Raw genomic sequence first — 111,301 nt, forward strand, 5'->3', positions numbered from 1 at the left:
CCATCACGACATCAAGCCGAGCAGCATCATGTTCCGCGAGCGCGGCGAGGCGGTGCTGATCGATTTCGGCCTCTCGCACCACCGCCATCTGCCCGACCTGTTGCAGGAGGAGTTTCGCCTGCCTTACGGCACCGCGCCCTACATGGCGCCGGAGCGCCTGCTCGGCGTGCGCGACGATCCGCGCAGCGATCTGTTTTCGCTCGGCGTGCTGCTCTACTTTTTCACCACCGGCGTCCGCCCGTTCGGCGAGACCGAAAGCCTGCGCGGCATGCGCCGGCGGCTGTGGCGTGACCCGTATCCGCCGCGCCAGCTGAAGCCCGACTATCCGCCATGGCTGCAGGAGATCGTGCTGCGCTGCCTGGAGATCGACCCCGCGGCGCGCTATCCGACCGCGGCGCAGCTTGCCTTCGATCTCGGCCATCCCGATCAGGTGAAGCTGACGGCGCGGGCGCAGCGGCTGAGCCGCGATCCGCTCGGCACGGTCTGGCGCCGCCGTTTCAATCTCGGCGCGGTGCCGCCGCGGCCGAAGTCTGATGTCGCGGCCCAGCTCGCCTCGAGCCCGATCGTTGCTGTCGCGCTCGATATCGGCGAGGGAGCCGAGGCGCTGAACGACACCATCCGCGTCACCGCCGAGCGGGTGCTGTCGACCTCGCCGTCGGCGCGACTGGCTTGCGTGAATGTGCTGAAGCTCAATCGCCTGGCGATCGACCGCACCCATGACGAGCAGGGCCAGAACAAGCACGTCGACCGCCTGGTGGCGCTGCAGCACTGGGCGCGGCCGTTCGGGCTCGAGGAAGGACGGCTGACCGTGCATGTGCTGGAGGCGATCGATCCCGCCGCCGCGATCCTGGAATTCGCCGCGGTCAATCTGGTCGACCACATCATCATCGGCGCGCGGCAGAACTCGCCGCGGCGTGCGCTGCTCGGCACCGTGTCCGCCAAGGTCGCGGGGGAGGCGCCGTGCACGGTGACCGTGGTGCGGCCGTCGCGGCTGGCCTCGCAAGCGGAGGACGGCGAGCGCGATGAGGCGGCGGACCAGGCGGCCAATGCCGCGGTCACGCCGCCCGCGTTGTTCTAGTTTCTCCGGATCATCAGATCGCCTCGCCGCGTGCCTCGGCCGCCGCATGGCGGATCGCGGCGATGTTGGTCTTGTAGGCCTCGACGGTGCCGCCCTTGAACACGGCGGACCCCGCGACGAAGGCGTTGGCGCCGGCGGCCGCGAGCTGGCCCGCGACGTCGGGCGCAACGCCGCCGTCGACCTCGATATCGATCGGGCGGCCCGCGACCATCGCCCTGACGTCGCTGATCTTGCCGATCGCCGAGCGGATGAAGGCCTGGCCGCCGAAGCCGGGATTGACCGACATGACCAGCACGAGGTCGATCAGGTCGAGCACATATTCGATCGCGCTCGCCGGCGTTGCCGGATTGAGCGAGACGCCGGCCTTCTTGCCGAGCGCGCGGATTGCCTGCAACGAGCGGTGCAAATGCGGGCCGGCCTCGGCATGCACCGTGATGTGGTCGCAGCCCGCCTTGGCGAACGCCTCCAGGTAGGGATCGCAGGGCGAGATCATCAGATGGGCGTCGAAGATCTTCTTGGTGTGCGGCCGCATCGCCTTGATGACGTCGGGGCCGTAGGAGATGTTCGGCACAAAGTGTCCGTCCATCACGTCGAGATGGATCCAGTCGGCACCGGCCTGGTCGACGGCGCGGACCTCCTCGCCGAGCTTTGAGAAATCCGACGCCAGGATCGACGGAGCGATAACGAGGGGACGCGGGGTGAATGACTGAGTCATGTCAGCTGTTCCGGAAGACTTCAGGGGGCGACGGGTGAGTCCGCCTAACATGCGGACGCGTGGCGGGCAATGCGAGCCGACGGCGCTCCGCGACCGGAAAATTCTTCCGCCGGCGGCAGCTCTTGCCGGGTACGCGGAACCCGCTTCGACGCGGGAAGCCCGGTTTTACTGGGTTTTTGCCATGGCACGCCCCTTGCTCAGCCACTGACCAGCGTTTGAGCCGCCAGGCGCGGCCCTGTTGGAGTATTGCCATGCTGTTCGCCCTTGGCGCTGCGTCGTCGGCCATTGACCTCTTGAGCTCGCTGATGTCGTCGAAGTCGACGACCCAGACCGGCAGCTCCGGTCAGGGGAGTCAGACCACCGGCCTGTTCGCCCCTTCGACCGGTACATCGACGTCGACCGGCAGCAGCACCGGCAACGGCTCGGGCAGCGGCTCCGCGCAGATCTCGCCGCTGACGATGGGCGCGCTGATTTCCGCGCAAAGCCAGTCCCAAACCGCGGTTTCAAACAGCGCGACGGCGGCCAGCCGCTCGGATGCGCTCAAGGACCTGTTCTCGCAGATCGATGCCGACGGCAACGGCAAGATCACCCAGTCCGAATTCGAGAACGCGCTTGGCGCCGGCGGCACCAACACGGCGCAGGCCGACGACGTGTTCTCCAAGCTCGACAGCAATGGCGACGGCAGCGTCAGCCTCGACGAGATGTCCCAGGCGTTGCAGGGCCACAAGGGCGGCCATCATCGCCATCACATGGCCAGTGGCTCGACCGATGGATCCGGCTCCGGCAGCGGCGCGGGCGGATCGGGCTCCGATCCCTTGATGCAGGCGCTGGATGGCGCGACCTCGACGTCGGTGACCAACAGCGACGGCTCGACCACCACGACGACGACCTATGCCGACGGCTCGAAGGTGGCGATGACGACGCCGGCCGCGTCCTCCGCGACCCTCAACGCGGCTTCGTCCTACAATATCGTCGAGCAGCTGATCCAGCGCCAGGCGAAGGCGATCTCGGCGCAGGACTTCGCTGCGATTTCGGTCAGCGCTTAAGACGAGACTGGTAATTTCCGTCATTGCGAGGAGCTCGGCGACAAAATTGCAAAGCAATTTTGCGCTGGAGCGACGAAGCAATCCATCTGTCCACATGTGCGGACAGATGGATTGCTTCGCTTCGCTCGCAATGACGGCAGAGCCAGAAGCGCGATGAACTAACCGAATCTGTCCCGCCAGCTCGGCAACGCGCCGGCGAATGGCAGCGCGGTCGCCGAATGGACGCCGCGGGCGATGGCGCGCGCCACCGTGTTGGCGGCGAGCGCACCGAGCTTGGTGAGGCCGAACAGCGGATCGATCGGCCTGGCGCCGGTCGCGGCGGCAAACACCACGTCGCCGTCGAGCGGGGCGTGCACCGGATAGATCGCGCGCGCCATGCCGGTCTGCGCGATCATCGCAAGCCGCCGCGCCTGCGGCTTCGTCAGCTGCGCATCGGTCACCACGACGACGAGGGTGGTGTTCTCGGCGGCGCTGGCGTCGGCGCCGCCCTTCAGCCGCGCCTTCAGCATGTCCGGCGTGAACGAGGGCGGCAGGCCGCGCCCGCCGAACTCGCCGCCGACCTCGAACGGCGCCGCCCAGAACCAGGGGCCGCTGCCGACCGTGACGCTGCCGACCGCATTGACCACCGCGAGCGCCGCCACCGTCACACCGTCATCGGTCACGTCAGACGCCGAGCCGAGGCCGCCCTTCAGATTGGCCGTGGTCGCGCCCAGGCCGGCGCCGACGCTGCCGAGCTCGAAGTCATCGGAGGCCGCATTGGCCGCCGCGTAGCCGAGATCGCGATAGGGCGGAAAGCGTCCCCACGCCTTGTTGCCGCCGTTGAGCAGGTCGAAGCAGATCGCGCCCGGCACGATTGGGATCACCGCATCGCGGATGCGGAAGCCGCGGCCGCGCTCGGCGAGCCAGGCCTGCACGCCGCCGGCGGCGTCGAGCCCGTGCGCCGAGCCGCCGGACAGCGCGATGGCGTCGATTGCCTCGACGACATTGTGCGGCGAAAGCAGCGCTTCCTCGCGGGTGCCGGGACCGCCGCCGCGGACATCGATCGAGGCGACCGCCGGCCGCTCGAACAGGATGGCGGTGACACCGGAGGCGACCGTTGGATCGTCGGCATGGCCGACGGCAACGCCGGCAATATCGGTGAGAAGGTTTTTCACGATGGGTCCATCCGCCTGCTGTCCGATCGATCCGGTATAGCAGCCGCGACGGATGCATCAACCGTCAGGCACGGGGCGGGCGGAGACGTGCGGTAAGACTTGCAGGCATCAGGTCAAAAAAACGCCCCGGCGGACCGGGGCGTTCTCGTATCTCTGATTGGATCAGACGCGCGAGAGGCTCAGGAGCCCTTCGGATTGATCTCGGTGTAGTTGCCCTTGGCGTCCCACTTGTAGACGACGTAATCGATTGCCTTGATGTCGCCCTTGGCATCAAAGGCCATCTTGCCGAGCACGGTGTCCCACTCGCCGGCCTTGATGGTGTCCATCACCTTCTTGGCGTCGGTCGAGCCGGCCTTGGCGACGGCCTGGGTCCAGACCTGCATCGCGGCGTAGGTGTAGAGCGTGTAGCCCTCGGGATCGATGTTCTTGGCCTTGAACTTCTCGACGATCGCCTTCGCGGTCGGCTTGTTGCGCGGATCCGGGCCGAAGGTGAACAGCGTGCCTTCGGCGGCGGGGCCGGTGATCGAGGCGAATTCCTTGTCGTTCATGGCATCGCCCGCCATCAGCACGGTCTGCAGGCCTTGGTCACGCATCTGGCGCAGGATCAGCCCGGCTTCCTGATGGTAGCCGCCGACATAGACCAGATCGATGTTGTCGCGCTTCAGGCGCGAGACGATCGAGTTGAAGTCCTTGTCGCCCTTGTTGTAGGACTCGAACATCTTCTCCTGGAAGCCGGCCTTGTTCAGCGCCTTCTTGGTCTCGTCGGCGAGGCCTTTGCCATAGGTGGTCTTGTCGTTCAGGATCGCGACGTTCTTGCCCTTGTAGTTCTTCATGATGTAGTCGGCGGCGACCAGGCCCTGCTGGTCGTCACGGCCGCAGACGCGCGCCACGTTCCAGAGCTTGCGCTCGGTGAACAGCGGGTTGGTCGAGGCCGGGGTGATCTGCAGCACGTTGGCGTCGGCGTAGGCCTCGGAGGCCGGGATCGAGGACGACGAGCAGAAATGGCCGGCCACGAACGGGATCTTCGAAGAGCCGATCTTTTCCGCGATCGAGCGCGCCTGCTTCGGATCGCAGGCATCGTCGTCGGCTTCCAGCGCGAGCTTCTTGCCGAGCACGCCGCCGGCGGCGTTGATGTCGGCGACCGCCTGCTCGGCGCCGTTCTTCATCTGCCGGCCGAAAGCGGATTCGGAGCCCGTCATCGGGCCCGCGACTGCGATAGTGATGTCTTGCGCGAACGCGCTCGCCGATAATGCGAACGAGGCGCCAAGTGCCAGGCCGATGAGCTTCAGTGATTTCATGAGACGTCCCTCGTGGTCGTTGCCTCTTGCGGGAGGGGCCCGGCACGCCGGGCCCCAAAACCGCGGGCATTCTCAGCTGATTTCGCGGCGAAGTCACCGGCAATTTTCAGGCAAATCGACGCTGCATCCGCCGTGTCTTGCTTGCGGGGGCGGCACGGAACGTTAAGCTAGCCGCGGCGGCCGCCTTCCAGATAGGCGGCGCGGATTTCCGGGCGCTGCAGCAATTCGGCGCCGGTTCCGGCCAGCGTGATCAGCCCGTTGACCATGACATAGCCGCGATGGGCGAGCTTCAGCGCATGGTTGGCATTCTGCTCCACGATCAGCACGGTGAGGCCGTCCTGCCGGTTCAGCGTGCGGATGGCGTCGAAGATCTGGCGCGCGATCAGCGGCGCGAGCCCGAGCGAGGGCTCGTCCAGCATCAGCAGCCGCGGCCGGCTCATCAGGGCGCGGCCGATCGCCAGCATCTGCTGCTCGCCGCCCGACAGCGTGCCGCCGCGTTGTGCGACGCGTTCCTTCAGGCGCGGGAACAGCGCGAACACCCGTTCCAGCCCGGCTGCGCGTTCGGCCTCGCTGCATTCGGTGGCATCGGCGCCCATCTGCAGGTTTTCCGCGACGCTCATGCGCGGAAAGATCCGCCGGCCTTCCGGCGATTGTGCGATGCGCAGCCGTGCGATCTCGTGGGTCGGCACGCCGGTGATGTCACGGCCGTCGAATTCGATGGCGCCGGCGCGGGCGCGCGGCCGGCCGAAGATCGTCATCATCAGCGTCGACTTGCCGGCGCCGTTGGCACCGATCAGAGCGACGATCTCCCCGCGATTGATCTCGATATCGACGCCCTTCAGCGCCTCGATCTTGCCATACGCCGCGCGCACGCCGCGCACCGCGAGCAGGGGTGTCGTTGCCTGTGCCGCGCTCACGTGCCGCTCTCCATCACGGCGATCGCCTCTTCCTCGTCTGCGCCGAGATACGCGGCGATCACCTTGGGGTCGTCGCGCACCGTCTGCGGCGTGCCTTCGGCGATCTTGACGCCGTAATCCATCACCACGACGTGATCGGAGATCTCCATCACGACCGACATGTCGTGCTCGATCAGAAGGATCGAGGTGCCCTGTTCGTTACGGATCGACAGCAGCAGTTCGTTGAGCCCGCCGCTCTCGCGCGCGTTCAGTCCGGCCGCCGGCTCGTCGAGACAGAGCAGCGCAGGTTCAGTGCACATCGCGCGCGCGATCTCGAGCCTGCGCTGGTCGCCATAGGGCAGGTTGCCCGCGGCATCGTCGGCGCGGTCGAGCAGGCTGACGCGCGCGAGCCAGGTCCGCGCCAGATCGATGGCGCGCTGCTCGGCCTCGCGCCAGGACGGCAGGCCGAGCAGTCCGAGCAGGGTCAGGCCCGAGGCGCGCATCAGCGCGTTGTGCTGGGCGACCATCAGATTTTCCAGCGCGGTCATGCCGGGAAACAGCCGGATGTTCTGGAAGGTGCGCGCCACCTTGGCCTGCTTGGAGATGCGGAAATCGTTCAGCCGTTCGAGCTGGATGGTGCGGCCGTCGTCATGGGCGAGGCGGATCGCGCCGCCGCTCGGCCGATAGAACCCGGTGATGCAGTTGAACACGGTGGTCTTGCCGGCGCCGTTCGGCCCGATCAGCGCGGTGATCTTGCGCCGCTCGGCCGCAAAGGACAGCTCGTTGACCGCGACGATGCCGCCGAAGCGCATCATCAGGCGGTCGACGGTGAGGATGTGGTCGCCGCTCATCCGTGGCCCTCCTTGACGAGGTCGGACGAGATCGCCTGGTTGCGTTCCAGGAACACGGTCGGCGAGCGATGGCCGATCAGCCCGCGCGGCCGCCAGATCATCAGCAGCACCATCGCCATGCCGAACACCAGCATGCGGTATTGATCGAGGCCGCGGAACAGCTCGAAGCCGCCGATCATGGTCAGCGCGGCGAGCGCCACGCCAAGCTGCGAGCCCATGCCGCCGAGCACGACGATCGCCAGCACCAGCGCCGATTCCTGGAAGGTGAAGGATTCCGGGCTGATGAAGCCCTGCCGCGTGGCGAAGAACGCGCCGGCGAGGCCGCCGAACATCGCGCCGGTCGCGAACGCCGTCAGCTTGGTGGTCGTGGTGTTGATGCCGAGCGCGCGGCAGGCGACCTCGTCCTCGCGCAGCGCCTCCCAGGCGCGGCCGATCGGCAGCCGCCGCAGCCGGATCGTCACCCAGTTGGTGATCAGCGCCATCGCCAGGATCAGGTAGAACAGGAAGACGAGGCGGTGGGTCGGCGAGAATTCGATGCCGAGCTTGGCGGCGAGCCCGTCATCACCCGCCGTCAGCGGAATGCCGAACATGGTCGGGCGGGGAATGCCCGAGACGCCGTTGGGGCCGCCGGTCAGGCTCTGCCAGTTGATGATGACGAGGCGGATGATCTCGCCGAAGGCGAGCGTCACGATCGCGAGATAGTCGCCGCGCAGCCGCAGCACCGGGAAGCCGAGCAGCACGCCCCAGAACGCCGCCAGGATGCCGGCAAGCGGCAGGCAGACCCAGAACGACAATCCGAAATTGGTCGCAAGCAACGCATAGGAATAGGCACCGACCGCGTAGAACGCGACATAGCCGAGGTCGAGCAGGCCGGCGAGGCCGACCACGACGTTCAATCCCCATCCCAGCATCACATAGGTCAGGACCAGGATCGACAGGTCGAGAATGTAGCGCTGGTTGTAGAAGATGACAGGCACGAGGAAGGTGAACACCAGGAGCGCCGGCGCCAGCCAGCGGCCAGCGAACGACATCGCCGATTGCACCGGCTTCGGCACGACGCGGTCCTTGTCGACCGGCCCCCACCATTGCCGCAGCAACTCGACGACGATGCTGCCGCCGAACACCGCGCCAACGAGGGCTGCGAGGTCGCCGAACCGCGTCCAGTAGATCAGGCCGCCCTGCGGCCCGGCCTCGGTGCGAATGCCGATCATCAGCGAGAACAGCACCAGCGCGACAAGGGCGCTGATCAGGGCTTTCTTGAGAATGAAGGCGCTGCCCGAGGGCTGCGCGGCGTGCGAGGGGCGGGCTGAGGTCGCGCTCACGAAGTGCCTGTCAGACTTTTTCGACTTCGGGACGGCCAAGCAGGCCGGTCGGCATGAAGATCAGCACCACGATCAGGATCGAGAACGCGGCGACGTCCTTGTACTCCACCGAGAAATAGGCCGACCAGAACGTCTCGATCAGGCCGATCGCGAGCCCGCCGAGCATCGCGCCCGGCAGCGAGCCGATGCCGCCGAGCACGGCGGCGGTGAACGCCTTGATGCCGGCGACGAAGCCCATGAAGAAATCGACCAGGCCGTAATACAAGAGATACATCATGCCTGCGACCGCGGCGAGCGCGGCGCCGATCACGAAGGTCATCGAGATGGTGCGGTCGACGTCGACGCCGAGCAGCGCGGCCATGGTCTGGTCCTGCTCGCAGGCGCGCATGTCGCGTCCGAGCCGGGTGCGCGAGACCAGCCAGGTGAACAGCGCCAGCACCACGATGGTGGCCAGCACCACCATGATCTGGATGTTGGAGAGCTGCACGGCGAAGCCCGACGAGCCTTCGTGCAGCGTATAGCCGCCGGTGATGATCGGCGGCACCGGCTTCACCCGCGCGCCCTGCGACACCTGCGAGAAATTGGTCAGCACGAACGACATGCCGATCGCCGACAGCATCGGCGCCAGGCGGAACGAATGCCTTAAGGGTCGGTAGGCGATGCGCTCGATGGTCCAGCCATAGAGCGCGGTGATCGCCATCGAGACCAGCAGCACGATCAGGAGGATCAGGGGGATCGCGGTGAGCCCGAGCGACACCAGCACCAGGAACGAGATCAGCGCGATGAAGCCGCCGATCATGAAGATGTCGCCATGCGCGAAATTGATCATGCCGACGATGCCGTAGACCATCGTGTAGCCGATGGCGATCAGGCCGTAGATCGAACCGAGCACGAGGCCGTTGATCAATTGCTGGGCGAAATAATCCATACGCTGCCGTCAGAGCCTGTTCGGTTGAGAACCGACCAGGCTCTCGTGTTGATCTGGACGCGCTTTCTTCACGCGAACCGGTTCCCACTTCGCTCGAAAACGCTACGTCGAGGGTGACGCGGCGAGGGCCCCGGCAGCCTGATCCGTCGCGTCGTGTCGTTTTCTAACAGTGGAACCCCGGCCGCGGCAACAGCGTGGCAGCAGCGGAAAGGGCTTGTACATAACTAGTTTGGCGGATGCGGTTCCGATGTCACAGGGCCGACATGGCTTTGCCCTGCAATGATCACGCCGGAACCCGTGTTCCCCGAGAACCGCGCTTCCGACGCGCGCGTTGTCCCCAGCTTCATGAAAGCAAAGGGAGTAGCTGAATGAGCAACCCAAATCAGAATCCGGGACAGCCGAACCAGAACCCCAATCAGAAGCCCGGCCAGCAGCAGCAGGGCGGCGGCCAGAAGCCCGGCCAGCAACAGCAGGATCCGGGCCGGCAGGGCCAGAAGCCCAATCCGGAGCGCTAATTCGGACAGTTGAGCCGAACTAGCAGGGAGGCCTCGCCGAAAGGCGAGGCCTTCCTTGTTCAGGCTTAAATCCTTTTCGCTTGGGCTGTCTTGTTCAGGCCAACTGGTCGGCGAAGCGGCCGCGGAAGGCGTACGAACCGAAATGCGTGAGCTCGCTTCGAAGGTCGAGCCAGATTTCGCCGCCGAGATCGATCCAGCGCCGGCAGAACGCGTAATCTTCGGACAAATACTCGCCGGTCGTCTTGTCGATCATGCATTCGAACAGCGACACGCGGTCGAGGTCGGCGCGAACCAGGTCGCCGGTGTTCAAGTCGTTGCTCTTGTGGTTCGCCCGATATTTGAGTTCGGGATGGGCGTCGCACAGCCTGACGAGGGCCGATCGCTTCATCATGAGAAAGCCGGTTCCGGCATATCGGACCTTGGCGAAGCCGTCGCCGCGCGCCGTGATCTGGTCGCCCTCCCATGTGACGACATAGTCCAGCGAGGATGACGCAAGGTTCTTGCGCTTGGCCTCCGCAGCCCGCTGCACCTTGGCCCAATCGATGTGCTTGAGCGGATAGGCCGCGGCCGAAACGTCAGTGCCGCAATCCAGCAGCCGGAAGACGGACTCGGGTTCGAACCCGATATCGGCATCGATGAACAGGAGATGGCTGGCGCCGGATGCAAGGAATTGGTGGGCCAGTTCGTTCCGGGCGCGCACGATCAGCGATTCGTTCCCGATCAGATGAAACTGGATGTCGATGCCCCGGGCCGTGGCCGCGGCCTGAAGCTTCAGGGCGGACAACACATAGGCCATCTTCAGATCGCCGCCGTAGCAGGGCGTTGCGACGAAAACGCGCGTTCTTTCGGTCATTTTACCCCCTTTATCCCGGCTGGCGCCGATCTCGCGCCGATCCCGGCCGGGCCCCGATCGCATCGATCCGGAACCATCGCATCGCGCTTAACCTTAACAAAGGGTTTAAATTGCTGCCGGCAATTGATCGGCGTTAGCTCGCGCCCTGAATCGTCGCCGATCGGATAAGGCGCGGGAAGCACGGGAAGCGGCAATGTCGAACAACTGGCGGATCAGCTCCTTCAACGGCGCGCTGCTTGCGGCCTATTTCATTCCGGTCTGGACCATCATTGCCTTCAGCATCATGGTGTCGCCGATCCACGGCCTCTATGAGCGGCCGAGCGTGTCGATCGCGTTCTATGCCAGCGACTATCTGCACCTCGGCAAGATGGCGACGGTGCGCCTCGCATGGCTGCTCGCGCTGGCGCGGATCACCGTGGTGGCGTTCTTCGCGGTCTTCCTCGCGATGACCGCGTTCTCGCCGCTGCGCAAGAGCAGCAGCGGCGCCGACGAGGCGCTGGCGGTGGCGCTCTGCCTCGGCAGCGTGCTGAGCTTCGCCAGCATGATGATCGCTTCCAAGGTCGGCGAGGTCGAAGCGCTGCGCATGCATGCATCCGAGCTTCTGATGCTGCTCGGCACCGCGATCGTGATGTTGTTCGAGACCTCGCCGAAGCGAGCCGTTGAGGCGCCTGTCGTCGAGGTGGGCGCGCCTGCGAGCCAGCTATCCCTTCAGCAGCCCTAGCTCGGCAATGATCGCGCCGGCTTCCTTGACGGCGTGATTGGCCGCCGGCACGCCGCAATAGATCGCCTGCTGCAGCAGGATCTCCTTGATGTCCTCGGGCGTGAAGCCGCCCTCGGCGAGCGCCGCGCGCACATGCAGGCGGAATTCGTCCCACTGGCCGAGTGCGACCATGGTGCCGATCACAAGCACGCGGCGGGTGCGGTGATCGAAATGCGGCCGGGTCCAGATGTCGCCCCACGCGTAGCGCGTGATCAGGTCCTGGAAGTCGGTGTTGAACGCGTTGCGGTTCTTGATCGACTTGTCGACCCATTCATTGCCCAGCACCTTGCGGCGCTGCGTCATGCCGTCGTCGCGGCGCTGATTGTCGTCCATGGATGTCTCCTCATGAAATCGTAGCCCGGATGGAGCGCAGCGCAATCCGGGGCTTCAGCGTTGGCCCAAAGACTTGTCCCGGATTTCGCTTCGCTGCATCCGGGCTACGCACTGATTGTCGCCCATAGAGCATCCTTTCCGGTTGCGTCATTCCGGGGCGGTCCGCAGGACCGAACCCGGAATCTCGAGGTTATGGATGCGGATCGAGATTCCGGGTTCGATGCTTCGCATCGCCCCGGAATGACGATGACCGTTACCGTTGCGTCAGGAAGCCGACCACGGCTTCGGTGAAGGCGTGCGACTGCTCGACGTTGGAAATATGCGCGGCATCGAGCAGCGTCATGCTGGCGCCGGGAATGCCGCTGCGGATCATCTCACCCGCCGACACCGGCGTCGCCATGTCCTGCTTGCCTGCGATCACCAGGGTCGGGCTCTTGATCCTGGGCAGCAGCGCGCGCTGGTCGAGTGTCGACAGCGCCTCGCAGCAGGCGAGATAGCCTTCGACCGGCGAGGCAACCAGCATCGCCTTCATGCGCGCCGCGGTCTCCGGCTCGCGCTCGCGGAAATCGGCGGTCAGCCAGCCCGCGATCACGGTGTCGGCAACGGCGGCGATGCCGCCTTCCTTCACCGCCTTGATGCGGTTGAGCCAGTTGGTCGGATCGGGATAGTAGCAGGCGGTGTTGGCGAGGATGATCTTGCCGAATCTTTCCGGAGCATTCGCTCCCAGCCACTGTCCGACCATGCCGCCCATCGACAGCCCGCACCAATGCACCTTCTCGATGTTGAGATCGTCGAGGATCGCCAGCACGTCGCGGCCGAACCGCTCCATAGAGTAGGGGCCCGCCGGCACGCCGGATTTGCCGTGACCCCGGCGGTCGTAGCGGATGACGCGGAACAGCTGCGTCAGTGCCCGCATCTGCGGCTCCCACATCTGCAAGGTGCAGCCGAGCGAGTTCGACAGCATCAAGGTCGGTCCGCCGTCGCGGCCGTCCACCTGAACGTTGAGCAGGCACCCGTCGGCGTTGATCATCGGCATCGTCTTGTCCCTCTCGTCATGCGCTTGCCGGGTCATCTGCGCGAAGACGCGCTTCGCGCTTTTGTCCGGCAACGACATCGTCGCTATTTGTCATCCAGTGAAGCCAGCAGGCGGTCGATCAGCGCTTGCGAGGCGCCCTGATAGGCCATCGGCTCGAACAGCTCCGCGATTCGTTTCGCGTCGAGATGTGCGGTGACCTTGGCATCCGCCGACAGCACCTCGCGCAGATGCTTCTTCTCCGCGACCGCGCGCTTGCTGGCGGCCTCGATCAGATGATGGGCGTCGCTCTTGCCGATCTTGTCGGCGAGCGCGAAGGTGACGGCTTCCGCCATGATCAACCCATGGGTCGCATCGAGATTGCTGCGCATCCGCGCCGCATCGACCTCGAGCCCTTCGGCGAGATCAACGATGGCGGCAAGCGCGCCCGAGATCACCAGCATCAGGGCCGGCAATGTCGGCCATTCCGCATGCCACGGGCCGGCGCTGCGCTCATGGTCCTGCACCTGCGCGGCGAAGATCGTGGCGGCGAGATTCGGCGCCATGGTCGCAGCCCCCAGCGCGCTCGCGGCAGCGACCGGATTGCGCTTGTGCGGCATGGTGGAGGAGCCGCCGCGGCCGGCGCCTGCGGGCTCGAACGCTTCGCCGACATCGGTCTGCATCATCAGCGAAACGTCGCGTGCGATCTTGCCGCAGCTGCCGGCGAGGATCGCGAACACCGACGCGGCCTCGGCGATGCGGTCGCGATGGGTATGCCAGGGTGCATCCGGGAGCGGCAGATCGAGCTCTTGCGCAAGGGCGGCGGCGACCGCGAGGCCCTTGTCGCCAAGCGCGGCGAGCGTCCCGGCGGCGCCGCCGAATTGCAACGCCAGCGTCTCGCGGCGCAGGTGTTGCAGCCGCTTGCGGGAGCGATGCAGCGCCGCGGCATATTCGGCGAGCTTGAGAGCGAACGGCATCGGCAGCGCGTGCTGCAGCCAGGTCCGCGCCACCACGGCGGTGTCGCGATGGGCGCGCGCAAGTCCGGCGAAGCCCGCAACGGCGCGGTCGAGGTCGGCCAGCAGCGCGTCGATCCCCGCGCGCAGCGACAACATGGTCGCGGTGTCGATGACGTCCTGGCTGGTCGCGCCCCAATGCACGTAGCGCGCCGCCTCGGCGTCCGCCTTGGCGACATTGGCGGTCAGGGCCTTCACCAGCGGGATCGCCAGATTGCCGGACCGCGTCGCGGCGTCGGCCAGCGCGGCCAGGTCGAATGATTCGGCCTTGCACGCCGCAGCGATCGGTCCCGCGCCAGCCGCGGGAATCACCCCGCAGGCCGCCTCGGCGCGGGCCAGCGCGGCCTCGAAATCCAGCATGTTCTGCAGCGTGGCGGCGTCGTCGCACACCGCGCGCATCGCGGCGCTCGACAGCATCGGCGCGAGCAGGGGAGAGAGGGCTGTGCTCATGGCCGGCGACCTAACCATTCCCGCGCGTCCCTGCCAATGCCCCGGAGCTGCCTGCATTTTCAACACCGCGGATTGCGCGATTTCGTGAACAACGGGCTTGGCTTGCTGCGGTTGCGAATATGCATCGCTCATCCTCCGAAGGTGCCCTTTCCTTTGCGCCCCGGCTGCTTTACTTGGGGGAAAAGGTTCTAGCGATCGAGGAGATCCCCCATGGCCATGACAATGACCGGCGAAGTCCAGCTTGCAGCGCCGCGCCAGGCTGTGTGGGACAAGCTCAACGATCCCGAAGTGTTGAAGGCCTGCATTCCCGGCTGCGAAGAGCTGGAGAAGACCGACGAGGGCGGCTTCCGCGCCACCGCCAAGATGAAGGTCGGCCCGGTCTCCGCCCGCTTCAAGGGCAAGGTCACATTGAGCGATCTCGACCCGCCGAACGGCTACAAGATCTCAGGCGAAGGCGAGGGCGGGGTCGCCGGCTTCGCCAAGGGCGGCGCCACCGTTGGCCTAGCCGACAAGGATGGCGGCACGCTTCTGAGCTACAATGTGGAGGCCCAGATCGGCGGCAAGCTCGCCCAGCTCGGCCAGCGCCTGATCAACGGCGCCGCGAAGAAGCTGGCCGATGAATTCTTTGCAAATTTCGCCAAGGCGGTGCAGGGTTAGCCCCGCCTTTCGGCTGGATTATTCAGGTCCGGCCATGTCTTGCCGTTATGTCCTGGATGGGTGGCTCGAAAGGTTGCCCATCGCGGGGCGCACCCATATTATGCCGTCTGGAATGATCTAAAACCGCCTGCTTCGCCGATATGCGGTGGCGCAGATAAGAGAGTGCTGATGGCCAAGATTTCAATGATCGTGAACGGCAACCCCGTGAACGCGAATGTCGACCCCCGTACCCTTCTGGTCCAGTTTCTGCGCGAAAACCTGCGGCTGACCGGCACCCATGTCGGCTGCGACACCTCGCAGTGCGGCGCCTGCGTCGTGCATCTGGACGGCAAGGCGGTGAAGTCCTGCACGACGCTTGCGGTGATGGCCGACGGTCATGAGGTCAAGACCATCGAGGGGCTGGCGGCCGATGGCGCGCCGCTGCATCCGATGCAGGAGGCCTTCCGCGAGCATCACGGCCTGCAGTGCGGCTTTTGCACGCCGGGCATGATCATGACCGCGGTCGACCTGGTCCATCGCAAGGGCCACGAGCTCTCCGACGAGGTGATCCGCGAGGAGCTGGAAGGCAATCTGTGCCGCTGCACCGGCTACCAGAACATCGTCGCTTCGATCGCCGCCGGCGCCAAGGCGATGGCCAAATCGGACCTCGCCTAGGGCATGATCCGGAAAAGTGTGAAGCGGTTTTCCGAAAAGATCATGCCCCAGTAAATATCGCGATCTGCGATCAGGACATTCCAATGTACGAATTCAAATATCACCGTCCCGGCACCGTGCGGCAGGCCGCCAACCTCCTGGTGAAGAACGAGGACGCCAAGCTGATCGCCGGCGGTCACACGCTGGTGCCGGTCATGAAGCAGCGGCTCGCCAGCCCGCCGCATCTGGTTGACCTCTCCCATATCGAAGGTCTCGACACGATCGAGATGAAGGGCCGCTCGCTGGTCATCGGCGCCACCGCCAAGCACGCCGAAGTCGCGAGCTCCGCGGTCGTCGGCGAGGCGATCCCGGCGCTGGCCGAACTGGCCGGCCTGATCGGCGATCCCGCGGTGCGCCACCGCGGCACCATCGGCGGCTCGCTCGCCAACAACGACCCGACCGCCGACTATCCGGCCGCGGTGCTGGCGCTGGGCGCGACCATCGTCACCAACAAGCGCCGCCTCAAGGCCGAGGAGTATTTCCAGGGCCTGTTCTCGACCGCGCTGGAGGCCGACGAAATCATCACCAAGGTGATGTTCCCGCTGCCGAAGAAGGCGGCCTACGTCAAGTTCCGCAACCAGGCCTCGCGTTATGCGTTGGTTGGCGTGTTCGTGGCCAAGCGTCCGTCCGACGTGCGCGTCGCGGTCACCGGTGCGGGCTCCGACGGCGTGTTCCGCGTCACCGCGTTCGAGGACGCTCTTAAGAAGCGTTTCTCGCACAAGGTGCTCGACGGCATTGCGGTTTCGGCCGACGGGCTGAACAGCGACCTGCACGGCAGTGCGGAATACCGCGCGCATCTGATCGGCGTTTTGACGCGCAGGGCGGTGGAAACCGCGAACGCCAAGGACTAAGTACCAAGACGTGACTTTGCTCACTCTCGTTCGAAGACTGGCTGTTCCATGAGTGCATCGGCGTTACCCACTTCCGTCGATGCGCTCGAGGATCTCTTGACCTCGCGCGGCTATCTCGCCGAGCGGTCGCTCGCGACCGTGACCTATCTCGCGCTGCGGATGGGCCGGCCGCTGTTCCTCGAGGGCGAAGCCGGCGTCGGCAAGACCGAGATCGCAAAAGTGTTGTCGGCGGCGCTCGGGCGCAAGCTGATCCGCCTGCAATGCTATGAAGGCCTCGACGTCGCTTCCGCCGTCTATGAGTGGAGCAGCGCGGCGCAGATGATCGCGATCCGCCTTGCGGAGGCTTCCGGCGATACCGATCGCGACCAGCTCGCGAGCGACATTTTCGCCGAACGCTTCCTGATCAAGCGGCCGCTGCTGCAGGCGCTCGAGCCCGATGTCGCGGGGCCGCCGGTGCTCTTGATCGACGAGCTCGACCGCGCCGACGAGGCATTCGAGGCGTATCTGTTGGAAATCCTCAGCGACTTCCAGGTCACGATCCCCGAGCTTGGCACCGTGAAGGCGCCGGCGCCGCCGATCGTGATCATCACCTCGAACCGCACGCGCGAGATTCATGACGCGCTGAAGCGGCGCTGCCTCTATCACTGGGTAGATTATCCCTCCGCCGAGCGCGAGCTCGCGATCGTCAAGTCGCGGGTGCCGAACATTTCCGCAAAGCTGTCGCAGCAGGTCGTCCGCTTCGTGCAGGCGCTGCGCAACCAGGACTTCTACAAGTCGCCGGGCGTCGCCGAGACCATCGACTGGGCCACCGCGCTGTCCGAGCTCGACGCCCGCTCGCTGACCCCGCAGGTGGTCGGCGACACGCTGGGCGCGCTCTTGAAATATCAGGACGACATCGCGCGCATGCAGGGCGATGCGCTGCAGAAGACATTGAAGGAAGCGACGAGCGACTAGCCGTCATTCCGGGGCACGCGAAGCGTGAACCCGGAATCTCGCGCCGCAATCTCCAGATTCCGGATCCGCACTTCGTGCGGTCCGGAATGACGAGGCCAAACGACAATGGCGATCAACCACCTCGCGCCTCCGACCGGCCACATGGCCGACAACGTGATCGGCTTTGCCCGCGCGCTGCGGGCGGCCGGGCTTCCCGTGGGGCCGGGCTCGGTGATCGATGCGCTCGACGCGCTGCAGCTGATCGAGGTCGGGCATCGCTCCGATTTCTACGCCACGCTGGAAGCGATCTTCGTCAAGCGCCATGAGCACGTGCTGATCTTCCGCCAGGCCTTTATGCTGTTCTTCCGCGCAGCCGAGGAGTGGAAGAGCATGCTGGATTCCGTCCCGCTGCCCGACCACGCCAGGAAGAAGCCGCCGCCGGCCTCGCGCCGGGTCCAGGAGGCGATGGCGCAGCCGGCGCGGAGCGAAGAGCGTCCGCAGGCCCAGGAGCAGGAGCTCAAGCTCTCAGTCTCCGACAAGGAGATCCTGCAGAAGAAGGATTTTGCGCAGATGACCGCGGCGGAGATCGCCGAGGTGACGCGCGAGATCGCCAAGATGCGGCTGCCGCAGGCCGAGCTCGTGACCCGCCGCTACCAGCCGGACGCGCGGGGCTTGCGGCTCGACATGCGCCGCACCGTGCGCAACTCGCTGCGCACCGGCGGCGAGATCATCGATATCAGAAAGCTCGGCCGGATCGAGAAGCCGGCGCCGATCGTGGCGCTGCTCGATATCTCGGGCTCGATGAGCGAGTACACCCGCCTGTTCCTGCATTTCCTGCATGCCATCACCGACGCCCGCAAGCGGGTCTCGGTATTCCTGTTCGGCACCCGCCTGACCAATGTGACGCGGGCGTTGCGGGCCCGTGACCCCGACGAGGCGCTGGCGAGCTGCTCGTCCTCGGTCGAGGACTGGGCCGGCGGGACGCGGATCGCGACCTCACTGCACAGCTTCAACCAGCTCTGGGCCCGCCGGGTGCTCGGGCAGGGCGCCATCGTCCTCCTTATATCCGATGGACTAGAACGGGAGGCTGATGCCAAACTGGCCTTCGAGATGGACCGATTGCACCGTTCCTGCCGCCGCCTGATCTGGCTCAATCCGCTGCTGCGCTACTCCGGCTTCGAGGCCAAGGCGCAGGGCATCAAAATGATGTTGCCCCACGTTGACGAATTTCGCCCGGTGCATAACTTGACGTCCATCAAGGGCTTGATCGGGGCGCTGTCGTCCCCGCCGCCGGCGCACCACCGCAGCCTGATCCGCTCTGTAGCCTAAGAAGCATCCGATTTCACAGGAGGCCGCCATGCTGAACCGCGACGAAGACATTCTGCAGGCCGCCGAGACCTGGCAGAAAGAGGGTCATGGCGTGGCGCTTGCCACTGTGGTCGAGACCTGGGGCTCGGCGCCGCGCCCGGCCGGCTCGAGCCTCGTCATCAATGACGACGGCACGTTCCTCGGCTCGGTCTCCGGCGGCTGCGTCGAGGGCGCGGTCGTGACGGAAGCGCTCGACGTGATCGCGAGCGGCCAGCCCAAGATGCTCGAATTCGGCGTCGCCGACGAGACCGCCTGGAATGTCGGCCTGTCCTGCGGCGGCACCATCCGCGTGTTCGTCGAGAAGGTCGGTTAGCCGTGAAGCTCGAGATCCTCAAAGAACTGAACGCCGAGCGCGCCGCGCGCCGCCCGGTGATCGTCGTCACCGACACCGCCAATGGCGATCAGCGTCTGGTCAAGGCCGCGGACATCGCCGCCGATCCGCTGCGCGCCGAGCTCTCAAAGCAGCTGCGGATGGGCAAGAGCGGCAATGTCGAGGTCGGCACCAAGAAGCTGTTCCTCAACGTCTACGCGCCGACCGCAAAGCTCGTGATCATCGGCGCGGTCCATATCAGCCAGGCGCTGGCGCCGCTGGCGCGCTCGCTCGACTATGACGTCACGGTGGTCGATCCGCGCACCGCGTTTGCGAGCCCGGAGCGCTTCCCCGACGTGCCGCTGGTCGCCGAATGGCCCGACGTCGCGCTGCCGCCGCTCAATGTCGATCACTACACGGCCTTCGTCGCAGTGACGCATGATCCGAAGATCGACGATCCGGCGCTGCTGCACGCCTTCGACCGCGACTGCTTCTATATCGGCGCGCTCGGCTCGCGGAAGACCCACGCCAAGCGCGCCGAGCGGCTGCGCGCGCAGGGCGCCAGGGACAGCGACATCGCGCGCATCCACGCGCCGATCGGCCTCGACATCGGCGCGGTATCGCCGTCGGAGATCGCGGTCGCGATCATGGCCGAGATCACCGCGCAGCTGCGCCTGCCTCCCAAAGAAAACTCCAAGCAAAAAGAAGAAGCGGCATGAAATTCGGTCCCGCCAGTCCGGCCGACGCGATTGGCGGCGTCACCGTTCATACCCTCCGCCAGGGCGCGCTGGTGCTCAAGAAGGGCACCACGATCGGCCCCGCCGAGGTCGAGGCGCTGACCAAGGCCGGCGTCGACGAGATCGTCGTGGTCCGGCTCGACGAGGGCGACGTCTCCGAGGACGCCGCGGCCGCCAGCATCGCGCAGGCGGTGGCAGGCGAGGGCGTCAATGTCGAGCGCGCCTTCACCGGCCGCGCCAATCTGTTCGCGGCGCGCCCCGGCGTGCTGGTGATCGATCGCGCCGCGGTCGACCGCATCAACGATGTCGACGAGGCCATCACCTTCGCCACCCTCGCCGCGTTCAAGCCGGTGGTCGAAGGCGAGATGATCGCGACCGTCAAGTTGATTCCGTTCGGCGTCGAGGGGCGCTTACGCGATGCCGCCGTCGCGGTCGCCGGCAAGGACACGCTGCGGATCGCGCCCTACGTGATCCAGAAGGTCGGCGTGGTCTCGACGCTGCTGCCCGGCCTCGCGCCGAAGGTGATCGACAAGACGCTGCGCGTCACCGCCGAACGGCTCGCGCCGGCCGGCGCCGCCATCATCGCCGAGCGCCGCGTGCCGCATGACGAGACGGTGCTCGCCGCCTCGATCAAGGAATTGCTCGAGCTGGGCGCCGAGCTCGTCATCGTGTTCGGCGCGTCCGCGATCGCCGACCGCCGCGATGTCATTCCCGCTGCGATCACCGAGATCGGCGGCGCCGTCGAGCATTTCGGCATGCCGGTCGATCCGGGCAATCTGCTGCTGATCGGCAGCGCCGGCGGCGTGCCGGTGCTGGGCGCGCCGGGCTGCGCGCGTTCGCCGGTCGAGAACGGCTTTGACTGGGTCTTGATGCGGCTGCTCGCCGGCATCAAGGTGAAGCGGTCGGATCTCACCGGCATGGGCGTCGGCGGCCTGCTGATGGAGATCGTGACGCGGCCGCAGCCGCGCACCGTGCCGGACACCGAAGGCAACCGCAACGTCGCCGCAATCGTGCTTGCCGCCGGCCGCTCGACCAGGATGGGCGGCCCGAACAAGCTGCTCGCCGAGCTCGACGGCAAGAAGCTCGCGCGCATCGTCGCCGAGCAGGCGCTGGCGTCGAAGGCTTCCGAGGTGATCGTCGTCACCGGGCATCAAGCCGAGCTGGTCGAGCAGGCGCTCGATGGCCTCAAGGTCAAGTTCGTCCGCAACCCGGGTTTCGCCGGCGGTCTCGCCAGCTCGGTCAAGGCGGGCATCTCGGCGGTGTCGGACAGCGCCGACGGCGCGATCGTCTGCCTCGGCGACATGCCGCTGATCGATGCGAAGCTGATCGATCGCCTGATCGAGACCTTCGCGCCGGACCGCGGCCATTTGATCGCGGTCCCCGTCAGCGAGGGCCGCCGCGGCAATCCGGTGCTGTGGTCAAGGCGCTTCTTCAAGGAGCTGATGACGCTCGACGGCGACATCGGCGCGCGTCACTTGATCACCAAGCATGCCGAGGTGGTCGCCGAGGTCCCTGTCGAAGGCAACAGCGCCTTCCTCGACATCGACACGCCGCAGGCGCTGGAAGCGGCAAGGCGGAGTTAAACACTATCCGCGTCGTCCCGGCGAAGGCCGGGACCCATTACCACCGACGGTGATGATTGCGCGACGTTGGGGCCACAGCTTCTTTCAATAACTCAAGCCTGTGGTTATGGGTCCCGGCTTTCGCCGGGACGACGGGTGGATGGAGCAGCGTCGCCCTCAACCCGTCATTCACCATCTGGAAACGACCCCTGCGTAGAGTCCGTGCCGGACTTTGGGGGATTTCCGTTTGATCATTTCGACCGCCGCCGCGCAGCGTCGCGCGCTGACGATTCTCGTTCTGACATTGCTGCTCGGCGCCGCGCGTTTCTCCGTGGAGACCTTCGTGCCCAAGGCGCGCGCGGCCGGCGCGTTCGCGGTCGGCAAGTGCGGAGCCTACGGCCAGGCCTACGATTATCCGGCGGAAGGCGCGGCGCGTGCCGCGGCGTTGAAGCAGTGCAAGGGCGATTGCACCACCGTCACCATGAAGCGGGCCTGCGCCGCGCTCTCGATCGACATGAAGAATCCTTGCGGTGCCCATGGCTATGCCGTAGCGCCGAAGATCTCGAGCTCGCTCAATGCCGCGACCAAGAAGTGCTACGACTATGGCGGCAAGGAATGCGTGATCCGCGCCTGGGCCTGCGACGCCAAGGGGTAGGGCGGCCGCCGATCGCAAGGTCCGCTTGACTGGCAAAGTGCGCTGATAGCCCTATGTCCGAGCCGCGCTCAGACGGCACCGTAGAAGTGTCGGTATTGCCAGGCGGCGTCGCGCTCCAATTGATCTTCAGACCACGATTGGTCTTTGAACCGCGTGACCGACATCGGCGATAGATCGACGAGCGGCTCGCCGTCCACGATCCAGGCCGCAAGCGCCTCGCCGACGGTCGGCGAGATCGACAGACCGGCGACGTTGCACCCGCTCGCAAAATAGAAGCCGGCCACGCCGGCGGCCGGGCCAAGAATATGATGGCCGTCGGCGGTCATCGTCGGAATGCCGCCGCGAAACTCCCGCACCTTGGCGGTTTGCAGGAACGGGAGCTGGTCCTTGACCTCATCGGCGGCTGCATGAAGCACGCCGATGTCGAGCGGCATGTCCTTGACGTCGAAGCCGGCCCCAAGCGATTGCATGTCGAAGAAGCGCGGCGTTTCCTCGTAAACACCCCACAGGAAACCGCCCTGACACGGGCGGGTATACACCGCGGCATCCATGATGCGGATCATCGGCAAGTCGGCACGCGCGCCATCCAAAGGCTCGGTGACGATCAATTGCTGCCGGGTCGGCACCAGCGGCACGCGAATCCCGCTCGCCTCCGCGACCTGCCGGGTCCACGCACCGGCCGCATCGACGACAACCGGACTTTCAATGACGCCGTTCGCGGTGGTCACACCGATCACGGTGCCGCCGACGATGTTGACGGCGCGCACGTCGGTCTTCGGCAGCAAGGTTGCACCATTGGCCGCCGCGGCTTTGGCGAATCCGACGGCAACCTGCGCCGGGTCGAAATACCGGTCGTCGCCGATCCGCATCGCCGCGACGACACCCGCCGGCTGCAGGAACGGATTGAGACCGCTCGCCTCTTCCGGAGAGATCAGCTCGACATCGAGGCCGGTGCGGCGTCCGCGCTCGAAGTCGTCCTCGATCACTTCGGCGTCCTGCGGCCGGCGCGCAACCTTCAGGCTGCCCGAATGCACCCAGTCGAGCGGCTGACCGGTTTCTTCCGTGAACGTCTCGATCTTGCGACATGCGTCCTTGATGAGGCCGATCATCAGGTCGCTCTTGCGCGCGCAGCTCACCATGCCTGCCGCGCGGGGCGAGGTTTGCGATCCGATCTCATGCTTGTCGACAAGGGCGACGCTGAGACCTTCACGCTTGCTCAGGTAATAGGCTGTGGCCGCGCCCAATCCGCCCGAACCAATAACAACAACATCGGCCTTGCTGATCATGATGCAATGCCCTGAAATATGCTGATGATAATTGAACGCCCGAAGCCTACTACGCGGCGCAGGACCTGACTATCGCTTTCCGTCCCGGCACGGGGCCGGGCGTTTGCGACGTCGCACGGCTAGTGGTCGACGTGTGGGTTGAGCTTCTTCGCCGCAGCGATATCAGCTTCGCCGGCCGCGACGTCGCCCTTCAGGCGGGCAGGGGCTGCCCGTAGGTTGCTTAAGAAACGAACGTCAGCGCCTGGCGGGCAGATGAGGGATGCGCGGTCAGAACTGGCGTTTGTCGTCAACCTGCGGATAGATTTATCGCCATGCAGTTCGACACCAAGATCGCGGTCGTGATCCGCACCGACCTGGAAGTCTGGCAGAAGCTCAACGTGGCGTCGTTTCTGGCCGGCGGCATCGCAGCTTCCTTTCCCGAATGCATCGGGGAGAATTACCAGGACGGCTCGGGGACCAGATATCTCTCCCTGATCGGCCAGCCGATCCTGATCTACGGCGCCGACGGGCCCGCGCTGTCGCGGGCGCTGGAGCGCGCGCTGGCGCGCAACGTGCAGCCGGCGCTTTACACCGAGGACATGTTCAAGACCACGCATGACGCCGCCAACCGCGAGGTGGTGAAGGCGGTTGCGCGCAGCGAGCTCAATCTGGTCGGCCTCGCCATTCGCGCCGAGCGCAAGGTGGTCGACAAGATCCTCGACGGGCTGAAGTTTCACACGTAGCCGGGCAGCCAGCGTAGCGCAGTCCGGCGCTTATCGGCTCGCCTCCTTGTCCGGCATGATCTGCAGCAATGGCGTCGGCGCAATCGATATCTGACCGGTGAATGGTCGATCGTGCGCGGCAATCAGCAGAACCGATGTTGCCACGCCGGTCGCGAACAGGCCCATCGCGATGGCGGATCCCAACCGGTTGTCGCAGTGAACAAGGGCAATGACCAATAGCTCGCAGATGGCCTGAAGGTAGAGGCACCACCATTTGATCGAGTCGACTTCCGTCTGGCTGACGATGATCCGTTGTCGTCGCGCATCGAGTGCCGAATTCAGATTGGTGATGATCTCGTGCTGCGTCGTCTGCTGACCCGGGTTTTGCGCGGGTGTTGACACGACAAGCCGCAATGCCGCGGTCAGCGCGGGAGGCGCTGCCTTGAGCGATGCAGCCTGGCGCGCCATCATCGGCCATTCCACGGCGACGGTTTCCTCGACGTAGTCGCGAACGAGGCCGCGCAGGCGCGCCTCCTGCTCCGGCGGCAGGCCGCCGGCGAGCAAGACGACCGCGCGCAGCGAACTGGCTTCGCGGCTCACCGCCGCGGTGGCGCGGTCGCTGTCACTCCAGACCTGTGCCGCGGTGAACGCGACAAACAGGCCGAAAAGGATGCCGAGCACCGGCAACATGCCGGGTGAGATCGATTTGAAGGACGTTGCGCGCTCCTTGGTCGACAGGATCGCAACGCCTGCGAAAATGAGAATGGCAACAAGATAGGTGAAGCCGAAGACGATGAAGGCCATCCACGGCACAGAAAGGTTGTGTAGCCAATCGCTCATAGGTGTTTCCCCCAGCCGATCGCTTGTATCAAAATCCCCCCGATCTTGCCGGGGAGAGCACGAAGTGAGCCGTAGCGCATCGCGCAGGGAAAGCCGGATTGCTCCGGTTACACCTGCGGTGCCACCCCTGCGCCTTCTTGTTGCACAGGGCCCGCGGGTGCGATCGGCAACCGACTTTCCCTGCGCCATCTGTTCTCCCGAGGGACGGAAATAGGCAGCAAACTCGGGCATTTGCGCTGCGAGATCGCGAACCCAGGCGCACCCTTAAGGAGCCGCGAAGACCGACAGGAACGCTTCCGGCCGGCAGACGTTTTCCTTCAACGCATTGACAATGACTGACTGGTCAGTCATATTGTGGCCATGACAAAGCGCACCGAAGAAACGACCCGCTCCCGGTCCGCCAAGCGCCGGACCACCACGATCCGGGCTACCGCGGCGAGGATCCCGAAGGTGGCCTCGGCAAAGCTGCCTGAGCCGAAGCCCGCCGCGAACCGCGCCGAGAAATCGGCAGAGCGACGCGCCGCGATCGTCGAGGCGGCGATGGACGAGTTCATCGCGCGCGGCTTTGCCGCGACGCGGCTCGACGATGTCGCCAAGCGGGCGGGCGTCGCCAAAGGCACGCTCTATCTGTACTTCAAGGACAAGGAATCGATGTTCGAGGAGCTCATCCGCACCGCCGTCGTGCCCTTGGTCAATCGCATGGCCGCGCCGCCCACCATCACCGGCCCGGTGCGCGATGCGGTGGAGAGATTCGCCGAGACCTTCATCCGCGAGGTCGTGTCCACCCGGCGCGGCGACATCATCCGCCTGATCGTCTCCGAAGGGCCGCGCTTCCCGACGATCGCCGACTTCTATTTCCGCGAGGTGGTGTCGAAGGGGATGGCCGCGATGCAGGCGCTGATCCAGCTCGCGATCACGCGCGGCGAGATCAGGCAGCGGCAGCTCGCGCAGTTTCCCCAGCTCGTCGTGGCGCCCGCGATCGTCGCGGTGATCTGGCAGAGCCTGTTTGCCCGGCACGCGCCGCTCGATGCCCTCGCGATGTTCAAGGTTCATCTCGACCTGATCTTCGGCGAACGGAGCAAGCCATGACCGTCTCGCGCATGATGAAGCTCGTGACGGCAGCCGCGCTGGCGGCGGCGCTGGCCGGATGCAACGAGAAGCGCGATCCCGGTTTCCAGGGCTGGGTCGAGGCCGACATGATCTTCGTCAGCCCCGATGAATCCGGCCGCGTCATCAAGCTCAATGTGCGCGAGGGCGACGAGGTCAAGCCCGGCGATCTGCTTTATTCGGTCGACGACGACCTGCAGCGCGCCGATCTCAACCAGAACAACGCGACCCTCGCCAACGCGCGGCAGAGCTACGACCGCGCGGCCTCGCTGCGCGGCACCGGCGCCGGCACCCAGGCCAATCTGGATTCCGCGGTCTCGGCGCTGCGCGTCGCGGAGGCGCGGGTCAACACCTCGCAGACCCGGCTCGACCGTCGCAAGGGCTTTGCGCCGATCGCGGGCTCGATCCAGCAGATCTATTTCCGCGAGGGCGAGATGGTGCAGGCGCAGCGCCCGGTGCTGTCGATCATGCCGCCCGGCAACATGAAGCTGCGCTTCTTCGTGCCGGAGGCCGAGCTGCCGAAGCTCGCGCTCGGCGACGAGGTGAGGGTGACCTGCGACAATTGCGCCGCCGACCTCACGGCAAAGATCTACTTCATCGCCACCACGGCGGAGTACACGCCGCCGGTCATCTACAGCCTCGATGAGCGCAACAAGCTGGTCTATCTGATCCAGGCGCGGCCGAGCCGGCCCGATGTGCTGCGCGTCGGTCAGCCGATCAGCATCTATCTCAACCCCAAGACGCCGGTCGCGGAGCGCAGATGAACGGCGGCTCCACCAGCGCGCGGTCCGACGCATCCTCCATCGCCATCGATGTGAAGGGCCTGACCAAGTCGTTCGGCGGACGCGAGGTGGTCCATGACCTGTCGATGCAGGTCAAGCGCGGTTCGATCTACGGCTTCCTCGGTCCCAACGGCAGCGGCAAGACCACCACCATCCGCATCCTGTGCGGCCTGCTGACGCCCGACAGCGGCGAGGGCACCTGCCTCGGCTACGACATCCGGCGCGATGCCGACAAGATCAAGCGCAAGGTCGGCTACATGACGCAGCGCTTCAGCCTCTACCAGGATCTGTCGGTGCGCGAGAATCTCGAATTCGTGGCGCGGCTCTATGGCATGCCGGACGCGCGCGGCGCCGCGGCCGACATGATCGCGCGGATCGGGCTGAAGGGCCGCGAGGAGCAGCTCGCCGCCAACCTTTCCGGCGGCTGGAAGCAGCGGCTGGCGCTCGGCGCCTGTACGTTGCCCAATCCGCAATTGCTGTTGCTGGACGAGCCGACCGCCGGCGTCGATCCCAAGGCGCGGCGCGATTTCTGGAACGAAATCCACGCGCTCGCCGCCGAAGGCCTCACCGTGCTGGTCTCGACCCATTACATGGACGAGGCCGAGCGCTGTCACGAGATCGCCTACATTGCCTACGGTCATCTGCTGGCCCATGGCACGGTGGACGAGGTAATCGCCGCCTCCGCGCTGTCGACCTGGACGGTGACGGGCGAGGATTTCAACGGCCTGATGGCCGAGCTCACGGATAAGCCCGGCGTCGACATGGTGGCGCCGTTCGGCACCAGCCTGCACGTCTCCGGCCGCGACAAGGCGGCGCTCGAGGCCGCGATCGCGCCCTATCGGGACAATTCGAAATGGCAATGGCAGGCCAGCGAGCCGTCGCTCGAAGACGTCTTCATCGACCTGATGGGGCGCTCCAGGGATAACTTTCAAGGATAGGGTCCGATGAGCGCAACGGAAACGATCCAGAACAGCGAGGCGAGGGAGCCGGCATTCGGCTTCTGGCGGCGCAGCTACGCGATGCTGGTCAAGGAGTTCATCCAGCTTCGCCGCGACCGCGTCTCGTTCGCCATGATCATCATGCTGCCGGTGATGCAGCTGACGTTGTTCGGCTACGCCATCAACACCACGCCGCGCAATCTGCCGACCGCGGTGCTGACCCAGGAGGACAGCGATCTCGGCCGTTCGATCCTGAAGGCGATGGAGAACACCGCCTATTTCCATTTTGTCCGCGAGGTCCACACCGTCGGGGAGTTCGACGAGCTGCTGCAATCCGGCAAAGTGCTGTTCGGCGTCGAGATTCCGCGCGGCTTCGAGCGCGCGGTGCGGCGCGGCGACAGACCGGCGCTGCTGGTCGCGGCCGACGCCACCGACCCGGTCGCGTCGGGCTCGGCGCTCGGCGCACTCGGGCCGCTGGTGCAATCCGCGCTGGCGCATGATCTGCACGTCGGCGATCCCCCGGACATGCCGTTCGAGATCCGCGCCCACGCCCGCTACAACCCGGCGGCGGACTCGCGCCTCAATATCGTGCCCGGCCTGGTCGGCACCATCCTGACCATGACCATGCTGATCTTCACCGCGCTGTCGGTGACGCGCGAAATCGAGCGCGGCACCATGGAGAGCCTGCTGTCGATGCCGATCAAGCCGGTCGAGGTGATGTTTGGTAAGATCATCCCCTATGTGCTGGTCGGCTTCATCCAGGCCACGCTGATCATCGCCATCGGCATCGTGCTGTTCGGCGTGCCGGTCCTCGGCAGCCTCACGCTATTGGCGCTGCTCACCACGCTGTTCATCACCACCAATCTGTCGATCGGCTACACCTTCTCGACCATCGTGCAGAACCAGCTGCAGGCGATGCAGCTCTCGATGATGTTTTTCCTGCCGAGCATCCTGCTGTCCGGCTTCATGTTTCCGTTCGCGGGCATGCCGGTCTGGGCGCAATATATCGGCGAGGGGCTGCCGCTGACCCATTTCGTGCGCATCGTCCGGGCCATCATGCTGAAGGGGGCGGCGATGCAGAACCTGCAATACGACACCGCCGCACTGGTCGCCCTGATGCTGTTCGCCATGACGATCGCGGTGACGCGCTTCCGCCGCACGCTCGATTGAGGCTATGATGGATGCCATCAATGATCGTCATTCCGGGGCGATGCGAAGCATCGAACCCGGAATCTCGAGATTCCGGGTGCGCTTCGCGCCCCGGAATGACGGGGTGGGAGGCATGGCGGAATCTTCGGACAAAAACAGCGCAGCGGCAGACACAACCGTACCCGCCGATTTCCATCACGCCCTGATGCGCGAGGTGATGACCACCGAGCTGCTCCGCATCAAGGTGCTGATCGGCACCGCCGCTACCCTCGCGGCGATCAGTCTGCTGGTGTATTTCTTTGCGCCCGACGCGGTCAGCCGCGTCTGGCACGGCAATCTTAGCCCCGTCTACGTCTTCTACGTCACCGTTCCGCTGATCCTGTTCGAGTTCTGGGTGCACGGGGCGATCAGCTGGCACATGCGCAAGGGGCGCGACCTGCCGGTGGTCCGGCGCTACATCGGCGTGCTGGTCGAGACGTCGCTGCCGACCGTCGTGCTGGCGCTGCACATCAAAAGCATGGGGCCGCAGGAGGCGCTCGGCTTCGTGGCGCCGCTGATCTATTTCGTCTTCATCATCCTGTCGACGCTGCGGCTCGACTTCTGGCTCTCGACCTTCACCGGCTTCGTCGCGGCGACCGAGCTGTTCTACATGGCAGTGTTCTTCCATCCCTCGGGCGGCGGCGCGGCCGAGACCAGCATCTACTATCACGCCGCGCGCAGCGCGATCATCCTGATCTGCGGCGTGCTGGCCGGCGCGGTCGGCATGCAGCTGCGCCGGCAGTTCGCGGCCAGCATCGCGGCCGCGACCGCGCGCGATCGCATCACCAATCTGTTCGGCCAGCACGTCTCGCCGCAGGTGGTCGAACGTCTGATGACGGAGGGCGCCGGCACCGGGAGCGACATCCGGCGCGTCGCCGTGATGTTCGTGGATTTCCGCAGCTTCACGGCCGGCGCGCGCACCCGCTCGCCGCAGGAGGTGGTGGACAGGCTCGACGGCGCCTTTGCCGTGCTGGTCGATATCCTCGATCGCCATGGCGGCATCGTGAACAAGTTCTTGGGCGACGGCTTTCTCGCGCTGTTCGGTGCGCCGTTCGAGACCGGCGACGCCGCGCATCAGGCGGTCGCCGCCGCGCGTGAAATGCTCGCGGCGAACAAGCGCACCAACGCGGCGTCGAGCTGGCCGCTGCGCATCGGCATCGGCATCCACATCGGCGAGGTCGTCGCCGGCAATATCGGCTCGCCCCGGCGCAAGGAATACACCGTGATCGGCGACACCGTGAATTTTGCCGCGCGGCTCGAGGCGCTCAACAAGGAGCTCGGCTCGCAGTTCCTGATTTCCTCCGCGGTGCGCGAGGCGCTCGGCGACGATTGCAACGACGCCGTCTCGCGCGGCGAGATTCCGGTGCGCGGCTACGAGCACCCGGTGCATGTCTGGCAGCTGGGGTAGGCGGCAACACGCGCATGATCCGAGGCGGTAGTCGATGTCTCCGCAAGCCGTGCGAAGCTGTCTGCTTCTGACTTGCCCGAGATTGTACCGAGTGCTCTGAAGGGCATCGGTCGGGCTGTGCTACGATGACGTCATCGGTCGCGGGTGACCGGAGCACAAGGACAGCAAGATGCAGCGGCGCTATATCACCGTCGACGTTTTCACCGACCGCGCCTTCGGCGGCAACCCGCTCGCCGTGGTGCTCGACGCCGAGGGGCTGTCGACCGAAGAGATGCAGGCGATCGCGACCGAGTTCAACTATTCCGAGACGACCTTCGTGCTGCCGCCGCAGGACAAGGCCAACGACGCTCAGGTTCGCATCTTCACGGTGCGCTCGGAAATTCCGTTCGCCGGCCATCCCAATGTCGGCACCGCCTTCGTGCTGGCGAGCCGGGCCGCGAAGGCGCCGGCGCGCTTGAGGTTCGAGGAGAAGGGGGGCCTCGTGCCGGTCGAGATCCTGTCCGATGGCGGCAATGTGGTCGGGGCCGAGCTAACGGCGCCGCAGGCGTTGCAGCGGACCAATGAGGTGAGCGCGGCCGCCGCCGCCGCGTGCCTGTCGCTGACGGCGACTGATGTGAAGACCGATCGGCACGCTCCGCAGGTCGTCTCGGTCGGGCTGCCGTTCCTGGTGGTGGAGATCGCCTCGCGCGAGGCGCTGAGGCGCGCCCGGCCGGATGCGGCGGCGTTCGCCAGGACGCTGGCCGAGATCGGCCGCGACGTCGTCTATTTCTACACTCGCGACGTGCCGGCGAGCGAGCAGCCGCTCGACCTGCAGGCGCGCATGTTCCATCCCGGCGCCAGCGGCCTGTCCGAGGATCCCGCGACCGGCAGCGCGACCGCGGCTTGCGCGGCGCTGCTCGCCGATATCGATCCCGCGCGCGACGGCGAATTGCGGCTGCGGATCGGGCAGGGTGTCGACATGGGCCGCCCGAGCCTGTTGCTGACGCGGGTGCGCAAGCAAGGCGGCGCGATCACGTCGGTGCATGTCGGCGGCGGCTGCGTGAAGATGATGGAGGGGACGCTGAATGTGCCGGGCGAGGCAGGCTAGACCTGCGGCGCGACCAGGTTCTCGATCCTGACGCCGTCGCGCTCTTCGATGATCTCGGCGATCCAGCGACGGTGGCAGTGTTCGTGGTTGCGCTCGTAGCAGAGGATGCAGACCGGGCCGGACTGCTTGACCAGCGCCGACAGCTCGTCGAGCTCTTCCTTGGCCTGCGCCGTCTTCAGGTGCGCCGAATAGATCCTGTGCAGCAGCGCATACTGCCCGCTGCGCGCCGCCTCCCGGCCGCTCTTCGGCGTGCCGAGGCCGCGGAGGTGGACGTAGCCGATGCCGCGCTCGTCGAGACCCGCGGCGAGCTGGGTCTTGGAGAAGCCGGGCCGGCGCGAGGAGGCGATCGCGCGGACGTCGACCAGCAGTTTGACGCCGGCGTGCTGGAGCTCGTCGAGCACCGCTTTCGACGGCGTCTGCTCGTAGCCGATGGTGAACAGCCTCTTCGCCTTCGCCATCGGTTCTCCCTCACTTCACCCGTTCGATCAATTCCATCGCGCCCGCCGGCGCGCGGACCTTGCCCTCGTGGATCACATAGGCGAACACGTCGCGTGGCGCCTTCTTGGGCGCGGCCTTCTCGACCTTCGGCAGGTCGTCGGGCTCGCCGCCGCTGGCCCAGTCCTGAAACCGCTTGGCCCAGGCGTCGAGCTGCTTCGGCGGATAGCAGGTCTTCAATTCGTCATTGCCCTTCTGCAGCCGGGCATAGACGAAGTCGCTCGCGACGTCGGCGATCGCCGGATATTTGCCGTGCTCGGCGAACACCACCGGCACCTCGTGCTCGCGAATGAGGGCGACGAATTCGGGCACGCAAAAACTGTCGTGGCGGACCTCGACGACGTGGCGCAGCGCGCGGCCGTCGAGCTTGCGCGGCAGCAGCTCGAGGAACTTGCCGAAATCGGCGCCGTCGAACTTCTTGGTCGGCGCAAACTGCCAGAGCACCGGCCCGAGCCGGTCCTTCAGCTCCAGCACGCCCGAATCATAGAACCGCTTCACCGAATCGCCGGCTTCGGCGAGCACGCGGCGGTTGGTGGCGAAGCGTGGCCCCTTCAGCGAGAAGATGAAGCCGTCGGGCACTTCGCTGGCCCATTTGCGAAAGCTCTCCGGCTTCTGCGAGCCGTAATAGGTGCCGTTGATCTCGATCGAGGTCAGCTTCGAGGCGGCATAGGACAGCTCCTTCGCTTGCGCGAGCTTCTCCGGATAGAACACCCCGCGCCACGGCTCGAAGGTCCAGCCGCCGATGCCGATATAGATGTTGCCTGCGTCTGTCTTGGTCTTGGTCGCCTTGGTGGGAGCTTTGGCCACGACTGCACTCATCGTGAGGGAGGGAACAGGAAGCAAGACTAGTCAAAATAATCGTGATTGGCCAGTTTGCCAGATTGGCGCGGCAGTGCTTATCGTCTCTGTCGCTCTTCGCTACGATGCGCCAAAATGGAGAACAACAAATGCGCATGCTGGTTGCGGCCGCCCTCTTGATCATGTCCTCCGCCGCCATATCGTCCGCCGCGATGGCCGACGAGGTCGACGATGCGCACAAGCTCGCGATCACCGGCCGCGACGCTTACTGGAATTGCCTCGCCCGCGAATATCCCCGCGACAGCAACAAGGCGATGTCCGACCAGGAATTCACCTCGCTGATCGCCAATGTCTGTCCCTCGGAGCGGCAGAACTTCCGGGTCTCGCTGATCGACTTCCTGTCGCTGCAATTTCCGAAACAGGATGCCGATGCGAATCTGACGACTGCCAACCGCGCGATCGAGCTCGCGCAGAAGGACATCGTGACCGCCTTCACCCGGCGCAGGGCCGCGGCGAAATAGGTTCCCAAATCCTGTTGCGGCCGGCCGATTTTTGATATCAATCCGCGCAGGCGAGGGGATGATCGGCATGAGGTCACAATCGACGGCAGGTTTCTTGGGCGCACTGGTCGCGGCCGTCGCGCTGGCGGCGGCGTTCATCTACGGGCCGTCGCCGAGCCAGCTCCGCAACCCGACCCGGTCCGCTGCGCAGCCGCAGGCGGCTCCCGCCGCCGAGGCCGCGCCGGCGGCCCCGGTGCCGCGCGGCCCGGTGATCCGGGAAGTCCCCAACAACTAGCGCGCCAAGACCCCTTGCAGAAGACCCCTTGCAGACGGCCCCTTGCGGACCGCCTGGCGCCTTCCTATCTAGCCTGCAACGGCGACGTTGCAGCTTCAGGGCTCCGGCGCTGGGACGACCACGACATTGATTGGCTGCGCCGGATGTACGCGCGCCCCTTGTTCGTGGTCGTTGGCATTTTCGAACGGTTTTTGCCCCGTTTTCCCGCTTTCCGAGCGCGCATTTGGGTCGGCCTGCCTTGGCAGCGGGTGAGGCTGCGGCTATACGCTGGCGCTCATGAATGACGCCATCAAGCCGGGCCCCGAAACCTCATTGCAGGCGGCAAGTTTGCCGCAGCTTTCGGTGGTCGTCCCGACCTTCAACGAACGTGACAATGTCACGGTGCTGTATCGCCGGCTCGACGCGACCCTGAAGGACGTGTCCTGGGAAGTCATCTTCGTCGACGACAATTCGCCCGACGGAACCTGGGACGTGGTGCGCGCGCTGGCGCGGAAGGATTCCCGCGTGCGCTGCATCCGCCGGATCGGCCGGCGCGGCCTGTCCGGCGCCTGCATCGAGGGCATCCTGGCATCGAGCGCGCCCTATGCCGCGGTGATGGACGCGGACCTGCAGCACGACGAGACCCAGCTGCCGAAGATGGTGGCGCTGCTGCAGAGCGGCGAGGCCGAGCTCGTGGTCGGCAGCCGCTATATCGAGGGCTACAAGGCCGACGGCTTCAACAAGCAGCGCGCCGGCGCCAGCGCCTTCGCCACCGAGATCGCGCGCCGCACGCTGAAGGTCGAGATCGCCGACCCCATGAGCGGCTTCTTCATGATCCGCCGCGACCGTTTCGAGCAGCTCGCGCCGCAGCTGTCCACGCAAGGCTTCAAGATCCTGCTCGACGTCGTGGCGACGGCGGAGGGCAAGCTGCGCGCGGTCGAGATTCCCTACACCTTCGGTGCGCGCCAGCATGGCGAGAGCAAGCTCGACTCCATGGTCGCGCTCGACTTCCTCGGCCTGGTGCTGGCGAAGCTGACCAATGATCTGATCTCGTTGCGCTTCATTCTGTTCGCAGCCGTCGGCGGGCTCGGCCTGGTGGTGCACCTCACCGTGCTGTTCATCGCGCTCGAACTGTTCAAGGCGCCATTCCCGGAGGCCCAGGCCACTGGTGCGATCGTCGCCATGACCAGCAATTTCATCCTCAACAATTTCCTGACCTACCGCGACCAGCGGCTGAAGGGTTTTGGCATCCTGCGCGGCCTGCTGCTGTTCTATCTGGTCTGCAGCGTCGGCCTGCTCGCCAATGTCGGCGTCGCGTTCTCGGTCTACGACCAGGAGCCGATCTGGTGGCTGGCGGGCGCGGCCGGCGCGCTGATGGGCGTGGTGTGGAACTACGCGATGTCCGGGCTGTTCGTCTGGCGCAAGCGATGACGGTGGCATGAACGCGAACGAGGCGCGGCTTGCCCGAAACACCGCGCTTGCGGTGTGGGTGCTGGTCGTGTTGCGACTGGCCGCCGCCGCATGGACGCCGCTGACCTTCGACGAAGCCTATTACTGGATGTGGTCGAAGTCGCTCGCCGGCGGCTATTACGACCATCCGCCGATGGTGGCGGTGGTGATCCGGCTCGGCACCATGATCGCGGGCGATACGCCGTTCGGCGTGCGGCTGGTGTCGATCTTGCTCGCACTGCCGATGAGCTGGGCGATCTACCGGGCGGCCGAGATCCTGTTCGGCGGCCGGCGCATCGCGGCGAGCGCAACGATCCTGCTCAATGTCACGCTGATGGCCGCCGTCGGCACGCTGATCGTGACGCCGGACGCGCCGTTGCTGGTCGCTGCCAGCCTCCTGCTGTACGCGCTCGCAAAGGTACTGGAGAGCGGTCGCGGCGCCTGGTGGCTTGCGGTCGGCGCCGGGGCCGGCGCGGCGCTGCTGTCGAAATACTCAGCGCTGTTCTTTGGTCCGGCGATCCTGATCTGGCTTGCGGTGGTGCCGAAGCTGCGGCGCTGGTTTCTCTCGCCCTGGCTCTATCTCGGCGGTCTGGTCGCGCTCGGCCTGTTCAGCCCGGTCATCCGCTGGAATGCCGATCATCACTGGGTGTCCTTCATCAAGCAGATGGGCCGCGCGCGGATCGAGGATTTCCGGCCGACCTACATCGCCGAGCTGATCCCGACCCAGTTTGCGTTCGCAACGCCATTGGTCTTCATCCTCGGCGTGATGGGCCTCTACGCGCTCTACCGCCGCCGCGCCGGCGCGATGGAGGCGCGTGTGCTGGTCAACACGATGTTCTGGACCATCGTGGTCTACTTCACCTGGCACGCATTGCATGCGCGGGTCGAGGCCAACTGGTTCGCGCCGGTCTATCCCGCCTTTGCCGTGGCGGCCGCGGTCGCGGCAGTCCAGGTGCAGTGGGCGCCGCGCGAGCAGCGCACGATCGATTTCTGCCGCCGCTGGGCCGCGCCCGTCGGTGTCGTGCTGTTCGCGCTGCTGATCGTGCAGGCCAATACCGGTTTGCTCTCGGGCTACCGCCGCGACGCCACCGTGCGCAGCGTCGGTGTCGGCTGGCAGGAGCTCGCGGGCGAGATCGAGGCGGCGCGCGTGCGGACCGGCGCGAGCTGCGTGCTGGCGGCGGACTACGGCACCACGGGCTGGCTCGCCTTCTATCTCCCCAAGGGCACCTGCGTCGCCCAGCAGGGCCAGCGCATTCGCTGGGTCAACATGCCGGAGCCGAGCCCTGAGCAGCTGTCCGGCAAGCTGCTCTATGTGCATGAGGTCGAGCAGGCAATGCCGGCCTCGCTGCGCGACAATTTCGCCCGTGTCGAAACGGTGGCCGAGGCCAAACGCATGCGGGGGCCGTTGACCATCGAGACCTACGTGCTCGACCTGCTGGAAGGCGCAAAGGGCGAGATCCTCGACCGTTCCCCGCCGCCGGAACTGCAGTAAAACTCTCGCCGTTAAGTGTCGGATCATCCGGGTCCGGGTCGTCTTCCAGACAGCCCGTCAACCATGCGAGGTTCCAACCATGACCAGTTCCGTCCTCAAGCCTGCTGCCGAACTCGCCACGACCAACGTCAGGCGCTTTCCCAATGAGAGCGCCGAGTATCGTCGCGCCCGCCAGGCGCTGCTCGTCGAAGAGATCGAGCTGCGCCGGCATATCGAGCGCGTCGCCGCGCTGCGCCGCGCCTTGCCGCCCGGCGGCGAGGTGACCAAGTCCTATGAGTTCACCGGCGAGGCCGGCGCGGCCTCGCTCGCCGATCTGTTCGGCGACAAGCCGACGCTCATCATCTACAGCTACATGTACGGCCCGCAGCGCGAGAAGCCGTGTCCGATGTGCACATCGTTCATGGGCACGTGGGAGGAGAAGCTGCCCGATATCGAGCGGCGCGTGTCGTTCGTGTTCGTGGCGCGCTCGCCGATCGCGCGGCTGATCGAGGCGAAGAAGGCGCGGGGCTGGACGCGTCACAGGATCTACTCGGATGCATCCGGCGATTACACGCGCGACTATGTCAACAAGGATGACGCCGACCTGCCGGGCTACAATGTCTTCACGCGCCACAACGGCACGATCCGTCATTTCTGGGCCGGCGAAATGGGCGCGGGCACGATGGACCCCGGTCAGGACCCGCGCGGCGCGCCGGACATGGATTCGCTCTGGACGGTGCTCGACACCACGCCAGAGGGACGCGGCAAGGACTGGTATCCGAAGCTCGCCTATTGAGGAGATGGTTTTTGCTCGATCCCCGCGTGATTACGGGGCGATCGGCAAGGAAATTCTCCCTAGGTTTCACCCCGGCATGCCGCGCTGGAGCGGCATGCCGGAATGTCCCATCATGGGACAGAAAAGCCGCTTTGGCGGTCCAATGTCATCTTAAAAAAGCCCTACGCCACAGGCACTTCCCGCGTTGCAGGGGATAGCATCCGGTTAAGTCGCATTTAACTAAAAGTCGCCTTAATGGCCGTCTGAGCCCCCGCGCGACGTTGAGCCGAACATCGTTCGACCCCGCGTCGAGTGAGGGACAAAGGTGGACCTGTTTTGAGCGCCGGGCGTATGGGTACGAGTGCGAGTGCGTATGTTCTTGGGGCGCCAAGCCGCAAGAAATCCTCCCGAAAAATTCTCCCACAGCATTTCCTCGGCAGCGCCGCGGTGGCGGGGCTGGTGCTTGGCTGCGCCTGGACCGTCTACGCCAACATCTTTGCGGCGAGCGTCTATCCGTCGGTGGGCAATGCGTCGTTCGATGCGCCGGTGGTGAAGCGGCCCGTCGCGGTTGCTGCGCGGCCGGCGCCTGCCTTCAACGAGGTGTTCGCGTCCTTGACGCCGGCACCGGCGGCTCCCGCGAAGACCGAGGTCGCGAAGTCGGAAGCGACGGCATCGTCGCTTATGTTTAACGATCGGTTTGCGGCCGCCTCGCCCGAGGGCGTCGCGTCCAGCGTCGTGGCTGACGCCGCGCCGCAGATCGACCCGATCAAGCAGGCCGCTGCGCCCAAGCTCGCCGAAGCGGCGAGGGCGGTCGCCTCCGCAGAGCTCGCCGAGACATCGAAGCCGTTGCCGGCGCCGAAGTCGGTCGAAGCCGCCAAGAAGCAGGCCGCCGCCAATCTGAAGGTGGCGCTTAACGATCCCGCTGCGGACGTTCAGCCCAAGGGTGCCGATAAGGCGTCCGAGGCGAAGCCTGCCGAAGCCAGGCAGGCGACCAAGTCCGGCGGCGTCCGTGACATGGCCGCGCGCGCCAAGGCCGCGGTGATGTCGATCGCATCGAACGAGCGGCAGACCATGGTCGAAAAGCTGTGGGGCAAGCGCGAGTCGGGCGGCGGGCTGCTGTCGTTCGCCTCGGCCGACGCCAATGTCACCGGCAGCATCCCCTCGACGTTGGACCAGAACCCGATGCTCGGCGGCTCGCCGCCCTATGACCGTCAGACCGCAGTGTACGACATCTCAGCCAAGACCGTGTACCTGCCCGACGGCACGCGCCTCGAGGCGCATTCGGGCCTCGGCTCCAGGCTCGACGACCCCAGGTCCTCGCATCTGAAGATGGTCGGCGTGACGCCGCCGCACATTTACGAGCTCAAGCCGCGCGAGGCGCTGTTCCACGGCGTGCCGGCACTGCGGCTCAATCCGATCGGCGGCGAGGGCAAGATCTTCAACCGCGACGGCCTGCTCGCGCACACCTTCATGCTCGGCCCGAACGGCGACTCCAACGGTTGCGTCTCGTTCAAGGACTATTACGCGTTCCTCGACGCCTACCGTAACAAGGGCATCCGCCGTCTCGCCGTGCTGGCGCGGGTTCAGTAGGCAGAATGGCCGGCGGGCAGCGGCCCACCGCTGCGGCGCGATCGACGTCTGGAACTCGATGCCATAGTCGCTATACTGCGCTGATCCAGAGCGAGTCCAAGCTCGACAACCGATCTGGCGCGAAGCGACATGTCTCCTGCATCTTCCGTCCAAACCCCGCCGCCGATCGCGACCGAAGCGTTCGTCGATGCCGCTGCCGCGGTTGCCCGCCTCGAAGAGATCTACGCGCGCAACACTGACTTCCTGCGCAATCGCTTTGAGGCCTACGTCAACGGCGTGCCGTTCACGACGCGGGTGCGGGCACATTATCCGTTCGTTCGCATCACAACCTCGTCACATGCGCGGCTCGACTCGCGGCTTGCCTATGGCTTCGTCGCAGGACCCGGCATCCACGAGACCAGCATCACGCGGCCCGACATCTTCCGGACCTATCTCACCGAGCAGATCGGGCTCCTGATCAAGAACCATGGCGTGGCGGTCGAGATCGGCGAGTCGAACGAGCCGATCCCGATCCATTTCGCCTACCGCCGCGACATCAATATCGAGGCGGCGCTGACCATCGCCGACAGTTCGGCGTTCACCCGGTCGCTGCGCGACATCTTCGATACGCCCGATCTCGCTGCGATGGACGATGCGATCGCCGACGGCACCTTTGAGCTGACGCCGGGCGCGCCGGAGCCGCTGGCGCTGTTCCGCGCCGCGCGGGTCGATTACTCGCTGCGCCGGCTCTACCACTACACCGGCACCGATCCGGAGCACTTCCAGAATTTCGTGATCTTCACGAACTACCAGTTCTATGTCGACGCCTTCGTGCAGCTGTCCCAGCAGCGGCTTGCGTCGGGCGAGGCCGGTCTCGAGGCCTTCGTCGCGCCCGGCAATGTGATCACGCACAATGCGCGGCTCGGCGGCGGCAGCACCGGGACCCCGTCCGAACGCGTCCCGCAGATGCCGGCCTTTCATCTGGTCCGGCCCGGCTATCGCGGCATCACCCTGATCAATATCGGCATCGGTCCGTCCAATGCGCGCAACATCACCGACCACGTCGCGGTGCTGCGGCCGCATGCCTGGCTGATGATCGGGCACTGCGCTGGCTTACGCAACACGCAGCGGCTCGGCGATTATGTGCTCGCCCACGGCTATGTGCGCGAGGACCACGTGCTCGATCACGAGCTGCCGCTCTGGGTGCCGATCCCGGCGCTTGCGGAAATGCAGGTCGCGCTCGAGGAAGCCGTCGGCGAGGTGACCGGGCTCACCGGGTTCGAGCTCAAGCGGCTGATGCGCACCGGCACGGTCGCCAGCGTCGACAACCGCAACTGGGAGATCAGCGGGCCGCAGGTGATCCGGCGCATGTCGCAGTCGCGCGCGGTCGCGCTCGACATGGAATCGGCGGCGATCGCTGCCAACGGCTATCGCTTCCGCGTACCCTACGGCACGCTGCTGTGCGTCTCCGACAAGCCGCTGCATGGCGAGATCAAGCTCGCAGGCATGGCCAGCGAATTCTACCGCCAGCGCGTCGGCCAGCACCTCGAGATCGGTCTCAGGGCGCTGGAGCGGCTCAAGCAGCAGGAATCCGAACGCCTGCATTCGCGCAAGCTGCGCAGCTTCGCCGAGGTCGCGTTTCAGTAGCGCACAGAGGGGGCGGCCCTCAGGCGAGCGCGTTGCCGCGGGCGATGATCGCGAAGCGGTCGGACAGTTCGGCGAGCGCGACGTCGTGAATGAGCCTTGCGACAATCGTGCCGCCGACGCCGTCGGGCAGGTCGCGGGTGGCGCAGCTGTCGGCGTCGATCGTGGTGCGGAAGCCGAGATCGAGCGCGGCGCGGGCGGTCGAACTCACGCACATATGCGTCATGAAGCCGGCGAGCACCAGTTCCTTGCGGCCGGTCGCGGCAAGCTGCGCGTTGAGGTCAGTGCCGGCGAATGCGTTCGGCAATTGCTTCTCGATCACGATTTCGCCCGGCCGCGGCGCCAGCGGCGCGACGATCGCGCCACGCTCCGCGGTGCGATCGAACAGGCTGCCCGGCTGGCCCTTGTGCGCGATGTGGATGATGGCGGCGCCGCTTTCCCGCGCGCGCGACAGCAAGGCGGTGGCGCGCGCAATCGCCGGGTTGGCGTCGGGCAGCGCCAGCGGACCGGCAAGATATTCATTCTGGATATCGATCAGCACCAGGCAGCTGTCGCCGAGACGGGGCGGGGTGAGGTCGATACCGGCAAGCTGCATCAATGTCTTGGCTGACGTCATGGTCGTTCTCCAGCGGATGGGTCGCCGAAAACATAGCCCGGGATCGGCCTGCCGTTATGCAGGGATATTGCAGCCGGTGGCTGCGTTATTGCAGGCGGCCGCCGCGCGATGTAGCCTGCCGCCATGAACTGGGACGATCTTCGCATCATCGCGGCGGTCAGGGACGAGGGCACTTACGCCGGCGCCAGCGCGCGGCTGCGCATCGACGAGACCACGGTCGGGCGCAGGCTGGCGCGGATCGAGCGCGCGCTCGGCTTGCGCCTGTTCGAGGCCGTCGATGGAGTCCGCAAGCCGACCCGGCAGTGCGACATGGTGCTCGCGCATATCCAGGCGATGGCGGCGCATGCCGAGGAGATCGGCCGGATCGGCGAAAGCCTGCCTGGTCCGGTCGGGCGGCTGCGCATCGCCTCCACCAGTGCGATCGCCGAGGAGGTGCTGGCGCCGCGCGCAAGTGAATTCCTGCGCGCCCATCCGGGCCTGACGCTGCAGTTTCTGACCTCGAGCGACAATGTCAAATTCTCGCGCTGGGAGGCCGATCTCGCGATCCGCCTGCGCAAGCCCGACAAGGGTGACTTTGCGATCTCGAAGCTCGCCGAGGTCAGGTCGTATTTCTTCGAGCCGGCCGCGACAACGGCGGGAGAAGCGATGCTGTGCGCCTATCCCGACGAGCTCGGCGGGATTCCGGAAATGCAGTTCCTGCGCACGAAGCGACTTCGCGCACGCTGCGTGACCGACAATGTCCGTATCATCCACACGCTCATCCAGTCGCATCACGCCGTCGGCGTGTTGCCGGAGCACAGCTGTGCCGACCTGCTGACCGACCGACGTTTGCGCGCCACGCTGCTGCCGAAGCGACGCGACGTCTGGCTCCTGGTGCAAAACCATCTCAAGCGCGATGCGGCGACGCGCGTCACCATCGACTGGCTGCGCGCCTGCTTCCAGGATGCCGCGCAGAGGGGGTGATGCGCCCTCGCAATGACGGGACGTGCTGCGACGCCTGGGTCACAGCACCGCCCCGTCATGAAAAAATCACATGCTGCCCCCTTGCAACCCGGACGTGCTTCGTCTATTAGCCCGCTCCTTCGCTTCGGCCACGGGTTCGGGCTCGTTGAGATCCCGACTGGCGCGAGCCGCTTTGCGGTGTCGTGTTCCGCCGAAATGAAGATCGCGAGATGAAGCTCATGGGCGAGCGTCGGGGATGAAATCCCGAAGGTATCGGTTCGAACCCGGTCTCTCACAAAGGATAGCTCAGTTGGTTAGAGCAGGTGAATGACACTCATCGGGTCGCGGGTTCGATTCCCGCTCCAAGCGCTCCGTTTCAGCCTGAAAAGCTGATACCTCTGAAGGGGACCGGACGCGCGCTTCAGTCGCAGTCCGGCCGTCCTGCCGCAAGGCATTTCGTCCGAACATCGACACTGTGAGACCGGCTTTGCGCCGCGGTGGATACCGCTTGCGCTGATGCCGGGTGGCTCCGCTCGGCCGCGCGATATTCGTCGCGCGAACGCGCGCGTGCGCCCGTCATCGCGCAAGCTCAAGCCACGGCCCGCTCGGCTGACAGGAAGCCGCGTTCGCGTTCTCACGTCCTTTGCAAAATGAAACCCGCTCTTCGGCCCATGGGCCTCGGAGCAACAATGGAGGCGTGTCATGACCTGGCACTTCCTGACGACCAACTTGACGGTGAAGGATGGCGAGCGCGCGTTGCTGACGCGCAACGGCCGGCTCGAGCAGGTGCTCGCGCCCGGACGTCACCGCCTGTTCGATCCCCTGCGTCAGCTCAAGGCCGAGCTGTTCAGCGTCGTGCGGACTGAATTCCCCGCGGATCGCTTCGCGGTGATCAAGGCTGCGCGGCCCGATCTGGCCGACGAGCTGTTCGAGGCGATCGAGACCCGCGCGAACGAGATCGCGATCGTCAGCCTCGACGGCCGTCCGGTGCAGCTGATGACGCCCTGGCAGACGCGCGTGTACTGGAAGGTCGCGACGTCGGTCGAGGTCGAGCGCATCGACGTCAGCAGCGATCCCAGGGTCACGGCACGCCACCTCGCGATGATCCAGCCCAACCGGGCCGGCGTCATCACCGAGGCGGTGGTCGAGAACCACGAGGCCGGTCTGCTCACGGTCGAGGGCAAGCTGGTCGAGCGGCTCGCGCCCGGCCGGCACGCGTTCTGGATCGCGGGCCGCAAGATCGAGGTCAAGCGCCTCGACCTGCGTCCCCAGGCGGTCGAGATCACGGCGCAGGAGATGCTGACCAAGGATCGCATCGCGCTGCGCGTGACGCTGACCGCATTCCGCCGGATCGTCGATCCCGAGCGGGTCGTGGCCACGGTGCCCGACGTGGATGCGTGGCTGTACCGCCTGGTGCAGTTCGCTATCCGCGAGGCGGTGGCCGGCCGCACGCTGGACGAGGTGCTGTCTGCGAAGGCGGCGCTCGATACGGAGCTTCGCGACTATGTCCGCGAGCGTGTCGCGGACAGCGGCGTCGAGGTCACCGAGCTCGGCGTGAAGGACGTGATCCTGCCCGGCGAGATCCGCGAGCTGGTCAACAAGGTGGTGGAGGCGGAGCGGGTGGCGAAGGCCAACCTGATCCGCCGCCAGGAGGAGACCGCGGCGACGCGTTCGCTCCTGAACACCGCCAGGCTGATGGAGGAGAACCCTCTGCTGCTGCGGCTCAAGGAGCTGGAGTCGCTCGAGCGTCTGGTCGAGAAGGTCGGCCGCATCGACCTGCATGCGGGCGAGGGTCAGGGCCTCGATGCGCTCCTGACCAAGCTGGTCCGCCTCAAGGCGCCCGAGAGCGCGTAAGACAGAAGGGCCGCCCATGGGCGGCCCTTCGATTTTTTTGCCCGGACCGACCGCCGGCACCCGTACGAACGTTAACGTGCAGACGGCTGTAACGGGGCACCGCCACGGCACAATTCGCATGTCCTGCGCCACGCCGCAAAACAGAGGTGCCACCCCGGGCAGATTGCGATAACGTTTGTGCACCGTGGTCCATTCGGCCAGCCGTCAACCCGTCGGTGAAGCCAATGCAGCAGATTGCGGAATGGCTCGAGAAGCTGGGACTTGGGCAATACGCGCTGCGTTTTGCCGAGAACGGCATCGACCTCGGCGTTCTTTCCGAACTGACGGATGAAGACTTCGACAGGCTCGGGGTCCTGCTCGGCCATCGTCGCAAGATGCTGCGTGCGATCGCCGATCTCAATCGAGCCGAACTGATCGCCGCGCCGGTTTCTCCGCACGATGCCGAGCGCCGCCATCTCACCGTGATGTTCTGCGACCTGGTCGGCTCGACGGCCTTGTCGGCACGTCTCGATCCCGAGGACATGTGGGAAGTCATCCGCGCCTATCGCGCAGCCTGTGCGCAGGTGATCACGACATACGACGGCGCCGTTGCCAGATTTATCGGCGACGGGATCCTTGCTTATTTCGGCTATCCCCGTGCCCACGAGGATGATGCGGAGCGCGCGGTGCGCGCCGGCCTCGATGTCATCGCCGCAATCGGCAAGCTCGAGACCCGCGCGAAAGAGGGCGTTGCGGTGCGGATCGCGATCGCAAGCGGGCTCGTCGTGGTCGGCGACCTCGTCTCCGGCGCCGCGTCGGAGGAGCAGGCGCTGGTCGGCGATGCGCCGAACATCGCGGCGCGGCTGCAGAGCCTGGCGGAGCCGGGCGTGGTCGTCGTGGCGGCCTCGACCCGGCGGCTGCTCGGCAACCTGTTCACGCTGCGCAATCTCGGCCGCCGCGAGGTCAAGGGCATCTCGGAGCCGATCGCGGTGTGGGCCGTCGAAGGCGAGCCGGCATCGGAAAGCCGTTTCGAGGCGGTGCGCACCGCGCACTCGATCGGCTTCGTCGGCCGCAAGGCGGAGATCGAATTTGCGTTGTCGCGCCAGCAGCTGGCGTGGCAGGGCCAGGGCCAGGCGGTGCTGATATCGGGCGAAGCGGGTATCGGCAAATCGCGCATCGTGGCGATGCTCTCCGACAGCCTGGCGCCCGGGACACACCGCCGTGTGCGGTATCAATGCTCGCCCTATCACACCAACAGCGCGCTGCACCCCTTTGTCGCCCAGCTCGAGCGTGCCGCCGGCATCAGGCCGGAGGATGCGCCGGAGCAGAAGCTGGACAAGCTCGAAGCCATGCTGGCGCTCGGCACGCAGCACGTGCCCACCGTGACACCGCTGATCGCAGCGCTGCTGTCGATCCCGACCGGCGAGCGCTATCCGCCGCTCGGCCTCAGCCCGGCGCAGCAGCGGCGGCAGACATTCGCAGCGCTGCTCGACCAGCTCGAGGGCCTCGCCCGGCAGCAGCCGGTGCTTGTCGTCTGCGAAGACGTGCATTGGGCCGATGCCACCTCGCTCGAACTGCTCGACCTCGCGGTCGACCGGATCAGGGGACTGCCGATCCTCATGCTCATGACGTTCAGGCCGGAGTTCGAGCCGCCATGGGCGGGGCTCGCCAATGTCAGCCTGCTGCGGCTCGATCGGCTCGACCGGCAGGACACCCGCGCGCTGATCGAGCAGGTGACGGTCGGCCGGTTGCTGCCCGGCGAGATGATGACGCAGATCGTCGAGCGGACGGACGGTGTCCCGCTGTTCGTCGAGGAGCTGACCAAGATGGTCATGGAGTCGGGGCTGCTGGTCGAGAATGCCGGGCGCTATCGCCTCGACAATCCGCTGCCGCCGCTGGCGATCCCGGCGACGCTGCAGGACTCGCTGATGGCCCGGCTTGATCGGCTGGCGCCGGTCAAGGAGGTGGCGCAGATCGGTGCGGCGATCGGCCGTGAGTTCTCATATGCGCTGCTGCGCAGCGTGGCCGGGCGCGATGATCTGACGCTTGCCGCGGCGCTTGCCCAGCTCGAAGAGGCCGAGTTGCTGCTGCGCCGGGGCGTGCCGCCGGATGCAAGCTACAGCTTCAAGCATGCGTTGGTTCAGGAAGCGGCTTACGAGAGCTTGCTCAAGAGCCGCCGGCAATTGCTTCACAAGCATATCGGCGATGTGTTGCGCGACAAGTTTGCCGAGATGGCCGAGATCGAGCCGGAAGTCGTTGCCTACCATTTCACCGAGGCAGGGCTCGGCGAGACCGCGCTGGCGTGGTGGCGCAAGGCCGGTCAGCAGGCACTGAAGCGCTCGGCCTATTGCGAGGCGATCGCGCATCTCGGCAAGGCGGTCGCCATCGCCGATGAACTGCCCGACGAGCCGGATCGGATGATCGGCCGGCTCCATCTGCAAATCGCCTACGGCCGCGCGCTGCGGGGCAGTCTTGGGCACAGCGCCCCCGAGACGGTCGCCGCCTGGACGCGCGCCCGGCAGTTCGCCTCTGACATCGATGATCCAATCGAGCTCGCGCCGATCCAGTCGGGCCTCTTCAACGCCTGCTTGACCCACGGCGAGCTCGCGCCGATGCGAGAGTTGGCGGAGGCGATCATGGGCGCAGCGGAGCGGCATCCGAATTCGCCGGTGGCGACAATCGTCGCGCGCTGGGCCAGCGGGGTGACCTCCTGGTTCGCGGGCGAGTACGTGAACGCGGGCATCCATCTCGAGCAGGCCTTCGCGGCCTATGCGACCGAGCCGGATCCGGCAACCTTCAAGGCGTCGACGCTCGACCTGCCGTTCGTCATCATGAGATTTCTCGCCCTGGTGCTTTGGCCGCGTGGCGAGATCGATCGGGCCCGGCAGCTCGCGGGCGCAGCGGTGAACGTCGCCGGGAAACAGCGCGCGCTCGCGCGCGCCAATGCGCTGGTTCACAAGGCGGTCTTCGACGGGCTGTGCGGCAGCAGGTTGCGCCAGACCGAGACGATCCTTGCCCTGGGCCTGGCGCAGGATCATACGATGCCGCTCTATGTCGCCGCCGGCACCTATCTCAATGGTCTGGAGAAGTGGCGTGCCGGCGACCGGGCCGCAGGTCTCGCGGAGATGCAGCGTGGCTGGACGTTGCTTCACGAGAACGACTGCTACCTCTGTGAACCGTTCTGGGGATTGCAAATTGCCGTGGCGAATGCGGAAGCCGGGCATGTCGATGCCGGGCTCGACATCATCGATGGGTTGATCGACGCGACGGAGCAGTCCGGGCAGCACTGGCTGGATGCCGAGCTGTACCGCGTGCAGGGCGAGCTGCTGTCGCGTCGTCACAGCCCTGACATTTCCGGAGCGGAGAATGCCTTCCGCCGCGCCCTCGAGATCGCGCGAAGGCAGCAGACCAGGACGTTCGAGCTGCGCGGCGCGCTGGGACTTGCACGTCTTTACAGCCGCAGCGGCCGGGCAGAGGAGATATCTCAATTGTTGGCGCCGGCGCTCGCCGGCTTCGATCCGGCGCTCGATCTTGCCGAGATCAAGGACGCGCAGGAACTGCTCATGCAGGCGTGGCCGGACCGCCACTCGCGCGCGTCTTGACGGGTGCCGCCGCAGCGGCGCGGTCACACCGCGTCCGCCCCACGCCTGCGCAGGTGGCGAAAGAGAAGGTTCGGATGTCGCGCGCGGCGCGAGCGATGCGAAACTGGAACTGTTGAGTTCCCGAAGTTCTACGGTGCGACGATGCGCATTTTGCTATTGCGTCCGGCGGCGCATTTGCATCTAACTTTAAGGACGCTGCCGCGGAGAATTCCGCCTTGCGGTCAATCGTTTGGAATTTGTTTTTGATCCTGTGTTCGAGTGAGTAAGCTGTGCGACCGTTGACGTTCCCGCAGGTGAGCATTTCCAGTGGAACTCGTAATCGCCTTCTCGCGACATTGTCGCCGGCGGATCTGGACCTCCTGAAACCGGAACTTGAGACTGTCGCGCTCGAACAGGATGCAGTCCTGGCGCGCGCCGGTGACGAGATCGACTACGTCTTCTTTCCTCACAGCGGCGCGATCCTGTTGATGATCGACATGGCGGATGGGCAGACGGTCGCGACCGGCGTGGTCGGATGCGAAGGGGCCGTGGGCAGTCTTTCGGTTCTCGGAGCCTCGCCGTCGGGCATTACCGCCGTCGTTCGTGCGGCTGGTACCGCCTCACGGATCCCGGCGGCGCGCTTTCATGCCGCTTTCGGCCGCAGTCCCGGGATTCGGCAGGCGATCCAGAAGCACGTCAGGTCGATGCTGATCCAGTTTCAGCTCGGCTCCGCCTGCAATGCGCTCCACCCGGTCGAGGCGCGGATGGCGCGCTGGCTGCTTCAGCTTCGCGACCGCGTCGACAGCGACGTCCTCCCGCTGACCCAGCACGCGCTGTCGCAAATCCTCGGCGTACGACGAACGACGGTGACCTTGCTGATGGGCAATCTGCGCAAGCGCGGTGCGATCAGGTCGGATCAACGAGGCCGGATCGAGATCGACCAGGCGCGGCTCTTGGCCGCGGCGTGCGAATGCCATCGCGTCATGCGTCTCGAGGCCGAGGAGATCTTCTCGGGCGACAAGGTTCGAACGCGCGGAATGGCGCCGGCCAACGATCCGCGCATCCCGGAAATCGAGGCTGATGACGCCGTGTAAGCCCGTTCCTGGTCGGATCAGCTTCCCGGCCGCCGATCAAGCTCCCGTGTGGGGGAGGATACCCTTTCGAGCTCCGCAATCTCGCGCAGCACCTTTGCGGTCTCGCGCAACTCATTGCGCTTCGGACCGGGCTTCAGCCGTCGTGCCTCATCGAGAAAGTCCTTGGCCTGCAGCAGCCAGGCTGACGTTTCCGTCGAGATCTGCACATGCGCCATGGTGTCCCTCCATCGCGGGCGTCAATAGTGGTGGCCATTGTCAGGCCGGCGAACCGCCGCCGCGGCGTCGCCGCACGCGGATGCTCGGCTCGTCGACCCAGGCGTCCCGCGCAAACCAGGCGTGATCCGCGCGGCAAAACGGACAGGGCGTGCGCGCGAAGAACACGGTACTGCGTCGAAAGCTCTCGCGATCGGTCTTGATTCCGGTGGAAATCGCGTGTCCGGTTTGCGGACATCTGACCATCACCATGCCCATGAGCGCCTCCCTCCCATATTGCCTTTTGCTTTTTGCCTTTTGCCTTGCAGAAATAGTCCGGCCGGTTGGATTGGCCCCAGATCGGTGCGCGGGGTAGTAGGGGGGCATCGCGCACCTGCGGCGTTTGACGGAGCATCGGCAGTGGGGGCTGCACGCTCGTCACTGGGCTTCTTCCAACCGGCCAGGTCCCTCCTTGAACGAATCCTCGATGTGACTTCAATTCCGCTTCTTCAGGCGGCTTGGCAGAGAACCTCTTCGCTTTCGCCCACGGCACAGCCTCCCTTGCAAGTGAGAGCATTCTCCGCAACGCTTGCCCGCGTCACGGGAGCTGACGCTCCGTGCTCGATTCAGATTTTTGAGAGTGAAGTTCGATCTCGTCCCGAGCTTACTGTGCGGGACGAAGGCGACAGTGTCGGTTCGGTTTGCGACTCTCGCACGAAATTTTTTTTGAGATTGTCAACTCAGACCAACGTATATTTACGGAGAGTGTTGTGCATAACGTGCATGCTGAGAGCCGCGTGAAGCTCCTGCATCAGCGCGAGGTTGTGCGAAGTATCCGCATTGGCCGCGCTGCGGTAAGCAGCCGGCGAGCCTACCCCAAACAAAAACCCCGGCATCGCTGCCGGGGTTTTGCATTTCGTTGCCGCTGAGCGAGATCCCGGCTCTGCGGTGCACCGCTTTGCGCTGCACCGCGTCCGGGACGACTTCGTCGCTTAGAAGTCCATGCCGCCCATGCCGCCGCCCGGAGGCATCGCGGGGCCGCCGGCGTTTTTCTTCGGCAGCTCGGCAACCATCGCTTCCGTGGTGATCAGGAGCGCGGCAACCGAGGCAGCGTTCTGGATCGCGGTGCGGACGACCTTGGTCGGGTCGATGATGCCCTTCTTGACGAGGTCGGCATAGTCGCCGGTCTGGGAGTCGAAGCCGTAATTGTAGGCCTTGTTCTCCAGGATCTTGCCGACGATGACCGAACCGTCTTCACCGGCGTTGATCGCGATCTGGCGAGCGGGAGCCGACAGCGCCTTGCGCACGATCTCGACGCCGGTCTTCTGGTCGTCGTTCTTGGTGCGCAGGCCCTTGAGCTGCTCGGACGCACGGAGCAGGGCGACGCCGCCGCCCGGGACGATGCCTTCCTCGACAGCCGCGCGGGTCGCGTGCATCGCGTCATCAACGCGATCCTTGCGCTCCTTCACCTCGACTTCGGTCGCGCCGCCGACGCGGATCACCGCGACGCCGCCTGCGAGCTTGGCGAGACGCTCCTGCAGCTTCTCACGGTCGTAGTCCGAGGTGGTCTCCTCGATCTGCGCCTTGATCTGGGCAACGCGGGCGTCGATGTCGGCCTTCTTGCCGGCGCCGTTGACGATCGTGGTGTTCTCCTTGTCGATCATCACCTTCTTGGCGCGACCGAGCATCTGCAGCGTGACGTTCTCGAGCTTGATGCCGAGGTCTTCCGAGATGGCCTGGCCGCCGGTCAGGATCGCGATGTCCTGCAGCATGGCCTTGCGGCGATCGCCGAAGCCCGGAGCCTTGACGGCCGCGACCTTCAGGCCGCCACGCAGGCGGTTGACGACGAGGGTGGCGAGGGCTTCGCCTTCGACGTCTTCGGCGACGATGACCAGCGGCTTGCCGGTCTGCACCACGGCCTCGAGCAGCGGCAGCAGCTCGTTCAGCGAGGAGAGCTTCTTCTCGTTGATGAGGATGTAGGCGTCGTCCATCTCAACGCGCATCTTGTCGGCGTTGGTGACGAAGTAGGGCGAGATGTAGCCGCGGTCGAACTGCATGCCCTCGACGACGTCGAGTTCGGTCTCGAGCGACTTGGCTTCCTCGACCGTGATCACGCCCTCATTGCCGACCTTCTTCATGGCGTCGGAGAGGAACTTGCCGATCTCGGCATCGCCGTTGGCCGAAATGGTGCCGACCTGGGCGATCTCCTCGTTCGAGGTGACCTTCTTCGAGTTCTTCTGGAGGTCCGCAACGACGGCTTCGACCGCGAGGTCGATACCGCGCTTGAGGTCCATCGGGTTCATGCCGGCGGCGACCGACTTGGCGCCTTCCTTCACGATCGCAGCCGCGAGCACGGTCGCAGTGGTGGTGCCGTCGCCGGCCGCGTCAGCGGACTTGGAGGCGACTTCGCGCACCATCTGGGCGCCCATGTTCTCGAACTTGTCCTCGAGCTCGATCTCCTTGGCGACGGTGACGCCGTCCTTGGTGATGCGGGGAGCGCCGAACGACTTTTCGAGCACCACGTTGCGGCCCTTCGGACCGAGGGTGACCTTCACCGCGTTGGCGAGGATGTCGACGCCGCGCAGCATCTTGTCGCGCGCCTCGACGGAGAATTTGACTTCTTTAGCTGCCATCTGAATTTTTCCTTGAGAGATTTAACCTGGGAGGGAGGGAGGCGCTTAGGCCGCCTTCTTCTTGGAAGCGGGGACGTCGAGGACGCCCATGATGTCGCTTTCCTTCATGATCAGCAGGTCTTCGCCGTCGATCTTGACCTCGGTGCCGGACCACTTGCCGAACAGCACGCGGTCGCCGACCTTGAGGTCGATCGGGATCAGCTTGCCAGCTTCGTCGCGGCCGCCCGGGCCGACGGCGGTCACTTCGCCCTGCGAGGGCTTTTCCTTGGCGCTGTCCGGAATGATGATGCCGCCAGCAGACTTCTCTTCGGCGTCGATACGCTTGACCACGACGCGGTCGTGAAGCGGACGGAATTTCATGCAGTCCTCCTAAACATTTGTAGATGCTGTAGATTTTTGGAGAGTTAGCAGTCCAGTCCAGCGAGTGCCAGACTGGCTGGGCAGGAGATAGGCCAAGCCTTGGCGGCGGGCAAGTGCCTCTAGCAGAAAAATTGGCACTCGTGAGTGCCGCCTGCCAAAAGGATGCCGAGATCATTTCGGCATCCTTAATGCCGCCCCGCAGTGGCCGCCGGGCTATTAGCAGATGCGGTAAGCTGCTGCCAACGCAAGAAATTTCAACAACCTATTAAACATTTGGGCTTGAGATGGGTTAGTCGCGTGCGTCACATTTCTCTCATGTGAGCGCATCCATTGCCGGTGGTCCGGCGGGGGAGGTCGGCCACCACGTGAATGCGCTCCGTCACAGGAGGTTGGCATGGTCTCGCGAGTTGGTGGGGTTGTTTCCGACGATTTCCGGAAGCAGTTGCTGGGGTACGGGCTGACGACGGCGCAAATCCTGTATCGGATGCCGGATCACCCCTCGTTGCTGCAGACTTATGTCTGGCAGAACTACGACCTGTTTCCGAAATTTCCGGCGCTGCAGGATTTCCTCGCGTTCTGGCAGGCGAAGCTCGAAGGCCCGCTGTTTTCGGTGACGGTGGCGCATTCCAAGCTGGTCAAGCCGGCCGAGCTGCGTGCCGTCGACGGCGTGTTCCGGCTGCATTGATCCGCAAAGCGGCGGGGCGCGGCTTGCGCCTTTGCTCGCCTCGCGGCGCGCGACTTGTGTTAGCCTCTCTCCGTCACAAAAAGACGGGAGGCGAAACAATGGCCAAGAAGACGGCATCAAGATCGGCAGCCAAGACCGCGGTGAAGAAGAAATGGTCGGGGCTCGGCGCCGGCACCAGGAAGACATCCGCGAAATCGTCCGCGCGCAAGACCATCAAGTCGAAAGGCCGCGTCTCGGCGGCCAAGAAAAGTGCGCCGAAAGCTGCAACCAAGGCACGGCCGAAGCAGCGCGTCGCGATCAGCCATCACCGCGAAGAAGACTTCAAGGCCGACGGGCTGCGCGCCTACGCCAAGTACCGCGACCTCGGCATCGCCGCCGCCTCGCATGGCCTCGCGCAGGCACATGTCATCCGGCTGCAGGGACCGTGCAATCCCGATGAAGTGTCGAAGCTGCACTTCCACGACGTCGACTTCCAGATGGTCTATGTGCTCAAGGGCTGGGTGAAGACCTACATGGAAGGCGAGGGCGAGACGCTGATGCAGGAAGGCAGCGCCTGGACCCAGCCGCCGCGCATCCGGCACATGATCCTTGATTACTCCGACGACGTCGAACTGCTGGAGGTGATCCTGCCGGCCGAGTTCAAGACGGTGGAGTTGAAGGCGTAGGCTTTTCGCAGTCGTCATGGCCGGGCTTGACCCGGCCATCCATCCTGCTTCGAAAGACTCTCCTTGGCTGATGGATGCCCGGGTCAAGCCCGGGCATGACGATTTTCTAGGCCGTGTACCCATAAAACCGTCGGCGTGACTCTACGTCCGCATTGTCCCGATAGCGACCAGGTTCGTGCGGCAACGCAAGATGTCGCGATGGGCCAGACCCAGACATTCAGGCAGCTTTATTTTCCGCGCGAAAACGTCACAAATCCATCCCGGTTCGGCATTTTCACCTTTTGCAGTGTCTGCGCATCCATGGTGTCGTTGTCTGCAATGATGCCGTTGAGGTTCAGGATATAAGCGACGACCGCATAAACTTCGTCATTGGTCAACGACTTCGATTCGTTATATGGCATCGCTCGCCGCACATAGTCGAAGACTGTCGTGGCATAGGGCCAGAAGCTTCCCACGGTTTTGACCGGAGGCTTGTCACCGCGAAGCGTTCCTTGTCCGCCCACGAGCTGATCGTTGGGCTTCCCGGCTCCTTTCTCGCCATGGCAGGCGGTGCATTTTGCCGCGTACACGGCTTCACCTTGCTTTGGGGTCCCGCTGCCAGGCGGCAAGCCGACGCCGTCTGGACCAATGCTGATGTCCCAAGAGGCAATTTCCTCCGGTGTTGCCGCCCGTCCGAAGTTTGGGCTTTCAGCCGCGAATGCGACGGCCGAAGCCACGGCAAGACCTGAGGCGGCGATGAGGAGAGGGTTACGCATAGACATGCTTCACCTCGCCTTTGTTGGAAACGGCCCAGGCCGTGATGGCGTTGGAGTGATAGATGGTTCGGTTGCCGTGCGCGGCGATCATCTTCTCTCGCGTCGGCTGGACGTAACCGGTCTCGTCGGTCGCGCGGCTTTGCAGGACCGCGGGTCCGCCGTTCCACCGCCACGGAATGCGGAAGCGTGTCAACGCCTTCGACAGCACGGGCGACTGCAACGCCGCCTTTGCCCAGCTTTTGCCGCCGTCGGCCGAGACCTCAACCTTGGTGACCTTGCCATAGCCCGACCAGGCAAGACCCGAGATTTCATAGAGGCCGGGCTCTTTCATAGTCAGCCCCGGTGAAGGCCGTGTGATCACAGACTTCCCTTCCTGAGGGAGCACAAACTGTAGGGATTTCCCGTCGGGCAAGGTGATCGTGTACTTCGATGTCTCATCCTTGGTCATCGTCGGCGCTTCGGTCAGCTTGATGCGCCGGAGCCATTTCACATTCATGTTGCCTTCGTATCCCGGCAGCAGGAGTCGCATCGGATAGCCGTTGGATGGCCTCACGCGCTCACCGTTCTGGTAGAGAGCAATCAATGCGTCATCCATCGCTTTCGCCAACGGTATGCTGCGGCTCATGCCGGCAGCATCTGCACCTTCGGCTAAAATCCATTTGGCCTTCGGATCGACGCCTGCTTCCTGCAACAGGATCGCGAGCCTTACGCCCGTCCACTCGGCGCAGGAGACAAGGCCGTGAATCGCCTGGACTCCAACCGCGGCGGCCTCCTTCTGGTACAGCAATTGGCCGTTACCACCACATTCGAGAAATGAGACGCGCGACTCGCGCGGATAGCGTTCTAGGCTTTCCAGCGTGAAGGTCAGCGGGCGCTTGACTAGGCCGTGGATTAACAGCCGGTGGGTATCCGGGTTAATGTCGGGAATGCCGCTATGAGAACGTTCAAAATGCACGCTATTGGGCGTGATCATGCCGTCGAGCAAATGGAGCGGTGTGCGGGCGGCACCTGTGCCGGTCGTGCCTGGCGCGGTGTTCCAAGTTCTGGCGACCTTTTCTTCGTATTTCGCTGGCTGGCCGTAGCCGACGAATCCGGATCCCGGCACCTTCATCCAGGGCTCAACCGGTAACGCGTCGGCGGCAGCTGGATTAGGCAGAGCGGAACTGGCAACGGCGGCCGCAGCCGCCGTACCCGCTGTCAAAAACATACGGCGATGAAGGAGGCCGTTCCCCGCCACGATGTCCAGATCGGACCCGTGAACGGTCGATCGATCAGCAGCCATCAAGTCCTCCTTTTTGACTTTGCCCCAGTTATCAACCCCGCTGTGCGAGCATTGTTCTTCAGCTACAGGTCGAAGCTCGCTTCCTTGGACATTGGGGTCGCCGCAAATTCCGCATCGCAGCGAAATGACGCGGCGGGCACACCGCGCTATGTCCGAGTTGGGTCATTCACCTCGAATCGCATCGGGCGGAGCCGCCGGTCGATGTCCGCAATGCTCCGTTTGCGTTCACGCCGGCACTGCGCGGCAAACGGCGCTAGGGGCCAATAGCTGCCCACAATGTTAAGACGGCGGCGCGCACTTCGAAACGAACACCGGCACGTCCAGTCGAATCTTCCGTGCCAACGCGACGCGCTCGTTCCAACCGCAGGTAAAAAGGCGAAAACCCTCTGAGAAATCTGCTACACTCGGCCTATGAAAACCTTTTCAGATAAGGTCCGCGACATCGTGCGCAAGATCCCAAAGGGGAAGGCCATGACGTACAAAGCTGTCGCTGCTAAAGCCGGCAATCCGAAGGCTGCACGCGCGGTTGGTGCCATAATGCGCACGAATTACGACCCATCGATCCCCTGTCATCGCGTTATTGCAAGCGACGGCTCAATGCGCGGCTACGTGCGTCCGCGCCGTCGGCCGGCCCAACAATGATCCGCTTGACAGGGAGCTTCACCGCGTCAGCACCGCCCCGAATTGCGCGGAGCCTGTCATCGGGCGCGCGTTCGCGCGACCCGTTGGCTCCATCCGGGCTACTGCGACTACGGCTGCGTCAGCATCCCCACGATCGCGCCCATCAGGCAGGTCGTCAGCGTGCCTGAGACGATCGACTTCAGTCCGAGCGCGTTGATCTCGTCGCGCCGCTCGGGCGCCATGATGCCGAGGCCGCCGATCATGATGCCGAGGCTCGCGAAGTTGGCAAAGCCGCACATCGCGTAGAGCATGATCAGGCGCGAGCGCGGATCGAGTGCGTCGGGGCCGAGCTTCGACAGGTCGACATAGGCGATCAGCTCGTTCAGCACGGTCTTGGTGCCCATCAGGCTTCCCGCCGTGATCGCCTGCGGCCAGGGCAGGCCCATCAGCCAGCACACCGGCGCCATCACGTAACCAAGCAGCCGCTGCAGCGAGATTTTCGCGCCGCCGATCTCCGGCAGCAGGCCGATGATCGCGTTCGCCAGATACACCAGCGCGACCAGCACCAGCAGCATCGCGATGATGTTCATCAAGAGCTCGAGCCCGGCTGCCGTGCCCTTCACGATGGCGTCCATCGTCGACGACACCTGGATATCGGGATTGTCGAGCGATCCGCCGGTGCGCTTGTCCGAGGTTTCCGGCACCATGATCAGGCTCACCAAAATTGCGGCCGGCGCGCCGAGCACCGAGGCGATGACGAAATGCGCGGCCGCATCCGGGATCAGCGGCGCGAGCAGCGTGGCGTACAGCACCAGCACGGTGCCGGCGATCCCGGCCATACCGCCGGTCATCACCAGAAACAATTCGCTGCCGGTGAGCTGCGCCAGATAGGGGCGGATGAAGAGCGGCGCTTCGACCATGCCGAGAAAGATATTGGCTGCGGTCGAGAGCCCGACCGCGCCGCCGACGCCGAGTGTGCGCTCGAGCAGCCAGGCCATGCCGCGCACGACAGGCGGCAGCACGCGCCAACAGAACAACAGCGTCGTCAGCACGCTCATGACCAGCACGATCGGCAGCGCCTGAAAGGCGAGGATGAAGTCCGACCCCGGCGCTTTGGGATCGAATGGCGCCGGGCCGCCGCCGACATAGCCGAATACGAAGGCGGTGCCGGCGCGCGTCGCGGCCGCGATCGTGCCGACGGCGTCATTGATCGCGCCGAAAGCCTGCGTCACCAGCGGCACCTTGATCAGCACCAGCGCCGTGACGATCGTGACGACGAGCCCGATCGCCGCCTGGCGCAGCGACACCTTCAGGCGATTCTCGCTCAGCGCCCAGGCGATCAAGAGCAACGCCACCACGCCGAACGCCGATTGCAACTGCAGCATCACGCCCCCAAAAACCCTCGCGGGATTATGGGCAGGGGCCTCGCGCAGCGCAATGCTGTTGCGCGTTCAGCTCGTCGCCATTGACAAGTTGCAGGCGCTCGGCCACGCAATCATCCATGTCCTCCGCCACGCCGGCCGGCGCCCGCGATCTGCTCGGCCACCGACCGTTCCTGTTCTTCTTGTCGTCGCGCAGCCTGTCGCGCTTCTCCAGCCAGATCGGCGCGGTGGCGATCGGTTGGCAGATCTATGATCTGACCGGCAGCGCATTCGACCTCGGCATGGTCGGACTGGTGCAGTTTCTGCCGACGGCGCTCTTGGTGTTTGTCGCCGGCCACGCCGCCGACCGCTTCGAGCGCAAGCGCGTCGTGCAAGCTTGCCAGATCGCCGAGGCGCTGACCGCGTTGTTTCTCGCCGGAAGCACCTTTGCCGGCACCATCTCCGAGATCCAGATCTTCGTCGCGACCTTCGTGCTCGGGATCGCCGGCGCGTTCGAGAGCCCGGCGACCGCCGCGCTGTTGCCGCTGATCGCACCGCAAGGCTCGCTGCAGCGGGCGACCGCGATATCGAGCGGCGCGGCGCAGGTTGCGACCATCACCGGACCCGCGCTCGGCGGCTTCGCCTATGCCCTGATGCCGAGCGCGCCCTATGCCGTGATGATGGTGTTCTGGCTGTTCGGCGCCCTCCTGACCGGCGGCATCGGCCGGCTGCAGCAGGCGCCGGTGAAGAACGGCGGGTCGTCGGACGATCTGTTTGCCGGCGTCACCTTCGTTCGCAGCAATCCGGCGATCCTCGGCACCATCTCGCTCGACTTGTTCGCGGTGCTGTTCGGCGGCGTCACCGCGCTGCTGCCGATCTATGCGCGCGATATCCTGCAAGCCGGCCCGCTCGGCCTCGGCATCCTGCGCGCCGCGCCCGCGGTCGGTGCGCTCTTGATGACGATGGTGCTGGCGCGGCACACCATCAACCGCCGCGTCGGCATGCGGATGTTCCAGGCGGTGATCGTGTTCGGCGTGGCGACAGTGGTGTTCGCGCTGTCGCACTGGATGTGGCTGTCGGCGCTGGCGCTGGCGGTACTCGGCGCTGCGGACACGATCAGCGTCGTGATCCGCTTCTCGCTGGTGCAACTCGCCACCCCCGACGAGATGCGCGGCCGCGTCGGCGCGGTGAATTTCCTGTTCATCAATGCGTCCAACCAGCTCGGCCAGTTCGAGAGCGGTGTCGCCGCGGCGCTGCTCGGCACCGTGCCGTCGGCCGTGCTCGGCGGTGTCGCCACCGTCGCGGTCGCGCTGCTCTGGATGAAGCTGTTCCCGACGCTGCGGGATGTCGAGAAGCTGGAGTAGGGCCTTCTTACCTCGCCCCGCCTGCGGGGAGAGGTCGGATCGCATGCAGCGAAGCGGAATGCGATCCGGGTGAGGGGGTACAGGTCTCAACGCGCGGCTTGCTCGCGGAGAGAGCCCCTCACCCCAACCCTCTCCCCGCAAGAGCGGGGCGAGGGAGCAGACCGAGCGCTAGCCCCAACAGCAAGTTGGCGTCGAGCTGCGGGCCGGCCGTGTAGGCAACGGCGTCGCGGACCGCCTTGGCGTCCGACTCGGGCGAGGGATACTTGGCGCAATTTCGGAATAATGGAAAAGTATCGCTGATTTGCCCGACGTGTCAAGTTGCCGTGTCGAACGCCGCTAGCTGCCGGCTACTTTGCATGGGGTTGTTTTCAATATTTTGGCAGCGCGCCCGGCGACGGCCGGACCGGGACAAGCCCGGCCGGGCGTCGCGATAGTCTGCCGCAAGCAAGAGGGGAAGATCAGCCCCGCCCCACGAAGGGCATCTTGGTCGCCATCACAGTCATGAACAGCACGTTGGCGTCGAGCGGCAGGCCGGCCATGTAGGCGACGGCGTCGCCGACCGCTTTCGCATCCATGCGCGGCTCGTGCTTGGTGGTGCCGTCCGGCTGCAGCACGCCGGGGCCGTTGACCATGCGGTCGGTCATCGGCGTCGCGGCATTGCCGATATCGACCTGGCCGACCGCGATGTCATACATGCGGCCGTCGAGGTTGGAGGCCTTGGTGAGGCCGGTGATGGCGTGCTTGGTCGAGGTGTAGGCGGCCGAGAACGGCCGCGGCGCGTGCGCCGAGATCGAGCCGTTGTTGATGATGCGGCCGCCGCGCGGCTTCTGGTCCTTCATGATGCGGAAGGCGTGCTGGGTGCACAGGAACGGCGCGGTCAGGTTGGTGTTGACCACGGCCTGCCACTGCTCGAGCGGCAGGTCCTCGAAATTCACCGGCGGCGCGCCCATGCCGGCGTTGTTGAACAGCACGTCGAGCCGGCCATAGGTCGCCTTCACCTTGTCGAACAGCGCGGCGATCGCGGCGGGGTTGGCCATGTCGGCCGACACGCACAGGCTCTTGCCGGCGGGGCCGAGCTTGGCGGTCTCTTCCAGCATCTCCATGCGGCGCCCTGCGAGCACCACGGTGTAGCCCTTGTCCATCAAAGCGAGCGACGCGGCGCGTCCGACGCCGGTGCCGGCGCCGGTCACGAGTGCGATCTTGCTGGTTGCCTCAGTCATCCGAGTTTCCTCTTACTTGGTTTTTGCTTCGGTTTCGTTCTTGTAGGGTGGGCGTGGAATGTTCTGGTGCGCCGCGCGGAGCGCCGCCGACCAGCGCGAGCGCAGGTCGTGGAAATAGGGCTCGCCGGCCTCGATGCGGTGGTTGAGATCGGCCTCGCAGGCGTCGGTGCGCACCACCAGCACGTCGATCGGCAGGCCGACGCCGAGATTGGAGCGCATCGTCGAATCCATCGAGATCAGCCCCGTTTTGAGCGCCTCGTAGAGCTCGACGTCGTAATGCATGGCGCGGTCGAGCACCGGCTTGCCGTATTTGTGCTCGCCGATCTGCAGGTAGGGCGTGTCGGTGGTGCATTCGATGAAGTTGCCGGCGGTGTAGACCATGAACAGGCGCATCCGCGAGCCCTTGATCTGGCCGCCGAACAGGAACGAGACGTCGAACGAGATGTCCTCGGCGCGCAGTGCATCGCCCTCGGTGGCGTGCACCGCGCGGATGGCGCGGCCGATCCGCTGCGCCGCCTGGAACATGGTCGGGGCGTTCATCAGCGTCTCGAGCTCGCCGGTGTCCGGATTTTCCATGCCCTCGGTCAGGGTCGACAGCACCGACTGGCTGATCGCGAGATTCCCGGCGCTGGCAATCGCCATGATGCGCTCGCCGGGCTTTTCGAAGATGTGCAGCTTGCGGAAGGTCGAGACATTGTCGAGGCCGGCATTGGTGCGGGTATCGGCGATCATGACGAGCCCGTCGCGCACCAGAATTCCGCAGCAATAGGTCATTTCAAGTCCTCAGACGGTCCGAGTTTCTCGGCCGGAAACTAGTAGCCAATTTCGCGGATGCATCCAACCCCAATTCCCCGTGACGGGAGATGCCGTGGTCCGTCAAAGAGGGGCGGGACGACCGAGCGATGGCCGGGTGCCCTGTTCCTGCCGTCGAGGTTGCGGGGGCGCATCCCGGTCTCGCTCTGCGTTGCGCGCAGCCGGCAATGATCTTGGCCCCGAGTCGTTGCGAGGGGCGGGGTGTTGTGCTCGACTGCCTGCAACCGACGACAACAAGAAATTTCGGGAGGCGGGAATGTCGTTCAAACTGGCCGCGTGCATCGTGGCATTGGGTTTCGCGGCGCTCGCCGCGAGCCCTGCATCGGCGCAGAAGAAGGGCGGCACGCTGCGGCTCTATCACAACGACAATCCGCCCTCGACCTCGCTGCTCGAGGAATCCACCATCGCCTCGGTGATGCCGTTCGCGGCGGTCTTCAACAACCTCGTGGTGTTCGATCCGGCGAAGGTGCATGAAAGCATCGACACCGTGGTCCCCGATCTCGCCGAGAGCTGGTCGTGGGACCAGACCAACACAAAGCTTACCTTCAAGCTGCGCCACGGCGTGAAGTGGCATGACGGCCAGCCGTTCACCGCCAAGGACGTGCAGTGCACCTGGCGGATGCTGATCGGCAAGAGCGAGACCCAGGACTTCAAGCGCAACCCGCGCAAGGTCTGGTACTCGAAGCTCAAGGATGTCAGCATCAATGGCGACGATGAGGCGACCTTCGAGCTGACCGAACCGCAGCCCGGCCTGCTGGCGCTGCTCGCCAGCGCCTTCTCGGTGGTCTATCCCTGCCACGTGCCGCAGCAGGTGATGCGCACCAAACCGGTCGGCACCGGGCCCTTCAAGTTCGTCGAGTTCCGGCGCGGAGATTCAATTCGCCTCGTCCGTAACCCCGATTATTTCAAGAAGGACCGGCCGTATCTCGACGAGATCACGGTGCGCTCGATCGACAGCCGCGCCACCCGCATGCTGGCATTCGCGACCGGCGACTATGACATCACCTTTCCGTCCGACGTCAGCATTCCCCTGATGAAGGACGTCAAGGCGCGGGCGCCGAACGCGATCTGCGAGATGACCTCGACCAATCTGCAGATCAATCTTCTGGTCAACCGCGTCAATCCGCCGTTCGACAATCCGGAGATCCGCAAGGCGATGTCGCTGGCGCTGGATCGCAAGGCCTTCAACAGCATCCTGTTCGAAGGCGCCGGACGGCTCGGCGGCGCGATGCAGGCGAAGCCCGAAGGCGAGTGGGGCATGCCGCCGGAGATCCTGTCGACGCTGATGGGATACGGGCCCGATACCGAGAAGAACCTCGCCGAGGCGCAGGCGATCATGCAGAAGCTCGGCTACAGTGACGCCAAGCCGCTCTCGATCAAGATCCAGACCCGCAACCTGCCGACCTATCGCGATCCGGCGGTGATCCTCGCCGACCAGCTCAAGAAGATCTACATCACAGCCGAGCTCGATATTCTGGATACGCCGCGCTGGTACTCGCGGTTGCAGCGCAAGGATTATACGATCGGGCTCAATGTCACCGGCGTCAGCGTCGACGATCCCGACGGCAATCTGGTCGAGAACTATTCCTGCAACTCCGAGCGCAACTATACCCAGTACTGCAATGCCGAGGTCGACAAGCTGCTGGCGGCGCAGTCGCGCGAGGTCGACAAGGACAAGCGCCGCAAGATCGTGTTCGACATCGAGCGGCTCTTGGTCGACGACGCGGCGCGGCCGGTCATCCTGCACTCATCGGCCGGCAATTGCTGGCAGCCTTACGTGAAGAACTTCCACCCGCACGACAACAGCCAGTACAACAATCTGCGTTTCGAGGATGTCTGGCTGGATAAATAGGGCATGCTGGCCCGCCGGCGACGACGTCCGCCGTCGCCCTCGCGCGCTTCGTATCCTTATTTATTCACACGACCAAAGCGGTGGCTGGTCCTGCGCACGCGCGCACTCCCGCGCCGATCGCCGGGGGCACGTTTGCGACGGCGCCCGTCAGTCAGGCCGCGTAGAGATCCATCGGGATATCCGACGTAGCTACGGGAGCTCGGATATCAGCTTGGTCCACTCCGCCTCGGGCCAGGCCCGTGAGGTGCAAGTCCGTATGTTTCCCAGAGAGCTGAGGGCAAGCGCGAGTTTTGTGATGTTGTCGCCGAGCGGTGCTTCGGCGAGGAGAAGGATGTCATGCTCGCCAGAGGTGAGATAGACCTCCTTGATTTCGACACCTAGCGTCTTGGCGAGTTCTTTCGCCGCTCGGCTGCGTTTGGGAGCTTCCTTGACATTACGAATTCCCTGGTCGGTCCAGTCGATCCTCAGTATGAATGTCGCCATGTCGTCCTCCAAGGGTTAAGCACTGCCCTTGTCTGCCGCGCGCGCGGCAGGCCAACCTGCTTCATGTTGAAGTTGAGGGAGCGCCCCATAAGGCAGGCGCTGCTTTCAGACTGCGATGCCTGCCGACGGCCTGACCGCTGCCCGTTCCTTCAAACGGCGACGTCGGCTCGTCCCGTCTAAGGGCAGCTCGACATAGATTACGCCACGTCGCTTGTTCGAGAAAGAGGGCTCCCCGCGTTGTGATCGGCAGCGCGGTGGCCTCGCGCAAGCGAGGGCGCCGCGTCAAGATCACACCCTCTGCGCAAGGATGCGGCCGTAGACGCGCCGGACAGCTATCCGGTGCAAGTCAGGTGTGGGTGTAGTCACCGGGTTTCAACCCGAGCGCCTTGACAGCTGCTTCGGGAAGCGGCCCCCACGCTTCGATCGTTTCATTCGGGGCCATCATGTCCGCAATAATTGCCGTGGCCTTTGCCGCGTCTTCTTCAGCCACGAAGAAGACCGAGCGAACAGGCGGGCCGCCGTCCAGCGGCGCAGTTGTTACGAGGACAACCTGACCATTTGCCATGCTCTCTTATACAGCAGTCGCGGCGCCGTTCCACGGATCCTGTCGATCGATCCTCGCGACCCGGCCGCTGACGCGTGCGCCAAGAGCGATGTTGGCACGGTATTGCATCGTCGCGTCCCGAACACCAAATAGCTGAACGTGGGAGGCAGAACCGCTCCAGGAATGAGCGCGTGGCCAGCAAAAGAGCAAACGAAGAGCTCCCCGTCATTGCGCGCTTTGAGGTGCGCCGCCGCAATTACCTCGCGCCCGACGGCTCGATAGAGCGGCCGCTTCCTGCCTTCGCCACCGATGCCAGGCTGCTGGTCGAACTTTACCGGTCGATGGTGCTCCTGCGTCTGTTCGACCGAAAGGCTGTTGCACTGCAGCGCACCGGTCGGCTGGGAACCTATGCCATTTCGCTCGGCCAGGAGGCGGTGTCGGTCGGGATCGCGAGTGCGATGCGGGAGGATGACGTTCTGTTGCCCTCCTATCGCGACAACGGCGCGTTGCTCTGGCGTGGCGTCGCGCTGGAGGAGATCCTGCTGTTCTGGGGCGGCGATGAACGCGGCAATCAATTCTCCGGTCCGGTGCACGATTTCCCGTTCTGCGTTCCCGTCGGATCACAGGCGCCGCATGCCGCCGGCGTTGCCTACGCCCTGAAGTTGCGCAAGGAGCCGCGCGTGGCCGTCTGCATGTTCGGCGACGGCGCCACCTCGAAAGGCGATGTCTACGAGGCCATGAATTTCGCCGGCGTTCACAAGTTGCCGCTTGTGTTCGTCGCCACCAACAATCAGTGGGCCATATCGGTGCCGTTGCGGCTGCAGACGGGGTCCGAGACGCTGGCGCAGAAGGCCATCGGCGCAGGGTTCAGCGGCGAGCAGGTGGACGGAAGTGACGTGGTGGCGATGCGTGCCGCCGCCGAGGAGGCCATTGCCGCTGCCCGCGATGGCAAGGGCCCTCACTTCATCGAAGCGGTCACCTACCGGCTCGGCGATCACACGACGTCAGATGATGCACTGCGCTATCGTTCGGCCGAAGAAGTCCAGGCGCATTGGAAAGAAGAGCCGATCGCGCGCCTCAGGTCCTATCTCGTCGGCCGCAAGATGTGGACCAAGGCGGACGAGGAGCAGCTTGCCGCCGAGTGCCATGAGCGCATCGAAGCGGCGGTGGAGCGCTATCTGAAGACGCCGCCGCGCCGAGCCGAAACCATGTTCGATAACCTCTATGCCGAGCTGCCCGAGGCGTATGCCGAGCAGCGCCGCGAACTCGCGGGAGAGGACGATGCCTGAAGTCACGTTGGTCGAAGCCATCAATCTGGCTCTCGGCCGCGCCATGGCGGATGATCCCGATGTGGTCGTGCTCGGCGAGGATGTCGGCGTCAATGGCGGCGTCTTCCGCGCGACCGTCGGCTTGCAGGAGCGCTTCGGTCCGGAGCGCGTTCTTGATACGCCGCTTGCCGAACTCCTGATCAGCGGGCTCTGCGTCGGCATGGCCGCGCAGGGATTGAAGCCGGTCGGCGAAATCCAGTTCATGGGATTTATCTATCCCTGTCTCGATCAGCTGGTGAACCACGCATCACGGCTGCGCAACCGTACCCAGGGACGGCTCACTTGTCCGATGGTTCTGCGCACGCCGCATGGTGCCGGCATTCGCGCACCCGAGCATCATTCCGAAAGCACCGAGGCGATGCTCGCCCACATTCCGGGCTTGCGTGTCGTAATGCCTTCCTCGCCGGAACGTGCCTATGGACTTCTCCTCGCCGCGATCCGCGATCCAGATCCGGTGGTGTTCCTGGAGCCGACGCGGTTGTACCGCGCCGTGAAAGGCGAGGTCGAGGACAACGGCGAAGCCTTGCCGTTGGATCGCGCCTTTGTCGAGAGGGAAGGTCGCGACGTCACGCTGATCAGCTGGGGTGCGATGCTGAAGGAAACGATGGCCGCGGCGGACGCGCTCGCCGACGAGAGCATAGCTGCCGAGGTTATCGACCTCGCCACGCTCAAGCCCCACGATGAAAACACCGTGCTGAGGTCGGTCGCAAAGACCGGGCGCTGCGTCATCGTGCACGAGGCCGCGCACACCGGCGGATTTGGCGCGGAGATCGCAGCCATGATCGCCGAGCGCGGACTATCCTCGCTGCTCGCACCCGTGACCCGGGTCACCGGCTACGACACGGTCGTCCCGATGGCCCGCCTCGAGCAACGCTACATGCCGTCGGTCGGACGCATCGTGACCGCAGCCCGAAAGGCGCACCAATACAACTGAACACCAACGGACCTCGTGCCATGCGCCAGTTCACGTTGCCGGACCTTGGTGAAGGTCTTGAAGAAGCGGAGATCGTCACCTGGTACGTCAACGAGGGCGATCACGTCGTGACCGATCAGCCGCTCGTTTCGGTCGAGACCGACAAGGCGGTGGTCGAGATACCGGCGCCGTCGAGCGGACGCATCGCGCGCCTGTTCGGCGCCAAGGGCGATATCGTGAAGGTCGGCGCGCCGCTCGTCGAGTTCGCCGAGGACGCCGGGCAGGACACCGGCACGATTGTGGGCGAACTCGACACCGGCGAGCAACGGCCGGCGCCAGCAACTTCTTCGCCGCCCAGCGGGCAGGGAGCCCAAGTGTTTCCGGCAGTGCGCGCCCTTGCGCGCAAGCTTGACGTCGCGCTCGATCTCGTCGAGGCGACCGGGCCCGGCGGCACCATCACGCGGGCCGATGTCGAGAGGGCGGCGAAGCGGATGTCTCACGGCGGACCCGCCGAGCCGCTGCGCGGCTTGCGCCGCGCGATGGCTCAACGCATGACGGCAGCGCACGCGGAAGTCGTCCCCGCGACGGTCACCGATGAAGCCGACATCGACGGCTGGCGGCGGGGCGAGGACGTAACAATCCGCCTGGCGCGGGCGATCGCCGCCGCCTGCAAGGCAGAGCCCGCGCTCAATGCCTGGTATCATTCCGGTACGGGAGAACGGCGCCTGATCGAGCGCATCGATCTCGGCATCGCCGTCGACACCGGCGGCGGCCTGATCGTTCCCGTGCTGCGCAATGTCGCGGAGCGGAGCGTATCGGATCTGCGGGCCGGACTCGACCGTTTGCGAGCCGACGCAATCGCGCGCGCGATACCCCCGGAGGAGCTGCGCGGTGCGACGATCACGTTGTCGAACTTCGGCATGATCGGAGGCCGGTTTGCCAATCTCATCATCGTGCCGCCGCAGACGGCGATCGTCGGCGCCGGGCGGATTTCGGAGCGCGTGGTCGCGCTTCGGGGGCAGGTTGCGGTCCGACGCACGCTGCCGCTATCGCTGACCTTCGATCATCGGGTGGTGACGGGCGGCGAAGCGGCCCGTTTCCTGGTTGTCCTCAAATCCGACGTTGAGCGCATTTCGTGACATCACTCATGCGCGAGACAAGCGTCACGGCTCCTGCCTCTGTCCCGCCGGTGCGTCGACGAGGAAGGCCTCGTCGACGGGCACGCCGAGCGCCGTGACCAGCCGGTTGGTTTCGGCGGCCATGCCGACGATCGCGAGCATTTCCTGATATTCTGCGTCGGTCATGCCCTTGGCGCGGGCGCTCGCGGTGTGCGAGTGAATGCAATAGCTGCAGCCGTGCGCCACTGAGACGGCGACGTAGAGCATCTCCTTGACCTTCGGATCGAGCGCGCCCGGTGCCATCACCTCCTTGATGCTCTCCCAAGTCCGCCGCAGGGTCTTCGGATCATGCGCGAGCGCGCGCCAAAAATTGTTGATGAAGTCCGAGTTCCGCGTCTTGCGGATGTCGTCGAAGACGGCGCGTGCCTCCGCCGGGAGTTCGTCGTCGGAAAGCAGTTTTACGGTGGCCATGGCTTGTCCCGCTGCTGTGGTTTGAAGCAGCGATCATAGCACCCCTGCCGTCATGCGAGGAGCTCGCGACAAAATTGCAAAGCAATTTTGCGCTGAAGCGACGAAGCAATCCATGCTTCCGCAAGCGGTCAGTTGGATTGCTTCGCGGAGCCTGTCATCGGACGCGCGTTCGCGCGACCCGTTGGCTCGCAATGACGGACGCCGAGAGGGATCAGCCCTACGATTGCGTCTGGCTCTGCCACTGTCCGGGACGGCCGGCCTGGTCGACCTTGACCGCGACCGTCAGCGTCTCGTTGCCGCCGCCATAGCGGGTGCCGCGGACCGGGGCGGCGCCTAGATAGTCGAGGCCGATCGCGACGCGGGCATGGGCGTCGGTGGTGCAGATGCCGTTGGCGGCGTCGAAGCCGACCCAGCCGAGATCGGGCACGAAGGCCTCGGCCCAGGCGTGGCCGGCCTGCTGGTTGACCATGCCGTCGGAGCGCAGGAAGTGGCCGGAGACGAACCGCGCCGGAACGCCGCCGGCGCGCGCGCAGGCGATCAGGATGTGCGCGTAGTCCTGGCAGACGCCGCGTTTCAGCGCGAACGCCTCGGCGGCCGAGGTGGCGCTGTTGGTCGGATCCTCGTCGAAGGTCATGTGCTCGTAGATCTGCGCCATCAGCGCGTGCAGGAAGCCGAGCACGTCGCCGCCGGCCTCGGTGCGCAGTTCGCGCACGATGGCCGTCATCGCCGGGTTGAGGTCGGTCAGCGATGTGGCGCGCAGGAACAGGCTCGGCGGAAACCGCTCGTCGGTGCCCTTCAGGACGCCGCCGGTGTCGTGGGTCTCGACCAGGCCTTCGCAATGGATCGTGAGGTCACTGATCGAACCATGCGTCAGCACATGGGTGACGTTGCCGAAGGCGTCCTCATGGGTGTCGAGCCGGGAATCGGTCGAGACGTCGATCTGCCAGTCCGCGACATATTGGCCGTCATGGCTGCCGGGCGTCATCCGCAGAATCTGGATCACGCCCGAGGCCGCCGGCTCGTAGCGATACGTGGTGGTATGGGCTATCCGCAGGCGCATGGCTCAACCGGAGTTCAGTCGGTTTTTCGGGGCATGACGTCTTTCGTCCTAATCGGCCGCGAAAGCAAGACGTCGATGGCCGGGACACCCATGCGAAGACGCGCTTCGCGCTTTTGGCCCCGCCATGACGACAATTTGAGCGTTTTTCGGCCGTATCGGTTAGATCAGGTACTGCTTGGTGATGATCTCACCCAGCCGCGAATTGTCCGCGATGAATTCCTGGATGAATTCGTGCACACCGTGCTGGAAGATATCGTCCATGTTGCTGTGCTCGAGCCGGTTCCTGATGCCGCGGGCATGGCGTTGCGAGGCGCCCTGGCGGCCATAGGCGACGCCGATCTGGTCGAGGTTGCGCACGAGGTTGCTGTAGCAGCTGGCAAGCGAGCGCGGCAGCGTATCGTTGAGGATCAGGAGATCGGCGATCAGCCAGGGCTTCAGGGTTTCCCGGTAGACCCAGTGATAGGCGGTCGTTGCCGACACCGAGCGCAGGATCGAGGTCCACTGGTAGTAGTCCAGCGGGCCGCCGACATGCTCCTCCTCGGGCAACAGCATGTGATACTTCACGTCGAGAATCCGCGCTGTGTTGTCGGCGCGCTCGAGATGGACCCCGAGCCGCGAGAACCAGTAGGCGTCGTTGCGCAGCATGGTGCGGTAGGCCGAGCCGTCAAAGCGCAGCGAGGTCTCCTGCACGAAGCGCAGGAATTTGGCCAGCTCCTCGCGGTTGGCGGGACCCTTGTTCCAGACCGCCTGCAGCTCGATCCAGGCCGAATTGATGGTGTCCCACATCTCCGACGTCAGCGCGGTGCGCACCGAGCGCGAATTGAGCCGCGCCGCCTCGATGCAGTTCTTGATCGAGGAGGGATTTTCCGACGAGAAGGAGAGATATTCGATGACGTTCCGCTCGTTGGCTTCCTCATAGTGATCGTAGAAGCTCGCGCCGACGCCGGCGGTGAGCAGTGCGGAATCCCACTCATTGGTCTTGCCGACATAGGCCGCGGGCAGCGCGGTGACGCGCAACGTCGCATCGATCGTGCGCGCCAGATATTCGGCGCGTTCGACGTAACGGGCCAGCCAGAACAGGTTTTCGGCGGTGCGCGACAGCATGCGATAGTCCCTACAAGACGAAACGTGTTTCACCTCCCCCTGAAAGGGGGAGGTCGACGCGCAGCGGCGGGTGGGGGTCTTCTCTCCATTCGGCGTATGCGGCCGACCCCCACCCCGACCCTCCCCCTTGCCGGGGGAGGGAGGGCTCGCGCAGCGCGTTTGGCTTCAAATCACTCACTCAGTATCCAGGTGTCCTTGGTGCCGCCGCCCTGGCTGGAATTCACGACGAGCGAGCCTTCCTTCAGCGCGACGCGGGTCAGCCCGCCGGGCACGATGGTGGTGTGGCTAGAGCCGGTCAGCACGAACGGGCGGAGGTCGACATGGCGCGGCGCCAGCCCCTTGTCGGTGCAGGTCGGGCAGGTCGACAGCGCCAGCGTCGGCTGGGCGATGAAGCCCTCGGGCTCGCGCTTGAGCTTGTCGCGGAATGCCTCGATCGTCGCCTTGGTGGCGGCGGGTCCGATCAGCATGCCGTAGCCGCCCGAGCCGTGCACCTCCTTGACGACGAGGTCGGCGAGGTTGTCGAGCACGTAGGACAGGTCCTGCGGTTCGCGGCAGCGCCAGGTCTGCACGTTCTTAAGGATCGGCTCTTCGCTGAGGTAGAACTTCACGATGTCAGGCATGTAGGAATAGATCGCCTTGTCGTCGGCGATGCCGGTGCCGACCGCATTGGCGAGCGTGATGTTGCCGGCGGCGTAGGCCGACATCAGTCCGGGGACGCCGAGCGCGGAATCCGGACGGAAGGTGAGGGGATCGAGGAAATCGTCGTCGACGCGGCGATAGATCACGTCGACCCGCTTCAGCCCCTCGGTGGTGCGCATGAACACCTCGTCGTTCTTGACGATGAGGTCGCGCCCCTCGACCAGCTCGATGCCGAGCTTGTCGGCGAGGAAGGAGTGCTCGTAATAGGCCGAGTTGTAGACGCCGGGCGTCATCAGCGCGACCGTCGGCTCGGCGGAGGCGCTGTGCGGCGCGACCGACCGCAGCGCCGACAGCAGCTCGTCCGGATAACGCTCCACGGGCGCGACGCGGTGCCGCGCGAACAGGTCCGGAAACAGCCGCATCATGATCTCGCGGTTTTCCAGCATGTAGGACACGCCGGATGGCGTGCGTGCATTGTCCTCCAGCACGATGAAATTGTCGGGATCGGTGCGGATGATGTCGATGCCGGCGATGTGGACGTAGATGTCGTGCGGCACGTCCTGGCCGTTCATCTCCGGACGGAACACCGGGTTCTGGAAGATCAGGTCCTCGGGGATGACGTTGGCGCGCAGGATGTCGCGGCCGTGATAGATGTCCTTCAAGAACATGTTGAGCGCGAGCACGCGCTGCTTGAGGCCCTTCTCCAGCAGCGTCCACTCGGTCGCCGACATGATGCGGGGGATGACGTCGAACGGGATCAGCCGCTCCTGGGCCTCGGCATCGCCATAGACCGCGAAGGTGATGCCGATCCGGCGGAACAGCAGCTCCGCTTCCTGGCGTCGATATTCGAGCGCATCCGGTGGCGTCTCTTTGAGCCAGCGGGAGAGCTCCTGGTAGGCCGGGCGGAGATCCTCGCCGAGGCCATTCATCTCATCGAACGCGACTGCCATATAGCCCGACTGCCCTCCCAAGCCATGTGACACAGTGCATGACTTGATGGGATGGTAGCAAGGGGCGGGCCAGCGCGATATGCATTGGCTTGCGGCATTTGCTATGGGTGAAGTGGAAGGCCTGCCCGAAAAACCGGCTGAGGTCTGCTTAATTCGGCGGCAAAACCCCGTGACATCAAGGCATTGGATCGGCAATGTCAGGGGATCAAGTTAGGGAATGAGACCATGAGCGAGATCGTCACGGCGGGGATATTGGTGATCGGCGACGAGATCCTGTCCGGCCGGACCAAGGACAAGAACATCGGCTTCATCGCCGAATACCTGACCAACATCGGCATCGACCTGAAGGAGGTCCGCGTCGTCGCCGATGACGAGGCCGACATCGTCTCCGCCCTTGATGCGCTGCGGCATAGGTACACTTACGTGTTCACCACCGGCGGCATCGGGCCGACCCATGACGACATCACCGCCGACAGCGTGGCGAAGGCGTTCGGGGTCGATATCCACCATCACCCCGAGGTGGTGGCGCGGTTCAGGGAGCGCTGGAGCGAGCAGGACCTCAACGAGGCGCGGCTCAGGATGGCCCGGGTGCCTGACGGCGCCGAACTGATCCAGAGCGCGACGATCCTGGCGCCGGGCTTCAAGCTCGGCAATGTCATCGTGATGGCCGGCATCCCCACCATCATGCAGGCGATGATGGATATCGTGGCGCCGACCCTGAAGTCCGGCGTGCGGATGCTGTCGGATTCGGTCCGCGCTGACGCGCGGGAAGGCGACATCGGCGGCCCGCTGCGGGCGATCGCGGAAGCCAATCCCGACACCATCATCGGCAGCTATCCGTTCCAGGACGAGAACCAGAAGCCGAACACCAATCTCGTGGTCCGCTCGCGCGATCCGGAAAAGCTTGCCGCGGCGATGATCGCGGTGAAGGAGATGCTGAAGCAAGTGCAGGCCGCGCAGAAGAAGCCGGCGGGTTGAGACGATATGGTTGAAAGAAATTCTGAACCGAGTGCACAGGATCGGGCCGGCAGGCCGTTTCCGGTCTCGTGGGATCAATTCCACCGGGATTGCCGGGCGCTGACCTGGCGGCTCAACGAGGTCGGCCCGTTCCATGCGGTGATCGCGATCACCCGCGGCGGGCTGGTGCCGGCGGCGATCGTGGCGCGCGAGCTCGGCCTGCGAGTGATCGATACCGTCTGCGTCGCCAGCTATGACCATGACAAGCAGGGCGATCTGAAAGTGCTCAAGGGCATTTCAGAGCAGACCGCCAAGCTCGGCGGCGGCACCGGCAAGGGACTGTTGATCGTCGACGACCTCGTCGATACCGGCAAGACCGGCAGGCTGGTGCGCGAGCTTCTGCCGGACGCGCATTTCGCAACGGTCTATGCCAAGCCGAAAGGCCGGCCGCTGGTCGACACCTACATCACCGAGGTGTCGCAGGACACCTGGATCTTCTTCCCTTGGGATACCGCGCTGTCGTTCCAGCCGCCGCTCCGCGACGGGGCGGCGTGACGTCGTCGTCATTCCGGGGCGCGTCGAAGACGCGAACCCGGAATCTCGAGATTCCGGGTTCGATGCTTCGCATCGCCCCGGAATGACAGCGACGAACGGTCGGATTTGCCATGCCCCTGCAAAACCGCGTCACGCCCACCGGCGACATCGTCGCCTCAGACCATCGCGGCACCTTCACCGGCAATCGCGGCATCATCCACGATCCCGCGACGCGCACGCTTCTGAACAAACGCTGGTCGAGCCCGGCCTGGCTCACCTGCGTCTGCGAGTTCAGGGGACGGCGGCGCGAGGTGATGAGCCGTCAGAGCTGGACCGAGCTGTTCTTCCTCGATGAGGCCACCGCGTTCGCGGCCGGACACCGGCCCTGCTTCTACTGCCGCCGTGACGATGCCAAGCGGTTTCGCGGCTGCTGGGAGCAGGGCAACGGCGTGAGCGATCTCAGCGCCAAGGCGGTGGACGCAGTGCTGCACGCCGAGCGGCTCGACCGTGGCAAGAAGCGGCTGCATCCGCTGCCGGTGCGATTGCGCGACATGCCCGACGGGACGATGGTGCAGGCGAGCGGGGAGAGCTACCTCGTCGCCGACGGCGCCACGTTGCGCTGGTCGTTCGCCGGTTACAGCCGGGCCGACGTACCCGAGCCGGCCATGCTGCTGACGCCGCCATCAACGGTGCGCGCCTTCCAGGCCGGCTACCGGCCGGTGTTGCATCCGAGCGCGATGGCCGTTCTGGGTTGATCTGCCGGCGTCATCCTTACGCCAGCCGCTGCCGCGCCAGCTTGGCACCGGCGCCCAGCGCGATCAGCTTGGCTTCGGCGATGTCCCGCCGCATCGGCGCCATGCCGCAATTGGTGGTCGCGATGATGTTGCCCTTCGGCACGTGCTTGGCGACCGCCTCGATCACCTTGACGACGTCCTCGGCGGTCTCGATCTCGTCGCTGGCGACGTCGATCACGCCGGCCTGCACGATCTTGCCGGGGAGCGCCGCCAGCAGCTCGATCGGCACCTTCGAGTTGCGGCATTCGATCGCGACCTGCTGGATCGAGCTCTTGTCGATGACCGGGAAGGTCTCCTCGTATTGCCGCCACTCGCCGCCAAGCGTCTGCTTCCAGTCGGTGTTGGCCTTGATGCCGTAGCCGTAGCAGATGTGCACGGCGGTGGCGCAGGTCAGGCCTTCGGCGGCGCGCTCCAGGGCCTTGATGCCCCAGTCGCGCACTTGGTCCATGTAGACGTTGAACGCAGGCTCGTCGAACTGGATCATGTCGACGCCGTCGGCCTGCAACGCCTTCGCCTCCTGATTCAAAAGCTCGGCGAAAGCGAAGGCCATCTTTACGCGGTCGCCGTAATATTTGTCGGCGATGGTATCGATGATCGTCATCGGGCCGGGCAGGGTGAATTTCAGCCGGTTCCTGGTGTGCGCGCGTGCCGCACGGGCCTCGCTCTCGTGGACGCGCCCCTTGAGCTGAAGCGGTGCGACCACCTGCGGCACCATCGCCTTATAGCGGTCCTTGCGGATGCCCATCTCGACCTTGTGGGCGAAATCGATGCCCTCGATCCGCTCGAGGAAGCCGTGCACGAAATGCTGGCGCGCCTGCTCGCCCTCGGTGACGATGTCGACGCCGGCATCCTCCTGCAGCTTGACCGCGAGCACCGTGGCATCGCGCTTGGCGCGGGCGAGCTCGGCGCCCTCCGACTTCCAGGGTGCCCACAGCATGTTCGGCTCCGCCAGCCATTCCGGCTTCGGCAGCGAGCCTGCGATCGTGGTTGGAAACAGCATGGGTGCCTCCTGTTTGGTTCTGATTGAGCGCCTGTGTGCCATGTCCTAAGGTGGAGGTACAGAACAACAAAAGTCTTTGTGACGGGGAATAGAACGCCGATGATCGATCTGTACTACGCGCCGACGCCGAACGGCTGGAAGATCTCGATCATGCTGGAGGAGCTGGGGCTGCCCTACAAGGTGATCCCGGTGAACATCCGCGCCGGCGAGCAGTTTCGGCCCGAATTCCTGGCGATCAGCCCGAACAACCGGATCCCCGCCATCGTCGACCATGCGCCCGCCGACGGCGGCGGGCCGTTCTCGGTGTTCGAGACCGGTGCGATCCTGATCTATCTCGCCGACAAGGCCGGCCGTTTCCTGTCCAGGGAGCTGCGTGGGCGGTCGAACGTCATCCAATGGGTGATGTGGCAGATGGGCGGCCTCGGGCCGATGCTCGGCCAGCACGGCCATTTCGCGCTGTACGCGGCCGAGAAGATTCCCTACGCGATCGAGCGCTACCGCGACGAGACGGCGCGGCTCTACGGCGTGCTCGACCGCCAGCTCGGCAGGACCGGCGCCTATATCGCCGGCGACGACTATTCGATCGCCGACATCGCCTGCTTCCCCTGGACCATGACCCACAAGGCGCAGGGCTTCACCCTCGACGATTTCCCGAACATCAAGCGCTGGTACGCGACGGTGCGCGCCCGGCCGCAGGTGCAGGCGGGCCTTGCGATCGGAAAATTCGTCAAGGAGCCGTTTGACGAGGAATCACGCAAGAACATGTTCGGCCAGCGTGCAAAGGAGCTGGTCGAGAAGAAATGATGCCCGTTATTCCGTGGCGCGACACAGTCGCGAGCTCTGCGCCTTGCGGCGCATCCCGGAATGACGAGAATGAATGCGGAAAAGACAAAGGGAAACGCCATGATCGAATTCTTCTTCGACTGCTCCAGCCCGTGGACCTATCTCGCCTGGCACAACATCCAGCCGATCGCGAAGGAGTTCGACGCGCCGATCACCTGGCGACCGATCCTGGTCGGCGGCATCTTCAACACCGTCAATCCGTCGGTCTACGCCCAGCGCGAGAAGCCGGTGCCGCTGAAGGCGCGCTACATGAAGAAGGATCTCACCGACTGGGCGCGCTCGGCCGGCCTTGCGATCAAGATGCCGCCGACCGTGTTCCCGGTGAACAGCGTCAAGGCGATGCGCGGCTGCATCCTTCTTGGCAACGAGAAGATGGTGCCGTTCGCACGCGCAGTGTTCGAGGCCTATTGGGGTGACGACAAGGACATCTCGCAGGATGCGGTGCTGACCGAGATCTGCAGCAAGCTCGGGATCGATCCGGCGCAGTTCCTTGCCGGCATCGGCGACCAGGCGATCAAGGATCAACTCAAGGCCAACACCGAGGAGGTGATGGCGCGCGGCGGCTTCGGCTCGCCGACGATCTATCTCGACAAGACCGACATGTATTTCGGCAACGATCGCCTGCCGCTGATCCGCGAGGCGCTGGCACGTCTCAAGGCGCGAGCCGCCTGATGCCGAAAGCCGTCGTTTGCCGCGAGCTCGGGCCGCCCGAGCGTCTACAGCTCGAGAACTTTGCCTCGGTGCCTTTGCAGCCGGGCCAGGTGCGGGTTGCGATCCGGGCCGCCGGGATCAACTTTCCGGACATCCTGATGGCCGCCGGCGAGTACCAGCTCAAGCCGCCGCTGCCGTTCACGCCGGGCTCGGAAGCTGCCGGCGATGTTGTCGAGGTCAATGGAGCATCCGGTGTTGCCGTCGGCGACAAGGTGATCGTCAAGATGCGCTTCGGCGCCTATTGCGACGAGACGGTTGCAACGCCGTCGCAGCTCGTGCCGGTGCCGTCGACTTTCGACTACGCGGAAGGCGCAACCTTCCTGGCCGCGCACGGCACCGCGTATCACGCGCTGATCGATCGCGGACAGATCAAGCCGGGCGAGGTGCTGCTGGTGCACGGCGCCGGCGGCGGTGTCGGGCTTGCCGCGGTCGAGATCGGCAAGCTGCTCGGCGCCACCGTGATCGCCGCGGCCTCGAGCGAGGAGAAGCTTGCGATCGCCAAGGCGCGCGGCGCGGATCATCTCGTGCTCTATGCGCGCGAGCCGTTCCGCGATGCGGTCAAGCGCCTCACCGACGGCCGCGGCGCCGATGTCGTGTTCGATCCTGTCGGTGGCGAGGTGTTCGAGAACTCGATGCGCTGCATCAACTGGGGCGCGCGGATTCTCGTCGTCGGCTTCACCGGCGGCATCGGTCTTGCCCGCACCAATCTGTTGATGATCAAGGGGGCGAGCGTGCTCGGCGTTCGCGCCGGCGAGGCGGTGCGCAAGGATCCCGCGCTCGGCGAGGTCAGGTTCAAGGCGCTGAGCGAATGGGCCGAAGGCGGCCGGGTGCGGCCGAATATCTCGCACCGGCTGCCGCTGGAAGACTATGCGAAGGCGATGCGGCTGTTGATCGAGCGCAAGGCGATCGGGCGTGTGGCGCTGCTGACGAGGCCGTGAAACCACAGAGCTGTCGGGCAGGCGGCTTGCCAGCGTCCGCCGTGCACCGATAGCGCTCAAATTCTGCAGTGCAGCCAAATGACGCGATGGGCCTGACGTTCAAGGAATCGAACCCGGGTCCGCCGCGTGATACTCTCTGCCGGCTGAGTGTCGTGGCAGGGTGGAGGATGACATGCGTATCGCTGTGATGGCGGCCGGTGCCCTCGGCGGTTATTTCGGAGCACGTATGGCTGCGGCAGGGCACGACGTGTTCTTTATCGCACGCGGCTCCAACCTCGAGGCGATCAGGAAAAACGGTCTCAAGGTCGAGAGTGTGCTTGGCAATCTTCATTTGCCTGAGCCCAACGCGACCGATGACCCTGCCACGGTCGGCCCGGTCGATATCGTTCTGTTCGCGGTCAAGCTTTGGGACAGCGAGACGGCAGCCAGGTCGTCTCTCCCCCTGGTCGGGCCCCGCACCCGGGTGATCCCGTTGCAGAACGGGGTCGATAGCGCGGAGAGGATCGCCCCGATTCTCGGCGCCGACAACGTGGTCGCCGGAAGTGCCTATATTGCTACGGTGCTGTCCGCGCCTGGCGTCGTCACCCACACGAGCCAGTTCGCGCGCATGGTCTGCGGCCGAACCGACGGCAAGCCCGATGAGGGCCTCAAAGCCTTTGCCGACGCCGCTCATGCGGCCGGAATCGACATCTCGGTGTCCGACGGGATCGACCGGGAGCGCTGGCAGAAATTCGTATTCCTCGTCGGACTATCAGGCGCCACCGCAACGACTCGCCAGCCGCTGGGGCCGATCTTGGCCGACCCGGATACGCGGGCGTTCTTCTACAGTCTGATGAGCGAGGTGGTAGCGGTCGGCCGTGCCAAGGGCGTTCCGATTCCGGAGAATTTCGCCGAGGACAGAATGAAATTCGCAGAAGCCTCGCCGCCCACCTTCAAGGCTTCCATGCTGCACGATCTCGAACGCGGCAACCGGCTCGAACTCGACTGGCTCGCCGGAAAGGTGGTGGAGTTCGCCCGCCCGCTCGGCATTCCTACACCGGCCAACAATGCGGTCTATGCCATGCTCAAGCTGCACAGGATGGGTAACGCCGACGCCGACTGAGCGAAGCAGGGCACTCCGACGTCTCCGCGTCGGGTCATTCGCGACCGGGTCTGGCTGCGCGCCAATCAGTCCGCGCCCTTAGTCCACCCGACGATTTGTGCTGAATTTCCCCTCTTGCAAGAACGCGATGGTCTGCGCGATCGCTTCGGCGTTGCGCACCAGCCAGGGATGCGAGGTGCGGATCACGATGTGATCGGCCATGCCGTCGAGCCGGGTGTTGGCGACCGACACCCGTCCGTCATGCGGCCGCGGCAGGCCGATGGATGTGATCGGATAGACCGAGCGGTTGCCGGCAATGATGCCGGCGGAATAGTCGATCGGCGGCAGCAACGCGCTGGTCGCGGCATCGCGGCGGGTGACGAGCTGCTGGCCGGCCGGACCGAAATAGGCGCGATAAGCCGCGAGGTTCTTCAGCCGGTCGGCGATCTCGCTGCCGCCGTTCGGTGTGCCCAGCATCACGACGCGGCCGAGCCGCGCCGGGCGATGCCTTGCCAGATAGACGCGTGCCAGAAGCCCGCCCATGGAATGGCAGGCGAAATGCACGGTGCCGTCGAGGCTGCGCGCGAATTGATCGAGCGAAGGATGGATGTCCTCGGCCAGCGCGTCGAGTGGCTTGCGCCGGCTGTCATAGTCGAGATTGAGGGTGGCAAAGCCGGCAGCCCTCAGCGCCAGCTCCATCTTGCGAAACGAGCGCGCCGTCCTGCTGATGCCGTGCAACAGGACGACGCCGGCAAGCGTGGACGCCGCTTGACGCCGTTCGCTCACTTATAGTCGCGCTCTTGCCACCACGGGAAATAATCGGGCATGTCCGACGAAACCTTGTTCTTGAACTGCGCGGGGCGCTTTTCCAGGAATGACACCACGCCTTCCTTGACGTCATCGGAGCGGCCGCGGGCATAGATGCCGCGACTGTCGACCTTGTGCGCCTCCATCGGATCGTCGGCGCCCAGCATGCGCCACATCATCTGGCGGATCAGCGCCACCGACACCGGCGCCGTCTTGGCCGCGAACTCCTTGGCGAGCGCACGCGCGGTGGGCAACAGATCGTCCGGCGGCACCACCTTGCTGACGAGTCGGCCGGTGAGCGCTTCCTGCGCCGGGAAGACGCGGCCGGAGTAGCACCATTCCAGCGCCTGCGAGATGCCGACGATGCGCGGCAGGAACCAGCTCGATGCGGCTTCCGGCACGATGCCGCGCTGGGAGAACACGAAGCCGAACCGCGCGGCGTCGGAAGCGATGCGGATATCCATCGCAAGCTGCATGGTGACGCCGATGCCGACCGCCGGGCCGTTCACAGCGGCGATCACCGGCTTCAGGCACTTGAAGATCCGCAGCGTCACTTGCCCGCCGCCGTCGCGCACCTGCGGATCGCTGTAGTCGACGCTGCCGTCGGCATTGCGCTTGACCGGACCGCGCCGCGCATCGCGGTCGAACGTGTTGGCGCCGGATGAAAGATCGGCGCCGGCGCAGAAACCGCGGCCCGCACCTGTCACGATGATGGCCCTGACGTCGTCGTCCTTGTCTGCTTTGTCGAACGCGTCGATCAGCTCCTGCTGCATCGTGGCGTTGAAGGCGTTGAGCTTGTCGGGCCGGTTCAGCGTGATGGTCAGGATCTGCTCGGCGACCTCGTACTTGATCGTCTCATACGCCATGGGGATGATTTCCTCTCGGTTTTCTTGAATGAACGGCGCTGGCGCGCGTCTCCATCCAGTTAACCCGGCAATCATCCCTTGTGAAGAACAGGGATGCGCGGGCCTGGCTCCGCGCATCCCGACTTGCGTTGAGGCGCTGCTTTACTTCTTCGGCGGCGTCGGCCACGGCTTCTGCGGGTCGCGCAGGCCTTCGAACGCCTTGCCCATGCCGAGCACGCCGATGTCGTCGAAGCGGCGGCCGATGATCTGGACGCCGATCGGAAAGCCCTTCTTGTCGTAGCCGCCGTTGATCGACAGCGCGGGGTTCTCCGACATATTCCACGGTACGGTAAAGCAGATGTGCTCGAACGGCTTTGCCGGGTCGTTGAGCGGCGCTGCGAACTCGGCCGGGAAGTTCACCACCGGCGACACCGGCGAGATCACGTAGTCGACCTCGCAGAACAATTTCGCGGCGGCCGCGCGGATCGCCATCGTCTGGTTGAAGCCGCGCACCACATCGACCCCGGAGAGCTTTGCGCCGGCCTCTGCCCAGTTGAGGATGTAGGGCAGGGTCTTGCCGCGGTCGGCCTGCGACAGTTTCGACAGTTCGTCCCAGGTCCGGGCGCGCCAGAAATTGTCGAGCCCTTCGAGCATCTCGGGCGTCAGGATGCCGTCGATCTCGGTGATGACGGCGCCGGCGGATTCGAACGCCTTCGCCGCCTTCACGACGACCTCGCGAACCTCCTTCTCGACCTTCTGGCCGGAGCCGGCGTCAAGCATCAGCCCGATGCGCAGCTTGCGCGGCGACTTCTCCAGTGCCTTCCAGTTCACCTCGAGCGCCGGCAGGCTCATGCCGTCGCGGCGGTCGGGACGCGACAGCACGCTCATCATCAGCGCCGCGTCGTCGACGGTGCGGGTCATCGGACCGGCGACGCGGCCGACATAGGGCGGGTCGATCGGCACGCGGCCGAGGCTCGGCTTCAATGCGACAAGGCCGCACCAGTTGGCCGGCAGCCGCACCGATCCGCCGATATCGGTGCCGAGATGCAAGGGACCGTAGCCGGCAGCACCTGCCGCGCCCGCGCCGGCACTCGAGCCGCCGGGGTTCTTGCTGACATCCCAGGGATTGCGGGTCAGGGGATGGAACGACGACAGGCCCGACGACAGCATGCCGTAGTCCGGCATCGTGGTCTTGGAGAAGATCACGCAGCCGGCCTCGCGCAGCCGCGCCGCAGGCGGTGCATCCTTCTCCGCGGGCGCCAGCGTGACGCTAGCCGCGCCCAGCGGCACCGGCTGCCCCTTGGTCGCGACATTGTCCTTGATGGTGGCGGGAACGCCATCGAGCGTGCCGGCCGGCTCGGCTTGCTGCCAGCGCTCGGTCGAGGTCTTGGCGACCTTCCGCGCCCCTTCCGGGTCGTACAGATACAGCGCCTTGATGTGCGGCTCCCAGGTCGCGACCTGGGAGATGATTTCCTCCAGCACCTCGGACGGCGAGAACTGCTTGGCACGATAGCCGGCGAGCAGGTCGACGGCGGAGAGATCGTGCAGCGACGTGATGGCGTCCCCTTTGGGCTTATGCATGCGCACCTGCCGGCATGCGTTTCTCGATGATGCGGGCGAACATGCTGGCGCCGATCGGCAGGATCTTGTCGTCGAGAACGTAACCGGGATTGTGAACGGGCACGGAGCCGTCATGGCCGACCCAGAAATACGCGCCGGGAATGGCCTGCATCATGTCGGCGAAATCCTCGCTGCCCATCTTGGGCGTCGAGCGCGTAATCACCTTGGCGGGGTCGACGACGGTGCGCGCGACTTCCTCGACCACGCGGGACTGCTCTTCCTGGTTCACCAGCACGCTGAAGCCATCGCGGATCTCGACCGAGATTTCGGCGCCATAGGCCACGGCAAAGCCGGCAGCGATTTCGCGCATGCGCTTGCGGATCAGCTCACGGATCTCGTCGGAGAAGCAGCGCACCGTGCCGCACATCCAGGCTTCGCCGGGAATGACGTTGTACGCCGACCCGGAATGGATCTGCGTGATCGACAGCACCGCAGCCTGCAGCGGATCGACGTTGCGGCTGACGATCGACTGCAACGCCTGTCCGAGCGTCATTGCGATCACGACCGCGTCCTTGGAGCGCTCCGGCATCGCGCCATGCGCGCCGTAGCCCTGGATCCTGATGTCGAAGAAGTCGGCTGCGGCCATTGCCGGGCCCGGCAGGATCGCGATCTCGCCATGGTTCAGGTCGGGTGCGTTGTGCAGGCCATAGACCTCGTCGCAGGGGAACTGCTTGAACAGGCCGTCCTTGATCATGGCGCGCGCGCCGCCGAGGCCTTCCTCGGCCGGCTGGAAGATGAAATGCACGGTGCCGTCGAAATTGCGGGTCTCGGCGAGATAGCGCGCCGAGCCGAGCAGCATCGTGGTGTGACCGTCATGGCCGCAGCCATGGAAGCGGCCGGGAATGGTCGAACGCCACTTCAGATTGGTGTTCTCCTCCATCGGCAGCGCGTCCATGTCGGCGCGCAGGCCGATCTTCTTGGTGCCGTTGCCCTTGCCCTTGAGCACGCCGACCACGCCGGTGCCGCCGAGGCCGCGATGCACCTCGATGCCCCAGCTCGTCAGCTTGTCGGCGACGATGCCTGAGGTGCGGACCTCCTCGAAGCCGATCTCGGGATGCGCATGCAGATCCCGTCTGATGGCGGTGAGTTCGTCGGCAAAACTGTCGATGCGCTCGATGGTCGGCATGATCTCTATCCGTTTGTGCGTGATGGGGAGGTGGGTGTGAAAGCAGGGCCGTTCGGCTTGATACGAATGCCGGGACGCAAATGTTTCCACGGCAGCGTAGCGGTATCGGCGGGCATCGCGCCGGGGGCGGCGCAAATCAGCAGTTTCTCGGCGATCGGCTCGAAATCGGCGCGGAAGTGCACCGAGCTCTTGTTGACCAAAATCTTCTGTGCCGTCGGCTCGATGCCGACATAGCGGTACATCGCCTGGTCGGCAAGCTGGGCCTTGTAGGAGCCGACCACGACGCGGACGTCGCCGACCCGCAGGCAGGCCGAGGGGCCCATATCCATGTCGCGGCCGCCGAAATAGGGACCGGGAGCCACGAATTTGCCGTCCGAGAGCTGTTCGACGACGAAAGTTTCTTTGTATGGGGCGTCGCCGGGAATACCGGACTTGCCGCCGAGCTCGAGCGTGACTGATGCCCCGACACCGGCGGTGTGCGCGGCCTTCGCGGACTGCGGATCATAGATCACGCCGGTTGCGGCACTCGCCTTATTGCGCACCAGCGCGCGCAGCATGCCGGTGGTGTCGGAATCGCCGCCAGCGCCGGGATTGTCCTGGGTGTCGGCGATGATGATCGGCCGGCTGGCCGATTTCGCCAGTTCCATCGCCAGCCGCACGCCTTCGTCGGGCGAATAGATCCGGCCGTCGAAATCATCCTCATGGCTCTCGACCAGGGCGACGACCTTGTCGGCGGCTGCATCCGCTTCGGCCTGGGTCCGGCCATAGGCGAACACGCTCGGCCCGCAATCCCTGAAATCGGCCGCGGGGAAGCCCGGCGCAAACGACAGCGTCGGCACCGCGTCGCTCTCGAGCGCGGCGAGCTTTTGATAGATGCCTTTTGTGGGCTGGTCGTTGGTGCACTGCCAGCTGATCGGGATCAGGAACGGCAATTGCCGGAATGCCTTGGCGAAGCGCTGCCTGGACTTGAGCATCAGCGCCAGATGCCGGGCGCAGGCGCGGCCGGTTTCGGCCATGTCGACATGCGGATAGGTACGGTAGGCGATCAGCGCATCGGCATGTCCGATCATCTTTGGTGAAACGTTCGCATGCAGATCGAGGCTCGCCACCAGCGGCAGGTCGTTGCCGATCGCTTTGCGCACGCGGGCCAGCGTTTCGCCTTCACCGTCGTCATAATGCTCGGTGACCATGGCGCCGTGCAGATCGAGATAGACGGCGTCGATCGGTCCGGCCGCGGCGATGCCGTCGACCATTTCCGTCACGATCCGCTCGTACGCATCCTTGCTGACATGGGCCGACGGGCTCGCCGCGGCGAAGATCGTCGGCGCCAGCTCCCAGCCATTGGCTTCCGCCGCCTCGACAAACCCGGCAAGGCCGACATTGATCTTGCGCATGACCTTGAGCACGTCGGTGCCATGCGTCATCGACGGCCAGCCGCCGCCATGCACGAAATCGTCATAGGTTGCCTTCGTCGGTGCGAAGGTATTGGTCTCGTGCAGGAAGCCGCCAACGGCAATGCGGGTCATCAAGTTGGTCTCGATACGTTTCTTCGATCATGATGCGATCGTGACGACGCGCGTCATGATCTCATCGCGTTGGTTGGAGCGTGATCTCCGGGGAAGACCGGTGTCCACCTTCAGGGCCACGCTCTAGCGCGCGACGTTAAGCGTGTCGTCGCGCCAAGCGCAAGCCGTGGAGCACTTCCGGATTTGCATGCCCTCAGCGCGGTCCGCGGAGGGCCCCATGTAGCCCGGATGCAGCGAAGCGCAATCCGGGGTGTTTTGGGCGACTGAGATTCCCCCGGATTTTCGCTTCGCTGCATCCGGGCTACGGATTGCTAGGCCGTTGCCACGAGGCCTTCCGAAACCGGGCGGAAATTCGCAAAATCCCAGCCGCGTCCGGGCGCCGCATCGAGCAGCGCGCGGGTATAGGCCTGCTGCGGATTGGTCAACACCTCGGCGGCCGGTCCCTGTTCCACGACGCGACCATGCTGCATCACGGCGACGTCGTCGCAGATTTGTGCGGCGACGCGCAAATCATGCGTGATGAACAGCAGCGCGATGCCAAGCCGGCGCTGGATCTCGTCAAGCAGATCCAGCACCTGCGCCTGCACCGAGACGTCGAGTGCGGATACCGCTTCATCCGCGACGAGCACGTCGGGATCGAGCGCCAGCGCGCGCGCGATCGCGATGCGCTGGCGCTGGCCGCCGGAGAACTGGTGCGGATAGCGCGAGATCGCGTCGGGCGGCAAATGGACGAGCTCGAGCAGCTCGCGCGCCCGCGCCAGCGCATCCTTGCGCGGCATGCCGTAATTGACCGGGCCTTCCGCGATGCTCTCGCCGACGGTGACGCGGGGATTGAGCGAACGGTAGGGATCCTGGAAGATGATCTGGATCTTCTGGCGATGCGGCTGCAACAGCCGGCGCGACAGGTCGGAGATCTCGCGGCCGGCGAGGCGCACCCCGCCCGAGGTCGGATCGATCAGGCGGACGATGCAGCGCGCGACCGTCGACTTGCCGGAACCGCTTTCGCCGACGATGCCAAGCGTGCGGCCCTTGCGCAAGGTGAGGGTAACGTTGCTGGCGGCGGCGACCTCGCGGGCTTTGCCGTACAGCGACCGCTCCCGGTAGATCTTGCCGAGCTCGTTGGCTTCCAGCACCACCGGCTCGGTCGTCTCCGGGCGCGGCGCGCGCGGCACGAGGCTCGGCACCGAGGACAGCAGGTTGCGGGTGTACTCCATCTTCGGATTGCGCAGCACGTCCTGCAACGGGCCGGTTTCGACCAGGCGGCCGTGCCGCATCACCGCGACGCGGTCGGCGATCTCGGCCACCACGCCCATGTCGTGGGTGATGAACAGAACAGCGGTGCCGTGATCGCGTTGCAGGTCGCGGATCAAGGTGAGGATCTGCTTCTGCGTGGTGACGTCGAGCGCGGTGGTCGGCTCATCGGCGATCAGGAGCTTCGGCTCCAGCACCAATGCCATCGCGATCATGATGCGCTGGCGCTGACCGCCCGACAGGCGGTGCGGGTAGGAGGAGAAGATGCGCTCGACGTCCGGCAGCCGCACATGCTCCATCATCGCCAAAATCTTCTGGCGCCGCGCGCGGGCGTCGAGATCGGTGTGGGCGCGCAGCACCTCGTCGATCTGGCGGCCGACCGGCACGACGGGATTGAGCGCGGTCATCGGCTCCTGGAAGATCATCGCCATCCGCGTGGCGCGCAGCTGCCGCAGCCGCCGGTCGCTCGCGGTAAGCAGTTCCTCGCCGACCAGTTTGACGCTGCCGCCGGACGGCACCAGCGTGCCCTTCTGCAACAGGCCCATCACGGTGAGCGAGGTGACCGACTTGCCCGAGCCGCTTTCGCCGACAAGGCACAGCGTCTCGCTTTCACGGACCTGTAGCGACAGGTCGTCGATGATGCGATGCGCATCCGCCTTGCGGCCGAGGCCGACGACGAGATTGTTGATGTCGAGGACGACGTTGGTCATGTCAGGTTCTCTTGGCGCGGCTGCGGTGAGCGCGGCGACGGAATTTGTCCACTGTCATTCCGGGGCGATGCGAAGCATCGAACCCGGAATCTCGAGATCCCGGGTTCGGTGCTTCGCACCGCCCCGGGATGACGGCTTCAATTGGCATTGAAGCCGTCACTTGCCCTCACGCTGCTTCATGCGGGGATCGAGCGCGTCACGCGCGGCGTCGCCGATCAGGTTGACGCTGAGAATGGCGATCGAGAGCAGCAGCCCCGGCCAGAAGATCAGCGACGGCTTGACCTGGAAATAGGCGCGGCCCTCGGCCATGATGTTGCCCCAGGTCGGCGTTTCCGGCGAGATGCCGGCGCCGAGGAACGACAGGATCGCCTCGGTCAGGATTGCTGACGCGCAGACATAGGTGCCTTGCACGATCAGCGGCGCGATGGTGTTCGGCATCAAATGCCGCCACATGATCTTCGGCAGGCTGGTGCCGAGCGAGATCGCGGCCTCGACATAAGGTTCCTCGCGTGCGGTCAGCACCACCGAGCGTACCAGCCGCGCCACGCGCGGGATCTCGGGGATGGTGATCGCGACCATCACGGTCCAGATGCTGGCACCCGACAGCGACACCACGGCGATCGCGAGCAGGATGGCGGGGATCGCCATCAAGCCGTCCATCACGCGCATCAGCACCGCATCGACCCAGCGGAAGAAGCCGGCGACGAGGCCGATCAGAAGGCCGATGGCGATCGAGCAGACGGCGGCGCCGAGCCCGATCACCAGCGAGATCCGTGCGCCGTAGATGATGCGCGACAACAGGTCGCGGCCATAGGCGTCGGTGCCGAGCAGATATTGCGCGCTCGACGGCTTCAGCCGCTGCGACGGCGTCAGCAGCAGCGGATCGTGCGGCGCAAGCAGCGGCGCGAAGATCGCCATCAGGATGATGAGGGCGAGGCAGATCGTCGCAATCGCGATGATCGGCGTCGACGTCAGGAAGCCGAACTTGACGCGGAACGGCCGGGTAACGGGAATAGAGGATTCGGGAAGGGTTTCGATCGCCATTGCTCAGTACCGGATACGAGGATCGAGCAGGGTGTAGGCGAGGTCGATCAACAGATTGACCGCGACGTAGATACCCGACGTCAACAGGATCATCGCCTGGATCACCGGATAGTCGCGCGCCAGCACCGCATCGACGGTGAGGCGGCCGATGCCGGGCAGGTTGAACACGCTTTCGGTGACGACGACCCCGGAGATCAACAGCGCGAAGCCGGAACCGATCACCGTGATGACCGGCACGGCCGCGTTGCGCAGCGCATGGCGCAGCAGCACGCCGGTCTCGCCGATGCCCTTGGCCCGCGCCGTGCGCACGTAATCCTCACCGAGCACGTCGAGCATCGATGCCCGCGTCATGCGCGCGATCAGGGCGACGTAGATGAAGGAGAGGGTGCAGGTCGGCAGGATGATGCGCTCAAAGAACGGGCCGAAGCCGGCCGAGATGCTCTTGAAGCCCTGCACCGGCACCCAGCGCAGATCGATCGCAAAGATCTGGATCAGCACATAGCCGATCACGAACACCGGCACCGAGAAGCCGAGCACCGACAGTCCCATCACGAAACGGTCGATCCAGGTGCCGTGTTTCCACGCCGCGATCACGCCGAGCGGCACCGCGACCAGGATCGAGAGGATGATGGTGGCCAGCGCGACCGAGATCGAAGGCTCGAGACGCGGGCCGATCATCTCGAGGATCGGCTTGTTCGAGATCAGGGACACGCCGAGGTCGCCGTGCAGCAACTTGGCGACCCAGGTATAGAACTGGATGTAGATCGGCTCGTTCAGACCGAGCGAGGTCCGGATGCGTTCGAGTTGTTCGGGCGTCGCGTTGTCGCCGGCGAGGATGGCGGCCGGGTCGCCCGGCGTCAGCCGCAGCAACAGGAACACGAACAGAGCCACCACGCCCATCACGGGAATGGCGGCGAGGATGCGGCGAAGCAGATATCCGAGCAAATTTGATCCGTTGGGTTGTGGTCGATGAAGTCCCCAGCGGGACCGTTGCACACCAGACCGTAGCACAGATGGTAGCAGACTCACGGTAGAACTTGAGCAAGTCCCATGCCATCGGTGCTGCGGTTTTTGCGGTGCAGCTAATCAGTCCTGTTGGCCGCGATTATTCCTCCGGTGAAGTTCGAAGCAGTCCACTGGAAGGTGGATTGATTTCAGCTTTGCGCGCGTTAGTGGACACGTCGAGCCCGGCACCGAACGACGGCGCCATCGGCGGCGTGTCGAGGTCGCGCCAATCGTCGATCGCCTGGGCTACTATCTGCGCCGTCGCCGCCGACAGCGTCCAGCCGAGATGACCGTGGCCCGTGTTGTAGAACACGCCCGGAATCCGTCCGGCGCGAACCACCGGCATCATGTTCGGCATCATCGGGCGCAGGCCTGCCCAGGGCACGACTTTCGACGTATCGATCCTTGGGAAATGATGCCGCACCCAATCCACCAGCGGTTGAATGCGGTCGGCGCGAATGTCGCGGTTGAAGCCGTTGAACTCGGCGGTGCCGGCGATGCGGAAGCGGTCGGCGCCGAGCCGGCTGGTGACGATCTTCGCAGCTTCATCGAGTAGGCTGACGGTTGGGGCCGCGTTCCGGCTTTGCGGCGCATCGAGCTGCACCGTGATCGAATAGCCCTTCACCGGATAGACATTGACGCGGTCGTTGAGCAGGCTGGCGAAGTGGCGGCTCGCCACGCCGGCGCAAATCACGATCCCGTCCGCTTGCAATTGCTGCCGCGTCGCGACCGCAGCATCATCTGAAGCAACTTCGTTCCAGTCGATGCGGAAGCCGTCATCGCCGCGTGCGATCGTGTCGACGTCGGCTTCATGGACAAAGCTCGCGCCACGGCGGATGCAGGCGTCGGCAAGCCCGCGCGTGAATTTGTGGATATCGCCGGTCGCGTCCGACGGCGTGAAGAAGCCGCCATAGCAGGTTGTCTGCAGCGCGGGTTCGATGACGCGGATTTCGTCCGGGGTCACCGGCCGGCGGTCGAGCCCGCCTTGCTGCAGCAGCGTGTTGACCCGCAGGCCCGCCTCGAACCCGGCCTTGTCGTGATAGACGTGCAGGATGCCGCGGCGTTCGAGATCGAAGGCGATATTCTCGCGCTGTGCGATCGAGAACAGGTGCTTGCGCGCTTCGATTGCGAGCCGCGTGGTCTCGATCGTGTTGCTGCGATAGCGCGTGATGCCGCCGACGAACTCGCCGATCCAGGAATATTTGTGCCAGCTCGGCTTCGGGTTCATCAGCAGCGGCGCGTCGCTTCTGAGCATCCAGCGCAGACCCTTGAGGATGGTCGCAGCACTGTTCCAGACTTCGGCGTTGCTGGCGGAAAGCTGTCCGCCATTGGCGAACGAGGTTTCCATCCCGGCGTAGCGATGCCTGTCGAGGACAGTCACCTTGTAGCCGCGTTCAAGCAGGGCATAGGCCGTCGTAACGCCGGTGATGCCGGCGCCGATGATCGCAATATGTGGCTGATGGTCTTCAGGCTCCCGTGGGTTAGAGTCGCCGAACCACCGGTGAAACCGGCATCCGGCGCCCCATCTGTCACGGTACCTGAGAGCTTGATCCGCATCGGGCCGGAGCCAGAAGCGAACTATCCCCTTCGGTGGACGTCATGGCCCTTGATGTGCGGCCATGTTCGTCTCTCTCCAGATCGTCCTGACGATACAGTCCTTTTGCCTGAGAGTTTCCGGGGCGGTTGCTCCGTCGGCGCCGAAGGCAACAACACGAATGTTGTCGCTTCGATCTCTCCCGCATCGTCGCGTTGGACGGCCGGACCGTAGGCGAAGCCTTAAAAATGGACAAGGCTAAATTTCGGTCCGGCAGTGCCAACGTGTTGTGCAGTGCAATCGATGTCAGTCCAGCGTCGCCAACAATGCCGCCATCAGGCGACCACGCTCGGCGAGGCTGTCGACCTCGATATGCTCGTTGAGCGTATGCGCATCGGCGCCGCGAACACCGAGGCCGTCGAGCGTGGGGATGCCCATCGCGCCGGTGAAATTGCCGTCCGAGCCGCCGCCGGCGCTGCCGTGCGGCAGATCGAGACCCATCGCCGCCGCAAGGCCTTTTGCTTTTTCATACAGCGCCATGGTGCCCGCATCGGGCTCCCACACCGGGCGGGTGACGCCGCGCGTCACCTTGAAGGTCACGTCGTTGGCGGTGCCCGACAGTGCTAGCATGCGCTCGACGCCACGGTCGAGATCGGCCTGGCGCTTGGCCATGCTGAGGGCTTCGCCGGTGCAGGTCGTCGCGACGCAATTGACCCACTGGCCGCCATGCACGATGCCGACCGAGAAGGTGCAGTCCTCGGTGGTCATGCCGTCGATGGCGATGATCTGCCGCGCCATCTCGCGGATCGCGGAACGCCCGGAAGACAGCGTCGCGCCGGCATGGCTGGGCTTGCCGGTGGCTTCCAGATTGAAGCGCGCGATCGCGTAACGGCCGGTGACGACGCCGTTGTTCGGACGGCCGGGCTCCGGCACCAGCACGTATTTGTTGCGCGCGGCTTCCGCCTCGATGATGTCGCGCGTCGACGGCGTGCCGACCTCTTCGTCGGGGGTGAACAGCACGGTGATCGGCAGCGGAGTCGTGAAGGAGGCGCGCGCCAATTGCCTGATCGCCTCGATCGACAGGTAGTTGCCGCCCTTCATGTCGAAGATGCCCGGCCCGAAGCACTTGTTGCCTTCGCGCCGCCACTTCAGCTTCTCGATGGTGCCGACCGGGTGCACGGTGTCCAGATGGCCGGCGATCAGGATGCCGGGCTGGCCTTGTTTCGGATGGGGGAAACGGGCGCGGACGCAGCCCGCAAAGCCCTGGCGTCCGGCGATGCGCTCGATCGTCGCACCCATGATCGCCATCTCGCGGGCGGCGAGATCGAGCATGCGCTCGACCGCGGCGGCGTCCCAGGTCGGGCTTTCGCACTCCACCCAGCTGCGCAGGCCCTGCAGCATCGTTTCGGAATCAAAGGGGAGATTGGCTGGGTTCATCGTTTTTCTCTCTTGTTGTTCTGACGGCGCCGGCATCGCGCGCGCGTTACGAAAATCTCAGCCGACGATTTTGTAAAGCCAAAATCTGGCGTGCGGGCTCATTCGTTTGTGTACGTCCGATGCGGCCTGAAACCGATTGACGCGCTTGGCGCTTGGTGCAAGTCTCGATTTCACAAGCCATACAGCATGTTAGTTCGCCTAAATAACGAACCGCGTGCATAACGAATAAGCCGGCTTTGACCAGTTACACGTCAGGAGAGATTGCATGTTCCCTATCTCGCGTTGGAAACACCGCACGCTAGCGGCCGCGTTGACGGCGCTCGCGCTGTCGTTCGCGCCGCAGGAATTGTCATTCGCACCGCAGGCGATGGCCGCGGGCAAGACCATCACCGCGGTGATGCATTCGGATCTGCGCGTCATCGATCCGATCATGACCACGGCCTACATCACCCGCGATCATGGTTACATGATCTATGACACGCTGCTGGCGACGGATTCCAATTTCAAGATCCAGCCGCAGATGGCGGACTGGAAGGTTTCCGACGACAAGCTGACCTATACGTTCACGCTGCGCGACGGCCTGAAGTGGCACGACGGCGCGCCGGTCACCGCGGAAGACTGCGTCGCCTCGCTGCAGCGTTGGGGCAAGGTCGACGGCATGGGCCAGAAGCTGATGGACTTCGTCGCGAGCCTGGAGGCGACCGACGCCAAGACCATCACGCTGAAGCTGAAGGAACCCTACGGCCTCGTGCTGGAATCGATCGGCAAGCCGTCGTCGCGCGTGCCGTTCATGATGCCGAAGCGTCTTGCCGAGACGCCGCCGGACAAGCCGATCCCGGAACAGATCGGCTCCGGACCGTTCAAATTCGTGCAGGCGGAATTCCAGCCGGGCGTGAAGGCGGTCTATGAGAAGAACAAGGACTACGTGCCGCGCAAGGAGCCGGCGAGCTGGACCGCGGGCGGCAAGGTCGTCAAGGTCGACCGCGTCGAGTGGGTCACGATGGCCGATGCGCAGACCGCGGTGAACGCGTTGCAGTCCGGCGATATCGATTTCATGGAGAACCTTCCGTTCGACATGCTGCCGGTGCTCGAAGCCAATCCGGATCTCAAGATCGACGTCCTGAACAAGTTCGGCTTCCAGACCCTCGGACGCATGAACTTCCTCTATCCGCCGTTCGACAATCCGAAGGTGCGCCGGGCTGCGTTCCTGGCGATGAACCAGAAGGACGTGCTCGACGCGCTGGTCGGCAACGCCAAGTACCAGAAGATCTGCGGCGCCTTCTTCGTCTGCGGCACGCCGCTCGAGACCGACGTCGGGGCCGAAACGCTGGTGAAGGGCAACGGCCTGGCGGAAGCCAAGAAGGCGCTCGCCGCGTCCGGCTACGACGGCACCCCCGTGGTGATCATGGCGCCGGGCGACGTCACGACGTTGAAGGCCCAGCCGGTCGTGGCTGCGCAGCAGTTGCGCGAGGCCGGCTTCAAGGTCGACCTGCAGGCCACCGACTGGCAGACCGTGGTGACCCGCCGCGCCAGCCAGAAGCCGCCGAAGGAGGGCGGCTGGAACATGTTCTTCACCAACTGGGTCGCGGCCGACGTCTCCGACCCGATCGTTAACGCGTCGATCACCGGTCGCGGCAAGAATGGCGGCTGGTTCGGTTGGGCCGAAGACCCGAAGATCGAGGAGCTGCGTGACAAGTTCGCGCGCGCTGGCTCGGCTGAGGAAAAGAAGAAGATCGCCACCGAAATCCAGACCGAGGCCTACGATCAGGTGATCTACGTTCCGCTCGGCCAGTACACCATTCCGAGCGCCTGGCGGAAGTCGCTCACCGGCGTGCTCGACGGCCCGGCGACGCCGATCTTCTGGAATATCGACAAGTCCGAGTAAGCTTGCGGCTTGACGGCTTGACGCAAAACAAATGGCCGGGACTTGTCCCGGCCATTTTCTTTTCGCGCTATCGCTTGTCAGGTGTGGCTGTCGCGAAGCTGCTCCAATCCGTCGCTAAGCGGTGGCCCGCCTGGTGGCGCGCTGCGCGGCGGGGAGGGGCGCTCCTTGCGCTGATCGCATTTGTCGGTTGCGCGCTGTGCGGATGGATCGTCGTTCGGCATCGTCATGCTCCAATTGCGGCATGACAACGAATACCCAGTGCATGAGTTCCGAACCGGCGACCGCTAATCGCCGTGGTCTGGTCTCATGCTGCTCGGGCTCGACAGGCTCGTGAGCTGCGTCGGTCCGATACCGGTCGCAATCCGATTGCTCTTCGCAATCCGATTGCAGTTTGCAATCCGATTGCAGTTTGCAATCTCCATCGCCGATCTCCGACCAAATTGATTTGACAATGCGACGGCCGCGAAATGAGCGGCCGGAATTTCCAATGCGGGAAGACTACGATGGTCAGCGATCGCGGCGTGTGAACCACGCCACAGCCGGAAAACACGAGGCGGCGAGCATCGCGATGCTGGCCCGCCTGGTGGGTCCGTGCACGGCATGCGAAGGCTGGTGCGGGCGGTGGGACTCGAACCCACACGACGTTGCCATCGAGGGATTTTAAGTCCCTTGCGTCTACCAGTTCCGCCACGTCCGCGTTGCGCCAGGCGCGCCGATTTCTAGCGCGTTTGGGCGCGGAGTGGAATTGTCATTATCCGGTGCTAACAGGTGAGCTTTCAAAGGCTTAAGCGGCCGCCCGCAATTCCATTTGCCTCGGCGGCCGAGCATTGGGATAAGCAGCGCGCCGCCCCGATTGAGCCTCAATCCGGACACCGGTGGCTGCTTTAGGCAATCTCAACACTGTCCGGTTAAGAAAGCTGAATGTCTGTTCGTTTCCCACGCCGCCTGAAGTTGTCGCGCGCGGCGGCCGTCATTGCGCTGCTCGCCTCGGCCGCGGGCGTGTCCGGCTGCGCGCAGATCGGCGACACCGTGCCGTCGGCATTCGCCGATCCCGCCAAATATGAGCTCTATGATTGCAAGCAGCTCGAGAACGAGCGCAGCAATCTCAAGACCCGCGCGGCGGATCAGGAAAAATTGATGGCCAAGGCGGAGACCGGCGTCGGCGGTACTGTCGTCTCCGAGATGGTCTATCGCAACGAGCTGATCTCGATCCATTCCCAGCAGAAGCTGGCGGATGAGGCCTGGCGCAAAGGCAAGTGCCACGAAAGCCCGCCGGACACGCCTGCGGTCGCGGCACCCGCTGCTCCGACGCCGGCGGCGAAGGGCCCGCGCGCACCGCGGGGCCTCGTCCACTAGGCCGGCGTTTCCGGACGAGCCGGTTGTGACTGGCCGAGCTCAGGCGCGCCAATCGTAGATCCAGTCCTGCCGCGCCAGCATGCGCTCCGGACCGATGGCGCGGATCGCCAGATCGCGCGCGATCGCCGCCGGCCCGCCCAAATGATAGATGCGGCCCTGCTGTCGCGCCAGGCGCTGCACTTGCAGCACGCGCCCGCGCCGCATCCGTGCGTAGCGCTTCAGCGCGGCGGGAATGTCTGCGGTGTTTTCCCCGGTGCTGTCGCTCAAGGCCTTGGCGAGCACGGCCGCGTCCTCGATCGCCATGCCGGCGCCTTGTGCGGCAAACGGCAGCATCGCATGCGCGGCATCGCCGAGCAGCGTCACCGCGCCTTCGCTCCAGCGGCCGATGTCGGGCAGGGTGAACAGCGCCCATTTGCGCCAGCCGTCGACCGCGCCGATCAGCATCCGCGCCGTCGCCGGCCAGCGCGCGGTGGCGAATGCAGCCTTGATCTCGTTGATGTCGCCGGGCTCGCTCCAGCCTGGCCGGTTCCAGGTGCCCGATACGATCGCGACCACGTTGATCTGGCGTCCCGCCGAGATGGGATAGGCGACGAGATGCGCGTCCGGTCCCATCCAGAGCTGCACGCGCGGTGCGGCGTATTCACGCGGCAGGGCGGTGGCGTCCAGCGTGCCGCGCCAGGCGATCAGGCCGGAGAATTGCGGCCGTACATCCGGAAACAAATGCCCGCGCACCGACGACCAGATGCCGTCGGCGCCGATCAGCGCGACGGCCAATTCCTCCTGCCGTGAATTGCCGCGGCGTTGGACGACGGTGAGGCCTCTCGCATGCTTGGTCACATCCTCGAACTGGCAGCCGAGCCGCAGATCGATATCGGGATGGTCGTTGACGGCCGCCTGCAGCGCGGCCTGCAGGTCGGCGCGGTGGATCACCCAATAGGGTGCGCCGGCGCGGAACTCGGCGGCTTGGCCAAGCGGCATCCGTGCGATTTCGCCACCGGCCCGCGCGCTCAGGATGTTGACGGATTCAGGCGTGACCGCGCGCCGCGCAAGCGGTTCCTTGAGCCCGAGCTCGACCAGGATGCGGCTGGCATTGGGAGAGAGCTGGATGCCGGCGCCGGCTTCCTCGAGCCGTTCGGCCTTCTCCAGCACGACGACGCGAAAGCCCTGTGCCGCCAGTGTCAGCGACGCCGTCAGTCCTCCGATCCCGGCGCCTGCAACGATGACGGTTCGCGTCAGCGCCACGGAGCGGTCAGGCGACCTTGTCTCTCAGCACGCATTCCGGCGGCCGCGCTTCGCCGGCCGCGAGGTCGGCCGCGAAGCGATAAAGCGTCGAGCAGTACGGGCAGATAATCTCGCTGTCATTGCCGAGGTCGAGGAACACGTGCGGGTGGTCGAACGGCGGGTTGGCGCCGACGCACATGAACTCCTGCGATCCGATTTCGATCACCGAGACACCGGCATCGTTATGGAAGTGCGGGACGACGTGGTCGGACATATTCTCACCTTGATGGCAACGATGGGCAGACGCAATCAACGGCATGCGGCATCGCGAAATGCCGCGCACCATACTGACGGGAACAGTTGATTCCTAGAGCCCCGATGGCTCATTTGCTCATGCAAATTCGACACAATCTTGTCGTCCCAGAGAAGCCCTCCTTTGGTCGGAGCCGTTGTGTCGCAAAAACGGCACACTATCTCCAAGGCGAATAAAACTAGAGGTTTTAGCGGGATGAATCGGGTGCGCGTCAGCTTGGCGGTGGTCGGCGTGGCAGCAAGTGCCGCCGTGGGCGCGGCTATTTGGCCGCACGCCCGTGACGCCGGCACCGTGCTGGCGGCGCGGGACGATCCCGCTGCGCTCGCCGACATCAGGCTCAATTCCGTGCTGCGCAACAACCCGGCGTTGATCTCCGACAATATCGAGGCGGCGCTGGCCTCCAGCGATGCCGACCTTGCGGCCAGCTTTGTCGAACTCGCCGGCGAGAAGAACATCGCACTTGGTGATGATCTCACCAAGCGCGTCGATGACGCGCGCGCCGAGCAATCATCCACCATGCATTTCGCCAAAGGCTTCGCCACCGGCCTCGTGACCGGCAATGCCGACGATGTCGCAAGCCTGTCCGGCACGGTCGCCGGCGACCTGTTCGTGTTCGGCGATGTCAGGGACGTCGTGCGCGAGGGCAAGCACCTCGTGATGGGCGAAGACACCGACCAACTGGTGCTCGGCCTCGCGGCCGCCGGGCTCGCCGTGACCGCGGCCACCTATGTGTCGGTCGGCGGCGCCGGGCCGCTGCGCGCCGGGCTGACGCTGGTCAAGGATACGCGCAAGGCCGGACGGCTGAGCGAGGGGATGATCGAATGGGCCGGGCGTTCGACCCGCGAGGTCGTCGACCAGCCGGCGCTGCGCGAGGCGGTCGCATCCGGCTCGGTGCTGCGGCCGGTGCAAACCGCAACCGCGATCCGCGCGGCCTTCCGCGCCGAGAAGGCGGGCGCGCTGGTGCGCGTCGCCAAGGACGTCGGGCGCATCGGCGAGGCGGCCGGGGTTCGCGCCGCGCGGGATACGCTGAAGGTCGCCGAGAACCCGAAGGAGATCGCGCGGGCGGCGCGGATCGCCGAGGTGAAGGGCGGCCAGACCCGCGCGATCCTGAAGCTGCTCGGCCGCGGCGCGCTGTTGCTGGCGGCCGGCGCATTCAATCTCACCATGTGGCTGTTCGGCGCGCTGCTGGCGCTGTTCGGCTTCCTGTCGTCGATCAAGGCCACCACCGAACGGGCCACCGCCTGGTGGCTCAGACGAAGCAAGGCGCTGCGCCTGAAGCGGCAGATGGCCGCGCAGGCTACCTTGGCGAGTATGCCCGCCCAGGGTTAGGCTTGCGGTCGCCTGTCGATCGCCAATCGCAAATCCCAAGAAGAAACGGAATGGATGATGCCGAGTTTCCATCACGGCGATGTTGAAATTGCCTATATCGACGAAGGCGCGGGCGAACCGATCGTGCTGGTGCACGGCTTTGCCTCGAGCAAGAACGTCAACTGGATCTACCCGACCTGGGTGTCGGATCTGGTCAAGGCCGGCCGTCGCGTGATCGCGCTCGACAATCGCGGCCACGGCGAATCCGCCAAGCTCTACGATGCGGCGCAGTACGAGATCGCGACCATGGCCAGCGACGTGATCGCGCTGATGGACCATCTCGGAATCACGCGCGCCGACATCATGGGCTATTCGCTGGGCTCGCGGATGGCGGCGATCCTGGCGCGAGAGAATCCCGATCGGGTGCGCTCCGCGATCCTTGGCGGGATCGGCATCGGACTGATCGAGGGCGGCGGCCCCGGCGAGGCGGTCGCGCTGGCGCTGGAGGCGCCGTCGCTCGACGACGTCACCGACCCGGTCGGCCGTACCTTCCGCGCCTTTGCCGACCAGACCCGCTCCGACCGCCGCGCGCTCGCCGCCTGCCTGCGCGGTTCGCGCCGCCTGATGACGCGCGAGGAGGCGGCCGGCATCCGCGTGCCGCTCTTGATCGCGGTCGGCAGCAAGGACGAGATCGCGGGCTCGGCGTCAGCGCTCGGCCGGATCATTCCGGGGTCGGAGGTGCTCGACATTCCGAACCGCGATCACATGCGGGCGGTCGGCGACAAGGTCTACAAGACCGGGGTCATCGACTTCCTGTCGCGGCGAAAATAGATCGTCGGCTTCATCCCTGGCGAAGGCGCGCGCGGCCGCGATCAGCACCACGAAGGTCGCGACCCACACCATGCGCGCGCCGTAGCGGTCGTGCGGTCCCGAGATCACGCCACAGACAAAGGCATTGCCGAGCAAGGCGAGCGTGACGGTGCCCGCCAGCAGCGTCAGATCGTCGAGCCGCCGCTGCCACAGGCCGCGGCCGAACAGGATCACGACCAGGAGCATCGAGCCCAGCGCGACCGGCACGTGGATGCGGTTGATCGCGGTGAAGTCGAGGTGCCAGCGTTGCTGCCGCGCCGCGCGCATCGGCGCGACCTGTTTGGGAATGTAGCGCTCGATGATGCCGTAGGTATGCGGGATCCAGCCATTGGTGCCTTCTCCGGTCGCGACATGCATGAGCTGGTCTGCGGTTGCCGTCAGCGCCGCCTTGGCCTGCCATTCCGGATATTTGGCCAGCGAGCGCAGCACGATGTAGCCCATCTCGTCATTCAGTCCCTTGAAGCGGCCGAGCGTGTTGAACATGCTGTGGCCCCACAGGAAGTCGTCGGCGGTCGGCGGCAACTCGTCGCGATAGGGGCAGAGCTTCAGCTTCTCCGTCGCGCAATGATCGCGCAGATATTGCGCGACGATGCCATCCTGCAGCATGCGGCCGAAGGCGACGCCATAGCCGCCGGGCGTCCAGGCCAGCTGTCCGGACAGCGCAAAGTTCGCCGCCAGCAGCATCGCCGCGCCGGCGACGGTGGTCAGGCTGCCTTGCACGAGGCCCGCGACCGGGATGCGCCGCCCGAGCCACGGACGCAGCATCCAGCCGACGCAGCACAGGCCGAGCAGCACCGCCAGCGTCGCGCTGTGCGTTGCGGCGGAAAACGCGATGAAGGCGAACAGCACCGCCTTCTCCAGCGTCGAGATCCGTTCGCCGTGCAGGATCAGGATGAAGAGCGCGAGCACCGAAAGGCCGGCGAAGATGTCGGTCAGCAGCATGCTGTCCAGCCAGGGCAAAGCGGTGGTTGCGATCAGCGCGAGGCTGATCGCGATCAGCCGGACCGGCCGGGCGAGGCCGAGCACGCGCAGCGTCAGCTGCAGGATCCATAGCGTCGCCAGGGTCTGGATGCCGAGGTTGAGCCAGAAATCCGATGTCTCGCCGACATGGAGGTAGATGCCGAATACCGTGGACCGGCTCGGCACCAGGTAGCCCTCATACCAGCGCGCCAGATAGCCGCCGGTATCCCATTGGAGCAGTGGATAGCCGTTCCAGAAGGCAGGGGCGAGCAGGAGGAGGGGGATGGCAATGGTCGCGATCCAGACCGACCGCGCATCGGTCAGGCGGGCACCTAAACTCTGGGTATTGATGATGTTTCCCCCTATTATTGGGGCCGACCATGCCCAAAACCACACTGGGGACGAAATCCGCCAATAGTTGCAGAAGCACGGCTTGATTTCGGCAAAATCCCGACCAATTCCCCTAGACGCCGGCCCGGGGGTGTTCGGCTGGGGTTTACCGTACTGAGCCATCCCGGGACGCGCTGGGTCCATCGTGCTATAACGCACATCAGAACAACCGAATTGCGAGAGCAGCTATGGCAGTTCATCAGGTCAATCCGCAGGGGAGCAAGCTCGCGGCGCTCGATCCGATCTGGGATCGAATCCGCGGCGAGGCGGAGGACATCCTGCGGCGCGAGCCGGAGCTCGCATCCTTTATCTATGCGACCGTGCTGCATCATGAGCGGCTGGAAGATTCGGTGGTCCATCGCATTGCCGAGCGGCTCGATCACGCCGCGCTGTCGGGCGATTTGATCCGCCAGACCTACGGCGAGGCACTGCGCGACGAGCCCGATATCGGCAACGCGTTCCGCGCCGATCTCGTCGCCGTCTATGACCGCGATCCCGCGACCTCGCGCTTCATCGATCCCTTGCTCTACTTCAAGGGCTTTCACGCGCTGCAGACCCATCGTCTCGCGCACTGGCTCTATCAGAAGGGCCGCAAGGATTTTGCCTTCTACCTGCAGAGCCGCTCCTCGGCGGTGTTCCAGACCGACATCAACCCGGCCGCCAGGATCGGCCGCGGCATCTTCCTCGATCATGCCACCGGTTTCGTCTGCGGCGAGACGGCGGTCATCGAGGACGATGTCTCGATCCTGCATGGCGTCACGCTCGGCGGCACCGGCAAGGAGAACGAGGATCGCCATCCGAAGATCCGCCACGGCGTGCTGATCGGTGCCGGCGCCAAGATCCTCGGCAATATCGAGATCGGTCATTGCGCGCGCATCGCGGCCGGCTCGGTCGTGGTCAAGCCCGTGCCGCACAACGTCACGGTCGCGGGCGTGCCGGCGAAAATCGTCGGCGAGGCCGGCTGTGCCGAGCCGTCTCGCACCATGGACCAGATGCTCGGCGCGATCGGGCTTTGATTTCACTCGCTTTCTGATCGCGGCGAAAACGCGACCAAACAAGATTCGTGTGCGCAACATCACGTCGCCAAAGCCTGAAAAGGCTCTGGCGATCTTTGCCGTCTCGTCCTAAAACTCCCCCGAAAATCATCGACCCGATTGGAGACGGCCGTGGACGTTCAGGAAGTCAGGAAGCTCGACGCGTATCTCAAACGCGTGTTCAGCAATCCCAAGATCCGCGTGGTGCCGCGGCCCAAGAAGGATGACTCGGCCGAGGTCTATATCGGCGAGGAGTTCATCGGCGTGCTGTTCGTCGACGACGAGGACGATGATCGCTCGTTCCAGTTCCAGATGGCGATCCTGGAAGAGGATCTGGCCGAGTAAGGCGGAACAGCAGCGTTGCTGGCCGGCTCCGTCGCGTGAGCGCCGGAGCCTGTTGGCGTGCGCGGCGCGGATCGACGGATCTGGCCGCACCGGTCGCCAGCTTCAAGAACGTGAGTGAGGTACCGCGTCAAGCCAATGCGGGCACGATCAGCGACAGGCCGGCGAGCAGCAATAGTATCAACACCACGGTGCGGAACATCTCGTCATCGATCTTTCCGTACAGCGTGAAGCCACTCCAGAGGCCGGCGAGAAGGAATGGCAGACCCAGCCCGTACAATTTGACGGTTTCCGTCGTGAAGGCGCCGGTAACGCCCATCGAAATCGAGATCACCACAAAGGCGGCGAACAGGACCGGCTGGAACACCGCGCGCTGCGCGTCCTTCGTCCAGCCGCGCCATTGGCACGAGATGGTCGAGACAACGCCACCCAGCCCGGTGAGTCCGCCGACCAATCCGTTGACGAGACCGATCGCGATGTCCGGTGCGACCCCGATCTTCACCGGCCTGAACGCCGGCCGTGTCAGGCTGTAGATCGCGTAGAGTGCCAGCAATGCGCCGACACCGAATTGCAGATGGACCGCGCTGAGATAGGTGAGCAGCACCACACCGGCCGGGATGCCGATCGTTGTGCCAACTGACAACGGCCAGATCGCGTGCCAGTTGAACGCCTGACGCAATTTCAGGATGCCGTAGCCCTGCGTCAGCAGGCCGTAACCCGCGATCAGTGCCGCGGTTTGCACCGGCGTGACGATGTGCAGCCACACACCCGACACGACGAGCCCCATCGCAAATCCCGAAAAGCCGCTGACGAACCCGCCGGCAAAAGCGGCAATAACAAAAAGAACAAGACTCGCTCCATCCACCGGTCGCTCCCCAAAAATGAGGTGACGCACACTTGGATGGATGGTCCCATCTGATGGGGAGGGTGCGAATCCCCGAGCTTGCTGATTGGGCGGTTACCCACTGAACGCCAGCTTACCTATTTGGCTTCTCCGTAGGTGATTTGATCAAATAGCGTCACACTGTCGGCCTTGGTCCAAAGCCCCACCTTGCCGGCATCGCCAAATGTGGAATCCTCCACCTCGAACAATTGTTTGCCGTTGAAAGATACAATGAAGTGCGAGGCTTTGAAGTCGACACGCAGCGTGTGCCAGTCGTTGGACGGCACCTTGATGTTGATTCCGTAGCCTCCCTTTCGGCCGACGATGTCGAGCGGGCTTCGGACGCCGTTCACTGTCTTGTACAACACGACATTGTCCTCGAGTGCATTGGCGCGGGTCACGTAGTAGTTGTTCGCGTCCTTCGCTCGCCAAACGATGCCGGCGGCGCGGTCCTGCGAGCCCGCGACAGCCTTGAACTTGACCTCGACAAAGCCGTCCTTGATGTTGGTGTCGTCCTTCAACAGCAGCGGGTAGGTCGCTCGGCCGGATTGTTTGAGCACCTTCGACTTCGACGGCGCCGTCGCATCGGTTTCGACCGTCCATCTTGCATCGCCAGACCCTGTGACGGTGGCGGTCCAGCCCGCCGGCGCAACGCCGATCTGGGTATTCTCAAATCCAATTGCGTGGCTCGGCATGTCATTCACTCCCAGGAGAAGCAGCGTAACCGCGGCGATGGCCATGCGTTGTTGGGGATGAGGCATTTCTAGGCTCCCGTCGGATCGAAAATTCCACTGTGCGGATGTCGTGAAATGCGACCTTGCCAGGCGTCGATCATTCGAAAAGCCCGGCCGCTTGAACGGGAGGCTCGACCGGACGGGGAAGTTGGTCGAATCCCGCGATCCTCCTTGCGCGTAGCGCAGTGAGGACTCCATCCCGGATTTTCGTTCCGTTCCGGTAGCAGACGGCGATCAGAGATTGATCGGCGCGGTCGTCGCGGCCAAGCTGAGTTGACCCGGACCAATGTTGCGGTTGGCCGGCGACGAGTTCGTCTGACCATGCGGAGGTAGGGATCGACGTCTTCCGAAGCCCACGCAAATGCAGACTGCAAGGCAAATTGGCTGGAAGGAACTGGAGGCTTGCTTTCGCCCATGTGCACATGCCCTCGACAAGTCGAGCGTTGCACAGTCTTGGACCGAAGCCTCAAGGGGAGACCGTATTCCCCCTACACAACTCTTAGTCCAGCGAGCCGACAAAGGCAATACGGATCGACCGGCGCCGCCATCGAATGCTCCGGGGCGCGCGGTGACGGGGAGGTGGTCATCCCCTCGCGCTGTGCATCTGCGCGGAGAGACGGTTCATCGTGGTGGCGATGTCGCGCCACTGCGCAAGCCAGCTGCGCGGAAAGCGGAAGGTCAGGTCGGCGCCGTCGATGCGCCGCTCACTCAGGCACATGCCGGGCGTCGAGGTATCGCGCGTGCAGCGCGCGGTCAGCTGCGGCTCGCTCGCCGTGAACAGCTCCTCGCCGCCATAGGGCGTGCCGTCGCGGAACGCGCGCGCCGTCAGGCCGTCGTCGGTGTTTGCGCGCTCGTCGAGATAGCGCGGATAGATCGTGCGCAGGCGCATGTCCGGCGCGAGTGAATCGTGGTGCGCCGCGATCGACACGAAGATCCTGTCTATCGGCTGCACCTTGTCCTCGACCGTATCGGCGCTGTAGTGCTTCGGCGCGGCAGGCGCCTCCAGCGACGGATAGAGGAAGCTCAAATCGACGCGCTCCTGCGGCCCGGAGTGGCGCTGGATCTTCATGCGCACGGCCATGGTCGGCACGTTGAACAGCGCGCCGCCGACGCTCACCGGCAGCCGCGACGGATCGCTCGGCGGGATGGTCGTGTAGGTCGGCCACAGCAGATAGGCGACGAGCGCAACCGCGCCGGCCGCGATCACCGCCGAGGCGATGATCGGAACGAGATGCGCGCGCGGGTTGCGGCGGGTGTCGCGGGCGAGATGCTGGGCGGTCGAGAGAAGCGTCATGAGCAGGGCAGAGATCAGGTCGGGAGGGGCCGAATCATCTGCCGAATATGCCACGTGGCGGGGAGTTTCCGTACGATTCCAATGGAATCCGGGACCAAATGGCCATGCGCAAACGCTGCGCCTGACGGGTCCGGTTAACCTTTCCTTAAGGATGATGTGGCGGCCGGCTGCCAATTCTGCGAAGCAGGGCGGGTGGCCTGTTGCGTAGCGGAAGTTCCGATGTCGCCCGATACCTTGAATTCCCTGTTCTCGCTCCTGATCGGTTTCGCGCTCGCGGGCGCACTGGCCAGCGGTTACCAGGCGATGGCGGAGCGCCCGGCCGGTTTCGGCCTGCTGCAGGAGGGCGTGGCGCCGAAGACCTTCGCCGCGGTCCCGTTCCTCGTCTTCGCCGCACCGTTCATCATCATGCGCAACACGCTGCGCGGGGCACGCATCGAGCGCCGTCGCTTTGAATTCGTGATGATGGCAACCGTCATCTCCGGCTTCTGGAGCCTGATGTCGGGCACCTTCTTCATGATGACGCTGCGCGCTGCGGGCGTGCTGGCCTGATCCGATCATGATCCGCGGCCGATCACGGTCGCGCTTGCTTGAAACCATGTCGGCCGTCGTGCCAAGGTCTCCTGCGATCAGAGCTTCGGTTCTGATTGAATCAGAAACCGAAGCTCTGGATTTTCGTTTCGACGCGTTTTCTTCACGCGAACCGGTGTCCACTTCGCTCGAAAACGCTCCAGGGAGACCTCAATGGCGATCTACGAACTCGACGGGCAGGCGCCCGATCTTCCCGCCGACGGCAGCTACTTCATCGCCGACAATGCCGTTGTGATCGGCAAGGTCCGCCTCAAGTCCGCCGCGAGCGTCTGGTTCGGCGCCGTGTTGCGCGGCGACAATGAGTGGATCGAGATCGGCGAGGGCTCCAACGTCCAGGACAATTCCACCCTGCACGTCGATCCCGGCTTTCCCCTCAGCATCGGCAACAACGTCACCATCGGTCACAATGCGATCGTGCACGGCTGCACGCTGGAAGACGGCGTGCTGATCGGGATGGGATCGATCGTGATGAACGGCGCGCGGATCCGGCGCGGCAGCGTGGTCGGTGCCGGCTCCGTCATCACCGAGGGCAAGGAGTTTCCGGAAAATTCCCTGATCATCGGTGCGCCCGCGCGTGTGGTGCGTACGCTTGACGCGGCGCAGGCCGAAGCGCTGTCGCGGCCGGCGAAGTCCTACGCCATCAGGGGCCCGCAATACAAAACGGGACTGAAGAAGATCGGCTGAAGCTTCAGCGCTTGCGGCCGCGCTTGCGCGCGGCGTTCGGTGCGGCGGGGCGAGGCTTCGCTGCGTCTTGCGGTCTCGTTGCCTGTTGAAGTCTTGTTGCTTCCTGAAGTCTTGTTGTTTCCTGAAGTCTTGCGCTCTTGCGCAGCGCATCCTTCAGGTCGATCGGAATGCCGTGCTTCTTGAGCAGGTCGGCGAAAGCTTCGTCGGCGAGCTCCTGCAAGGTCGCCATCCGGTCGCGCCCGAGCTGCTTCAACTTGTCGAAAGTGTCGTCGTCAAACTCGATCAGCTTGCGCAAATTGCATTGCTCCCAAACTGTATTGCTCCAACGCCTGCGGGAACCGGCGTTTTGCGGACTCGTTGACGTCCGCAAGGGAGAATTGCCATGCGCAAATTATCTGTCACCACCGCGCTCGCGACAATCGCGATTGTGCTGGCGCCCGCGGTTACCGTCGCCCAAGGTACCGGGAGCGGCGCGGGGACCGGCAGCCCCTCGTCAGCCAGCCCGACATCGCCGCAAGCCACGTCACCGCCGGCCGGGACCAACAGCGCCGGCACCGCGCAATCCTCCGGCAGCCCCAACACCGGCAGAGGCGTTACCACCGGCTCGGCAACGACGACCGAGAGCGTCGACAAGGCCATCGCCGACGAGAACGAAAAAGTCGACCGCCGTACGCGAGGCATCTGCCGCGGCTGTTAACCTCTGACGGCCGCCCTTCGATGAACGCGGGTCGCGCAGATGTGAGCGCGACATAGCCGCGCGGTGGAAGCCGCGGTCCTAGATTGGGCTAGCATGCGCAGGACGCGGCGGAGGAGGCTTGAAGAAGAAAGCCTTTGAAAGAAGGAGTAACGGGTGATGTTGCGTAAAACGATGATTGCCTTGCTGGCGACGGCCTCGGTCGGTCTGTTCACCGTCGATGCTGCGTCGGCACGCGGTGGCTTCGGTGGCGGCGGCTTTCATGGTGGTGGCGGCTTCCGCGGCGGCGGCGGTTTTGGCGGCTTCCACGGCGGCGGCGCCGCATTCCGGGCCATGGGCGGGGGCGGTGGCTTCCGGTCGGCTGCGATCGGCGGTGGCTTCCGGTCGGCGGCGATCGGAGGCGGTTGGGCCGGCCGCGGCTGGCACGGCGGAGGCTGGCGTGGTGGCGGCTGGAACGGCGGCTTCTATCGGCGCGGCTGGGGCTATCCGCTCGCGGCGGCAGCGGTCGGCTTCGGGCTGGGCTATGGCGCCTACGATTACTATGACGGCTACTACGGCAATCCATACTACGCCGGCTACGGCTATGACGCCGGCTACGGCTATGATGATGGCTACGGCTACGGTTACGGCGGCTGTTACGTCGTGCGCCGCGGCGTGATGACACCGTATGGCTGGCGCGTTCGGCCGGTGCAGGTTTGCAATTGAGCCATTCGCTCAAGCATGGCCGGTCCATTCGGTCGCCATGCTGATGGTCTTGCAATGATCGGCGCGGCCGGCGTTTCGATGTCCGGCCGCCGCGTTGGGTCGCGCACTGGTATGCAGCTTGCACCGCTTTGCAGCAGTCCGTGCGTGACCGCGTCGCGAAAACAAATGGCCCGGCTGCGATTGAAGCCGGGCCCAGAGGACATCAGAGATGCTGACCATTCCTGACCTGACATTGCTGTTCATGGTGGTTGTTGCGAGCCTTGCCGTTGCACTGATCTTCATGCTCCGCGAGCTCGAGCCGAAGCTTGCGCGGCTGCGACTGCGAGGTGGTCGCGTCTTGCGCGATCGCGCCAAATAGGCGGCGGTGCCGTTCGCCGCGGCCTTGGCCGCCGCGATGCTGCGCACGCAGAGCCGTCAGCTGAGCACGCCGTATTTCTTCAGCCGGTCTGCATCTTTCGCGCGGCGAGGGTGCTTTCTCGGTGGGCGGTCCCGAATGGGATTCAAGGGCCCAAAAAACAAGGCCGTCGACGTAGTATACCGTCAACGACCTTGCCAGCCCCGGATATTGAAATCGGCTCACGCCATCCGGTCATTTGAAGATGACTCGGATTCGAAGGCCGATATGTGAACCAGTTCACAAAGTCCGGATTAATTCACGGTAACGGGCACTCATGATCGGCCGCTGCCGGCAGCCGTCGAGCCCGAAAGTGCCCCGTTAGATGATGATCTTGCTGGGGATTTGGCGCATTTTTATGGCTGGTCACCTGGCGTGGGGTGGGCTTCCGAGGGCATCAACCGCGCGACCGGTGGCGCTTCCGGTTGGCGCTACGGGTGGCCTTTGAGCGCTTGCGCGGCGCGGGCTCGGCGGCCGGTTCGTTGGCCTGCGCGCTCGCCAGTGACTGGCGCAAACCCTCGACCTGTTCAGTCAGCGCGGCGACCTGGTCGGAGAGCCTCTTCGCATCGGCCGCCTGCAAGGCGAACTGCTTGCGCATGGTCTGCAGCTGGTCCTGTACCTCCTGCAGCTGGTCGATGGATTCCTGCTGGGTCACCTCCATCCCCTTGGTCTTTTCCACCAGGGCCTCGGAGACCTGCGCGGTCCGCGCCTGCAACTGACGCGCGGCGACCATCCGGTCGGTCTCCGGCACGTTGCCGGTGAAGGCGCGCCACAGCGCGATCGAGCCGATCCCGAACAGCACAAGCACCAGCACCACGGCGCCGATCGCGATCGGCTGCACGCCAATCAGGCTGCTGGCTTGTGAATTCCGGGGGGCAAGTTCGACCATGCGACCAACAACCGGACGTCAATTGGAAGGTTCGAAATAGCACAAACCTCGGCGCGGGCAAAACCGGGGGGTGTGTAGACCACTGCGGCAGCAGCGAAATTTGTATCACATGTTAATCTTCGACCGCGCTGCTCGGCCTGCTCGAGGCGCCGATCGGCCTCTGGTCGACGCGAATTCAAGCTCCCGAATTCAGCCTCTGGGCGCGATCAGGCCGACCCTCATGTCCTTTGCCAGATAGGCGCAAGCGCCATCGGCGAGCACCCGGCCGTCGGCGATGCCCAGCACCAGCCGGCCGCGCCTGGCCTGGCGTATGTCGACCTCATAGCGCACCAGCCTGACATCCGGCGTGATGTGCCCCCTGAACTTGACCTCGCCGACCCCGAGCGCGCGGCCCTTGCCGGGCGAGCCCGACCAGCCGAGCCAGAAGCCGATGATCTGCCACATGGCGTCGAGGCCGAGGCATCCGGGCATCACGGGGTCGGCGGCAAAGTGACAGGCGAAGAACCAGTGGTCCGGCGCAATCTCGAGTTCGCCGGCGACATGGCCCTTGCCGAATGCGCCTCCGTCCAGGCTGATCTCGGTGATGCGGTCCATCATCAGCATCGGCGGTGCCGGCAGCTGCGCATTGCCCGGGCCGAAATAGCCGCCTTCGCTCGAGCGCAGCAGATCCGGCTTGCTGTAGGACGATTGCGGAGCGTGAAAATCGTGCGGATTGAACAAGATGGCCATCGATGCTTGGGTTCTAGGTGAAGCTTAGCTGCGGCTGCGCCGCATGGTTCTTGGCCGCGCGGACAGGGGTTTGGCAGGCAAGCCCAACGCGGCGGCCATGAAGGCCCAGATGTCGCCGGTCAGCCTTGCCGGATCAGGCCGTCTTTCGCTCATGAGCGCGCCGATCAGCGCCTGGCGGATGCCGCCGATCATCAGCGCGATGGTGAGGTGAGGGTCGATGCCGCCGGACACGATCCCGTCGCGCTGGGCCGCCTCGATCATGCGGGCACCGGCTGCAAGCTGTCGGCCGGTGAAGGCGGTCTCGACATCGAGCACCTCGGGCGCGCGGCTGAGCGGTCCGATCACGAGGGACGCGAACGGGTGGTCATAGTGGAAGGCGACATAGGCGCCGATCCGCTGCTTCTCCCGGTCCGCCCAGTCCGTGGCGGACAGCTTGGCCCCGCCGAATGCCGCCGCATCAAGTTGTTCATAGAAGCCTTCGACCACGGCGGCGATCAGGCCGGCCTTCGATCCGAAGTGGTGGTAGGCGAGCCCGACCGAGACCTGCGCCCGTCTTGCGACGGCCTGCATCTCGAGGTGCCCGCGGCCCTCGATGAGCTCGGCCTGCGCTGCCGAGAGCAGCCGTTTCCGTGTCCCCAGGCTCGTCGCGTCCATCGTGGGTCCATTCGCTGAATTGAATTCAATTCAATATCGCCGATGCTAGGATGTCAAGCCGCCGACGCGAATGGCAAAGCGAGCCGGTGAAGGAATGCGATGGCGTTTGCGATCAAGACCGAGATCCGAAATCCACGGGCGATGGTGTTCAGCTTCACCGCGCAGAAGACCATGTATGGCGGCAAGCACATCGCGGCCGACGACGTCGTGTTCGTGTTCGCGAGCGAGAACGAGGGCGGCAGCGGCCTGATCGCCCGCGCGATCGTCGCGTCGGCCGAAGCGACACCGCCCAAGATCGGCATCATCAGGCAAACGCCGCGCGTCAGCATCACGGTCAGGCGCACCGCCTCCGCAGCGCGGCCGCTCGGGCGCGATCAACTCAAGCGCTTCAAGGATTGGGACGACGGCCGGCCCGAGACCGAGCTGAATTTCAAATTCTATCGCCAGGCCACCAACAAGATCGTCGGCATCTCGGACGAGACCGCGGCGTTTCTCGAGCGGTTCTTCTAGGCGTCGATCGACGCCGCTCAAAAAGGTTGCGGCCAGCCTTTGGGGGAAGGCTGGCCGCGCGCGAACCGGTCTGGGACGGGGAGGGGTGGGGATGTGACCGGGTCGCGAACTCGAAAATCCTCAGGTCTGCTCAGCGCGAGCTTGCGGTTGCAACTGCGGGGCGGTTGTCACCGAGCGAGACCCACACATTGGGATCGCCCTGCGACTGCCGCTTGACGAAGCGGTAGCCGGTGTCGGTCCAGGCGACGATGCTCTCGTTCTGGTTATCGAGCACGAACTCGCCCTTGTCGGTCTTCACCGTCAGCACCGCGTGGCCTTCGCCCTTCTTGTCGCGGACCACCGTGATCAACAGCGCCTCGCGGGGCCAGCCGGCGTCCATCAGCATCTTGCGCTTCAGGAGCACGTAGTCCTCGCAGTCGCCGTAACCGTCTGATGGCAACGACCATTTCTCGATCACGCCCCAATGATCCATGTCGGTCATCGGCTTGATGGATTCGTTGACCCACTTGTTGACCCGTACGAGGTCCCGCCAAGCGGTCTGCGACAACACGATGTCGCGTGGTTGCGTCGCGCCGCCGCGGCATTCGCCCGGATTGTCGGCACAGAATTCGACCCAGCCGATCGGCGAACGCGCAACGTCACCCAGGCTGGCGTAGACCACGTCGCCGGCCTTGGCCGACACGCACGTCGCAAACAGAATGGCGGCAACCGCCAAACCTTTCCCCTGTCCCCTGAACCCAAACATCGTGGCCCCCGTTCTTCTTGTTGGGACCACGTTTCGCACAAAGCTTTTGCGCCGCCGCTAAGTACGCAAAGTAGATTTGACGCGAATACTGGTAAAATCTGCGGCGAATTCGAACTGTACTTGAATCGAATTCGCGTAAAATTTGAAACAACTGCAATTGATTCAAATTTTATGCATTAACGCGGCAAGCGCTGCGCCAGCGCGATTTGTTGCGTCAAACGTTGCGGCCGTTAACCGCCGATTTTCACCGGGCCAAACGCGCCGAAGGCGGCCACCGGTGCACCGGTGGCCGCCTTCGCGGGCCAAAAACAGGGGTCTTGAGCGCTTTTTCGCTTTACCTCGCGGTAACGCTCTCTTCGAGCGTTTCCGCCGATTGCTCGTGGACGAACTCGAGCGCGAAGCCTTCCTCGAGATTTCGCACCACGCGGGACTGCACCCGCCCGAGCATCACGAGCGATTTCAGCGGCGGGCGGTTCTCGGCGGCAATCGCAGCACCGGACAAGGAAAGGTCGATGATGCGGCAGGTCATCCGCGTGCCGTCTTCCTGGGTCAGCAGCGCGATCGGGTTGCGCGGCACGATACGGTCGTGGCGGCGATCCTCCGGCAGATTGAGGATGTCGCGGTTGGCGAGCCAGGTCAGCTGCGCGGCGAGCTTGTCGCGCTTGCGCGCGGTGGCGCCGATCGTCATCGCAAAGCCGTTGTCGATGATGCGGGTGATGCGTCCTTCGACCCGGCCGATATGGTCGAGATAGGCGATCACGCGGTCACCGACATTGCCGATGCCCGGCGCCAGCAAGGCGAGGCCGCCCGGCGACATGTTGATAATCTGGCAGGGAAACTCGCGCCGGTCGGGCAGCATGTAGCGGCCGAGCAGGTGCACCTTGACGCGCTGGAAGCGCCGCCGCTCCTCGGCTACGGGGACGACGGTAGTTTTCTTCTGTGCAAACGACATCACGACAAACCCGGCCACCGTCCATTCGGAGCCCCGACGACCCTAAGGCTGATAGGGTTAACGGGGCGTTACGGTTGAGGCGGGGAACCTGCACACGGTGCAAGAGAAATGTGAGTGGAGCCCCGCGTGGCCCCCAAGGGGTCAGGGCTGCGCATCAGGTTCGCCGAACCACCGCGACATGACCTGAGCTGCTTCATCAAGGTGAGTGGCGGTGTCAGCGGCCCATGCGACGAAGCCGTCGGGGCGCACGAGCACGGCACTCAAGCCCAGCCGATCCCGCGCATAGCTTGCGACATGGCCGATCCGGCTACGCCAGCGATCCGCAAGCGCTTGCAGCGGAGAGCGCGGATCGAAGTCCAGCAGCACGCCGCGCCCGTTCCTCAGCAGTTCGCCGAGTTTCGTGCCACAGGCGAGCTCGAAGTCGGGCGCGCTAAGGCCCACCAGCGGATGGTTGCCGCCAAGATCGTAGCGCAGCGAAACGCCCCACACGCGCTCGGCAAAGTAGCTCGCGCCGTCTGACGTCGCGATCAGGTCGCGGATGATGGCTTCGAGCGCGCGCGAACTGCGGCTTGGCCGCATCAGCGCGACCTGGGCGCGTGACCAGTCCAGCACCTGCGCGCCCA

113 protein-coding genes, 3 tRNA genes, 1 pseudogene and 2 riboswitches (2 of these 119 cut by a window edge) are annotated in these 111,301 nt (G+C 65.0%); of the genes and pseudogenes, 60 read left to right on the forward strand and 57 right to left on the reverse strand.

Annotation, left to right across the window (positions count from 1 at the left end; genetic code table 11):
- Positions 1–1,078 carry the 3' portion of a serine/threonine protein kinase gene (locus tag IF803_RS04600; protein ID WP_461191420.1) on the forward strand. The gene continues 401 nt to the left of window position 1, outside the view, so the window shows 1,078 of its 1,479 coding nt (coding positions 402–1,479); its start codon lies off the left edge, out of view; the stop codon is at positions 1,076–1,078.
- Between the two features lie 13 nt (positions 1,079–1,091).
- Here the strand turns inward: IF803_RS04600 and rpe are convergent, their stop codons facing one another.
- Positions 1,092–1,793 carry a ribulose-phosphate 3-epimerase gene (gene rpe, locus IF803_RS04605; RefSeq protein ID WP_028339914.1) on the reverse strand — a complete coding sequence of 234 codons (702 nt, stop codon included), beginning with the start codon at positions 1,791–1,793 and terminating at the stop codon, positions 1,092–1,094.
- A 251-nt stretch (positions 1,794–2,044) separates the two neighbouring features.
- Between rpe and IF803_RS04610 the strand changes: the two genes are divergently transcribed.
- A complete protein-coding gene (locus tag IF803_RS04610) occupies positions 2,045–2,839 on the forward strand; it encodes an EF-hand domain-containing protein (protein ID WP_461191421.1) in 795 nt (264 codons plus the stop codon).
- A gap of 158 nt (positions 2,840–2,997) precedes the next feature.
- Here IF803_RS04610 and IF803_RS04615 read toward each other — a convergent pair whose 3' ends face one another.
- The 6 genes from IF803_RS04615 to IF803_RS04640 form a co-directional block, all read right to left on the reverse strand.
- Positions 2,998–3,993 (reverse strand): P1 family peptidase, encoded by a 996-nt coding sequence (locus IF803_RS04615; protein ID WP_461191422.1) that lies wholly within the window; start codon positions 3,991–3,993, stop codon positions 2,998–3,000.
- A gap of 179 nt (positions 3,994–4,172) precedes the next feature.
- Positions 4,173–5,291 carry a branched-chain amino acid ABC transporter substrate-binding protein gene (locus tag IF803_RS04620; protein ID WP_028339917.1) on the reverse strand — a complete coding sequence of 373 codons (1,119 nt, stop codon included), beginning with the start codon at positions 5,289–5,291 and terminating at the stop codon, positions 4,173–4,175.
- A 167-nt stretch (positions 5,292–5,458) separates the two neighbouring features.
- Entirely contained in the window at positions 5,459–6,208 is a 750-nt protein-coding gene (locus IF803_RS04625; RefSeq protein WP_018272406.1) for an ABC transporter ATP-binding protein, read from the reverse strand.
- Positions 6,205–7,038, reverse strand: coding sequence for an ABC transporter ATP-binding protein (locus IF803_RS04630; RefSeq protein ID WP_028339919.1), 834 nt, complete (start codon positions 7,036–7,038; stop codon positions 6,205–6,207). The genes IF803_RS04625 and IF803_RS04630 overlap by 4 nt, the downstream gene beginning before the upstream one ends.
- Entirely contained in the window at positions 7,035–8,360 is a 1,326-nt protein-coding gene (gene livM, locus IF803_RS04635; protein WP_028339920.1) for a high-affinity branched-chain amino acid ABC transporter permease LivM, read from the reverse strand. The genes IF803_RS04630 and livM overlap by 4 nt, the downstream gene beginning before the upstream one ends.
- Before the next feature lie 10 nt (positions 8,361–8,370).
- On the reverse strand, positions 8,371–9,288 hold the full coding sequence (locus IF803_RS04640) for an ABC transporter permease subunit (RefSeq protein ID WP_028339921.1): 918 nt from the start codon (positions 9,286–9,288) through the stop codon (positions 8,371–8,373).
- Between the two features lie 368 nt (positions 9,289–9,656).
- Between IF803_RS04640 and IF803_RS04645 the strand changes: the two genes are divergently transcribed.
- On the forward strand, positions 9,657–9,803 hold the full coding sequence (locus IF803_RS04645) for a hypothetical protein (RefSeq protein WP_162832451.1): 147 nt from the start codon (positions 9,657–9,659) through the stop codon (positions 9,801–9,803).
- A 94-nt stretch (positions 9,804–9,897) separates the two neighbouring features.
- On the opposite strand, the gene IF803_RS04650 is transcribed toward IF803_RS04645, so the two are convergent.
- Positions 9,898–10,656 (reverse strand): hypothetical protein, encoded by a 759-nt coding sequence (locus IF803_RS04650; protein WP_028339922.1) that lies wholly within the window; start codon positions 10,654–10,656, stop codon positions 9,898–9,900.
- A 193-nt stretch (positions 10,657–10,849) separates the two neighbouring features.
- Here IF803_RS04650 and IF803_RS04655 point away from each other — a divergent pair, with 193 nt between their 5' ends.
- Positions 10,850–11,377: a hypothetical protein gene (locus tag IF803_RS04655; RefSeq protein WP_461191423.1), complete on the forward strand. Its 528-nt coding sequence runs from the start codon at positions 10,850–10,852 to the stop codon at positions 11,375–11,377.
- Here the strand turns inward: IF803_RS04655 and IF803_RS04660 are convergent.
- The 3 genes from IF803_RS04660 to IF803_RS04670 all read right to left on the reverse strand — a co-directional run bounded on the left by IF803_RS04660 (position 11,357) and on the right by IF803_RS04670 (position 14,224).
- The gene (locus tag IF803_RS04660) at positions 11,357–11,749 is read right to left on the reverse strand and encodes a carboxymuconolactone decarboxylase family protein (RefSeq protein ID WP_028339924.1); all 393 of its coding nucleotides are present in this window, start codon (positions 11,747–11,749) and stop codon (positions 11,357–11,359) included. The two genes, IF803_RS04655 and IF803_RS04660, sit on opposite strands and share 21 nt — an antisense overlap.
- 253 nt (positions 11,750–12,002) lie before the next feature.
- Positions 12,003–12,785, reverse strand: a complete 783-nt coding sequence (pcaD, locus tag IF803_RS04665; RefSeq protein WP_069279692.1) for a 3-oxoadipate enol-lactonase — start codon at positions 12,783–12,785, stop codon at positions 12,003–12,005.
- An 83-nt stretch (positions 12,786–12,868) separates the two neighbouring features.
- The gene (locus tag IF803_RS04670; protein WP_461191424.1) at positions 12,869–14,224 is read right to left on the reverse strand and encodes a 3-carboxy-cis,cis-muconate cycloisomerase; all 1,356 of its coding nucleotides are present in this window, start codon (positions 14,222–14,224) and stop codon (positions 12,869–12,871) included.
- Positions 14,225–14,434: 210 nt separating this feature from the next.
- Between IF803_RS04670 and IF803_RS04675 the strand changes: the two genes are divergently transcribed.
- The 9 genes from IF803_RS04675 to IF803_RS04715 all read left to right on the forward strand — a co-directional run bounded on the left by IF803_RS04675 (position 14,435) and on the right by IF803_RS04715 (position 21,990).
- Positions 14,435–14,881 carry an SRPBCC family protein gene (locus IF803_RS04675; protein WP_016840413.1) on the forward strand — a complete coding sequence of 149 codons (447 nt, stop codon included), beginning with the start codon at positions 14,435–14,437 and terminating at the stop codon, positions 14,879–14,881.
- Between the two features lie 168 nt (positions 14,882–15,049).
- Positions 15,050–15,535, forward strand: a complete 486-nt coding sequence (locus IF803_RS04680; RefSeq protein WP_016840414.1) for a (2Fe-2S)-binding protein — start codon at positions 15,050–15,052, stop codon at positions 15,533–15,535.
- Positions 15,536–15,618: 83 nt separating this feature from the next.
- Positions 15,619–16,425, forward strand: a complete 807-nt coding sequence (locus IF803_RS04685) for an FAD binding domain-containing protein (protein WP_461191425.1) — start codon at positions 15,619–15,621, stop codon at positions 16,423–16,425.
- Between the two features lie 48 nt (positions 16,426–16,473).
- On the forward strand, positions 16,474–17,379 hold the full coding sequence (locus IF803_RS04690) for an AAA family ATPase (RefSeq protein WP_028336801.1): 906 nt from the start codon (positions 16,474–16,476) through the stop codon (positions 17,377–17,379).
- A gap of 105 nt (positions 17,380–17,484) precedes the next feature.
- Complete coding sequence (locus IF803_RS04695; RefSeq protein WP_461191426.1) at positions 17,485–18,687, forward strand: vWA domain-containing protein; 1,203 nt, start codon at positions 17,485–17,487, stop codon at positions 18,685–18,687.
- Between the two features lie 28 nt (positions 18,688–18,715).
- Positions 18,716–19,039 carry an XdhC family protein gene (locus tag IF803_RS04700; RefSeq protein WP_018272401.1) on the forward strand — a complete coding sequence of 108 codons (324 nt, stop codon included), beginning with the start codon at positions 18,716–18,718 and terminating at the stop codon, positions 19,037–19,039.
- A 2-nt stretch (positions 19,040–19,041) separates the two neighbouring features.
- The gene (locus tag IF803_RS04705) at positions 19,042–19,755 is read left to right on the forward strand and encodes an XdhC family protein (protein WP_461191427.1); all 714 of its coding nucleotides are present in this window, start codon (positions 19,042–19,044) and stop codon (positions 19,753–19,755) included.
- On the forward strand, positions 19,752–21,356 hold the full coding sequence (locus tag IF803_RS04710; protein ID WP_461191428.1) for an NTP transferase domain-containing protein: 1,605 nt from the start codon (positions 19,752–19,754) through the stop codon (positions 21,354–21,356). The genes IF803_RS04705 and IF803_RS04710 overlap by 4 nt, the downstream gene beginning before the upstream one ends.
- A gap of 226 nt (positions 21,357–21,582) precedes the next feature.
- On the forward strand, positions 21,583–21,990 hold the full coding sequence (locus tag IF803_RS04715) for a DUF4189 domain-containing protein (protein ID WP_461191429.1): 408 nt from the start codon (positions 21,583–21,585) through the stop codon (positions 21,988–21,990).
- A 68-nt stretch (positions 21,991–22,058) separates the two neighbouring features.
- Here the strand turns inward: IF803_RS04715 and IF803_RS04720 are convergent, their stop codons facing one another.
- Complete coding sequence (locus IF803_RS04720; protein WP_461191430.1) at positions 22,059–23,276, reverse strand: NAD(P)/FAD-dependent oxidoreductase; 1,218 nt, start codon at positions 23,274–23,276, stop codon at positions 22,059–22,061.
- Between the two features lie 311 nt (positions 23,277–23,587).
- On the opposite strand from IF803_RS04720, the gene IF803_RS04725 reads away from it, so the two are divergent.
- Positions 23,588–23,998 carry a DUF2000 family protein gene (locus IF803_RS04725; RefSeq protein ID WP_411779979.1) on the forward strand — a complete coding sequence of 137 codons (411 nt, stop codon included), beginning with the start codon at positions 23,588–23,590 and terminating at the stop codon, positions 23,996–23,998.
- 30 nt (positions 23,999–24,028) lie between these two features.
- On the opposite strand, the gene IF803_RS04730 is transcribed toward IF803_RS04725, so the two are convergent.
- Both IF803_RS04730 and IF803_RS04735 read right to left on the reverse strand, forming a co-directional pair.
- On the reverse strand, positions 24,029–25,006 hold the full coding sequence (locus IF803_RS04730; protein ID WP_461191431.1) for a bestrophin-like domain: 978 nt from the start codon (positions 25,004–25,006) through the stop codon (positions 24,029–24,031).
- Positions 25,007–25,164: 158 nt separating this feature from the next.
- A complete protein-coding gene (locus tag IF803_RS04735) occupies positions 25,165–25,371 on the reverse strand; it encodes a hypothetical protein (RefSeq protein WP_461191541.1) in 207 nt (68 codons plus the stop codon).
- On the opposite strand from IF803_RS04735, the gene IF803_RS04740 reads away from it, so the two are divergent.
- From IF803_RS04740 to IF803_RS04765, 6 genes are all read left to right on the forward strand, one after another.
- A complete protein-coding gene (locus IF803_RS04740) occupies positions 25,343–25,906 on the forward strand; it encodes a TetR/AcrR family transcriptional regulator (protein ID WP_461191533.1) in 564 nt (187 codons plus the stop codon). The genes IF803_RS04735 and IF803_RS04740 overlap by 29 nt on opposite strands.
- A complete protein-coding gene (locus IF803_RS04745) occupies positions 25,903–26,688 on the forward strand; it encodes an HlyD family secretion protein (RefSeq protein ID WP_461191432.1) in 786 nt (261 codons plus the stop codon). The genes IF803_RS04740 and IF803_RS04745 overlap by 4 nt, the downstream gene beginning before the upstream one ends.
- A complete protein-coding gene (locus IF803_RS04750; RefSeq protein ID WP_461191433.1) occupies positions 26,685–27,644 on the forward strand; it encodes an ABC transporter ATP-binding protein in 960 nt (319 codons plus the stop codon). Before IF803_RS04745 ends, IF803_RS04750 begins: the two co-directional genes overlap by 4 nt.
- A gap of 6 nt (positions 27,645–27,650) precedes the next feature.
- Positions 27,651–28,814 carry an ABC transporter permease gene (locus IF803_RS04755; protein ID WP_461191434.1) on the forward strand — a complete coding sequence of 388 codons (1,164 nt, stop codon included), beginning with the start codon at positions 27,651–27,653 and terminating at the stop codon, positions 28,812–28,814.
- 112 nt (positions 28,815–28,926) lie between these two features.
- Positions 28,927–30,240 carry an adenylate/guanylate cyclase domain-containing protein gene (locus tag IF803_RS04760; protein ID WP_461191435.1) on the forward strand — a complete coding sequence of 438 codons (1,314 nt, stop codon included), beginning with the start codon at positions 28,927–28,929 and terminating at the stop codon, positions 30,238–30,240.
- Positions 30,241–30,409: 169 nt separating this feature from the next.
- Entirely contained in the window at positions 30,410–31,327 is a 918-nt protein-coding gene (locus tag IF803_RS04765; protein ID WP_461191436.1) for a PhzF family phenazine biosynthesis protein, read from the forward strand.
- On the opposite strand, the gene IF803_RS04770 is transcribed toward IF803_RS04765, so the two are convergent.
- Positions 31,324–31,785, reverse strand: a complete 462-nt coding sequence (locus tag IF803_RS04770) for a DUF488 domain-containing protein (RefSeq protein WP_461191437.1) — start codon at positions 31,783–31,785, stop codon at positions 31,324–31,326. The two genes, IF803_RS04765 and IF803_RS04770, sit on opposite strands and share 4 nt — an antisense overlap.
- A 10-nt stretch (positions 31,786–31,795) precedes the next feature.
- On the reverse strand, positions 31,796–32,629 hold the full coding sequence (locus IF803_RS04775) for a DUF72 domain-containing protein (RefSeq protein ID WP_461191438.1): 834 nt from the start codon (positions 32,627–32,629) through the stop codon (positions 31,796–31,798).
- 140 nt (positions 32,630–32,769) lie between these two features.
- Between IF803_RS04775 and IF803_RS04780 the strand changes: the two genes are divergently transcribed.
- The 7 genes from IF803_RS04780 to IF803_RS04810 all read left to right on the forward strand — a co-directional run bounded on the left by IF803_RS04780 (position 32,770) and on the right by IF803_RS04810 (position 40,305).
- Complete coding sequence (locus IF803_RS04780; RefSeq protein ID WP_028339943.1) at positions 32,770–33,141, forward strand: hypothetical protein; 372 nt, start codon at positions 32,770–32,772, stop codon at positions 33,139–33,141.
- A 67-nt stretch (positions 33,142–33,208) separates the two neighbouring features.
- A complete protein-coding gene (locus tag IF803_RS04785; RefSeq protein ID WP_461191439.1) occupies positions 33,209–33,415 on the forward strand; it encodes a hypothetical protein in 207 nt (68 codons plus the stop codon).
- Positions 33,416–33,691: 276 nt separating this feature from the next.
- Positions 33,692–34,825 carry a glycosyltransferase gene (locus IF803_RS04790; protein ID WP_461191440.1) on the forward strand — a complete coding sequence of 378 codons (1,134 nt, stop codon included), beginning with the start codon at positions 33,692–33,694 and terminating at the stop codon, positions 34,823–34,825.
- A gap of 7 nt (positions 34,826–34,832) precedes the next feature.
- On the forward strand, positions 34,833–36,335 hold the full coding sequence (locus tag IF803_RS04795; RefSeq protein WP_461191441.1) for a glycosyltransferase family 39 protein: 1,503 nt from the start codon (positions 34,833–34,835) through the stop codon (positions 36,333–36,335).
- Between the two features lie 79 nt (positions 36,336–36,414).
- A complete protein-coding gene (locus IF803_RS04800; RefSeq protein ID WP_461191442.1) occupies positions 36,415–37,110 on the forward strand; it encodes a DUF899 family protein in 696 nt (231 codons plus the stop codon).
- A 426-nt stretch (positions 37,111–37,536) separates the two neighbouring features.
- Positions 37,537–38,679, forward strand: coding sequence for a DUF2778 domain-containing protein (locus IF803_RS04805; protein WP_461191443.1), 1,143 nt, complete (start codon positions 37,537–37,539; stop codon positions 38,677–38,679).
- 129 nt (positions 38,680–38,808) lie between these two features.
- Complete coding sequence (locus IF803_RS04810) at positions 38,809–40,305, forward strand: AMP nucleosidase (RefSeq protein ID WP_461191444.1); 1,497 nt, start codon at positions 38,809–38,811, stop codon at positions 40,303–40,305.
- Between the two features lie 19 nt (positions 40,306–40,324).
- Here IF803_RS04810 and IF803_RS04815 read toward each other — a convergent pair whose 3' ends face one another.
- Positions 40,325–40,918 carry a cysteine hydrolase family protein gene (locus tag IF803_RS04815; RefSeq protein WP_461191445.1) on the reverse strand — a complete coding sequence of 198 codons (594 nt, stop codon included), beginning with the start codon at positions 40,916–40,918 and terminating at the stop codon, positions 40,325–40,327.
- Positions 40,919–41,041: 123 nt separating this feature from the next.
- On the opposite strand from IF803_RS04815, the gene IF803_RS04820 reads away from it, so the two are divergent.
- The 6 genes from IF803_RS04820 to IF803_RS04845 all read left to right on the forward strand — a co-directional run bounded on the left by IF803_RS04820 (position 41,042) and on the right by IF803_RS04845 (position 48,368).
- Positions 41,042–41,881, forward strand: a complete 840-nt coding sequence (locus tag IF803_RS04820; RefSeq protein WP_038388305.1) for a LysR family transcriptional regulator — start codon at positions 41,042–41,044, stop codon at positions 41,879–41,881.
- Between the two features lie 204 nt (positions 41,882–42,085).
- A tRNA-Phe gene (locus IF803_RS04825) sits at positions 42,086–42,157 on the forward strand.
- A 2-nt stretch (positions 42,158–42,159) separates the two neighbouring features.
- Positions 42,160–42,226, forward strand: a tRNA-Val gene (locus IF803_RS04830).
- A 336-nt stretch (positions 42,227–42,562) separates the two neighbouring features.
- Complete coding sequence (locus IF803_RS04835; RefSeq protein ID WP_461191446.1) at positions 42,563–43,714, forward strand: slipin family protein; 1,152 nt, start codon at positions 42,563–42,565, stop codon at positions 43,712–43,714.
- A 224-nt stretch (positions 43,715–43,938) separates the two neighbouring features.
- Positions 43,939–47,295 carry an adenylate/guanylate cyclase domain-containing protein gene (locus IF803_RS04840; protein ID WP_461191447.1) on the forward strand — a complete coding sequence of 1,119 codons (3,357 nt, stop codon included), beginning with the start codon at positions 43,939–43,941 and terminating at the stop codon, positions 47,293–47,295.
- Between the two features lie 293 nt (positions 47,296–47,588).
- Positions 47,589–48,368 (forward strand): Crp/Fnr family transcriptional regulator, encoded by a 780-nt coding sequence (locus IF803_RS04845; protein ID WP_411779964.1) that lies wholly within the window; start codon positions 47,589–47,591, stop codon positions 48,366–48,368.
- Between the two features lie 17 nt (positions 48,369–48,385).
- Here the strand turns inward: IF803_RS04845 and IF803_RS04850 are convergent, their stop codons facing one another.
- The 4 genes from IF803_RS04850 to IF803_RS04865 all read right to left on the reverse strand — a co-directional run bounded on the left by IF803_RS04850 (position 48,386) and on the right by IF803_RS04865 (position 51,553).
- Positions 48,386–48,583, reverse strand: a complete 198-nt coding sequence (locus IF803_RS04850; protein ID WP_028339954.1) for a hypothetical protein — start codon at positions 48,581–48,583, stop codon at positions 48,386–48,388.
- 40 nt (positions 48,584–48,623) lie between these two features.
- Positions 48,624–48,839, reverse strand: a complete 216-nt coding sequence (locus IF803_RS04855; protein ID WP_016840464.1) for a hypothetical protein — start codon at positions 48,837–48,839, stop codon at positions 48,624–48,626.
- 713 nt (positions 48,840–49,552) lie between these two features.
- On the reverse strand, positions 49,553–51,193 hold the full coding sequence (gene groL, locus IF803_RS04860; RefSeq protein ID WP_018272374.1) for a chaperonin GroEL: 1,641 nt from the start codon (positions 51,191–51,193) through the stop codon (positions 49,553–49,555).
- A 45-nt stretch (positions 51,194–51,238) separates the two neighbouring features.
- Positions 51,239–51,553, reverse strand: coding sequence for a co-chaperone GroES (locus IF803_RS04865; RefSeq protein WP_223976313.1), 315 nt, complete (start codon positions 51,551–51,553; stop codon positions 51,239–51,241).
- Between the two features lie 394 nt (positions 51,554–51,947).
- On the opposite strand from IF803_RS04865, the gene IF803_RS04870 reads away from it, so the two are divergent.
- Together IF803_RS04870 and IF803_RS04875 are read left to right on the forward strand one after the other, a co-directional pair.
- Complete coding sequence (locus IF803_RS04870; protein WP_026192965.1) at positions 51,948–52,238, forward strand: usg protein; 291 nt, start codon at positions 51,948–51,950, stop codon at positions 52,236–52,238.
- Between the two features lie 98 nt (positions 52,239–52,336).
- Entirely contained in the window at positions 52,337–52,903 is a 567-nt protein-coding gene (locus IF803_RS04875; protein ID WP_461191448.1) for a cupin domain-containing protein, read from the forward strand.
- Positions 52,904–53,130: 227 nt separating this feature from the next.
- On the opposite strand, the gene IF803_RS04880 is transcribed toward IF803_RS04875, so the two are convergent.
- Both IF803_RS04880 and soxC read right to left on the reverse strand, forming a co-directional pair.
- Entirely contained in the window at positions 53,131–53,664 is a 534-nt protein-coding gene (locus IF803_RS04880) for a c-type cytochrome (protein ID WP_461191449.1), read from the reverse strand.
- Positions 53,651–54,940, reverse strand: coding sequence for a sulfite dehydrogenase (gene soxC, locus IF803_RS04885; RefSeq protein WP_461191450.1), 1,290 nt, complete (start codon positions 54,938–54,940; stop codon positions 53,651–53,653). The genes IF803_RS04880 and soxC overlap by 14 nt, the downstream gene beginning before the upstream one ends.
- A gap of 411 nt (positions 54,941–55,351) precedes the next feature.
- Here soxC and IF803_RS04890 point away from each other — a divergent pair, with 411 nt between their 5' ends.
- Positions 55,352–55,582, forward strand: a complete 231-nt coding sequence (locus IF803_RS04890; protein ID WP_092089686.1) for an MGMT family protein — start codon at positions 55,352–55,354, stop codon at positions 55,580–55,582.
- Between the two features lie 107 nt (positions 55,583–55,689).
- Here the strand turns inward: IF803_RS04890 and IF803_RS04895 are convergent, their stop codons facing one another.
- Entirely contained in the window at positions 55,690–56,946 is a 1,257-nt protein-coding gene (locus tag IF803_RS04895; RefSeq protein WP_461191451.1) for a NupC/NupG family nucleoside CNT transporter, read from the reverse strand.
- A gap of 116 nt (positions 56,947–57,062) precedes the next feature.
- Between IF803_RS04895 and IF803_RS04900 the strand changes: the two genes are divergently transcribed.
- Positions 57,063–58,286, forward strand: coding sequence for an MFS transporter (locus IF803_RS04900; RefSeq protein ID WP_461191452.1), 1,224 nt, complete (start codon positions 57,063–57,065; stop codon positions 58,284–58,286).
- Positions 58,287–58,744: 458 nt separating this feature from the next.
- Here IF803_RS04900 and IF803_RS04905 read toward each other — a convergent pair whose 3' ends face one another.
- Both IF803_RS04905 and IF803_RS04910 read right to left on the reverse strand, forming a co-directional pair.
- Positions 58,745–59,506: an SDR family oxidoreductase gene (locus IF803_RS04905; RefSeq protein ID WP_137479991.1), complete on the reverse strand. Its 762-nt coding sequence runs from the start codon at positions 59,504–59,506 to the stop codon at positions 58,745–58,747.
- A gap of 12 nt (positions 59,507–59,518) precedes the next feature.
- On the reverse strand, positions 59,519–60,280 hold the full coding sequence (locus tag IF803_RS04910) for a peptidase (protein WP_461191453.1): 762 nt from the start codon (positions 60,278–60,280) through the stop codon (positions 59,519–59,521).
- Between the two features lie 295 nt (positions 60,281–60,575).
- Here IF803_RS04910 and IF803_RS04915 point away from each other — a divergent pair, with 295 nt between their 5' ends.
- The gene (locus IF803_RS04915; RefSeq protein WP_461191454.1) at positions 60,576–62,171 is read left to right on the forward strand and encodes an ABC transporter substrate-binding protein; all 1,596 of its coding nucleotides are present in this window, start codon (positions 60,576–60,578) and stop codon (positions 62,169–62,171) included.
- A gap of 189 nt (positions 62,172–62,360) precedes the next feature.
- Here the strand turns inward: IF803_RS04915 and IF803_RS04920 are convergent, their stop codons facing one another.
- Both IF803_RS04920 and IF803_RS04925 read right to left on the reverse strand, forming a co-directional pair.
- Positions 62,361–62,654 carry a GYD domain-containing protein gene (locus tag IF803_RS04920; RefSeq protein ID WP_026192964.1) on the reverse strand — a complete coding sequence of 98 codons (294 nt, stop codon included), beginning with the start codon at positions 62,652–62,654 and terminating at the stop codon, positions 62,361–62,363.
- A 346-nt stretch (positions 62,655–63,000) separates the two neighbouring features.
- Positions 63,001–63,219: a hypothetical protein gene (locus IF803_RS04925; protein WP_461191455.1), complete on the reverse strand. Its 219-nt coding sequence runs from the start codon at positions 63,217–63,219 to the stop codon at positions 63,001–63,003.
- 170 nt (positions 63,220–63,389) lie between these two features.
- Here IF803_RS04925 and pdhA point away from each other — a divergent pair, with 170 nt between their 5' ends.
- Genes pdhA through IF803_RS04940 form a run of 3 tightly spaced genes read left to right on the forward strand, consistent with a single transcriptional unit; the run spans position 63,390 to position 66,578 of the window.
- A complete protein-coding gene (gene pdhA / locus IF803_RS04930) occupies positions 63,390–64,487 on the forward strand; it encodes a pyruvate dehydrogenase (acetyl-transferring) E1 component subunit alpha (protein WP_461191534.1) in 1,098 nt (365 codons plus the stop codon).
- Complete coding sequence (locus IF803_RS04935; RefSeq protein WP_461191456.1) at positions 64,480–65,460, forward strand: alpha-ketoacid dehydrogenase subunit beta; 981 nt, start codon at positions 64,480–64,482, stop codon at positions 65,458–65,460. Before pdhA ends, IF803_RS04935 begins: the two co-directional genes overlap by 8 nt.
- Positions 65,461–65,480: 20 nt before the next feature.
- Entirely contained in the window at positions 65,481–66,578 is a 1,098-nt protein-coding gene (locus IF803_RS04940; RefSeq protein ID WP_461191457.1) for a dihydrolipoamide acetyltransferase family protein, read from the forward strand.
- Positions 66,579–66,602: 24 nt separating this feature from the next.
- Here the strand turns inward: IF803_RS04940 and IF803_RS04945 are convergent, their stop codons facing one another.
- From IF803_RS04945 to IF803_RS04960, 4 genes are all read right to left on the reverse strand, one after another.
- Positions 66,603–67,028 (reverse strand): carboxymuconolactone decarboxylase family protein, encoded by a 426-nt coding sequence (locus tag IF803_RS04945; RefSeq protein ID WP_461191458.1) that lies wholly within the window; start codon positions 67,026–67,028, stop codon positions 66,603–66,605.
- A 217-nt stretch (positions 67,029–67,245) separates the two neighbouring features.
- Positions 67,246–68,088, reverse strand: coding sequence for a transglutaminase family protein (locus tag IF803_RS04950; protein ID WP_038383320.1), 843 nt, complete (start codon positions 68,086–68,088; stop codon positions 67,246–67,248).
- A 159-nt stretch (positions 68,089–68,247) separates the two neighbouring features.
- Positions 68,248–69,192 (reverse strand): alpha-E domain-containing protein, encoded by a 945-nt coding sequence (locus tag IF803_RS04955; RefSeq protein ID WP_018272359.1) that lies wholly within the window; start codon positions 69,190–69,192, stop codon positions 68,248–68,250.
- Positions 69,193–69,362: 170 nt separating this feature from the next.
- Positions 69,363–70,781 carry a circularly permuted type 2 ATP-grasp protein gene (locus IF803_RS04960; RefSeq protein WP_028342906.1) on the reverse strand — a complete coding sequence of 473 codons (1,419 nt, stop codon included), beginning with the start codon at positions 70,779–70,781 and terminating at the stop codon, positions 69,363–69,365.
- Positions 70,782–71,006: 225 nt separating this feature from the next.
- Between IF803_RS04960 and IF803_RS04965 the strand changes: the two genes are divergently transcribed.
- The 3 genes from IF803_RS04965 (at position 71,007) to IF803_RS04975 (ending at position 73,027) form a co-directional block, all read left to right on the forward strand.
- Complete coding sequence (locus tag IF803_RS04965) at positions 71,007–71,759, forward strand: competence/damage-inducible protein A (protein ID WP_028342907.1); 753 nt, start codon at positions 71,007–71,009, stop codon at positions 71,757–71,759.
- A 6-nt stretch (positions 71,760–71,765) separates the two neighbouring features.
- The gene (gene gpt / locus IF803_RS04970) at positions 71,766–72,293 is read left to right on the forward strand and encodes a xanthine phosphoribosyltransferase (protein ID WP_028342908.1); all 528 of its coding nucleotides are present in this window, start codon (positions 71,766–71,768) and stop codon (positions 72,291–72,293) included.
- A gap of 110 nt (positions 72,294–72,403) precedes the next feature.
- The gene (locus tag IF803_RS04975; RefSeq protein ID WP_461191459.1) at positions 72,404–73,027 is read left to right on the forward strand and encodes a hypothetical protein; all 624 of its coding nucleotides are present in this window, start codon (positions 72,404–72,406) and stop codon (positions 73,025–73,027) included.
- A 16-nt stretch (positions 73,028–73,043) separates the two neighbouring features.
- Here IF803_RS04975 and IF803_RS04980 read toward each other — a convergent pair whose 3' ends face one another.
- Positions 73,044–74,066, reverse strand: a complete 1,023-nt coding sequence (locus tag IF803_RS04980; protein WP_461191460.1) for a methionine synthase — start codon at positions 74,064–74,066, stop codon at positions 73,044–73,046.
- 99 nt (positions 74,067–74,165) lie between these two features.
- Here IF803_RS04980 and IF803_RS04985 point away from each other — a divergent pair, with 99 nt between their 5' ends.
- From IF803_RS04985 to IF803_RS05000, 4 genes are all read left to right on the forward strand, one after another.
- Entirely contained in the window at positions 74,166–74,870 is a 705-nt protein-coding gene (locus IF803_RS04985; protein WP_461191461.1) for a glutathione binding-like protein, read from the forward strand.
- A gap of 99 nt (positions 74,871–74,969) precedes the next feature.
- Complete coding sequence (locus tag IF803_RS04990) at positions 74,970–75,581, forward strand: DsbA family protein (protein WP_461191462.1); 612 nt, start codon at positions 74,970–74,972, stop codon at positions 75,579–75,581.
- Positions 75,581–76,558: an NADPH:quinone oxidoreductase family protein gene (locus IF803_RS04995; protein ID WP_461191463.1), complete on the forward strand. Its 978-nt coding sequence runs from the start codon at positions 75,581–75,583 to the stop codon at positions 76,556–76,558. The genes IF803_RS04990 and IF803_RS04995 overlap by 1 nt, the downstream gene beginning before the upstream one ends.
- 172 nt (positions 76,559–76,730) lie before the next feature.
- Entirely contained in the window at positions 76,731–77,660 is a 930-nt protein-coding gene (locus IF803_RS05000) for a ketopantoate reductase family protein (protein WP_461191464.1), read from the forward strand.
- Between the two features lie 78 nt (positions 77,661–77,738).
- On the opposite strand, the gene IF803_RS05005 is transcribed toward IF803_RS05000, so the two are convergent.
- From IF803_RS05005 to IF803_RS05050, 10 genes are all read right to left on the reverse strand, one after another.
- Positions 77,739–78,425, reverse strand: a complete 687-nt coding sequence (locus tag IF803_RS05005; protein WP_461191465.1) for an alpha/beta hydrolase — start codon at positions 78,423–78,425, stop codon at positions 77,739–77,741.
- The gene (locus IF803_RS05010; protein ID WP_461191466.1) at positions 78,422–79,312 is read right to left on the reverse strand and encodes a crotonase/enoyl-CoA hydratase family protein; all 891 of its coding nucleotides are present in this window, start codon (positions 79,310–79,312) and stop codon (positions 78,422–78,424) included. The genes IF803_RS05005 and IF803_RS05010 overlap by 4 nt, the downstream gene beginning before the upstream one ends.
- A 141-nt stretch (positions 79,313–79,453) precedes the next feature.
- The gene (locus IF803_RS05015) at positions 79,454–80,872 is read right to left on the reverse strand and encodes an amidase (protein ID WP_461191467.1); all 1,419 of its coding nucleotides are present in this window, start codon (positions 80,870–80,872) and stop codon (positions 79,454–79,456) included.
- Positions 80,865–82,037 carry a M20 aminoacylase family protein gene (locus IF803_RS05020; RefSeq protein ID WP_461191468.1) on the reverse strand — a complete coding sequence of 391 codons (1,173 nt, stop codon included), beginning with the start codon at positions 82,035–82,037 and terminating at the stop codon, positions 80,865–80,867. The genes IF803_RS05015 and IF803_RS05020 overlap by 8 nt, the downstream gene beginning before the upstream one ends.
- Positions 82,038–82,042: 5 nt before the next feature.
- Positions 82,043–83,563: a M81 family metallopeptidase gene (locus IF803_RS05025; protein ID WP_461191469.1), complete on the reverse strand. Its 1,521-nt coding sequence runs from the start codon at positions 83,561–83,563 to the stop codon at positions 82,043–82,045.
- A gap of 311 nt (positions 83,564–83,874) precedes the next feature.
- A complete protein-coding gene (locus tag IF803_RS05030) occupies positions 83,875–85,524 on the reverse strand; it encodes an ABC transporter ATP-binding protein (RefSeq protein WP_461191470.1) in 1,650 nt (549 codons plus the stop codon).
- A 156-nt stretch (positions 85,525–85,680) separates the two neighbouring features.
- Entirely contained in the window at positions 85,681–86,568 is an 888-nt protein-coding gene (locus IF803_RS05035; RefSeq protein ID WP_038383303.1) for an ABC transporter permease, read from the reverse strand.
- A 3-nt stretch (positions 86,569–86,571) separates the two neighbouring features.
- Positions 86,572–87,513 carry an ABC transporter permease gene (locus IF803_RS05040; protein WP_018272343.1) on the reverse strand — a complete coding sequence of 314 codons (942 nt, stop codon included), beginning with the start codon at positions 87,511–87,513 and terminating at the stop codon, positions 86,572–86,574.
- Positions 87,514–87,673: 160 nt separating this feature from the next.
- Entirely contained in the window at positions 87,674–89,023 is a 1,350-nt protein-coding gene (locus IF803_RS05045) for a D-amino acid dehydrogenase (protein ID WP_461191535.1), read from the reverse strand.
- Between the two features lie 74 nt (positions 89,024–89,097).
- A riboswitch (glycine riboswitch) is annotated at positions 89,098–89,212 on the reverse strand.
- 3 nt (positions 89,213–89,215) lie between these two features.
- A riboswitch (glycine riboswitch) is annotated at positions 89,216–89,322 on the reverse strand.
- 91 nt (positions 89,323–89,413) lie between these two features.
- A complete protein-coding gene (locus IF803_RS05050) occupies positions 89,414–90,544 on the reverse strand; it encodes a M20/M25/M40 family metallo-hydrolase (RefSeq protein WP_026192961.1) in 1,131 nt (376 codons plus the stop codon).
- 265 nt (positions 90,545–90,809) lie between these two features.
- On the opposite strand from IF803_RS05050, the gene IF803_RS05055 reads away from it, so the two are divergent.
- Positions 90,810–92,429 carry an ABC transporter substrate-binding protein gene (locus tag IF803_RS05055; protein ID WP_028336108.1) on the forward strand — a complete coding sequence of 540 codons (1,620 nt, stop codon included), beginning with the start codon at positions 90,810–90,812 and terminating at the stop codon, positions 92,427–92,429.
- A gap of 610 nt (positions 92,430–93,039) precedes the next feature.
- Here IF803_RS05055 and IF803_RS05060 read toward each other — a convergent pair.
- Positions 93,040–93,126 (reverse strand) — tRNA-Leu (locus IF803_RS05060).
- 224 nt (positions 93,127–93,350) lie between these two features.
- Between IF803_RS05060 and IF803_RS05065 the strand changes: the two genes are divergently transcribed.
- On the forward strand, positions 93,351–93,785 hold the full coding sequence (locus tag IF803_RS05065; RefSeq protein ID WP_461191471.1) for a twin-arginine translocation pathway signal: 435 nt from the start codon (positions 93,351–93,353) through the stop codon (positions 93,783–93,785).
- A gap of 39 nt (positions 93,786–93,824) precedes the next feature.
- On the opposite strand, the gene IF803_RS05070 is transcribed toward IF803_RS05065, so the two are convergent.
- Both IF803_RS05070 and IF803_RS05075 read right to left on the reverse strand, forming a co-directional pair.
- A complete protein-coding gene (locus IF803_RS05070; RefSeq protein WP_461191472.1) occupies positions 93,825–95,027 on the reverse strand; it encodes an FAD-dependent monooxygenase in 1,203 nt (400 codons plus the stop codon).
- 7 nt (positions 95,028–95,034) lie between these two features.
- Positions 95,035–95,280: a zinc-finger domain-containing protein gene (locus IF803_RS05075; RefSeq protein WP_461191473.1), complete on the reverse strand. Its 246-nt coding sequence runs from the start codon at positions 95,278–95,280 to the stop codon at positions 95,035–95,037.
- 234 nt (positions 95,281–95,514) lie between these two features.
- Here IF803_RS05075 and IF803_RS05080 point away from each other — a divergent pair, with 234 nt between their 5' ends.
- Positions 95,515–96,648, forward strand: a complete 1,134-nt coding sequence (locus IF803_RS05080; protein WP_461191474.1) for a hypothetical protein — start codon at positions 95,515–95,517, stop codon at positions 96,646–96,648.
- A 57-nt stretch (positions 96,649–96,705) separates the two neighbouring features.
- The gene (locus tag IF803_RS05085) at positions 96,706–97,458 is read left to right on the forward strand and encodes an alpha/beta fold hydrolase (protein ID WP_461191536.1); all 753 of its coding nucleotides are present in this window, start codon (positions 96,706–96,708) and stop codon (positions 97,456–97,458) included.
- A 3-nt stretch (positions 97,459–97,461) separates the two neighbouring features.
- Here the strand turns inward: IF803_RS05085 and IF803_RS05090 are convergent.
- A pseudogene (locus IF803_RS05090) lies at positions 97,462–98,853 on the reverse strand (hypothetical protein); the annotation flags it as partial.
- Between the two features lie 182 nt (positions 98,854–99,035).
- Here IF803_RS05090 and cysE point away from each other — a divergent pair.
- Both cysE and IF803_RS05100 read left to right on the forward strand, forming a co-directional pair.
- Positions 99,036–99,863, forward strand: a complete 828-nt coding sequence (cysE, locus tag IF803_RS05095) for a serine O-acetyltransferase (RefSeq protein ID WP_028342930.1) — start codon at positions 99,036–99,038, stop codon at positions 99,861–99,863.
- A gap of 150 nt (positions 99,864–100,013) precedes the next feature.
- On the forward strand, positions 100,014–100,226 hold the full coding sequence (locus tag IF803_RS05100) for a DUF3126 family protein (RefSeq protein ID WP_021077729.1): 213 nt from the start codon (positions 100,014–100,016) through the stop codon (positions 100,224–100,226).
- A 127-nt stretch (positions 100,227–100,353) separates the two neighbouring features.
- On the opposite strand, the gene IF803_RS05105 is transcribed toward IF803_RS05100, so the two are convergent.
- The 3 genes from IF803_RS05105 to IF803_RS05115 form a co-directional block, all read right to left on the reverse strand.
- Positions 100,354–101,088: a sulfite exporter TauE/SafE family protein gene (locus IF803_RS05105; RefSeq protein ID WP_461191475.1), complete on the reverse strand. Its 735-nt coding sequence runs from the start codon at positions 101,086–101,088 to the stop codon at positions 100,354–100,356.
- Positions 101,089–101,204: 116 nt separating this feature from the next.
- Positions 101,205–101,846, reverse strand: a complete 642-nt coding sequence (locus tag IF803_RS05110) for a family 16 glycoside hydrolase (protein ID WP_461191476.1) — start codon at positions 101,844–101,846, stop codon at positions 101,205–101,207.
- Between the two features lie 577 nt (positions 101,847–102,423).
- Positions 102,424–103,134: a hypothetical protein gene (locus IF803_RS05115; RefSeq protein ID WP_461191477.1), complete on the reverse strand. Its 711-nt coding sequence runs from the start codon at positions 103,132–103,134 to the stop codon at positions 102,424–102,426.
- 219 nt (positions 103,135–103,353) lie between these two features.
- Between IF803_RS05115 and IF803_RS05120 the strand changes: the two genes are divergently transcribed.
- Both IF803_RS05120 and IF803_RS05125 read left to right on the forward strand, forming a co-directional pair.
- Entirely contained in the window at positions 103,354–103,683 is a 330-nt protein-coding gene (locus tag IF803_RS05120) for a DUF6949 family protein (RefSeq protein WP_028342933.1), read from the forward strand.
- 192 nt (positions 103,684–103,875) lie between these two features.
- Complete coding sequence (locus IF803_RS05125) at positions 103,876–104,406, forward strand: gamma carbonic anhydrase family protein (protein WP_028342934.1); 531 nt, start codon at positions 103,876–103,878, stop codon at positions 104,404–104,406.
- A 4-nt stretch (positions 104,407–104,410) separates the two neighbouring features.
- On the opposite strand, the gene IF803_RS05130 is transcribed toward IF803_RS05125, so the two are convergent.
- Positions 104,411–104,701 (reverse strand): hypothetical protein, encoded by a 291-nt coding sequence (locus IF803_RS05130; RefSeq protein ID WP_461191478.1) that lies wholly within the window; start codon positions 104,699–104,701, stop codon positions 104,411–104,413.
- Between the two features lie 87 nt (positions 104,702–104,788).
- Here IF803_RS05130 and IF803_RS05135 point away from each other — a divergent pair, with 87 nt between their 5' ends.
- From IF803_RS05135 to IF803_RS05145, 3 genes are all read left to right on the forward strand, one after another.
- Positions 104,789–105,103, forward strand: a complete 315-nt coding sequence (locus IF803_RS05135; protein WP_461191479.1) for a hypothetical protein — start codon at positions 104,789–104,791, stop codon at positions 105,101–105,103.
- A gap of 156 nt (positions 105,104–105,259) precedes the next feature.
- On the forward strand, positions 105,260–105,805 hold the full coding sequence (locus IF803_RS05140; RefSeq protein WP_411780584.1) for a hypothetical protein: 546 nt from the start codon (positions 105,260–105,262) through the stop codon (positions 105,803–105,805).
- 208 nt (positions 105,806–106,013) lie between these two features.
- On the forward strand, positions 106,014–106,163 hold the full coding sequence (locus tag IF803_RS05145) for a hypothetical protein (RefSeq protein WP_461191480.1): 150 nt from the start codon (positions 106,014–106,016) through the stop codon (positions 106,161–106,163).
- 433 nt (positions 106,164–106,596) lie between these two features.
- Here the strand turns inward: IF803_RS05145 and IF803_RS05150 are convergent, their stop codons facing one another.
- The 3 genes from IF803_RS05150 to IF803_RS05160 form a co-directional block, all read right to left on the reverse strand.
- Positions 106,597–107,088: a hypothetical protein gene (locus IF803_RS05150; RefSeq protein ID WP_028342937.1), complete on the reverse strand. Its 492-nt coding sequence runs from the start codon at positions 107,086–107,088 to the stop codon at positions 106,597–106,599.
- 189 nt (positions 107,089–107,277) lie between these two features.
- Positions 107,278–107,808, reverse strand: a complete 531-nt coding sequence (gene fabA, locus IF803_RS05155) for a bifunctional 3-hydroxydecanoyl-ACP dehydratase/trans-2-decenoyl-ACP isomerase (protein ID WP_461191537.1) — start codon at positions 107,806–107,808, stop codon at positions 107,278–107,280.
- 33 nt (positions 107,809–107,841) lie between these two features.
- Positions 107,842–108,471, reverse strand: coding sequence for a TetR/AcrR family transcriptional regulator (locus tag IF803_RS05160; protein WP_461191481.1), 630 nt, complete (start codon positions 108,469–108,471; stop codon positions 107,842–107,844).
- 99 nt (positions 108,472–108,570) lie between these two features.
- Here IF803_RS05160 and IF803_RS05165 point away from each other — a divergent pair, with 99 nt between their 5' ends.
- Entirely contained in the window at positions 108,571–108,981 is a 411-nt protein-coding gene (locus tag IF803_RS05165; RefSeq protein ID WP_028342940.1) for a hypothetical protein, read from the forward strand.
- A gap of 130 nt (positions 108,982–109,111) precedes the next feature.
- Here the strand turns inward: IF803_RS05165 and IF803_RS05170 are convergent, their stop codons facing one another.
- The 3 genes from IF803_RS05170 to IF803_RS05180 all read right to left on the reverse strand — a co-directional run.
- Complete coding sequence (locus IF803_RS05170) at positions 109,112–109,726, reverse strand: transglutaminase-like cysteine peptidase (protein WP_026192955.1); 615 nt, start codon at positions 109,724–109,726, stop codon at positions 109,112–109,114.
- 334 nt (positions 109,727–110,060) lie between these two features.
- Complete coding sequence (locus tag IF803_RS05175; RefSeq protein WP_028342942.1) at positions 110,061–110,678, reverse strand: PilZ domain-containing protein; 618 nt, start codon at positions 110,676–110,678, stop codon at positions 110,061–110,063.
- A gap of 141 nt (positions 110,679–110,819) precedes the next feature.
- Positions 110,820–111,301 carry the end of an FAD-dependent monooxygenase gene (locus IF803_RS05180; protein ID WP_461191482.1) on the reverse strand. 1,072 nt of this gene lie beyond the right edge of the window, so only the last 482 of its 1,554 coding nucleotides appear in the window; the start codon falls outside the window, past its right edge; it ends in the stop codon at positions 110,820–110,822.

Source organism: Bradyrhizobium sp. UFLA06-06 (assembly GCF_054820065.1).

Excerpts from the sequence above, each read along its gene's own strand:
- IF803_RS04955 (WP_018272359.1), bottom strand. The coding sequence starts at position 69,192 with ATGCTGTCGCGCACCGCCGAAAACCTGTTCTGGCTGGCCCGTTACGTC.
- IF803_RS04910 (WP_461191453.1), bottom strand. The coding sequence starts at position 60,280 with ATGACCTATTGCTGCGGAATTCTGGTGCGCGACGGGCTCGTCATGATC.
- IF803_RS04645 (WP_162832451.1), top strand. The coding sequence starts at position 9,657 with ATGAGCAACCCAAATCAGAATCCGGGACAGCCGAACCAGAACCCCAAT.
- IF803_RS04785 (WP_461191439.1), top strand. The coding sequence starts at position 33,209 with ATGAGGTCACAATCGACGGCAGGTTTCTTGGGCGCACTGGTCGCGGCC.
- IF803_RS04695 (WP_461191426.1), top strand. The coding sequence starts at position 17,485 with ATGGCGATCAACCACCTCGCGCCTCCGACCGGCCACATGGCCGACAAC.
- IF803_RS04760 (WP_461191435.1), top strand. The coding sequence starts at position 28,927 with ATGGCGGAATCTTCGGACAAAAACAGCGCAGCGGCAGACACAACCGTA.
- IF803_RS04815 (WP_461191445.1), bottom strand. The coding sequence starts at position 40,918 with ATGACGTCAGCCAAGACATTGATGCAGCTTGCCGGTATCGACCTCACC.
- IF803_RS04835 (WP_461191446.1), top strand. The coding sequence starts at position 42,563 with ATGACCTGGCACTTCCTGACGACCAACTTGACGGTGAAGGATGGCGAG.
- IF803_RS04850 (WP_028339954.1), bottom strand. The coding sequence starts at position 48,583 with ATGGCGCATGTGCAGATCTCGACGGAAACGTCAGCCTGGCTGCTGCAG.
- IF803_RS05075 (WP_461191473.1), bottom strand. The coding sequence starts at position 95,280 with ATGTCCGACCACGTCGTCCCGCACTTCCATAACGATGCCGGTGTCTCG.
- IF803_RS05030 (WP_461191470.1), bottom strand. The coding sequence starts at position 85,524 with ATGACCAACGTCGTCCTCGACATCAACAATCTCGTCGTCGGCCTCGGC.
- IF803_RS05080 (WP_461191474.1), top strand. The coding sequence starts at position 95,515 with ATGAATCGGGTGCGCGTCAGCTTGGCGGTGGTCGGCGTGGCAGCAAGT.
- IF803_RS04855 (WP_016840464.1), bottom strand. The coding sequence starts at position 48,839 with ATGGGCATGGTGATGGTCAGATGTCCGCAAACCGGACACGCGATTTCC.
- IF803_RS05125 (WP_028342934.1), top strand. The coding sequence starts at position 103,876 with ATGGCGATCTACGAACTCGACGGGCAGGCGCCCGATCTTCCCGCCGAC.
- IF803_RS04985 (WP_461191461.1), top strand. The coding sequence starts at position 74,166 with ATGATCGATCTGTACTACGCGCCGACGCCGAACGGCTGGAAGATCTCG.
- IF803_RS04890 (WP_092089686.1), top strand. The coding sequence starts at position 55,352 with ATGAAAACCTTTTCAGATAAGGTCCGCGACATCGTGCGCAAGATCCCA.
- IF803_RS05120 (WP_028342933.1), top strand. The coding sequence starts at position 103,354 with ATGTCGCCCGATACCTTGAATTCCCTGTTCTCGCTCCTGATCGGTTTC.
- IF803_RS05085 (WP_461191536.1), top strand. The coding sequence starts at position 96,706 with ATGCCGAGTTTCCATCACGGCGATGTTGAAATTGCCTATATCGACGAA.
- IF803_RS04745 (WP_461191432.1), top strand. The coding sequence starts at position 25,903 with ATGACCGTCTCGCGCATGATGAAGCTCGTGACGGCAGCCGCGCTGGCG.
- IF803_RS04995 (WP_461191463.1), top strand. The coding sequence starts at position 75,581 with ATGCCGAAAGCCGTCGTTTGCCGCGAGCTCGGGCCGCCCGAGCGTCTA.
- IF803_RS04990 (WP_461191462.1), top strand. The coding sequence starts at position 74,970 with ATGATCGAATTCTTCTTCGACTGCTCCAGCCCGTGGACCTATCTCGCC.
- IF803_RS04900 (WP_461191452.1), top strand. The coding sequence starts at position 57,063 with ATGTCCTCCGCCACGCCGGCCGGCGCCCGCGATCTGCTCGGCCACCGA.
- IF803_RS04620 (WP_028339917.1), bottom strand. The coding sequence starts at position 5,291 with ATGAAATCACTGAAGCTCATCGGCCTGGCACTTGGCGCCTCGTTCGCA.
- IF803_RS04870 (WP_026192965.1), top strand. The coding sequence starts at position 51,948 with ATGGTCTCGCGAGTTGGTGGGGTTGTTTCCGACGATTTCCGGAAGCAG.
- IF803_RS04755 (WP_461191434.1), top strand. The coding sequence starts at position 27,651 with ATGAGCGCAACGGAAACGATCCAGAACAGCGAGGCGAGGGAGCCGGCA.
- IF803_RS05160 (WP_461191481.1), bottom strand. The coding sequence starts at position 108,471 with ATGGACGCGACGAGCCTGGGGACACGGAAACGGCTGCTCTCGGCAGCG.
- IF803_RS04685 (WP_461191425.1), top strand. The coding sequence starts at position 15,619 with ATGTACGAATTCAAATATCACCGTCCCGGCACCGTGCGGCAGGCCGCC.
- IF803_RS05065 (WP_461191471.1), top strand. The coding sequence starts at position 93,351 with ATGTCTGTTCGTTTCCCACGCCGCCTGAAGTTGTCGCGCGCGGCGGCC.
- rpe (WP_028339914.1), bottom strand. The coding sequence starts at position 1,793 with ATGACTCAGTCATTCACCCCGCGTCCCCTCGTTATCGCTCCGTCGATC.
- IF803_RS04680 (WP_016840414.1), top strand. The coding sequence starts at position 15,050 with ATGGCCAAGATTTCAATGATCGTGAACGGCAACCCCGTGAACGCGAAT.
- IF803_RS04675 (WP_016840413.1), top strand. The coding sequence starts at position 14,435 with ATGGCCATGACAATGACCGGCGAAGTCCAGCTTGCAGCGCCGCGCCAG.
- IF803_RS04840 (WP_461191447.1), top strand. The coding sequence starts at position 43,939 with ATGCAGCAGATTGCGGAATGGCTCGAGAAGCTGGGACTTGGGCAATAC.
- IF803_RS04735 (WP_461191541.1), bottom strand. The coding sequence starts at position 25,371 with ATGAACTCGTCCATCGCCGCCTCGACGATCGCGGCGCGTCGCTCTGCC.
- IF803_RS04670 (WP_461191424.1), bottom strand. The coding sequence starts at position 14,224 with ATGAGCACAGCCCTCTCTCCCCTGCTCGCGCCGATGCTGTCGAGCGCC.
- IF803_RS05000 (WP_461191464.1), top strand. The coding sequence starts at position 76,731 with ATGCGTATCGCTGTGATGGCGGCCGGTGCCCTCGGCGGTTATTTCGGA.
- IF803_RS04750 (WP_461191433.1), top strand. The coding sequence starts at position 26,685 with ATGAACGGCGGCTCCACCAGCGCGCGGTCCGACGCATCCTCCATCGCC.
- IF803_RS05055 (WP_028336108.1), top strand. The coding sequence starts at position 90,810 with ATGTTCCCTATCTCGCGTTGGAAACACCGCACGCTAGCGGCCGCGTTG.
- IF803_RS04800 (WP_461191442.1), top strand. The coding sequence starts at position 36,415 with ATGACCAGTTCCGTCCTCAAGCCTGCTGCCGAACTCGCCACGACCAAC.
- IF803_RS04780 (WP_028339943.1), top strand. The coding sequence starts at position 32,770 with ATGCGCATGCTGGTTGCGGCCGCCCTCTTGATCATGTCCTCCGCCGCC.
- IF803_RS04655 (WP_461191423.1), top strand. The coding sequence starts at position 10,850 with ATGTCGAACAACTGGCGGATCAGCTCCTTCAACGGCGCGCTGCTTGCG.
- IF803_RS04965 (WP_028342907.1), top strand. The coding sequence starts at position 71,007 with ATGAGCGAGATCGTCACGGCGGGGATATTGGTGATCGGCGACGAGATC.
- IF803_RS04630 (WP_028339919.1), bottom strand. The coding sequence starts at position 7,038 with ATGAGCGGCGACCACATCCTCACCGTCGACCGCCTGATGATGCGCTTC.
- IF803_RS04765 (WP_461191436.1), top strand. The coding sequence starts at position 30,410 with ATGCAGCGGCGCTATATCACCGTCGACGTTTTCACCGACCGCGCCTTC.
- IF803_RS05110 (WP_461191476.1), bottom strand. The coding sequence starts at position 101,846 with ATGGCCATCGCCGCGGTTACGCTGCTTCTCCTGGGAGTGAATGACATG.
- IF803_RS05115 (WP_461191477.1), bottom strand. The coding sequence starts at position 103,134 with ATGACGCTTCTCTCGACCGCCCAGCATCTCGCCCGCGACACCCGCCGC.
- gpt (WP_028342908.1), top strand. The coding sequence starts at position 71,766 with ATGGTTGAAAGAAATTCTGAACCGAGTGCACAGGATCGGGCCGGCAGG.
- IF803_RS04660 (WP_028339924.1), bottom strand. The coding sequence starts at position 11,749 with ATGGACGACAATCAGCGCCGCGACGACGGCATGACGCAGCGCCGCAAG.
- IF803_RS04730 (WP_461191431.1), bottom strand. The coding sequence starts at position 25,006 with ATGGCGCAGGGAAAGTCGGTTGCCGATCGCACCCGCGGGCCCTGTGCA.
- IF803_RS04810 (WP_461191444.1), top strand. The coding sequence starts at position 38,809 with ATGTCTCCTGCATCTTCCGTCCAAACCCCGCCGCCGATCGCGACCGAA.
- IF803_RS05165 (WP_028342940.1), top strand. The coding sequence starts at position 108,571 with ATGGCGTTTGCGATCAAGACCGAGATCCGAAATCCACGGGCGATGGTG.
- IF803_RS05135 (WP_461191479.1), top strand. The coding sequence starts at position 104,789 with ATGCGCAAATTATCTGTCACCACCGCGCTCGCGACAATCGCGATTGTG.
- IF803_RS05035 (WP_038383303.1), bottom strand. The coding sequence starts at position 86,568 with ATGGCGATCGAAACCCTTCCCGAATCCTCTATTCCCGTTACCCGGCCG.
- IF803_RS04880 (WP_461191449.1), bottom strand. The coding sequence starts at position 53,664 with ATGTCTATGCGTAACCCTCTCCTCATCGCCGCCTCAGGTCTTGCCGTG.
- IF803_RS04650 (WP_028339922.1), bottom strand. The coding sequence starts at position 10,656 with ATGACCGAAAGAACGCGCGTTTTCGTCGCAACGCCCTGCTACGGCGGC.
- IF803_RS04950 (WP_038383320.1), bottom strand. The coding sequence starts at position 68,088 with ATGCGCCTGCGGATAGCCCATACCACCACGTATCGCTACGAGCCGGCG.
- soxC (WP_461191450.1), bottom strand. The coding sequence starts at position 54,940 with ATGGCTGCTGATCGATCGACCGTTCACGGGTCCGATCTGGACATCGTG.
- IF803_RS05050 (WP_026192961.1), bottom strand. The coding sequence starts at position 90,544 with ATGAACCCAGCCAATCTCCCCTTTGATTCCGAAACGATGCTGCAGGGC.
- IF803_RS05150 (WP_028342937.1), bottom strand. The coding sequence starts at position 107,088 with ATGGTCGAACTTGCCCCCCGGAATTCACAAGCCAGCAGCCTGATTGGC.
- IF803_RS04915 (WP_461191454.1), top strand. The coding sequence starts at position 60,576 with ATGTCGTTCAAACTGGCCGCGTGCATCGTGGCATTGGGTTTCGCGGCG.
- IF803_RS04895 (WP_461191451.1), bottom strand. The coding sequence starts at position 56,946 with ATGCTGCAGTTGCAATCGGCGTTCGGCGTGGTGGCGTTGCTCTTGATC.
- IF803_RS04610 (WP_461191421.1), top strand. The coding sequence starts at position 2,045 with ATGCTGTTCGCCCTTGGCGCTGCGTCGTCGGCCATTGACCTCTTGAGC.
- IF803_RS04790 (WP_461191440.1), top strand. The coding sequence starts at position 33,692 with ATGAATGACGCCATCAAGCCGGGCCCCGAAACCTCATTGCAGGCGGCA.
- IF803_RS04640 (WP_028339921.1), bottom strand. The coding sequence starts at position 9,288 with ATGGATTATTTCGCCCAGCAATTGATCAACGGCCTCGTGCTCGGTTCG.
- IF803_RS04960 (WP_028342906.1), bottom strand. The coding sequence starts at position 70,781 with ATGGCAGTCGCGTTCGATGAGATGAATGGCCTCGGCGAGGATCTCCGC.
- IF803_RS05170 (WP_026192955.1), bottom strand. The coding sequence starts at position 109,726 with ATGTTTGGGTTCAGGGGACAGGGGAAAGGTTTGGCGGTTGCCGCCATT.
- groL (WP_018272374.1), bottom strand. The coding sequence starts at position 51,193 with ATGGCAGCTAAAGAAGTCAAATTCTCCGTCGAGGCGCGCGACAAGATG.
- IF803_RS04980 (WP_461191460.1), bottom strand. The coding sequence starts at position 74,066 with ATGCTGTTTCCAACCACGATCGCAGGCTCGCTGCCGAAGCCGGAATGG.
- IF803_RS04725 (WP_411779979.1), top strand. The coding sequence starts at position 23,588 with ATGCAGTTCGACACCAAGATCGCGGTCGTGATCCGCACCGACCTGGAA.
- IF803_RS04865 (WP_223976313.1), bottom strand. The coding sequence starts at position 51,553 with ATGAAATTCCGTCCGCTTCACGACCGCGTCGTGGTCAAGCGTATCGAC.
- IF803_RS04700 (WP_018272401.1), top strand. The coding sequence starts at position 18,716 with ATGCTGAACCGCGACGAAGACATTCTGCAGGCCGCCGAGACCTGGCAG.
- IF803_RS04945 (WP_461191458.1), bottom strand. The coding sequence starts at position 67,028 with ATGGCCACCGTAAAACTGCTTTCCGACGACGAACTCCCGGCGGAGGCA.
- pcaD (WP_069279692.1), bottom strand. The coding sequence starts at position 12,785 with ATGCCGATGATCAACGCCGACGGGTGCCTGCTCAACGTTCAGGTGGAC.
- IF803_RS05020 (WP_461191468.1), bottom strand. The coding sequence starts at position 82,037 with ATGCCGACCATCGAGCGCATCGACAGTTTTGCCGACGAACTCACCGCC.
- IF803_RS04925 (WP_461191455.1), bottom strand. The coding sequence starts at position 63,219 with ATGGCAAATGGTCAGGTTGTCCTCGTAACAACTGCGCCGCTGGACGGC.
- IF803_RS04975 (WP_461191459.1), top strand. The coding sequence starts at position 72,404 with ATGCCCCTGCAAAACCGCGTCACGCCCACCGGCGACATCGTCGCCTCA.
- IF803_RS04935 (WP_461191456.1), top strand. The coding sequence starts at position 64,480 with ATGCCTGAAGTCACGTTGGTCGAAGCCATCAATCTGGCTCTCGGCCGC.
- IF803_RS05175 (WP_028342942.1), bottom strand. The coding sequence starts at position 110,678 with ATGTCGTTTGCACAGAAGAAAACTACCGTCGTCCCCGTAGCCGAGGAG.
- IF803_RS04720 (WP_461191430.1), bottom strand. The coding sequence starts at position 23,276 with ATGATCAGCAAGGCCGATGTTGTTGTTATTGGTTCGGGCGGATTGGGC.
- IF803_RS05025 (WP_461191469.1), bottom strand. The coding sequence starts at position 83,563 with ATGACCCGCATTGCCGTTGGCGGCTTCCTGCACGAGACCAATACCTTC.
- IF803_RS04940 (WP_461191457.1), top strand. The coding sequence starts at position 65,481 with ATGCGCCAGTTCACGTTGCCGGACCTTGGTGAAGGTCTTGAAGAAGCG.
- IF803_RS04690 (WP_028336801.1), top strand. The coding sequence starts at position 16,474 with ATGAGTGCATCGGCGTTACCCACTTCCGTCGATGCGCTCGAGGATCTC.
- cysE (WP_028342930.1), top strand. The coding sequence starts at position 99,036 with ATGGCAGTTCATCAGGTCAATCCGCAGGGGAGCAAGCTCGCGGCGCTC.
- IF803_RS04820 (WP_038388305.1), top strand. The coding sequence starts at position 41,042 with ATGAACTGGGACGATCTTCGCATCATCGCGGCGGTCAGGGACGAGGGC.
- IF803_RS04905 (WP_137479991.1), bottom strand. The coding sequence starts at position 59,506 with ATGACTGAGGCAACCAGCAAGATCGCACTCGTGACCGGCGCCGGCACC.
- IF803_RS04795 (WP_461191441.1), top strand. The coding sequence starts at position 34,833 with ATGAACGCGAACGAGGCGCGGCTTGCCCGAAACACCGCGCTTGCGGTG.
- IF803_RS04875 (WP_461191448.1), top strand. The coding sequence starts at position 52,337 with ATGGCCAAGAAGACGGCATCAAGATCGGCAGCCAAGACCGCGGTGAAG.
- IF803_RS05015 (WP_461191467.1), bottom strand. The coding sequence starts at position 80,872 with ATGCATAAGCCCAAAGGGGACGCCATCACGTCGCTGCACGATCTCTCC.
- IF803_RS05010 (WP_461191466.1), bottom strand. The coding sequence starts at position 79,312 with ATGGCGTATGAGACGATCAAGTACGAGGTCGCCGAGCAGATCCTGACC.
- IF803_RS05140 (WP_411780584.1), top strand. The coding sequence starts at position 105,260 with ATGTTGCGTAAAACGATGATTGCCTTGCTGGCGACGGCCTCGGTCGGT.
- IF803_RS04920 (WP_026192964.1), bottom strand. The coding sequence starts at position 62,654 with ATGGCGACATTCATACTGAGGATCGACTGGACCGACCAGGGAATTCGT.
- IF803_RS04770 (WP_461191437.1), bottom strand. The coding sequence starts at position 31,785 with ATGGCGAAGGCGAAGAGGCTGTTCACCATCGGCTACGAGCAGACGCCG.
- IF803_RS05145 (WP_461191480.1), top strand. The coding sequence starts at position 106,014 with ATGCTGACCATTCCTGACCTGACATTGCTGTTCATGGTGGTTGTTGCG.
- IF803_RS04710 (WP_461191428.1), top strand. The coding sequence starts at position 19,752 with ATGAAATTCGGTCCCGCCAGTCCGGCCGACGCGATTGGCGGCGTCACC.